This window comes from Nocardia sp. CWNU-33, from assembly GCF_046764895.1.
In the GTDB taxonomy this organism is placed as follows: Bacteria; Actinomycetota; Actinomycetes; order Mycobacteriales; family Mycobacteriaceae; genus Nocardia.
In genome coordinates, this window is the sequence record NZ_JBKOQN010000003.1 from 172,248 (window position 1) to 287,590 (window position 115,343).

The following is a 115,343-nucleotide window of genomic DNA, read 5'->3' on the forward strand; positions in this document are numbered from 1 at the left end:
CGGTCGCGCCGTTGTCGTAGCTGTGCTGCCCGGACGGCAGCATCACCGTCGGGCCGGGCGGCAGCACCCTGGTCGCGCCCGTGGTGAGCGCTCCCGCACCCGATGCGGCGCCGCTCGGCGATGGTGGCCGGCGTCCGGCGCGGACGGCGGCGACAGCGTCGGCGAACTCGCCGCCGCGCGCGTACCGGCGTCCCGGCTCCTTGGCCATCGTGATCTCGATGAGTTCACGCACGTTGGCGGGCAGATCCGCGGGCATCGGCGGCGGGGTATCGCGCACATGCTTCATCGCGACGGTGATCGCGCCATCGCCGGTGAAGGGCCGCTGGCCGGCCAGCGCCTCGTAGCCGACAACACCGAGGGAATACACGTCGCTCGCGGAGGTCGCGTCCTCGCCGACCGCCTGCTCCGGTGCGATGTACTGCGCCGTGCCCATCACCATGCCGGTCTTGGTCACGGGGGAGGCATCGACCGCCTTGGCGATGCCGAAGTCGGTGATCTTCACCTGACCGGTCGGCGTCACCAGGATGTTGCCCGGCTTCACATCGCGGTGCACGACGCCGGCCTGGTGCGCGACCTCCAGTGCGCGGCCGGTCTGCTCCAGCATGTCCAGACCCTGGACGACCGAGAGCCTGCCGAGCCGGTTCAGCACCGTGTTGAGCGGTTCGCCCTGGACCAGTTCCATCACCAGGTAGGCGGTCTCGCCGCCACTGGGGTCCAAGGTCTCGCCGTAGTCGTAGATTCCGGCGATACCAGGATGATTCAGCTGGGCGGTGGTCTTCGCCTCGGTGCGGAACCGGTGCCGAAAGGTGGGGTCGGCGGAGAACTCCGACTTGAGCACCTTGACGGCCACCCGGCGATCCAAGCGCGTGTCGAGCGCCTCCCAGACCTGACCCATTCCGCCCGTGGCAATCAGGCGTTGCAGCCGGTACCGGTCGGCGATCATCGCGCCGTTGTTCAGCATCGGGGCCCCCGTACATTCACTCGCACGTTCATATCCTTCAGCTGCCTCGCAGTCCGGCATCCAGCACTGCACGCGCGACGGGCGCGGCTACCGAGCCACCGGTGGCGGCCAGCGCCCGGTCTCCGCCGTTCTCCACGATGACCGCGATGGCGATTTTCGGGTTCTGCGCGGGGGCGAACGCGATGTACCAGGCGTGCGGTGGGGTGCTGCGCGGATTGCTACCGTGCTCGGCCGTGCCGGTCTTGGAAGCGATCTGGTACCGGGACTGGCCGCCGCCGGCGGTGTTCTGCTCCGAGGCCACCATCAGGTTGGTCAGCGTCGACGCTACCTGGGCGCTGACGGCTTGGCCCACCGAGACGGGCTTGGGCTTGGACAGCTCGCTCAGGTCCGGGCCTTGTAGTTGTTCGATCAGCTGCGGCTCCATCCGGACGCCGCCGTTGGCGATGGTTGCTGCGATGACCGCGTTGTCCAACGGCGTGAGCGCGACGTCGCGTTGTCCGATACTGCTCTGGCCGAGTGCCGCGTTGTCCGAGATCGTCCCGACGGTGCTCTCGGCGACCGGGATCGGGATGCCGCGGTGCGCGCCGATACCGAAGGCGGCCGCCTCGTCCTTGAGGTTCGCGGCCCCGACCTTGAGTCCGAGTTCGACGAACGCGGTGTTGCAGGACAACCGGAATGCGTCGTACAGCGACGCGGTCGGGCCGCCGCCACAGGTGGAGCCGTTGTAGTTCTCCAGCGTGGTGGTGGTGCCCGGCAGGGTGATGTTGGGCGCCGCGGTGAATTGATCCTCCGGGGTCGCCGTTCTATTGGCCAGTGCGGCCGCGGTGACGACCACCTTGAAGGTGGATCCAGGCGGATAGGTCTGCGAGACAGCGCGATTGAGCATCGGCTGACGTGGGTCGGTGCTCAGCATCTCCCATTCCTTGGTGCCACTGGCACCGTCGTGCCCGGACAGCAGGTTGGGATCGTAGCTGGGTGTGGAGACCATCGTGAGAACTTTGCCGGTGCTCGGCTCGATTGCCACTACCGAACCGGTGTAGCCCTTGCTGGTCAGCTGGTCGTAGGCGACCTTCTGCATCGCCGGATTCAATGTGGTGAGCACGTTGCCGCCGCGCGGATCGCGACCGGAGATCATGTCGATCAGGCGGCGCCCGAACAGTTGGCTGTCGGAGCCGTTGAGCACCGAGTCCTCGGCGCGTTCCAGGCCGGTGCTGCCGTACTGCATCGAGTAGAAGCCGGTGACCGGCGCGTACGCCTGCGGGTCTTCGGGGTAGGTGCGCAGGTACTTGTAGCGGTCCTCGGTGGCGACCGAGTTGGCGAGCACCGTGCCACGCGCCGAGATCTGTCCGCGCTGGCGGGCGTACTCGTCCAACAGCACCCGGGAGTTGCGTGGGTCGCTTCGGTAGTCGTCGGCCTTGATGACCTGCACGTAGGTGGCATTGATCAGCAGCGCGACGATCATCAACATCACCGCCATCGCGACCCGCCGTAGGGGCGTGTTCATTCCTGGGGCCTCGCTTCCGATCGGCCCGCTTCGGCGGACTTGCGCAGCAGCTCCGTCGGCGCGTCCGCGATCGGTGCAGGCTCTTTCTTGCGGGCCGGTGCGGGGGCGCGTGCGGCGTCGGAAACCTTGATCAGCAACGCGAGCAGCGCGTAGTTGGCCAGCAGCGACGAACCGCCGTAGGACATGAACGGGGTGGTGAGGCCGGTCAGTGGAATGAGCTTGGTGACGCCGCCGACCACGACGAACACCTGGATCGCGATGGTGAACGACAGACCGGCGGCCAGCAGCTTGCCGAAGCTGTCGCGCACGGCGAGTGCGGTGCGCAGGCCGCGCACGATGAATACCAGAAACAGCAGCAGCACCGCGGCGAGCCCGATCAGACCGAGCTCCTCACCGATGGTGGTGATGATGAAGTCGGTCTTGGCGAAGGGCACCTGCGAGGGCCGGCCGCTGCCGAGGCCGGTGCCCGCGAGCCCACCGGTCGCGAGCCCGAACAGCGACTGCGAGATCTGGTAGCCGGTGTTGCTGTAATCCGCGAACGGATCCAGCCAGGTATGCGTACGCACTCGCACATGGCCGAAGGCCTGGTAGGCGAAGAAGAATCCCACCGCGAGCAGGCCGCCGCCGATGACGAGCCAGCCGACGCGTTCGGTGGCGATGTAGAGCATCACCAGCACGGTGCTGAAGATCAACAACGAAGTGCCGAGGTCCTTTTCGAAGACCAGCACGCAGATGCAAACGATCCAGACCACCAGGATCGGACCGAGGTCGCGCCCGCGCGGGAACTCCATGCCGAGGAAATGCCGCCCGGCCGCGGTGAACAGATCGCGCTTGGCCACCAGTACCGAGGCGAAGAAGATGATGAGCAGGATCTTCGCGAATTCACCCGGCTGCACACTGAATCCCGGCAATCTGATCCAGATCTTGGCGCCGTTGGTCTCCGAATACGCTCCTGGCAGCAGTGCCGGAATCGCCAGCGCGACAAGGCCCAACAGACCTAGGGTGTAGCTGTAGCGGGCCAGCGTGCGGTAGTCGCGCAGCACGATCAACAGCGCGATGAACACCACCATTCCGAGGCCGGTCCACATGATCTGCTGGTTGGCGTCGGGGGAGGGGATCGCCGAGGAGTTGTATTCGGCGGTCTGTGCATCGGCGAGATCGAGGCGATGGATCAACACCAATCCGAGGCCGTTGAGCAGGGCGACGATCGGCAGTAGCAGTGGGTCGGCGAACGGCGCGAAGCGGCGCACCGCAAGATGCGCGACCGCGAACAGCGCGAAGAACGCCAGCCCGTATTTGGCGATATCCCAGGTGACCGACTGCTCCTGACTGGCTTCGACCAGAAACAGGGCTGCGGTCGTGATGACCCCCGCCACGGCCAGTAAGAGCAATTCGACGTTGCGTCGGGTGGATGGCGGCGGCGCGGGTGCGAAGCCGCCGGGGGGACTGGGAAAAGCCCCAGCGGTCGGCGGTGCCGGTGCGGACATCAGTCCGTCACCCGGCAGGTCTCCCCCGCGATCTGGGGGTTCGCCGCCGCGGTCGACGTCGGCGCCGTCGGCTCCGACTTGGTCGGCGTCTTGACGTCGGTACCCCTGGTTTCACCCGGACTCGGTTCGGTCCCCGCGGGCGGCGGCGGGATCTCGCTCGGGGCGGGCGCCGGGCTGCCGGTCGAGGACGGCGGCGGCGCCACGGGCGGCACAACTCCTGGCTGCGGGACCTGCTCACGGACCGGGCACGGCGGCAGCAGCTCGTCCTGCGCGAGGACCTTCATCTGGTCCTTGGCCTTGTCCAGTGAGGTCGGCGGCAGGCCACGGTCCACTTGGGTGCGCCCGGTGGACTTGAGATCGGCGGCCTTCAGCACCCGGCAGCCAGGGGGCAGATCTTGGCCGGGCTGCTCCAGGGTGAGTTCACCGGAGGATTTGACGCAGCCGACCAGATCGACCTCGTGGATCGAATAGCCGAGCACCGAACCGGGCAGCCCGCGCAGGATCACCACTTGGCCGTTGTCCGCGGCAACGTAATAGTTGCTGCGAATCATCTTGTAGCCGACCAGCAGACCGACGAATACGGCCACCACCAGGGCGATCGCGAGCACAATCCAGCGCAGCCTGTGCGACTTGCCCTTCGCGGGCGGCTCCGGCGCTGCCGCGGCACGCCGTGGCGTCGCGCGCGGCGGACGCATGGCGGCCGCCCGACCTGCCGCGGTGTTCGGCGGCGGGGTGTCCTCGTCCTGACCGGAGGCGGCGCCCGCGACGATGGGATGGCTCTGCCCGTAGTCGAGATCGATGACATCGGCGACGACGACGGTCACGTTGTCCGGCCCGCCGCTGCGCAAGGCCAGCTCGATGAGCCGGTCGGCACATTCGTCCTGGCTGCCCTCGCGCATGGTGTTGGCGATCGTCTCGTCGCTGACCACGTCGGACAGGCCGTCGGAGCACAGCAGGTAGCGATCACCGGCGCGAGCCTCGCGCATGATCAGCGTCGGCTCGATCTCGTTGCCGGTGAGGGCACGCATGATCAGTGAGCGTTGCGGATGGGTGTGCGCCTGCTCGGCGGTGATCCGGCCCTCGTCGACCAGTGACTGGACGAACGTGTCGTCTCTGGTGATCTGGGTCAGCTCGCCGCCGCGCAATAGGTACGCGCGGGAGTCGCCGATGTGGACGAGGCCGAGTTTCTTGCCCGCGAACAGGATTGCGGTGAGCGTGGTGCCCATGCCATCGAGTTCGGGCTCTTCCTCGACGTGGTCGGCGATCGCGGCATTGCCCTCGTGGGTGGCTGCGTCGAGCTTGCCGAGGAGGTCGTCGCCGGGCTCGTCGTCGTCGAGATGCGCCAGTGCGGCGATCATCAACTGGGAGGCCACCTCGCCCGCGGCATGGCCACCCATGCCGTCGGCCAGTGCGAGCAGGCGTGCGCCCGCGTAGACGGAGTCCTCGTTGTTGCCTCGGACAAGACCGCGGTCGCTACGTGCTGCGTAGCGGAGAACAAGTGTCACGATCGCAGCTCGATCACTGTTTTGCCGACACGGACGGGAGTTCCCAGTGGAACTCGGACTGCGGTAGTGACTTTCGCGCGGTCGAGGTAGGTGCCGTTCGTCGAGCCGAGATCTTCGACGTACCAGTCGTCACCGCGTGGAGACAACCGCGCGTGTCTGGTGGAGGCGTAATCATCTGTGAGTACCAGCGTGGAATCGTCCGCCCGCCCGATCAGCACCGGTTGGGTGCTGAGCGAGATGCGGGTGCCGGCGAGTGAACCTTGAGTCACCACAAGATATTTGGCGCCCTTCTGGCCTCGGCTGAAGGAAGGCAGCACCGCGGAACCGCGTGCGGCCCTGGGCTGGATCCGTATGCCGGATGCCGCGTAGATGTCGCTGCGCAAGGTCCGCAGTACCGCCCACACGAACAGCCATAGCAGCAGTAGGAACCCCGCACGGGTCAATTGCAAGATCAATCCCTGCACGGCGTTCCACCTCCTGTTCGACCGTGTACGTCGGTGCCGTAGGTGCTGGAGCGCCCCCGCCGGCTTGCTGGTCTTGCCGGCCCCGGTTCTGGTGCCGCGCGTGTGTTCGCAGCATCATAGGGCCGTCAGCCGATTTCGATCACGATACGACCGCAGAATCCCTGATGGCCATGTCGTGACCCGCATCGCGAACTTACAGGATCAGACGATACGGATCAGGATCTCGGAATGCCCGGCACGGATGACATCTCCGTCGGCGAGCTGCCAATCCTGCACCGGGGAACCATTGACGAGGGTGCCGTTGGTGGATCCCAGATCCGAAAGCATCGCGGTCGCGCCGTCCCAGCGGACCTCGATGTGCCTGCGCGATACACCGGTGTCGGGCAGGCGGAAGTGGGCGTCCTGGCCGCGGCCGATGATGTTGCTGCCCTCACGGAGCTGGTAGGTGCGTCCGCTGCCGTCATCGAGCTGAAGAGTTGCCGAGTAGCCCGAACCGGCTGGAGCGCCCCCGCTGTAGGCGGGTGCGGCGTAGCCGGGTTGCGCGGCGTAGCCGGGCTGTTGCGAGTAAGCCTGGCCGTAGCCGCCCTGCTCGTCGGGCGCGGCGTAGCCCGGCTCGGCGTAGCCGGGTTCGGCGTAACCCTGTTCACCGTAGGCCGGCTGCTGGCCATAACCCTGCGGCTGCCCATAACCCGGCTCGGCGTAACCCTGTTCACCGTAGCCGGGCTGACCGTAGCCCTGCTGCCCGTAACCGGGCTCGCCGTAGCTTTGCTGGCCGTAGCCGGGCTGACCGTAACCTGGCTCCTGGTAGCCCTGCTGGCCGTAGTCGGGTTCGGCGTAGCCACCGCCTTGCTGGCCGTAGCCGCCGCGGTCGGCGTAGCCCTGCTGCCCGTAGCCCGGCTCCTGGTAACCGGGCTGGCTCTGCTGGCCGTAGCCGGCCTGGCCGCCCTGGTAGTCGTAGCCGTTCTGGTAGTCGCTGTACCCCTGCTGGGAGTCCGGCGCCTGGTAGTCGGAGCCGCCCGGATACGGCGCGCCACCACGGCCGTACTCCTCGCGGTACGCACCGTTTTGCGGACCGCCCCGCCCGGCGGGTGGTGGTGCGTACCCGCGGTTGCGTGGATCGGACTCCGCGGGCTCACGGCTGGGGTCGTAGCCTGAGTTCTGCGTCATGGGGCCAGCTCCTGGTTGCGGGTTTGCAGGTCGTTGTGGCGTGAGCTCGGGGCTGTGAGCTGGTGTGGCTCGACGACCGACGTCGGGATCGACCCGGCCGCTCGCCCTGAACTGTCCGGTGTGCAGCGTAGGTGATGCCTCGAACGCCACGTGTACTTCGCCGTAGGTCTGCCAGCCTTGCTCGCGGATGTAGTCCTGCAGGTGTTTGGCGAACGCGCGGGTCGTGAGCTCATGATCCGCGACGAGTTGCTCGTAATCGGACGGGTTGATCGTGATCACATAATTGTTGGCCGCCAACTGGTGGCCGCCGCCCAGATCCTGGACGTGATCGGTGGCTTCGCGTTGCAGCGCAGCCTCCACTTCCTGCGGCACGACACTGCCGCCGAAAGCCCTGGCGAACGCATCATCGACGGCGCCCTGCAGACGACGCTCGAACCGTGAAACGATGCCCATCTCGGCCTCCCTTCGGTTGAGCGTCCTGTTCTGATTGATAACAACGACACGCAGGCATGGCGTGTCGTGTGTCGACCACGTTCATTGCATGATATCCACGATCCTCCACACCTGTAACTCTTGGAAACCCCCGGCGGGTTCCCCGTGGTTGCCCGGCCTGCGCACAAGGGCCGCCGGGCGCCGATTTCGTGTCCCGCATATCTGCGTGATACTGTCTCCCAGTCGCTCGGGCGAGTGGCGGAATGGCAGACGCGCTGGCTTCAGGTGCCAGTGTCCTTCGGGACGTGGGGGTTCAAGTCCCCCTTCGCCCACAGTTTTAGTATGTGAAAGCCGTAGTCCGGAGAGTATCTCGGGACTACGGCTTTTTTCGTTGTTCCGGGATGTGGACGAGCTCCCCGTCACTGGGGAGTCCGGACCGCACGACGCGCCGCACGCCCACCGTGTGGACGAAGGGTTGCTGATTCGATCTTGGTCGGGCTGGTCGGCCGCCGGATCCTCGCAGTGGAACGTCGATACCTCCCGATCGCGAACATCTGGCGAATGCCTGCCACGCCTCCGGTGTGGTCCCTCGGCGAGCGTGTGACTCGGCGGTCCGTACGCGACCGACCAATGAGAAACGTTGGTGCGCAACATAATCGGCGGATCGATGATTGTTGACATGACTAGTATCGCCGTGATCACGCAGAACCGGATGCCGCTGCACGACGACGCTTCTTCGGCCCGTGGTGCACCGGCCGCCTTTGTTACCGATCGTTCATGCGGCGGTGGCCGGTTCGACACAGGATCGACGAGCCGCCGAAGGGTGGCACATCAAAGGGCGGTACATCGGTTGCGAGGAACCGATTCGGCTGGCAGGCTAACTCTCAGCAGGCAACTGGACGCATATCCTGGGGTTTGCTTGGCGGAGAGAGATTTTGATGAGCACTGATTTCGTCTTCTGTGCAGGCGAAGTACCGGCTGCGGGTATCGAGCCGGGCAATTTCCATGACGTTGCCAGCCCGCCTTTCAGTGTGGTGAAAGGGAACGTTCCCATGGACTACGTCTCGATAACCAGCGACAACGTTCACCGACGGAACCGCGGAACCGCGGCCGTACGTCGAGGTCTGCGCACCGATCCTTCGCCCTCCATGGCCGCGAGTCTGCCGATTCACCGCGCGCCCGCCACCTCATCGAGTCGCCGCCTCATCACCGACACCTGACCGAACGATCTTCGGTAACCCGCTAGCCCGCGTCGCTCCTGCCGCCGGGCTTCTTTGTCAACCCCGAAATACCCCTGGATGTGAAACGTGGACACAGGCACCGGCGATTCGTCCGACCGCATGTTGGAGTATCTGAAGAAGGTCACCGTCGAGCTCCTCACGACTCGCGACGATCTGACCCAGCTGCGGGAACGCATCGACGAGCCGATTGCGATCGTCGGTATGAGCTGCCGCTACCCGGGTGGCATCGAATCGCCGGGACAGCTGTGGGATCTGGTCGCGTCCGGTTCGGACGCCGTCGGCGAGTTTCCGGTGGATCGGGGTTGGGATGTCGCGGGGTTGTTCGATCCCGATCCCGACCGGTTCGGGAAGGTGTACACGCGGGAGGGCGCCTTCTTGCGCGATGTCGGCGATTTCGACGCGGGGTTCTTCGGGATCGGTCCGCGCGAGGCAGCGGCGATGGATCCGCAGCAGCGGTTGTTGCTGGAGGCGTCGTGGGAAGCGCTGGAGGACGCGGGTATCGATCCGTTGTCGTTGCGGGGCAGCGACACCGGCGTCATCGCGGGGGTGATGTACGAGGACTACGAGCACAAGACAAGGGCTGCGGGTCCGGCCTACGAGGGGTACGCGGGCGTCGGCTCGGCGGGCAGCGTGGTGTCGGGTCGAGTGGCGTATACGTTGGGGCTGGAAGGCCCTGCGGTGACGGTGGATACGGCGTGTTCGTCGTCGCTGGTCGCGATCCATCTGGCTTGCCAGGCACTGCGGCGTGGAGAGACTTCGCTCGTGTTGGCCGGCGGTGTGACCGTGATGTCGACACCGTATTTGTTCATCGAGTTCTCCCGGCAGCGTGGTCTGTCGCCTGACGGTCGATGCAAGTCCTTCTCGGCGGCGGCGGACGGTGTCGGGTGGTCCGAGGGTGTCGGTGTGTTGGTGTTGGAGCGGTTGTCGGATGCGCGGCGGCTCGGTCACAACGTGCTTGCTGTGGTTCGGGGTTCGGCGGTGAATCAGGATGGTGCGTCGAATGGTTTGACGGCGCCGAATGGTCCGTCGCAGGAGCGGGTGATCGCTGCGGCGCTGGCTGCTGCCGGATTGGCTCCTGTCGATGTGGATGTGGTGGAGGCGCACGGGACGGGCACTTCGTTGGGTGATCCGATCGAGGCGCAGGCGCTGATCGCGGCATATGGACAGGATCGTGCGGAACCGATCCGGATCGGATCGTTGAAGTCGAATATCGGGCATTCGCAGGCGGCTGCGGGTGCAGCCGGGGTCATCAAGATCGTGCAGGCGCTGCGGAACGAGGTGTTGCCGAAGACGTTGCATGTGGATGCGCCGTCGCCGCATGTGGATTGGTCGGCGGGTTCGGTGCGTTTGCTGACGGAGTCGGAGCCGTGGCCCGCGGGGGAGCGGGTGCGTCGGGCGGGTGTGTCCTCGTTCGGTATCAGTGGCACGAACGCGCATGTGATCGTGGAGGAAGCACCTGCGCCCGTCGGCGGGTCAGCCGAAGGGACCGCCGCGGGCGACCCGGTTTCGTCGACATCGCCTGCCGAATCCGAAACCGTCGCCGCGGATGTGGTGCCGTTGCTGGTGTCGGCCAAGTCCGGCGAAGCGCTGCGCGGCCAGGCGAATCGGTTGCGGCAGTGGCTGCTCGACCACCCGGATGCGGACTTGTGGAGTGTGGCCTCGTCGCTGATCGATTCCAGGGCCCAGTGGGACTTGCGGGGCGCGGTGGTCGGTCGCGATCGGGAGCAACTGGTTGCGGGGTTGGCCGAGCTGGCGTCGGGTGCCGTGTCGTCCGGTCTGACTGTCGGGGGTCGGACGGCATTCGCGTTCACGGGTCAGGGTGCCCAGCGTGTCGGGATGGGGGCGGAGCTGTATGTGGCGTTCCCGGTGTTCGCGGCGGCGCTGGACGAGGTGTGTGCCGAGTTCGATCGGCACCTCGGCGGGGCCGATCCGGCATCCGACCACCGCTCCTCGACGAGCTCCGCGGTGTCATTGCGGCAGGTGATGTTCACCGATCCCGAAGGTGTGCTGGATCGGACGGAGTGGACGCAGCCTGCGTTGTTCGCCTTCGAGGTGGCGATGTTCCGGCTCGTCGAGTCCTTCGGCATCACACCGGATGTGTTGATCGGGCATTCGATCGGCGAGTTGGCGGCCGCCTACGTGGCAGGGGTGTGGTCGCTTGCGGACGCGTGTGCGTTGGTGGCGGCGCGCGGTCGTTTGATGGGTGCGCTGCCTGCGGGCGGCGCGATGCTCGCGGCGGCGGTGACCGAGCAGCGTGCGGTCGACATCGTGGCGGAGTACGGGAATCGGTTGTCGGTCGCGGCCGTGAACGGTCCCGCGTCGGTGGTGCTGTCCGGTGACGTGGACGTTGTCGAAGCGGCGGAGCGCGGGCTGGCCGGCGCGGGTGTCAAGACATCGCGATTGCGGGTCAGCCACGCGTTCCATTCCGCGCGGATGGAACCCATGCTGGCCGAATTCCGCTTCGTTGCTTCGGGTCTGACGTATCGAACGCCGATTGTTCCGATGATGTCGAATGTTTCCGGTGCTGTGGTCGGAGTCGAGGTGACCGATCCGGAGTACTGGGTCGAGCAGGTGCGCGGGTGTGTGCGATTCGCGCCCGGCGTGGACGCTCTCGTCGCGGCAGGGGTGCGGCGGTTTGTCGAGGTGGGCCCGGATGCGGTGCTGACCTCGATGACTCGCCAGTGTCTGGCCGAACACCCGGAGGTCGAGGCGGACTCGGTGGTGGTCGCCGCCTCTCGACGCTCGGTCGACGAGGTGACGCAGTGTGTGACGCTGCTGGGGCAAGCGCACACCACCGGTGTCGGCGTGGATTGGCGACCGATGTTCGCGGGGCGGTCTCTGCACCGGGTGTCATTGCCCACGTACGCGTTTCAGCGTCAGCGGTACTGGTTGGAGCCACTCGTTGCTAACGCATCGGTCGGGTCATCGGATCATCCGATCTTGACCGGCATGGTGTCGTTGGCGGGCAAGGACGAATGGCTGTTCACCGGACGGGTGTCGTTGCTGACCCACCCGTGGTTGGCCGATCACGCGGTGTTCGGCTCGGTGTTGCTGCCCGGGACCGGCTTTGTGGAACTTGCGTCGACCGCGGGCATGCGGCTCGGGGTCGACTTTGTCGAGGAACTGCTGCTGGAAGCGCCGCTGCTATTCGAGGCAGGCACTGCGGTCGACATCCAGCTCGGTGTCGAACCCACCGACGGCGCGGGCCGCCGCCGGTTCGTGATCCACTCGCGTGCCGTTGCCGACGGGAATCCCGATGCGGGCGAATGGGTGTCGCATGCCAACGGCGTGCTGGCTCCGGTTGCACAGAGCGTTCCCACGTGGGTCGAGTCGGGCTGGTATGGATCGGCTGCGACCGCAGAATGGCCGCCCGCCGGTGCCGAGGCGGTGCCGAACGATGGGCTCTACGACCAGTTGGCGGACTTGGGGCTCGGCTACGGCCCCGCGTTCCAAGGGGTCACGTCGGTCTGGCGCGACGGCGACGATCTGCTCGCCGAGGTGTCCCTTGCGGCCGAAACCGCTGATCAGGCATCGGGGTTCGGGATTCATCCCGCGTTGTTCGACGCCGCATTCCACGCGGCGATCGGGGGGCTGGCGCAGGACATGTCCTCGGGTCGGCTGCCGTTGCCGTTCTCCTTCGCCGGGACGCGGGTGTACCGCACCGGGGTGACGGCCGTCCGGGTTCGACTTGTGCGGTGGGGAGCCGGGCGGATACGGGTCCTCGCTGTCGACGACACCGGGGCCCTGGTGTTGAGTCTCGATTCGCTCGTTGCCCGCCCCGTGGACGCCAAAGTGCTGAACAGCGGGGCCGGTCGTCGACCGTCGCTGTCGGATGTCGAATGGGTGCCGGTGTCGTCCGGGTCGACCGGGGCGGTTGCGTCGGTCGCGCTACTCGGCGGTGCGACTGTCGCGGGCGTCGAGCGTCGGGGTGCGGAGCTCATCGAGCTGCTCGACGATGCGGCTACTCCGGAGATCGTCGTCTGGTCGCCTGTCGGCGACAACTCGACCGACGGTGTTGTTTCGAGCGACCCACAAACTGTCGCCGGCGGCGACGTGACGGCGCGGACCCACAGGTGGGTGCGGTCGGCGCTGGAGCTGTTGCAGAGGTGGCAGGCCGAGCAGCGGTTGAGCGATTCGCGACTGGTGGTGCTGACCCGTGGAGCCATGGGCGTGTCGGGCGAGTCGCCGGATGCGGCGGGCGCGGCGGTGTGGGGCTTGGTGCGCAGTGCGCAGGTCGAGCATCCGGGCCGGTTCGTGCTCGTCGACGTGGGAGTCGAGGAGAACCCGACAGTCGATGTGATCGCCGCGGCAGTGGGTTCGGACGAACCGCAGCTGGCCGTGCGCAGCGGTGGGCTGCGGGTGCCGCGACTGCGGCGGCAGGCGGGCTCTGCCGTGGCGGACGCGTCGTCCTTCGGCGCGGGCGCGGTGTTGATCACCGGTGGCACCAGCGGTCTCGGCGCCGAGCTGGCACGCCACCTCGTCGATGCGCACGGTGCGCGACGACTGGTATTGGCGTCGCGGCGAGGTGAGCGTGCCGACGGTGTTGCCGAGCTGGTGAGCGAGCTGACGGCAGCGGGCGCGCAGGTGCGGGTCGTGGCCTGCGATGTGGGCGATCGTGCGGCGGTGGCGGCGCTGCTCGCCGAACTGCCCGACGAGTTCGCTCCGAGCGCGGTGATCCATTCGGCGGGCGTGCTCGACGACGGCACCATCGAGACCTTGACCACCGAGCAGCTGGACCGGGTGCTGGCGTCGAAGGCGGACGCCGCGTGGCATCTGCACGAATTGACCAGCGACCGTGATCTTTCGGCGTTCGTACTGTTCTCGTCGGTCGCGGGAGTGGTGGGCAACCCGGGACAGGGCAACTATGCCGCGGCGAATGCGTTCCTCGACGCGCTGGCGTTGCGGCGCAGGGCGGCGGGCTTGCCCGCGGTGTCGATCGCGTGGGGATCGTGGAACCAGAACATCGGTATGACCAGCGGTCTGGGAACTGCGGCAATGGCGCGGATGAGCCGCCTCGGCGTGCGTCCGTTGGAGACGGCGGATGGCTTGGCGTTGTTCGATCGTGCGGTCGTCGCGGCAGCACCGGTGGTGGTCGCGACGGAGTTCGACACCGAGGCGCTGACGATGCAGGCACGCGAGGGGGCCCTGCCCCGGATGTTGCATTCGATCGTCACGGTGCCGGTGCGGCGGGCCGCGGACACGGGCGGCACATTGGCGCGGCGGCTGGCCGCCGCGCCGGCCGAGGAGCGTGCGGCGATCGTGCTCGACGTCGTTCGTGAGCAGGTCGCAGGCGCGCTCGGTCACATTTCCGGCGACGCCATCGATCCCACCGCGCCGTTCGCCGAGCTCGGCTTCGATTCCCTTGCCGGAGTGGAGTTTCGCAATCGGCTTGCCAAAGCCACCGGAGTGCAGCTGCCGTCGACGCTGGTGTTCGACTACCCCACCGCGACCGCGGTGGCGGCGTTCGTGCGGTCTCATGTCGGTGATCTGGAAGAAGCGGACACCGGCCGTGCCGTCACCCGCGTGCCGCGTCGGGTCCGTACCGATGAACCGATCGCGATCGTGGGGATGAGCTGCCGGTATCCCGGCGGGATCAGCTCGCCGGAGGATTTGTGGGAGCTGGTGGCGTCCGGAACGGACGCGATCGGCGAGTTCCCGACCGATCGCGGCTGGGATCTGGATCGGCTGTTCGATCCCGATCCCGATCACTCCGGCACCTCCTACGCGCGACGCGGCGGATTCCTTTCCGGTATGGCGGATTTCGACGCGGGGTTCTTCGGTATCGGTCCGCGCGAGGCAGCGGCGATGGATCCGCAGCAGCGGTTGTTGCTGGAGGCGTCATGGGAGGCTTTGGAAGACGCCGGTATTGATCCGTTGTCGTTGCGGGGCAGCGACACCGGCGTAGTCACCGGCGTCTCGTATCAGGACTACGAGGAGATCGCCAAGGCGGCCGGTTCGGTCGCCGAGGGGTATGTCGGCACCGGTTCGACGAGCAGTGTGCTCTCGGGGCGAGTGGCCTACACGTTGGGGTTGGAAGGCCCTGCGGTGACCGTGGACACGGCGTGTTCGTCGTCGCTGGTGGCCATCCATCTTGCCTGCCAGGCACTGCGTCAAGGGGAGACCTCTCTGGTCTTGGCAAGTGGTGCTCAGGTGATGTCGACGCCGTTCATGTTCATCGAGTTCTCGCGGCAGCGTGGTTTGTCGGGTGACGGTCGGTGCAAGGCGTTCTCGGCGGCGGCGGACGGTGTCGGGTGGTCCGAGGGTGTCGGTGTGTTGGTGTTGGAGCGGTTGTCGGATGCGCGGCGGCTCGGTCACAACGTGCTTGCTGTGGTTCGGGGTTCGGCGGTGAATCAGGATGGCGCCTCGAATGGTTTGACGGCGCCGAATGGTCCGTCGCAGGAGCGGGTGATTGCAGCGGCCTTGGCGTCGGCCGGGCTCGATCCCACCGATGTGGATGTGGTGGAGGCGCACGGGACCGGGACACCATTGGGTGATCCGATCGAGGCGCAGGCCCTGATCTCCGCGTACGGGCAGGGCCGTGCGGAGCCATTGTGGGTCGGATCGTTGAAGTCGAATATCGGGCATTCGCAGGCGGCTGCGGGTGCCGGTGGGGTCATCAAGATCGTGCAGGCATTGCGGCACCAGATGTTGCCGAAGACACTGCATGTGGATGCGTTGTCGCCGCATGTGGATTGGTCGGCGGGGTCGGTGCGATTACTGACCGAGCAACGAGCGTGGCCTGCGTCGGTGGAGCGGGTGCGTCGGGCCGGGGTGTCCTCGTTCGGTATCAGCGGGACCAACGCCCACATCATTCTCGAGGAAGCAGGCCAGGAGCGTGCGACGGAGCCGGTCACGCCGCCCGTGGCTTCGGGCATGATGCCGTTGCTGGTGTCGGCGAAATCCGAGGCGGGACTGCGGGGACAGGCCGCTCGACTGCGTGCGTGGCTGTCGGTGCACCCGGAAGCGGACTTGGTCGACGTGGCACGTTCGCTGCTGACGACCCGGGCCCGATTCGATCGGCGCGGGGCCGTCGTCGCGGGCGATCGGGATGCCATGCTGGCGGGCCTCGCCGAGCTGGCCGCAGGCGCGGCGGCGCCGGGCGTAACCGAGGGCACGCCCGTCGGCGGCAAGATCGCGTTCCTGTTCACCGGACAGGGCGCGCAGCGTGTCGGTATGGGCGCCGGGCTGGCTGCGGCGTTCCCGGTCTTCGCGTCGGCGTTCGACGAGCTGTGCGCCGAGTTCGACAGGTTGCTGGAGCCCTCGTTGCCCGGCGTTTCGCTCAAAGACATCGTCTTCGGCACCGCGGGCGAAGATCTGCTGCATCGGACGGAGTACACCCAGCCTGCGCTGTTCGCCTATGAGGCAGCGCTGCTACGGCTCGTGGAGTCGTTCGGGATCACCCCCGACGTGCTCATCGGGCATTCGATCGGCGAGCTGGTCGCCGCGTACGCGGCCGGGATGTGGTCTGCGGCCGACGCCTGCGCGCTTGTCGTGGCGCGGGGACGGTTGATGGGCGCACTGCCCGACGGCGGTGCGATGCTGGCCGCCGCGATCCCGGAAGCGCGGGCGCTCGGAGCCATCGCCGGGTTCCGTGGCCGGCTATCGATCGCGGCGGTGAACGGGCCGTCCTCGATCGTGATCTCCGGCGCCGAGGATGCCATCGAGGAACTGGAACCGCAGCTGGCCGCGGACGGGATCAAGACAACGCGGTTGCGGGTCAGCCACGCTTTCCATTCGGCATTGATGGAACCGATGCTGCCGGAGTTCGAGGCCGCCGCCGCAGGAGTGACTTACGGTCGGTCGCTGCTGCCGGTGATATCGAACGTGTTCGGCGTGGTAGGCGGCGAGGCTTTCGCCGATCCCGGGTACTGGGTCGGTCACGTGCGTGACACCGTCCGCTACGCCCACGGCGTCGAGGCCCTGGTGGACATGGGTGTCCGGCGGTTTTTGGAATTGGGACCCGACGCCGTACTGACGGCGATGACCAGGCAGTGCCTGCCCGAGGATATCGATTCGAGGTCGCTGGTCGCGGCCGCGGGACGGCGCGGCTTCGACGAGGTGACACAGTTCCTCACGTTCCTCGCCGACGCCCACAACGCCGGCATCGAGGTGGACTGGGAACCGTTGCTCGCCGGCCGGGAAGCAGTGCGGGTTCCGTTGCCGACGTACGCCTTCCAGCGTCGGCGGTACTGGCTGGACCTGGTGCGCCCGGTAGCCGCGGGCAACATCGAGCATCCGATCCTGCTGGATGCGGTGCCGGTGGCAGGCAAGGACGAGTGGTTGTTCACCGGGCAGCTTTCCGACGCCCGTCATCCGTGGATCGCCGAGCATGTGGTGTTCGGTACCGCGGTGGTGCCGGCGACCACCTACCTGGAGCTGGCGTCAGCGATCGGTGAGCGGCTCGAGCTGCGGACCGTCGAAGAGATGCTGCTGGACATTCCACTGGCGCTCGGAGAGCACGCCGTCGATCTGCAGGTCGCTGTCGGCGAGAGCGAACCGGATGGGCGACGCCGCTTCACCATCTACTCCCGGGCCGAGCACCTCGACGATGCCGATGCGTGGGTGCCACACGCCAGCGGGGTGCTGGCCGCCGCCGACACTACGGCGGACGCCGAAACCGGATGGGACCAGATATGGCCGCCCTTGGGTGCGGTGCAACTCGACGAGCAGGTTCTGTATCGGCGGGTCGCGGATCTCGGCATGGAATACGGTCCGGTGTTCCGTGGGGTGCGCACGATGTGGCGGCGCGGCGACGAGATGTTCGCCGAGGTCTCGTTGGACGCGACAACGGCCGGTCAGGCATCGGGATACGGGATTCATCCCGCGTTGTTCGATGCTTGCCTGCACCCCGCTCTCGACTTCGTCATGGACGACATCCCCGAGGGGCGGATTCCGCTGCCGGTCTCGATCGGCGGCCTGCGCCTGGCGCGGACCGGGTCGGGGCCGGTCCGGCTCCGTGCGGTGATGCTCGGCGGCAACCGCATGCGGATGGATGCGGTGGACGAGGCAGGCGAGCCGGTGCTGAGCGCGGACTCCGTGGTGATGCATCCGGTGGAGCGGCGCACGGTGGAACGGGTTCGGTCGAGCTCGGCGTTGGTGCCGCTGTACGGCGTGGAGTGGGTGCCGGTCGCGGCGGGGTCTACCGAGCCTGCGGGGACGATGGCCATTCTCGGCGGCGGGAATGTGGCAGGGATTGATCGTCGATCCGCTCAGGTGCACGACCCGGCCGATACCGATGCGGTCGCGGAAACAATCGTCTGGGTGGTCGGTGACGACGAATCCGACGTCGTGAATGTGGCTGAGGCGGGCCGCAGAACCGTCGCGGAAGCGCTCGGCCTGTTGCGGTCGTGGCTGGCGGACTCGGGGGTTGCCCGGTCGCGGCTGGTCGTGGTCACCCATAACGCGCTCGGGCTGCCGGGCGAGTCGCCCGATCCGGTGTCCGCGGCTGTCGCGGGGCTGGTGCGCAGCGTGCAGGCCGAGCATCCGGGTCGGATCGTGCTACTCGACCGCGACGACGAGATCGACGCAGGCACGGTGTCAGCGGTGCTGGCCGCGGATGAGCCGCAGGTTGCGGTGCGCGGCAGCCGGTTGTCGGCACCGCGGTTGCGCAGGGAATCGGTGTCGCCGAGTGCAGGCCCGGTGTCGTTCGGGGCCGGGACGGTGCTGGTGACCGGAGGGACCAGCGGGCTCGGTGCGCTCGTCGCGCGGCATCTGGCCGCCGAGCACGGGGTGCGCAGGCTGCTGTTGGTATCGCGACGTGGTCGCGACGCCGACGGCGTGCCCGAACTGGTCGCGGAACTGGCGGCGCTCGGCGCCGAAGTGGACGTCGCCGCCTGCGATGTCGCGGATCGCAGCGCCGTCGCGGCGGTGCTCGCGGAAATTCCGGCGCAGTTCCCGTTGACCGGTGTCGTCCATGCCGCGGGTGTGGTGGATGACGGCACCGTCGAGACCTTGACTGCCGAGCAGTTGGATCGGGTGTTGCGTCCGAAGGTGGACGGGGCGTGGTTGTTGCACGAATCGACGCGGGAGTCGAATCTTTCGGCGTTCGTGGTGTTTTCGTCGGTCGCGGGGCTAGCCGGTGCGCCGGGCCAGGGCAACTACGCGGCGGCGAACGCATTCGCCGATGCGGTCGTCGGGCTGCGGCGGGCGGCAGGTCTGTCCGGTGTCTCGGTGGCATGGGGTCCGTGGAACGCAAACACCGGTATGACAGGTGAGCTGGGTGCGGCCGGTTTGGAGCGGTTGCGGCGGTTGGGTTTCCGTGCGCTCGGCGACACGACCGGGCTGGCCTTGTTCGACGCGGCGGTCACCGCCGATGCGGCGCTGGTGGTCGGTGCGGAATTCGATGCGACAGGACTTGCGGAACAGGCCGCAGCGGGATCACTGCCGAAGGTGCTGAGTCCGCTGGTTTCGGCGCAAACCCGGTCGCGCGGGAACATCGGATCGGTGGTGGGGCGGCTGGCGTCGGCGTCGGTCGCCGAGCGCGACGAGGTGGCGCTCGAAGTGGTGCGGGAGCAGGCGGCGGCGGTGCTCGGGCATGCCTCCGCCGAGGCGATCGAGTCGGAGGCCGCCTTCACCGAGTTGGGCTTCGACTCGTTGGCCGGTGTGGAATTCCGGAATCGGCTCGCCAAGGCCACCGGATTGTCGCTGCCATCGACCCTCGTCTTCGACCACCCCACCGCTCGGGCGGTGGCGGCGTTCCTGGTGTCCCGGATCGGGGATACCCCCGCCGCGCAACGACGGCCGACGAGAACCGTGCGCCGGACGCGGACGGACGAACCGATCGCCATCGTCGGAATGAGCTGTCGTTATCCCGGCGGCGTCGGATCCCCTGAACAGCTCTGGGATCTGGTGGCGGCCGGTAGGGACGCGATCACGCCCTTCCCCTCGGACCGGGGCTGGGATCTCGAGCGGCTGATCAACCCGGACCCGGACGAACCAGGCACCACCTATGTCCGGGAAGGCGGATTCCTCACCGCGGCGGGTGCTTTCGACGCCGGTTTCTTCGGTATCAGTCCGCGCGAAGCGACGGCAATGGATCCGCAGCAGCGGCTGATGCTCGAGGCCGCCTGGGAGGCATTGGAAGACGCGGGCATCGATCCGACGTCGCTGCGTGGCAGCGATACCGGGGTGTTCGTCGGCGCCACCCCGTCCGGGTATGCCGAGCGGGTGACCGGCGAACACGAAGGTTTCCGGATGACCGGGAACTCGGACAGCGTCACCTCGGGCCGGGTCGCTTACGTGTTCGGTTTGCAGGGACCTGCCATCACGGTGGACACGGCGTGCTCGTCGTCGCTGGTTGCGCTGCACCTGGCGTGCCAGGCACTGCGCAATGGGGAGACCACGCTGGTGCTCGCGGGCGGTGTCACGATCTCGGGGAGCCCAGAGCTGTACGTGGACTTCGCACGTCAGCGTGGTCTGGCGCCCGATGGCCGCTGCAAGTCCTTCTCCGACGGCGCCGACGGTGTCGGCTGGTCGGAGGGCGTCGGCGTGCTTGCCATCGAGCGGTTGTCGGATGCGCAGCGGCTCGGTCACAACGTGCTCGCCGTGATCCGTGGTTCGGCGGTGAATCAGGACGGCGCGTCCAATGGTCTGACCGCGCCGAACGGTCCGTCGCAGGAGCGGGTAATCGAGGCGGCATTGGCGGTCGCCGGGCTGGATCCCGCCGATATCGATGTGGTCGAGGCGCACGGGACGGGCACACCGTTGGGTGATCCGATCGAGGCGCAGGCCTTGATCGCCACCTACGGGCAAGGGCGCACGGAACCGGTCCGGATCGGATCGTTGAAGTCGAATATCGGGCACTCGGTCGCGGCTTCCGGCGTGGGTGGCGTTATCAAGATGGTGCAGGCGCTGCGGAACGAGGTGTTGCCGAAGACGTTGCATGTGGATGCGCCGTCGCCGCATGTGGATTGGTCGGCGGGTTCGGTGCGTTTGCTGACGGAGTCGGAGCCGTGGCCCGCGGGGGAGCGGGTGCGTCGGGCGGGTGTGTCCTCGTTCGGTATCAGTGGCACGAACGCGCATGTGATCGTGGAGGAAGCACCTGCGCCCATGCGCGACGCGCGGTCCTCGACGGCGGTCCCGACGTCCTCGCATGAGGGTGTGGTCGCGTGGCTGGTGTCGGCGAAATCCGAGGCAAGTCTGCGGGCTCAGGCGGACCGATTGCGGGCGTGGTTGGTCGACCATCCGGAAGTCGATGCGCCGAGCGTCGCGCGGTCGTTGATCGAAACACGTGCACAGCTGGAATGGCGCGGCGCGGTTGTCGGCCGGGACCGGGAACAGCTGCTTGCCGAACTGGCGGAGTTGGCGACGGGTTCGTCGTCCTCCGGCGTGGTCGAAGGAACGGTTGGGTCCGGGAAGACGGCGTTCGTGTTCACCGGCCAGGGTGCGCAGCGGGTGGGCATGGGGGCGGAGCTGTCTGCGGCGTTCCCCGTCTTCGCGGCCGCCTTGGACGAGGTGTGTGCCGAGTTCGATCGCCACCTCGGCCAGGCCGGCCGGTCATCCGACCACCCCTCGACGAGCTCCGCGCTGTCATTGCGGGAGGTGATGTTCGCCGATCCCGAGGGTGTATTGGATCGGACGGAGTTCACCCAGCCCGCACTGTTCGCGTTCGAAGTGGCGTTGTTCCGGCTGGTGGAGTCGTTCGGCGTCATCCCGGATGTGCTGATCGGGCATTCGATCGGCGAGTTGGTTGCCGCGTACGTGGCAGGGGTGTGGTCGCTGTCGGATGCGTGTGCCCTGGTGGCGGCGCGTGGTCGTTTGATGGGTGCGCTGCCGGAGGGCGGCGCGATGCTCGCGATAGCGCTGCCGGAAACCGAGGCGGCACAGCTGCTCACCGGCTTCGGAGACCGGGCATCGATCGCTGCCGTGAACGGTCCGGACGCCGTGGTGATCTCCGGTGACGCGGACGCCATCGACGAGGTGGAGCGGACGTTGTCGGGGCAGGGCAGCAAGACGACGCGATTGCGGGTCAGCCACGCGTTCCATTCCGCGCGGATGGAACCCATGCTCGCGCAATTCCGTGCTGTCGCACAGGAGGTGACCTACCGGGATCCGCTGCTGCCGATCGTGTCGAACGTAACCGGTGCGGTGGGCGAGGCATTCACCGATCCCGAGTATTGGGTCGGGCAGGTGCGTGCCGCGGTCCGGTTCGCGCCGGGGATCGGGTCGCTCGCCGACACCGGCGTGCACCGATTCCTCGAAATCGGACCCGACGCGGTACTCACGGCCATGACCCGCCGATACGTGAGCCAGGACGGCGATGTCCCAGCCGGATGGCTGGTGGCCGCTGCGAGTCGTCGCGTGGGCGATGAGGCGAGTCGGTTCGTGACATTCCTTGCGCAGGCGCACATCGCCGGCATCGGTGTGGACTGGCAGTCGTTGTTCGCTGGGCCCTCGGTGAATCGAGTTTCGTTGCCGACGTACGCATTCCAGCACCAGCGGTACTGGCTGGCGGCCGCAGCCGATACGGGCGATGTCCGGACCTCGGGTCTGGACGACGTCGAGCATCCGCTGTTGAGCGCGGCGGTCTGGCTGCCCGACACCGATGGTGTGGTGCTGACGGGTCGGTTGTCGTTGTCGAGTCACCCGTGGTTGGCCGATCACATGATCGGCGGGACGGTGCTGCTGCCCGGCACGGCGTTCGCGGAGCTGGCCTTGCATATCGGGGCGATGACCGGCAGCAGGCGACTTGCCGAACTGGTCGTGACCGCGCCGCTTGCGGTGCCCTCCGAGGGCGCCGTCGAGCTGCGGGTGGTTGCGGACGGACCCGATGACACCGGCGCCCGCCTTGTTTCGGTGTATTCGCGTCCGCAGCGCGAGGTTGCGTCGGAGCGGGCGCAGTGGGCTCGCCATGCGACGGGAACCCTTGTCGCACCGGCGTCGCCGGCCCGGAGCGACGCGACGGCGATGGCCGCGAGCTGGCCGCCCGCGGGCGCGGTCGGGGTGGATATCGGCGGCATGTATGCGGAGCTGGCCGAGCGCGGATACGGGCATGGGCCACTGTTCCAAGGGTTGACCGCGCTGTGGCGGCGCGATGGTGAGGTCTTCGCGGAGGTGAATCTCCCGGAGCAGGACCATTCGTCGGCCGATCGGTTCGGGGTGCATCCCGCGCTGTTGGATGCGGCACTACACGCGATTCGCTTCACCGGGTTGACCGGAGCGCCGGCCGACGGCGAGATCTTCGTGCCCTATTCGTGGGAGAACGTGGACATGCACGCCGTCGGAGCCACGGCGGCGCGGGTCAGATTGGCTGCGGCCGAGTCGGGTCCGGCGGGACCGGACAACCATCGGATCACGGTGACACTCGCCGACTCACACGGGGAGCCGGTCTTCGAGGTCGCGGCGCTGACCATGCGTCCGATCCCGATCGAGACCCTGCGCGCCGCCGGTGCTTCCGAGCTGAGCCGCGCCGCCTACCAGCTCCGCTGGGTCCCGGTGCCGACACCGAAGCCGAGCGACCTCGTTGCCGGCGTGCGCTGGGCGAGCACCGACGGGGGCGAGACGGTGACGATCGACGGCAGGCCGATGGCCGTGATCCGACTCGACGACACGCCGATCGATGCGGACGTGCCGGGTGCGGTACACGCTCGGCTCGTCGACGTGGCAGCGCAGGTGACCGCACTCCTGACCCATCAGGAGCGGATCGCCGTCGTCACCAGGAACGCGGTTGCTCTGGAAGCCGGTGCGCCGGTGGATCTCGTCGGAGCTGCGGTGTGGGGTCTGCTGCGCAGTGGTCAGCACGAGAACCCCGGCCGGATCGCGATCGTCGATGTGGACAGTTGGGACGACTACCACGATGGCGTCGCGGCGGCTGTAGCTGTCGCGGACGAACCTCAGCTGGTGCTGCGCGAGGGTGTCGCGTACGCGCCTCGGTTGAGTCGCGGTGGCATAGACGCAGGCAAGGACGTTGCGTCACGACCGGACGGCACCGTGTTGATCACCGGAGGAACCGGCGGGTTGGGCGCGCTCACGGCCAGGCATCTCGTCGTCGAGCATGGGGTGCGGCGGCTGCTGCTGGCCAGTCGGCGGGGTATGGCCGCGCCGGGCGCCCCGGAGCTCGCGGCGGAATTGGCTGCGCTCGGCGCGCATGTCGAGGTGGTCGCGTGCGATGTGACCGAACGCGCGGCACTCGACGAGCTGCTGTCGGCCATCCCGCAGGACCATCCGCTGATGGGTGTCGTGCATACCGCAGGCGTGCTGGCCGACGGTCTGCTTGCCGATATGACCGCGCAGCGGCTTGCCGCGGTCCTGCGGCCCAAGGCTGACGCGGCGTGGCATCTGCACGAGGCCACCAAGGACCTCGACCTGTCGATGTTCGTGCTCTACTCCTCGTTCGCGGGGACGATCGGCAGCCCGGGCCAGGCCAACTACGCGGCGGCGAACGCGTTCCTGGACGCGGTCGCCGAACACCGGCACCACCACGGTCTCCCCGCGACATCCATCGCGTGGGGTCCGTGGCGCGCGACCAGTGGTATGACCAGCACCCTCACCGAGGCCGATATCGCGCGACTGCGTCGAGAAGGGGCGATCCCCCTCGACGACGAGTACGGGATGTCGCTGCTCGACGCCGCGCTGGCCGCCGGTCTACCGACGAGCATCGGTGTGCGTCTCGATATGGCGGCACTCACCGCGCAGGCCGCCGCGGGTGCACTGCCGAGGATGCTCAGCACCCTGGTCACCGCGGCGCCGCGCCGCGCAACCAGTGTGCGGTCGTTGGCGCAGCAGCTGGCCGGCGCACCCGAAGCCGACCGAGCGGGCGTTGTGCTCGCGACGGTTCGCGAACATGTCGCCGCGAGTCTCGGACATAAATCCGGGGACGTGATCGATCCGGCGGCTCCGTTCACGGAGCTGGGTTTCGACTCGCTCGCGGGCGTCGATTTCCGCAATCGGCTCGCCAAGGCGACCGGCTTGGCCTTGCCTTCCACCCTCATCTTCGACCATCCCACCGCTGCGGGACTGGCCGACTATCTGTGCTCGCGGATCCCCGAGATCTTGCCGACCACGGTGGACGCCGTGGTCGCACCCACGGTGGCGCGCGTGAAAGCCGGGACTGCGCCACGGAACCGAGGCGGGCTCACCGAGCTGGTTCTTGCCGCACACCGGCGCGGGAGCGTCGAGACCGCGATACCGATGCTGTTGGAGAGCGCCAAGCTCGTCGACACCTTCCCCAGCGGCACCGAGCTGCTGGTCCAGCCTGCTCCGATCCCACTGAGCAGGGGCACCTCCCGGCTCTCGCTCATCTGCGTTCCTTCGTTCGTGGTCGGCACCGGACCGCACCAGTTCGGCGGTCTGGCGCGCGAGCTGGGCGCGGACCGCACGATCGCCGCGCTGCGCCTGCCGGGAACTCAACCGGGCGAACCGCTGCCCGAATCATGGGAGGTGCTGCTGGATTACCTGGCGGCGGCTGTTGCGGGCGCCGACAGCCTGCGCCCGATCGTTCTCGTCGGCTATTCGGCCGGCGGCGCGATCGCACATGCGCTGGCGCATCGGCTCGAGCAGACCGGGCGTGGGCCTGCAGCGGTGATCCTGCTCGACACCTATTCACCTGACGACCCTGAGCAGAATCGTCGGGTTCTGGTGACCGCGATCGGCTCTGTGCTCGATCTCGGCGACGAGGTCACCGAGATCGGCGATCACGGCCTCATCGCCATGGCGAAGTACGCGCAGCTATTCGACAAACGGCACCCCGTGTCGATCGCGGCGCCGACGTTCGACCTGCGGGCCGCGACGCAGCTGCCCGGCCTCGATCTCGCCGAGCCGGTGCCCGCGTGGATGCACACCGGCAAGAGGGCCGAAATCGACGCAGACCACTTCTCGATCATCGGCACGGAGTCCGCTGCCGCCGCGGAGGAGATACGGCGCTGGCTGGAGGAGCTGGGCGAGGCATAGCCGAGGCGAATCCGACCCGAGCCGACGGGCAATAGCGATTCGCAATAACCACTGACGTGGCTGGTTTTGAAGTACCAAGCGTGAAGATGAGGAATTCCCAATGGTCGAACGAGCGAATGACATCGCTATCGTCGGAATGTCGTGCCGGCTGCCGGGCGCTGCCGACCTCGAGAAGTTCTGGCGATTGCTGCGCGAGGGCCGCGATGCCATCGGATCCGCTCCCGCCGACCGCCCCGGAATCGACGAGACAGCCGGATTCCTCGACTCGGCGTCGGAGTACGACGCCGACTTCTTCGGCGTGCCACCGAACGAAGCACGGTCGATCGATCCACAGCAGCTGCTCGGTCTCGAGCTGAGCTGGGAGGCGCTGGAGGACGCCGGCTACCGCGACCTGGCCGGCGCGCGGGCCGGGGTGTTCCTCGGCTCCACCGGAACCGATTTCGCCGAAGTAGCGGCCGCGCAGGGCAAGCCCGGTGTCGGCAGGCATTCGCTGTGGGCCGTCGGCCGTGGTGTCGTCGCCAACCGCATCTCCAATCAGTACGGGTTCACCGGCCCGAGCCTCGTCGTCGACAGCGGGCAGTCGTCGTCGCTGGTGGCGGTGCACCTGGCCTGTGAATCGGTGCGCAACGGCGAATGCGATGTGGCACTGGCCGGCGGGCTGAACCTCATCCTCTCGCCGTTGAGCGGTGAACGCATCGCACAATTCGGTGCGCGCTCGGCGTCGGGTAAGTGCCGCACCTTCGATGAGAGCGCCGACGGAATCGTGCGAGGTGAAGGCGGCGGCATCATCGTGCTCAAGCCGCTGTGGCGAGCCGTCGCCGACGGCGATCGGATCCATGCCGTGATCCGCGGCAGTTCGGTCAACAACGGCAATGAGCGCCAGGTCTTGAGCGCGCCGAGCGCGGCGTCGCAGGCGTCGGTCATCCGGGCGGCCCTCGCCGCGGCCGGCGTAGAAGGCTCGTCGGTGCACTATGTCGAATTGCACGGCACCGGCACCCCGGCAGGCGATCCGGTGGAGGCGGCAGCGCTCGGCGACACCTACGGTGCGGCGCGGCCCGAGGACGGACCTCTTGCCGTGGGATCGGTCAAGACGAACATCGGGCATCTCGAGGCCGCCGCGGGGATCGCGGGTCTGATCAAGACCGTGCTGTGCCTGCGGCATCGAGAACTCGTGCCGAGTTTGAACTTCCGCGCTCCGAACCCCAGGATTTCGCTCGACGCGTCGAGGTTGCGGGTTGTGACCGGTGTGCAGGATTGGCCCTCGGCGGAAGTCCGCAGGGCGGCGGTGTCGGCGTTCGGCATGGGCGGCACCAATGCGCATGTGGTGTTGGAGGAAGCGCCCGCGGTTCCGACGGTCGATGCCGCGCCTGTTCGCGGCTCGGAGGTTCTGTCATGGGTACTGTCCGCCAGGAGCCGGGAGGCATTGCGGGGACAGGCCGCTCGGCTGCGGGACTGGTTGGACGAGCACCCGGAGGCGGATGGCGCCGACGTGGCGCACTCGTTGTTGCGATCGCGCACGCAGCTGGAGTGGCGCAGTGCGGTAGTCGGTCGTGATCTCGTCGCCATGAAGGCCGGGCTTGCGGCGTTGGCCGAGCCAGGAGCCGACTCAGCTGAGCTCGCGGAGTCCGCGGTGGTGTCAGGTCGCGCGGCGTCGCGGCAAGTGGCGATGGTGTTTCCGGGTCAGGGCAGCCAGTGGCCGGGGATGGCTGCGGGTTTGTTTGCTGCGGGCGGCGTTTTCGCGGAGTCGATCGCCGAGTGCGAGACGGCGTTGTCGCCGTTCATCGAGTGGTCGTTGACCGATGTCGTGCGGGGGGAACCAGGAGCTGCGTCGCTGGACCGGGTGGACGTCGTCCAGCCGGTGCTGTTCGCCGTCATGGTCTCGCTGGCACGGCTCTGGCGCGCCGGCGGCGTCGAACCGAGTGTGGTCATCGGGCATTCGCAGGGCGAGGTCGCGGCGGCCGTCGTCATCGGCGCGTTGTCTTTGTCGGACGGGGCGCGCGTGATCGCGTTGCGCTCCCGAGCTGGGGCCGAGGTGCTCATCCACAAGGGTGCGATGGCCGCGGTCGGTCTGTCCACCGCGGCGGTCCTCGAGCGGTTGGCGCCGTTCGGGGACGAGTTGTCATTGGCGGCGATCAATGGGCCCGCACAGACGGTGGTGTCGGGCGGGTCGGCGGCGTTGGACGAGTTCGTTGCGCAATGCGCGGCCGACGGAGTCTGGGCGAAGCGTGTCCCGGCGACCTGGCCCGGACACTCGAAAATGGCCGAGGAGATCCGGGATCGGATTTTGACGGAACTGGCGCCGGTTCGACCGAGGGCGAGTTCTATCCCCTTCTTCTCCACGGTGTACGCCGACTACGTCGATACATCGACGCTGGATGCCGAGTACTGGTATCGGTCGCTGCGGGAGCCGGTGCGCTTCGCCGAATCGATCGAGGCCCTGATGCGTTCCGGGGTGAACGGATTCGTCGAGACGAGTCCGCACCCGGTGGTTTCCATGGCCGTCGAGCTGACTGCCGACTCGATCGGTCTTGCCGACCGCGTGGCCGTTGTCGGCACCCTGAAACGCGGTCACGGGGGCCAGGAACATTTCGCGGCGGCACTCGCACGCGCCCATAGCGTCGGTATCGATGTACCGCCTGCGGCGCTCGCCAGGGCGGCGACGCGAATCGACCTGCCCACCTATGCGTTCCAGCGGCTGCGCTGGTGGACACCTGGTGACTCGGTCGGCCCGGGCGCGGGCGATGTGAGCAGCGCCGGGTTGATCCATCCGGATCATCCGATGCTCGGCGCTGCGGTGCCGGTCGCGGGCCGGGACGAATGGCTGTTCACCGGCCGCCTCACCCGCGCTGCCCATCCATGGCTCGGCGACCACGTGATCCTCGGGTCGCCCGTCGTGCCGGCGGCCGTATTGATCGAAGCCGCGTTGGGCGTCGGCGCCCGAGTGGCCGCAGGCTCGGTGACGGAACTGCGGATCGAGTCACCACTGCCGACGATCGCCGAGGCGCTGACCATCCAGGTGAGTGTGGCAGCGCCGGACGACCTCGGTCGACGGACGTTCGCGATCCATGCCCGGCCCGACAGCGGCAGCGCAGAGCTCCTCGACGGATCGGGTGACGGGAGGGCGTCCGATGGTGAGGTCGAGACCCAGGAATGGGCCAGGTACGCGACGGGTGTGCTCGCCCCCGACACCGGTGACGCACCGCTCTCGGTGGACGGCGACTGGCCGCCCGGCGCAGCCGAGCCGGTGGCAGCCGCGGAAATGTATGACCGCCTCGGTGCGCGCGGTTTCGGTTACGGGGTGGCATTCCAAGGAGTCACAGCGGCTTGGCGGCGGGGTCACGATGTCTTCGCCGAAGTGTCGCTCGACGCGACGGTGAGTGATCAGGCCGGGCGATTCGGCGTGCATCCAGCTCTGCTGGACGCGATGCTGCATGCGGCCGTCGACGAACTGGCCGACGGATCGGAAGCGGACAGCAACACGTTTGCAATGCCGCTGTCGCTCACCGATATTCGGCTGTACCGCCCCGGATCGGAGGCGGCGCGGGTTCGCCTCGACCGGGTGGATACGAACACCCTTCGCGTCACGGCGTTCGCCGAGGACGGCGCACCGATTCTCGCGATCAAGTCGCTGCTGCTGCATCCGGTCGAGATGGCCGCGACGTCGGCGCCGGATTCGCCCGCCGCCGTGGTTCCCGCGCGTAGGCGGAATTCTGTGGTCACGGGTCCGCTCGCGCCCCGCTTGCTCGCCACCTCCGAGTCCGAACGCGATGCCCTGGTGCTCACGGTGGTCGCCGAGCAGGCCGCGGCAGTCCTCGGCCACGACTCCGCCGCGGCTATTGATCCCGACCAGCCGTTCACCGACTTCGGATTCGATTCGCTCAGCGGTCAGCAACTACGCAATCGGCTGGTGCAGGCCACCGGCACGGAGTTGCCGACGACGCTGGTATTCGACCACCCGACGCCGCGGGCGGTGACCCGGCTGGTGCGTTCCTTGCTCGAAGGTGTCGACCTCGGCAAGCGGCGCGCCGCCCGCCGCACCCGCTCCGACGAACCGATCGCGATCGTCGGAATCGGGTGCCGCTTCCCCGGCGGTGTCGCCTCGGCCCAGCAGATGTGGGACCTGCTCGCCGAGGGCCGCGATGCGATCACTGAGTTCCCGACGGACCGCGGCTGGGATCTCGAGCGGCTGTTCGATCCGGATCCGAGCAAGCCGGGCACCGTGTACACCCGAGAAGGCGGATTCCTCACCGACCCCGGCGCTTTCGACGCGGGCTTTTTCGGTATCGGCCCGCGCGAGGCGGCGGCCATGGATCCACAGCAGCGGCTGATGTTGGAAGTCTCCTGGGAAGCTCTGGAGGACGCGGGGATCGATCCCGCCGCGTTGCGCGGCACCGACACCGGCGTCTACGTCGGCGCGATCTCATCGGGTTACGCGCGCGCGGTGACCGGTGAGCACGAAGGCTTCCGGTTGACGGGGACCTCGCCGAGCGTGATCTCTGGTCGCGTCTCTTATCTTTTCGGGCTGGAGGGGCCCGCGGTCACTGTCGACACCGCGTGCTCGTCGTCGCTGGTCGCACTGCACCTCGCCTGCCAGGCCCTGCGCCGGGGCGAGGCTTCCCTTGTCCTTGCCGGCGGCGTGAGTATCTCCGCGAGCCCACGGCTGTACATCGACTTCGCGCGCCAACGGGGCTTGGCGCCCGATGGACGGAGCAAAGCGTTCGCCGCTGCCGCCGACGGCGTGACCTGGTCCGAGGGGGTCGGCGTGCTGGTGGTCGAGCGGCTGTCGGACGCGCAGCGCCTCGGCCACAATGTGTTGGCGGTTGTGCGTGGCAGCGCGATCAATCAGGACGGTGCGAGCAACGGTTTGACCGCACCGAACGGTCCCTCGCAGGAGCGGGTGATCGCGGCGGCGTTGGCCGATGCCGGGCTGGAGCCGTCGGATGTGGACGCGGTCGAGGCGCACGGCACCGGAACGACTTTGGGTGATCCGATCGAGGCGCAGGCACTGATCAACGCCTACGGCCAGGACCGCGCGGAGCCACTGCGGATCGGATCGCTGAAGTCGAACATCGGCCACGCGGTCGCCGCGGCAGGCGTCGGCGGTGTGATCAAGATGGTGCAGGCACTGCGGCAGCAGACCCTGCCGAAGACTTTGCATGTCGACGCGCCGACGCCGCATGTGGACTGGTCGGTGGGGTCGGTGCGGCTGTTGACCGAGGCGGAGCCATGGCTCACCCGTGGCCGGGTCCGTCGTGCTGGAGTCTCTTCGTTCGGTATGAGCGGCACCAATGCGCACCTGATCTTGGAAGAGGCGCCGCCCTCGAACCCGACCGAACCTGCTGTAGTCGAACGAGATTCGGGTGCCGGTGGTTCCGACGTCCTGTCGTGGACATTGTCGGCGGGAAGTCCGGAGGCATTGCGGGAACAGGCTGTTCGGCTCGAGGAATGGTTGCAGTCGCACGAAGACGTGAATGCCGCGGACGTGGCGCACTCGTTGCTGCGGCACCGCTCGCAGTTCGAGTGGCGCAGCGCGGTTGTGGGGCGGGAGCTGACCGACTTGACGGCCGGGCTGGCGAGTTTGGCCGAGTCACGGCCCGCCAAGGGCACAGACAACGTGGTCTCGGGCCGCGCCGCGGCGCGCCGGGTGGCGTTCGTGTTCCCGGGGCAGGGTAGCCAGTGGCCCGAGATGGCCGGCGAGCTGCTGGCCGCGGGTGGGGTGTTCGCCGACGCGATCGCGGAGTGCGAGGCGGCGTTGGCGCCGTTCGTGAATTGGTCGTTGACCGCTGTGCTTCGCGGCGAGGCGGACGCGGCGTTGCTGGACCGGGTGGATGTGGTTCAGCCCGTGCTGTTTGCGGTGATGGTCTCGTTGGCGCGCGTGTGGCGCGCGAACGGGGTGGAACCCGCGGTGGTCGTGGGGCACTCGCAGGGTGAGATCGCGGCGGCCGTTGTTGCGGGCGGACTTTCGCTGTCGGATGGAGCGCGGGTGGTAGCCCTTCGTTCCCTGGTCGTCGCCGAGGAGCTCGCGGGCGCCGGTGGCATGGTGTCGGTGGGTTCGGCCGCCGAGGCAGTCGCGCAGCGGTTGACGAGTTTCGGGGACCGGCTTTCCGTGGCGGCGGTGAACGGCCCTGCCCAGACGGTGGTGTCGGGGGAATCGTCGGCCCTGGACGAGTTCTTGGCGGCGTGCGCGACCGACGGCGTGTGGGCGAAACGGATTCCGGTGGACTATGCGTCGCACTCGAGGGCCGTGGAGTCGATCCGGGATCGGGTGCTCGCGGAGCTGGCTGCGGTGGCGCCGGTATCGGGCTCGGTGCCGTTCTTTTCGACCGTGGTCGCGGACTATGTCGATACCGAGACGCTGGATGCGGGGTATTGGTATCGCGGGCTGCGTGAGCAGGTGCGCTTCGCCGAGTCGGTCGAAGCGCTGCAGCGCGCGGGGGTGAACGCTTTCATCGAGGTGAGTCCGCATCCGGTGCTGACGATCGGCGTCGAGCTGACAGCGGGGGCGATCGGCTCGGCCGATCGGGTGGCCGTGCTCGGGACACTGAAGCGCAATCAAGGGGGGCCGGAGCAGGTTGCCGCCGCGCTGGCGCACGCCCACTGCGTCGGCATCGAGGTGACGGCGCAGGCATTGGCCCCGGACGCCACTCGGGTGGACCTGCCGACGTATGCGTTCCAGCGCAAGCAGTATTGGTTGCAGCCGAGCGGCGCGCCGGATGTATGGCAGGCGGGCCTCGACGAAGCAGGGCATCCACTGCTCGGCGCGCTGGTGCGGCTGCCGGATTCGCAGGATGTGGTGTTCACGGGGCGGCTGTCGCGAGCCGATCATCCGTGGCTGGCCGACCATACGGTCGCCGGGGTGACCTTGCTGCCCGGCGCCGCCCTCGTGGAGCTGGCCCTGCACGTGGGAACGATGCTGGACTGTCCGCGACTCGACGAGCTGGTGATCGAGGCGCCGCTACCGGTGCCGCCTGTCGGAGCCGTCGAGCTGCGGGTGGTGGCGGGCGGACCGGATGGGACCGGTGCGCGGACAGTGTCGGTGTACTCCCGCGCACGCGGCGCCGAAGAATCCGATCGGGTCGAGCTCAGCGACGGCCCCGGATCGGACGAGTGGGTGCGCCACGCGTTCGCGTCGGTCACCGCTCAGACGGACGTGCCGTCGGCCGACCAGAGCATGGTGAGCTGGCCGCCGGCCGGCGCGGCTGCGATCGAGATCGACGGCGCGTATGCGGATTTGGCGGAGCAGGGTTACGGGTACGGGCCGGTGTTCCGCGGACTGACGGCGCTGTGGCGCCGTGACGATGAAGTGTTCGCGGAGGTGGCGCTGCCGGAGCAGGCGCGGTCGGAGGCCGGGAAGTTCGGTGTGCATCCGGCGTTGCTGGATGCCGCGCTGCACCCGATCCTGCTCGGCGGATTGATTCCGGCCCCGCGCGCCGGTGAGTTGGCTGTCCCGTTCTCGTGGGAGAACGTTTCGCTGTACGCGACGGGGGCGACTTTGCTCCGGGTCCGGGCGGTGGTATCCGGCTCGGGGGCCGGGAGCGAGCGGATCGCGGTGACGGTCGCCGACGGAGCAGGTATGGCGGTGGCCGAGGTGGGCGCGCTGACACTGCGGTCGCTCTCGACCGACGGACTCGGTGCGTCTCGGCGTCGCAGCGAGGGCGCCGGCTACCAGGTGGATTGGGTCGCGCTGGGCTCCGATGCAGAGCAGCTCACCGAAGCTGAAGCCTGGAGTCCCGCCGATGACGGCGAAACCGCCACTATCGGTGGCCGAGTAGTGACGGTACTGCGGCTCGACGAGGCGGCAGGCGATCGTGATCTCCCGGCGGCGGTGCGTGATGCGGTGACCGCGCTGATGGTGCGAGTGCAGCGGCTGCTGACGCGGGACGAGCAGGTCGTCGTGGTGACCAGGCAGGCGGTGGCGGTGCATCCCGGGGAGCCGGTCGACCTGTCCGGTGCGGCGGCGTGGGGTCTGCTGCGTACGGCGCAGAGTGAGCACCCGGACCGGATCCGCGTGGTCGACATCGATGACTCGGCCGACTATCGGCACGGTGTCGTCCTGGCTGTGACGATGGATGGCGAACCCCAACTGGCGGTTCGGCGCGGCACTGCGCATGCACCTCGGCTGAGCCGCGGCATCGCAGATGGCGTGGGCGCGAGTGATCTGGTGCGGACTCCGGCGTGGGCGTTGACCCACCTCGGCAAGGGCACGTTGACCGGAGACAACCTCACGCTGATCGAGACACCCGCCGTGTTGCGGGCGCTCGCGCCCGGCCAGGTTCGGGTGGCGCTGCGCGCGGCGGGCGTGAATTTCCGTGATGTCCTGCTCGCTTTGGGGATGGATTCGGGTGGCAATGACGCGATCTGTGTCGAAGGTGCGGGTGTGGTGCTCGAGGTCGCGCCCGATGTCACCGAATTCGCTCCGGGCGACCGGGTTTTCGGGTTCATCGATGGTGTCGGATCGGTCGCGGTGACCGATCGCCGTCTGCTCGCGCCGATGCCACATGGCTGGTCGTTCGCGCAGGCCGCCGCGGTGCCGGTGGTGTACGCGACGGCCTACTACGGCCTCGTCGACCTGGCCGGGGCACAACCCGGGGAGACACTGCTGCTGCACGCGGCGACCGGTGGTGTCGGCATGGCGGCGGTGCAGTTGGCACAGCATCTGGGGTTGCGTCTATTGGTGACGGCCAGTCGGCCCAAGTGGGATGTGCTGCGCGGCATGGGGTTCGACGACGCGCAGATCGGTGACTCGCGCACCCTGGACTTCGAGCAGAAGTTCCGAGACGTGACCGAGGGCCGCGGCGTGGACATCGTGCTGGATTCGCTGGCAGGCGAATTCGTGGACGCGTCGTTGCGCTTGCTGCCGCGCGGCGGCCGGTTCATCGAGATGGGCCATCTCGACGAGCGCGATCCGGCCCAGGTGGCCGCTGAGCATCCCGGCGTGGATTACCGCACCTTCATGCTGTTGGAGGTGGATCCGGATCGGTTGCGGGAGATTCTCGCGACCGTCGTCGAGCTTTTCCAGGCCGGGGTGTTGACGTCTTCGCCGACGACCGCGTGGGATGTGCGGCAGGCGCCGGAAGCGTTCCGTCATGTCAGTCAGGCTCGCCACATCGGCAAGAACGTGCTCACCGTGCCGACACCGTTGCGGTCGGAAGGCACTGTCCTGATCACCGGCGGCACCGGACGACTCGGCGCGTTGCTGTCCCGGCACTTGATCACCGACTACGGCGTGCGGCGACTGGTGCTGGCAAGCAGGCGTGGGCCGGACGCGCCCGGCGCTGCCGAACTCCAGGCCGAGCTGGTCGCGCTCGGCGCGCACGTGGACGTGGTGGCCTGCGATACGGCTGATCGGGCCGCGCTGGATGCAGTGTTGACGGCGATCCCGTCGGAGCATCCGTTGACCGGCGTATTCCACACCGCGGGTGTGCTGGCCGACGGTCTGCTGGCAGGCATGACGCCGGAGCGGATCGCGGAGGTACTGCGGCCGAAAGTGGATGCCGCGTGGAATTTGCACGAGGCGACAAAGGATCTGGATCTGTCGGCGTTCGTGCTCTATTCCTCGATCGCGGGTGTGATCGGCAATCCGGGCCAGGCGAACTACGCGGCCGCGAATGTGTTCCTGGACGCGTTGGCACAACACCGGCACGTGGCCGGTTTGCCGGCGACGTCGATGGCGTGGGGGCTGTGGAAGGAGAGCACCGGTATGACCGGTGGTCTCGGCGAGGCCGATATCGCCAGGTTGCGCCGCGAGGGTTTCATTCCGCTCGGCGACGAGGACGGTATGGCGCTGTTCGATGCGGCCCTTGCCGTCGGCCGGGCGGCAGTCGTGGCCGTCCGGGTCGATCGATCCGCACTCGCCGAGGCAGGTTCCGACGGTCCGCGCGCGCTCATGCGCGGTTTGGCGCGGCCGTCGCGCCGCCGCGTCAGCATCGGCGCGAGCGAGTCATCGGTGCTGGCCACGCAGGTGGCGGGCCGCCCGGCGGCCGAGCAGGAACGCATCATCCTCGAGGTGATCCGCACCCAGGCAGCAGCGGTCCTAGGTCACGACAACGCCGAGTCGATCGCCCCGGACAAGCCGTTCAGCGATATCGGGTTCGACTCGCTCGGTGTCATGGAATTCCGCAACCGGCTGGTCAAGGCCACCGGTATGCAGTTGCCTTCGACCCTGGTATTCGACTATCCGACCGCGGAGGCGATGGCGAAGCTGGTGCGATCCCGCGTCGCGCCGACGACCGCGGACGGACCCGCTCGGCAGGCCCCGCGCCGGGTTCGGGCGGACGAACCGATCGCCATCGTCGGGATGAGCTGCCGGTTCCCCGGAGGTGTCGCATCACCGGACGATCTCTGGGAGCTTCTCGCGTCCGGAACCGACGCGACCGGAGCTTTCCCGACCGATCGCGGCTGGGATCTGGAGCGGCTGTTCGATCCGGACCCCGACAAGCCCGGCACCATCTACACCCGCCGCGGCGGATTCCTCGACGCCGCAGGCGATTTCGACGCCGGCTTCTTCGGCATCGGCCCCCGCGAGGCGTCCGCGATGGACCCGCAGCAACGGCTGCTGCTGGAAGCGTCCTGGGAGGCGCTGGAGGAGGCAGGCATCGACCCGATCTCGTTGCGCGGCAGCGACACCGGAGTCTTCGCCGGAGCGTGCTTCTCGGGTTACTACGATCGGGTGACCGGCGATCTGGAGGGCTTTCGGCTCACCGGCACCACACATAGCGTGATCTCCGGCCGGGTGGCTTATACCCTCGGCCTCGAAGGCCCCGCCGTCACCGTGGACACCGCATGCTCGTCGTCCCTGGTCGCTTTGCACCAGGCCTGCCGTGCGCTACGTCAGGGGGAGACCTCGCTGGCGCTGGCGAGCGGCGTGACGGTCGCGGCAGCGCCCTACGTCTACATCGATTTCGCGCGGCAGCGCGGGCTGTCTCCGGAGGGTCGCTGCAAGTCGTTCGCCGCCGGGGCCGACGGCGTCGCCTTCTCCGAGGGCGTCGGTGTTCTGGTGCTCGAGCGGCTCTCCGACGCCGAGCGGCTCGGCCACAACGTCTTGGCCCTGGTGCGCGGGTCGGCGGTGAACCAAGACGGTGCGAGCAACGGTTTGACCGCACCGAACGGTCCCTCGCAGGAGCGGGTGATCGCGGCGGCGTTGGCCGATGCCGGGCTGGAGCCGTCGGATGTGGACGCGGTCGAGGCGCACGGCACCGCAACGACTTTGGGTGATCCGATCGAGGCGCAGGCACTGATCAACGCCTATGGGCGCGACCGCGCGGGACAACCGCTGCGGATCGGGTCGATCAAGTCGAATATCGGGCACACCATCGCCGCGGCAGGCGTCGGTGGCGTGATCAAGATGGTGCAGGCGCTCCGACACGAAACTCTGCCGAAGACGCTCCATGTGGATGAGCCGAGCCCGCACGTGGAATGGTCGGAGGGCAACGTCGCGTTGCTGACCGAGGCCGCGCCGTGGCCGGTCGGCGAGCGTGTCCGCCGTGCGGGGGTGTCGTCCTTCGGCGTCAGCGGCACCAACGTGCACGCCATCCTGGAAGAAGCACCGGCCCGTCGGGTGCAGACATCGCTGCCTGCGCCCATCGACCGGCCCCGCCCTGACACCGTTGTTCCGTGGTTGGTGTCGGCGGATTCCGAGTCGGGTCTGCGGGCGCAGGCAGATCGACTGCGGCAGTGGATGATCGGCAATGCCGACGCGGATGTGTGGGATGTCGCGTACTCGCTGATGACGTCCCGGGCGCGATTGGATCGGCGTGGCGCCGTCGTCGGTCGCAATCGCGACGAGCTGCTGGCCGGTCTGGCCGATCTGGCGGCAGGTGCACCGGGAACGATCGAGGAGACGGTCGGGTCGGGCCGGACGGCGTTCCTGTTCACCGGGCAGGGTGCGCAACGGGCTGGGATGGGTGCGGGGTTGTACGCGGCCTTCGACGTGTTCGCTGCGGCGTTCGACGAGGTGTGCGCCCAGATCGACCCGCTGCTCGGGCTGTCGCTGCGGGACCTGGTGTTCGACAAGGACGGTGCGGCGCTGCTGGATCGGACCGAGTTCACCCAGCCCGCCCTGTTCGTGTTCGAGGTGGCGCTGTACCGGCTGCTGGAATCGTTCGGCGTCGTGCCGGACGTGCTGATCGGGCACTCGATCGGGGAACTCGCGGCCGCCTATGTGGCGGGTGTGTGGTCGTTGCCGGACGCGTGCGCCCTGGTGGTTGCCCGCGGGCGATTGATGGGGGCGCTGCCCGAGGGCGGGGCGATGCTGGCGGTCGCGGTGCCGGAGGCGCGAGCGAGCGCGGTGCTCACCGGGTTCGCAGGCCGGGTGTCGATGGCCGCGGTGAACGGCCCGTCGTCGGTGGTCCTGTCCGGGGAGGTATCCGCGATCGACGAGATTGCGGACGCGTTCGTCGCGGAAGGAGTCAAGATCTCCCGGCTCCGGGTGAGTCACGCGTTCCATTCGGCGTTGATGGAGCCGATGCTCGACGAGTTCCGTGGCATCGCAAAAGAGTTGACCTACCACCAGCCGACCGTCTCGATCGTGTCGAACATCTCGGGTGCCCTGTTCGGTGACGAGGTGACCGATCCGGAGTACTGGGTCGAGCAGGTGCGCGGTTGCGTCCGGTTCGCGCCGGGCATCGGCACCTTGGTCGAGACCGGGGTGCGGCGCTTCTTGGAGATCGGACCGGATGCCGTGCTGACCGCGATGGTTGGGCAGTGTCTTGCCGAGACTCCCGGCGTCGAGGCCAAGTCGACGGCGCTCGCTGCCGCCCGGCGCTCGACCGACGAGCCCACCCAGTTCGTTTCCGCGCTGGCCGCTGCCGACGTCGCGGGGATCCGCATGGACTGGACATCGTTGTTCGCCGACCACTCCGTGGCGCGAGTGCCGTTGCCCACGTACGCGTTCCGACACCGGCGGTATTGGCTCCAGCCGGTCGCCGCGCCGGACACCTGGCAATCGGGCCTGGACGAAGCGGGACATCCGCTGTTGAGCGCGATGGTGCGGCTGCCGGATTCCGATGACGTGGTGTTCACGGGCAGGCTCTCGCACGCAGCCCATCCGTGGCTGGCCGACCATACGGTCGCCGGAGTGACCTTGCTGCCCGGTGCGGCCTTCGTGGAGCTGGCCTTGCATGTGGGAACGATGGTGCAGTGCCCACGACTCGCCGAGCTGGTGATCGAGGCGCCGCTGCCGGTGCCGTCCACCGGTGGCGTCGAGCTGCGGGTGGTGGCGACCGGGCCGGACGAGACGGGCGCGCGGACGGTGTCGGTGTACTCCCGTTCGCGTGGTGCGGACTCCGGTAATGGAGCGCAGCGTGTGCGCATCGACACAGCCGGTCGCAGCGAGCACACCGACGGCCCCGATGACCAGGCGCCACAGTGGGTTCGGCACGTGGTCGCGACAGTCGCTACCCAAGCGGGCACACCGTCGATCGACACGAGTATGGCGAGCTGGCCGCCGGCGGGCGCGTCTGCGATGGACATCGACCATGTCTATGCAGATCTGGCGGAGTTGGGTTATGAGTACGGACCGGCGTTCCAGGGACTGACTGCGCTCTGGCGGCGTGCCGATGAGGTATTCGCGGAGGTCGCACTGCCGGAATCCGTCCGATCGGCAGGCGGGGAATTCGGTGTGCATCCGGCGCTGCTGGACGCCGCCTTGCACGTGCTCCTGTTCGGCGGGCTGCTGCCCGCCCCGCAGGCCGGTGCGGTGGCCGTCCCGTTCTCGTGGGAGAACGTCGCGCTGCACGCCACCGGGGCGACCGCGCTTCGGGTCCGGGCGACCGCGACCGGTTCCGCGACGGGCGACCGGATCGCGGTGACGCTCGCCGACACGTCGGGCATGGTGGTGGCCGAGGTGGGTGCGCTGACGCTGCGGCCCATTTCGACCGATTCGCTCGGTTCGGCGCACCGCAGGACCGACGGCGTCGGCTATGGCGTGGACTGGGTCGCGCTCCCAGCGGGCGAGTTCACCGAGACAGGAGAATGGAGTGCCGCCGAAGACGGTGAAACCGTCTCGATCGCGGGCCGGACGGCGACGGTGTTGCGGCTCGACGCCGCGCCGGTGGAACGCTATCTCCCGGTGCAGACGCGGGATGTGGTCGCGGCGCTGACCGCGCGCGTGCAGCGGTTGCTGACGCAGGACCAGTCCATCGTCGTCGTGACCAGCCAGGCGGTGGCAGTGCATCCCGGCGAGGCCGTAAATCTGACCGCCGCGGCGGCATGGGGTCTGCTGCGCACAGCGCAAAGCGAGCACCCAGACCGGATTCTCGTGGTCGACATCGACGTGTCGGTCGACTATCGGCGCTGGGTGGAGCTGGCTGTGACGACAGAGGGTGAACCCCAGCTGGCGATACGGCGAGGCACCACGCACGTGCCACGGTTGCACCGCGCGGGTTCGGATGTGCACGGGGTCTCCGCGTTGCGGGGCACCTCGGAATGGGCCCTCACGCCGCTCGACAAGGGCACATTGACCGAAGACAACTTCGGTCTGCGCGATCATCCCGCCGCGACGGCGCCGCTGGAGCCGGGCCAGGTCCGGGTGAGCATGCGGGCGGTCGGCCTCAACTTCCGTGACGTGCTGGTCACGCTCGGCACCTACCCCGACCCGAACGCCCGGATCGGCGGCGAAGGCGCGGGCGTCGTGCTCGAGGTCGCGCCCGATGTCACCGAATTCGCTCCGGGCGACCGGGTTTTCGGGTTCATCTCCGGTGTCGGATCGGTCGCGGTGACCGATCGCCGTCTGCTCGCGCCGATGCCACATGGCTGGTCGTTCGCCCAGGCCGCCGCCGTTCCGGTGGTCTACGCGACGGCCTACTACGGCCTCGTCGACCTGGCCGGCGCACAACCCGGCGAGACCCTGCTACTGCACGCCGCGACCGGTGGTGTCGGCATGGCGGCGGTGCAGGTCGCGCGGCACCTGGGGTTGCGTCTGCTCACTACCGCCAGTCGGCCCAAGTGGGATGTGCTGCGCGGCATGGGGTTCGACGACGCGCAGATCGGTGACTCGCGCACCCTGGACTTCGAGCAGAAGTTCCGAGACGTGACCGAGGGCCGCGGCGTGGATATCGTGCTGGATTCGCTGGCAGGCGAATTCGTGGACGCGTCGTTGCGCTTGCTGCCGCGCGGCGGCCGATTCGTCGAAATGGGCATGATCGACCGGCGTGATCCGGCCGAAGTGGCCGCCGAATATCCGGGGGTGCGCTACCGGAGCTTCATGCTGCTGGAAGCGGATCCGGATCGGTTGCAGGAGATCATGCGGATTCTGGTCGGCCTCTTCGACGACGGAACGTTGACGTCTTCGCCGACGACCGCGTGGGATGTGCGGCAGGCGCCGGAAGCGTTCCGTCATGTCAGTCAGGCTCGCCACATCGGCAAGAACGTGCTCACCGTGCCGACACCGTTGCGGCCCGACGGCACCGTGCTGATCACCGGCGGCACCGGTGGACTGGGTGCGCTCCTCGCGCGGCATCTGATCACGGCTTACGACGTGCGCAGTGTGGTATTGGCGAGCAGGCGTGGGCCGGACGCGCCCGGCGCTGCCGAACTCCAGGCCGAACTCATCGCGCTCGGCGCGGAGGTCGACGTGGTGGCCTGCGATACGGCCGACCGGGCCGCGCTGGATGCAGTGTTGGCGGCGGTCCCGCGGGAGCATCCGTTGACCGGCGTATTCCACACCGCGGGTGTGCTGGCCGACGGTCTGCTGGCAGGCATGACGCCGGAGCGGATCGCGGAGGTACTGCGGCCGAAAGTGGATGCCGCGTGGAATTTGCACGAGGCGACAAAGGATCTGGATCTGTCGGCGTTCGTGCTCTATTCCTCGATCGCGGGTGTGATCGGCAATCCGGGCCAGGCGAACTACGCGGCGGCGAATGTGTTCCTGGACGCGTTGGCACAACACCGGCACGTGGCCGGTTTGCCGGCGACATCGGTGGCATGGGGACCGTGGCGGGCGAGCACCGGCATGACCGGTGGTCTCGGCGAGGCCGATATCGCCAGGTTGCGCCGCGAGGGTTTCATTCCGCTCGGCGACGAGGACGGTATGGCGCTGTTCGATGCGGCCCTTGCCGGCGGCCGGGCGGAGTTCGTTGCGGCCCGGGTCGATCGGTCCGCGCTCTCCGAGGTCGGCACCGACGACTTGCGCGCGGTCATGCGAGGTTTGTCACGGCCGTCGCGGCGCCGGGTCAGTAATACGCCGAGCGAGTCGCCCGATCTGGCGGCACAACTGGCGGGCCACTCGGCGGCCAAGCAGGATCGGATCGTCCTCGAGGTGATCCGCGCCCAGGCCGCGGCGATCCTCGGCCACGACGGTGCGGACTCGATCGCCCCGGACAAGCCGTTCAGCGATATCGGGTTCGACTCGCTCGGTGTCATGGAGTTCCGCAACAGGCTGAAATCGGCAGTCGGCGTGCAGTTGTCTGCAACCGCGATGTTCGACTATCCGACCCCTGCGGAGCTCGCCGGTTTCCTCCGCCAAGAGATCGCTCCGGACGTCGATTCCTTCGATCGGATCGCGGCCGAGGTCGAGTCGTTGGCGCGCAGTTGCGCCGCGGCCGATCTGTCGCCTGCGGACCGTTCCGACATCGCACTCAAGTTGCAGGCGATGTGGCGCGAGCTCCAAGGCAAGGACGCGAGCGAGCCCGATCTGGGCGGCACCGCCGAGGTCCTCGACGCCGCGGACGACCGCGAACTCTTCGACTTCATCGACAACCTCGGCTGATTCGTCGACAACCTCAGCTGAACTGAAACGACCAGGAGCCCCACCATGGCCGACAATGACGAGCTTCGCCGGTATCTCAAGAAGACCGCGATAGAGCTGTACGAGACCAAGCAACAACTGCGCGACATCACCGATCGGTCGCGTGAGCCCATCGCCATTGTCGGAATGGCTTGCCGATACCCGGGTGGCGTGCGGTCACCCGAGGATCTGTGGCGCGTTGTCGAAGGCGGCGTGGACGCCGTCGGTGACTACCCGTCGGACCGGGGGTGGGACCTGGAGCGGCTGTTCGACCCGGACCCGGATGTACCCGGCACCATCTACACCCGGCAGGGCGGGTTCCTCGACTCGGTGGCCGACTTCGATCCCGCCTTCTTCGGGATCAGCCCACGCGAGGCCGCGGCGATGGATCCACAGCAACGCCTGATGCTCGAGGCGTCCTGGGAGGCGTTGGAAGACGCCGGTATCGACCCGGCGTCGTTGCGCGGCAGCGACACCGGGGTGTTCGCCGGGGTCGTTCATCAGAACTATGGTCCACGCGTCGGCTCGGCCGGGATCACCGCCGAGACGGAAGGTCATGTCTACCTCGGTGTTTCGAACAGCGTGCTGTCCGGCCGGATCGCCTACACCCTCGGCTTCAAGGGCCCGGCCATCTCGGTCGACACCGCGTGCTCGTCGTCCTTGGTGGCCCTGCACCTGGCGTGCCAGGCGCTGCGTCAGGGTGACGCCGCACTCGCTCTGGCAGGCGGCGTCACGGTGATGTCGGACCCGTCCGTCTTGATCGCGTTCGCCCGGCAGCGCGCGCTGTCCTCCGATGCCCGCTGCAAAGCGTTCGCGGCGGCCGCCGATGGGACCGGCTTCTCCGAAGGTCTGGGGATGCTGGTGCTGGAGCGGCTGTCGGACGCACAGCGTCTCGGGCACACCGTCTTGGCGGTGGTGCGTGGCAGCGCGGTCAATCAGGATGGCGCGAGCAATGGTTTGACCGCGCCGAACGGCCCGTCCCAGGAACGCGTCATCACGCAGGCGCTGGCCAACGCCGGTCTCGACCCCGCCGATGTCGACGCGGTGGAAGCCCACGGCACCGGCACTATGCTCGGCGACCCGATCGAGGCGAGCGCACTGATCGGCGTCTACGGTGCGCAGCGCAGTGCCGAGCCGCTGCGCCTGGGGTCCTTGAAGTCCAATGTCGGCCATACCTCGGCCGCTGCGGGCGTCGGCGGCGTGATCAAGATGGTCCAGGCCATGCGCCACGGTGTGCTCCCGAAGACATTGCATGTGGATGAGCCGACCCCGCACGTGGATTGGTCGGCGGGCACGGTGCTACTGCTTCAGGAGCAGCAGCCGTGGCCCGCTGGCGAGCGAATCCGGCGGGCGGGCGTGTCGGCCTTCGGGGCCAGCGGCACCAACGCCCACCTCATCCTCGAGGAGGCGCCGGCGGCCGCTGCGCAGGAGATATCCGGAGAGACAGCGGAGCAAGGCGATGCCGCGGTGACGGCGACTGCCCATCGCGACGCGTCGGATGTTGTCGCGCTGCTGGTGTCGGCGCGTTCCGAACCGGGGCTGGCGGCGCAGGCGGATCGGCTGCGGCAGTGGATGCTCGGCGCGTCCGATGTCGACGTGTGGGATACCGCGTTCTCCCTTGCGACCTCCAGAGCGCATCTGGATGTGCGCGGTGCGGTCGTCGGGCGCGACCGAACTGAGCTGCTCGCGGGCTTGGCCGCGCTTGCCGGCGGTGCCGGCGCCGCGCCGGGTGTCGATGTGGTGCGCGGGTCTGTCGGCTCGGGACAGACGGCGTTTCTGTTCACCGGTCAGGGCGCGCAGCAGCCCGGGATGGGCAAAGGTCTGTACTCGGCGTTTCCGGTGTTCGCGGCCGCGCTCGATGAGGTGTGCGCCGCATTCGATCCGCTGCTCCGGCAGTCCCACCCGTCGCCCGACCACCACACCTCGATGAGCTCCGCGCTGTCGTTGCGGGAAGTGATGTTCGCCGAGGACGGCGCGGAGCTCTTGGATCGGACGGAGTTCACCCAGCCCGCGTTGTTCGCGTTCGAGGTGGCGTTGTACCGGCTCGTCGAGTCTTTCGGTCCGACCCCGGACGTGCTGCTCGGGCACTCCATCGGTGAGCTCGTCGCGGCGTATGTCGCGGGGGTCTGGTCGCTGTCGGACGCGTGCGCGCTGGTGGCTGCGCGTGGACGGTTGATGGGTGCGTTGCCGCCGGGCGGGGCGATGCTCGCGGCCGCCGTTTCCGAAGACGAGGCGACCGCGCTGGTGGCCGAGTACCACGACCGACTGTCGGTGGCCGCGGTGAACGGTCCGTCGTCGGTGGTGCTTTCCGGCGACGCCGACGCCGTCGACGAGATCGAGCGACTGCTCGGCGACCCCAGCGGTATGAGCGTCAGGCCGGCGGCGGCAGCGGAGCGTAACCATCAGGGCCGAGCGAATGCCGTAATTCAACACCGTCGCAAGACGAGTAGGTTGCGAGTCAGTCACGCCTTCCATTCGGCACGAATGGAACCGATGCTGGCCGAATTCCGTGCGGTGGCCGAGAGTTTGACCTACCGAATGCCCACCGTCCCGATTGTGTCGAACGTGTCCGGCGCGGTGGTCGATAGTGAGCTGACCGATCCGTCGTACTGGGTAAGTCAGGTACGGGGAGCTGTCCGCTTCGCTCCGGGTGTCCAGGCACTGGTCGCGGCCGGTGCCCGCCGGTTCCTCGAGATCGGCCCTGATGCGGTGCTGGCGGCGATGACCCGCCAGTGCCTTGCCGAAGACCCCGATATCGAGGCGCGGTCGGTGGTGACCGCTGCCGGTCGGCGCGGTGCGGACGAGGCCGCGCAGTTCACCACCTTCCTGGCCGCCGCGACCGCCGCCGGACTGGAGGTGGATTGGCGCTCGGTGTACGCAGGCCGGTCGACGCGCCGAGTTCCGTTGCCGACCTACGCATTCCAACGTCAACGGTATTGGCTCGCGCCCACCGACGGTCTCGGCGACGTCGGTCGCGCCGGTCTCATGGCCATCGACCACCCCATGCTCGGTGCGGCGGTCGCGATGGCGGGCACTGACGAGTGGCTGTTCACCGGTCGGCTTTCGACGGCAGCACAGACGTGGATCGCCGATCACACGGTGTTCGGCACGGTCCTGCTGCCCGGCACCGGTTTCGTGGAGTTGGCGTTGGCGGTCGGTGCCCGGTTGGGTGTCGAGATCATCGACGAACTGGTTCTCGAGGCGCCGCTGCGTTTGGACGACCGGACCGAGATCGATATCCAGATCAGTGTCGATGCGCCCGACGACAACGGGCAGCGACGTTTTGTCATTGCTTCGCGGCCTGCCGACGAACAGTCCGCGGGCGCGAGCGGAATCACGCACGTGCACGGCGTTTTCGCGCCGGGCAGTGCGATTGATGCCGCCGAGTCCGGCAGCTACCGCGAGCCGCCGTCGGAGGACGCGACGCCTGCGGGCGCGCTGTATGACCAATTGGCCGCGCTCGGACTCGATTACGGACCCGCGTTCCACGGCGTGCGCCGTACCTGGCGCAACGGCGGCGACGTGCTCGCCGATGTGCAGTTGCCCGCCGAGGTCGGTGCGGACGCGGCGCGGTTCGGCGTGCACCCGGCGCTGCTGGACGCCGCGCTGCATGCCGCGGTGGACGAACTGTCCGCGGATCTGCGGCCCGGCACGGCGCCGCTGCCGTTCGCGTTCCACGGTGTGCGGTTGTATCGTCGCGGCGCGACGGCGGTACAGGTGCGAATCCGGCGGACCGGAGCCGACAGTGTGCGGCTCGAACTCTGCGATGACGCGGGAATTCTCGTGGCGACGGTCGAATCGCTGCAGACGCGCCCGGTCGACAGCCAGGTGGTGAACACCGGTCTTTCCGTCGGTCGCCACGCGCTCTACGAGGTGCGGTGGATCGCGGTCGAATCGCCGGTCACGGCCGACCCGGGGGCTCGGCGGATGGTCGCGGTCGGTGCGCTGACCGAATCCGGATTCGATGAGGACTACCCGGATGTCGCGGCACTGGTCGGGGCGTACGGCCCGGATGCCGAGGACGCGGGGCAGCACCCGGCCATCGACGCGGTGGTGTGGTTCGTCGATGACGCCGACACCGAATCCGTGGACGCCGCCGCTGCGTCGTCGGATGCTGGTGCTGTCGCTCCGGATGCCGGCGCAGTGCCGGTGGCGGCCGACATGGTGTCGGCGGAGGCCGTGCACCGCCGTCTGCATACGGCGTTGACGATGATTCGATCGTGGTTGCGTCTGCCCGCCGCGGCCGAGTCCCGACTTGTCGTCGTGACGCACAACGGCATCGGTCTGCCCGGCGAGAATCCGGACCTGACGGCGGCGGCGACCTGGGGCCTGCTGCGCAGCGCGCAATCGGAGCATCCCGGTCGAATCATTCTGGTGGACAGTGCTATCGACGGCGAGGTGACACCCGAGCTGATCGCGGCAGCCCTCGATGCCGACGCGGCGCAGCTGGCGGTGCGCGAGGGTGCGCTGCTCGAGCCGCGGCTGACCCGTCGCGACGGTGTCACCGGCTCGACCATGGCGCTCGGCTCCGGCGCGGTGTTGATCACCGGCGGCACCAGCGGTTTGGGCGCTGCGGTCGCCCGGCATGTCGCCGTGACGCACGGGGTGCGTGACCTGGTGTTGGTCTCGCGGCGCGGCCCAGCGGCCGACGGCGTCGCCGAACTCGTCGCCGAGCTGACCGAGCTCGGAGCCCGACCGAAGGTGCTGGCCTGCGACGTCGGCGACCGCGCCGCCGTAGCGACGCTGCTCGACAGCATTTCCGACGGTCCCGCATTGACCGCTGTCATCCACGCGGCGGGCGTCCTCGACGACGGCACCATCGACACGCTCACGCCCGAGCAGATCGACCGCGTGCTCGCACCGAAAGTCGATGCAGCACTGCACCTCCACGAGCTCACCCTCGACCGCGACCTTGCGGCGTTTGTGGTGTTCTCCTCGATCGCGGCGGTTCTCGGTTCGGCGGGCCAGGGCAACTACGCTGCGGCGAACTCCGTTCTCGACGCGTTGGCGCTGCGGCGCGTCAACGCGGGTCTGCCCGCCGTTTCCGTGGCGTGGGGTCCATGGAACGCCAGCAGCGGTATGACGGCCGAACTGGACGCGGCTGCCCTGGTCCGGTTGTCGCGTATGGGTTTTCGACCGTTGGCGCAAGCCGACGGGCTGGCGCTGTTCGACCTGGCCTGCGGTGGCGCCGCACCGTTCGTCGCGGCAGTCGACTTCGACGTCGCCGCGTTGTCCGTGCAGGCCCGCGCGGGCCTGCTGCCCGGTCTGCTGCAGTCGCTGGTGTCGTCGCCGCGGCGCGCCGACAACGGTGGTGGGGACCTGGCCGGGCGCTTGGCGTCGGCGTCGCCGGACAAGCACGACGCGATCGTGCTCGACTTCGTGCGCAATCAGGTCGCCGAGGTGCTCGGATACGCCGCAGGCGAGCTGATCGACGCCGAGAAGCCGTTCAGTGAACTGGGTTTCGATTCGCTCGGCGTGGTGGAGTTCCGCAACCGCCTCGCCAAGGCCACGGGTCTGCGGCTGCCGTCGACCCTCGCCTTCGACTACCCGACGTCGGCGGCGATCGCCAGGCACGTGCGCTCGCGGATCGAAGGCGCCGCAACGAGCGTGCGCCGCACCCAGCAGCGGACGCGGACCGACGAGCCGATCGCGATCGTCGGCATGGCCTGCCGGTATCCCGGCGGTGTCGAATCGCCGGACGCGCTGTGGGATCTGGTGTCCTCGGGTACAGACGCCATCAGCGAGTTTCCGTCGGATCGCGGCTGGGCGCTCGAGCGCCTGATCCATCCCGACCCCGACCACCCCGGCACGTCTTACGCCAAGGAGGGTGGGTTCCTGACGAACGTGGCCGACTTCGACGCGGGGTTCTTCGGCATCGGCCCGCGTGAGGCGATCGCGATGGACCCGCAGCAGCGGTTGCTGCTCGAGGTGTCGTGGGAGGCGTTGGAGCATGCCGGGATCGATCCGACGTCGTTGCGTGGCAGCGACACCGGTGTCTACACGGGCGTGATGTACCAGGACTACGAGGCCTTGTCGCGCAAGGCCGGGCCCGAGGTCGAGGGCTACGTCGGGACCGGCGTGGCGGGCAGCGTGGTGTCCGGACGAGTGTCATATGCGCTCGGCTTGGAAGGTCCTGCGATGACAGTGGACACGGCGTGCTCATCGTCGCTGGTCGCGCTGCATGTCGCTTGCCGGTCGCTGCGCCAAGGGGAGAGCTCTCTGGCGTTGGTCGGCGGTGCGACGGTCATGGCGACGCCGCTGGTGTTCGTGGAGTTCTCCCGACAGCGTGGTTTGGCGCCGGACGGGCGATGCAAGTCGTTTTCGGCGGCGGCCGACGGGGTGGCCTGGTCGGAGGGCGCGGCCGTCCTGGTGGTGGAACGGTTGTCGGATGCACTGCGTTTGGGCCACAACGTGCTTGCGGTGGTGCGTGGCAGCGCGATCAATCAGGACGGGGCGAGCAACGGTTTGACCGCGCCGAATGGTCCCTCGCAGGAGCGGGTGATCGCGGCGGCGTTGGATAACGCGGGCCTGCGCCCTGCGGATGTGGACGCGGTGGAGACACATGGGACAGGCACGCCGTTGGGCGACCCCATCGAGGCGCAGGCGTTGATCGCCGCCTATGGACAGGATCGACCGGAGCTGCCGCTGCGGATCGGTTCGCTCAAATCCAATATCGGTCACACACAGGCGGCTTCGGGCGTCGGTGGCGTGATCAAGATGGTGCAGGCCTTGCGGCACGAGACCTTGCCGAGGTCGTTGCATGTGGACGAGTTGTCGCCGCATGTGGATTGGTCGGCGGGGGCGGTGCAGGTGCTGACCGACGCGCAGCAGTGGCCGGCGGGCGATCGGGTGCGGCGCGCGGGAGTGTCGTCGTTCGGGATCAGCGGCACGAACGCGCACGTGATTCTCGAGGAAGCGCCGAGGAAACCGTCCGATCAGCAGCCGCGAGCAGCGGCGGAGCCCGACGGCGGCGATGCGTCGGCCGGGTCGGACCTCGACGTCGCTGCGGTGCCATTGCTGGTGTCGGCGAAGTCGGAGGAGGGGTTGCGGGGTCAGGCGCAGCGGTTGCTGACCTGGTTGACCGATCGTCCCGAGGTGGATCAGTGGGCGGTGGCACGGTCGTTGCTCGACTCGCGCGCGTTGCTGGATCGGCGCGGGGTCGTCGTCGGTCGTGATCGTGCGGAGCTGTTGGCCGGTCTGGCCGCTTTGGCATCGGGTTCGACGCGGCCGGGTGTGGTCGACGGCGTTGCGGGTTCGGGCGAGACGGCTTTCCTGTTCACCGGCGGCGGTGCGCAGCGGGTCGGCATGGGCGCCGGGCTGTACGAGGCGTTCCCGGTGTTCGCGGCGGCATTGGACGAGGTGTGCGCCGAATTCGATCGGCACCTGGGCGGGATCGACGCGTCATCCGGTCACCCTTCGACGAGCTCATTGCGTCAGGTGATGTTCACCGATCCCGACGGCGTGCTCGATCGCATGGCGTGGATGCAGCCCGCGCTGTTCGCCTTCGAGGTGGCGATGTTCCGCTTGCTGGAATCCTTCGGTGTGACACCGGATGTGGTCGCGGGTCATTCGCTGGGTGAATTGGTTGCGGCGTACGTCGCGGGGGTGTGGTCGCTTGCCGATGCGTGTGCGTTGGTCGCGGCGCGTGGCCGGTTGATGGGGGCGGCGCCGTCCGGCGGTGCGATGCATGCGGCGGCCATTTCGGAGGCCGAGGCCGAAGCGATGTTGGCCGGATATGCGGACCGGGTGTCGCTCGCGGCGGTGAATGGTCCGGAGTCGGTGGTGTTCTCGGGATTCGCGGATGCCGTCGACGAGATCCAGCGGCAGCTGTCCGACGCTGGTCGTAGGAACTCGCGGCTGCGGATCTCGCACGCGTCCCACTCGGTGGTGATGGAGCCGATACTTGCCGAATTCCGTTCTGTGGCAGCTGGATTGACGTATCATGAGCCGCTGTTGCCGATCGTGTCGAACGTCTCGGGTGAGCGGGCAGGCGCCAAGGTGCTGGATCCGGAGTACTGGGTGACGCACGTGCGCAGTTGTGTGCGGTTCGCTCCCGGTGTCGACAATTTGGTCGAGTCCGGTGTGCGGAGGTTCGTCGAGGTGGGCCCCGATGCGGTGCTGACCGCGATGGCTCGTGAGTGTTTGGCGGAGCGTCCTGAGGTCGAGGCGAAGTCGGTAGTACTGGCGTCGTCCCGCCGGAAGGTCGACGAAACGGTCGGGTTCGTCACGTGCCTGGCGCATGCCCATGCGGTGGGGATGCCTGCGGATCTGCGGCGCTTGTTTGCCGGGCGTGCTGCGGACCGAATTGTGTTGCCGACATACGCGTTCCAGCACCAGCGGTACTGGTTGCAGCCGAGCGACGACGTCGCGGCAGGCTCGTTCGGACATCCGCTGTTGACGAATGCGGTGCCGCTCGCAGGAAAGGACGAGTGGCTGTTCTCCGGACGAGTCTCCTTGCGGACGCAGCCCTGGATCGCCGACCACGCGGTGTTCGGTTCGGCGTTGCTGCCGGGGACGGCCTTTGTGGAATTGGCATTGGCCGCGGGTGCGCGACTGAACGTCGATGCCGTCGAGGAACTGCTGCTGGAGGCCCCGCTGCTGCTTGCCGGCGGCACCGAGGTCGACCTGCAGCTGAGTGTCGATGCGCCCGACGACGAGAGCAGGCGCGCGTTCGCGATCTACTCCCGTCCCGAAGCCACCGACGCCACCGAAGCCGACTCGGCCGAGGGGGCGCCGTGGGTGCTGCACGCGCGCGGCGTCCTGACCGCCGCCGACGAGGTCGCCCCGACGTGGGACGAGCGGACCTGGCCGCCATCGGGCGCCGAGCCGTCGGACGACGGGTCGCTCTATGACCGCCTGGCACAGCGCGGTTTCGACTACGGCCCGGTCTTCCAGGGCGTGACCGCGATGTGGTCGGATGGCGAGCGGACCTTCGCCGAAGCCTCCCTGAGCGAATCCGTGAGCGACTCGGCCGCCGCGTTCGGCATTCATCCCGCGCTGCTGGACGCCTGCCTGCATGTGGCCATCGACGAGCTTATCCAGGAGCTGCCGCCGGGTCGGATACCGCTGCCTTTCTCGTTCACCGGAGTGCAACTGTGGCGTTCCGGCGTCGCCGCTGTGCGTGCCAGAGTGGTCCGCGACGGCAGCGGGCAAGTACGGATCGATGCTGTCGACGATGACGGTTCGATCGTGCTGACCATCGCCGGGGTCGCCGCGCGGCCCGTCGACGCGGACGTTCTCGCGGCGAGCACGGCGCGCCGCGCGTCGCCGCTGAACCTGCGATGGACCGAGTCGAGGCTGGCTGCTGCGTCGTCTTCCGGGCTGTCGGCCACCTTGGGTTCGATGCGCGTTCCCGGCATCGACCATCACTACACCGATGTCGCGGAAGTGGTTGCGGCCGAGGAGCTTCCGGACTTTGTCGTGTGGTCTATCGTCGGGGATTCCGCCAGGGTCGCCGATGTCGAAGCCACCTCCGCTGAGCGCGCCGCGGCGATTCGGCAGTCGGTCCACACGGCCTGGGATGCATTGCGTTCGTGGCTGTCGATCGAGCAACTGACCGAAACCCGGCTCGTGGTGGCGACCCATCGTGCGGCGGGTCTGCCGGGTGAGCCGGTGGATCTGGCGGCCGCCGCGGTAATCGGTCTGGTCCGCAGCGCCCAATCCGAATATCCCGGCCGGATTGTGCTGCTCGACCACGACGGCGACCTGCACGCCGATCTGGTGCGCGGCGTGATCGAGTCGGATCAGGCTCAGGTGGCGGTCCGTGACTCCCGGATGTTCGTGCCGAGGCTGGCGAGCGGCGCAGTTGCCGACAACACCGGTTCGCTCGACAAGGGCGCCTTCGGTGCCGGCACCGTGCTGATCACCGGCGGCACCAGTGGTATCGGCGCGGTGACGGCTCGGCATCTTGCCCTCGTGCACGGCGTCGAACACCTGCTGCTGGTGTCGCGCCGGGGCGAACAAGCCGCCGGCGTCGCGGAGCTGATTGCCGAGCTGGCACGACTAGGAGCCCGAGCGCGCGTCGCCGCCTGCGATGTCGGTGATCGGGCGAGTGTGGCGGCGGTGCTCGATTCGATCGGGACCGAGCACCCGTTGACCGCAGTGATCCACTCCGCCGGCGTGCTCGACGACGCCACGATCGCCACGCTGACCGCGCAACAGTTCGATCGGGTGCTCACGCCCAAGGTCGACGGCGCGCTGCATCTGGACGAGCTCACCCGAGAGCACAACTTGGCGGCGTTCATCGTGTTCTCCTCGCTCGCCGCGGTGCTCGGTTCACCGGGACAAGGCAACTACGCGGCGGCGAACTCGTTCCTCGATGGGCTCGCGCGCACCCGCCGCGCCGCGGGCCTGCCCGGGTTGTCGGTGGCCTGGGGACCGTGGAACCAGGACACGGGCATGACGGGCACCATGGACCGGGCCGCCGTGGCACGGCTGGAGCGATTCGGCGTGAAGGTGATCAGCGACGACGACGGGACCGCGCTGCTCGACGCCGCCGTCGCCATGGACGAGGCAATGGTCGCCGGTGTCGAGTTCGACAAGCCCACGCTCTCAGCGCAGGCTCGCGCCGGACTGCTGCCCGATGTGCTCAGTGCTCTGGTGTCGGCACCCGCCAGAGTGCGGCGCGCGACGAGCGGCGGCGCGACCGGTGGTCAACTGGCGCAACGGCTTGCCGCAGCGCCGGAGGACGAACGGGACGCGCTGGTACTGGGGTTCGTGCGAGAAACCGTCGCGGCGGTACTCGGATACCCGTCGGCTGCGGCGATCGATCCCGAGACTCCCTTCAATGAACTGGGATTCGATTCGCTCGGCGGTGTCGAGCTGCGCAATCGCCTCGCCGAGTCGGCGGGCATGAAACTGCCGACGACGCTGGTGTTCGATTACCCGACCGCCACCGCCGTGGCGAAGTTCTTGCGCTCGCGGTTGGAAGCCGTCTCGACTACTTCCGCGCTCGACGACCAGATCGCCTCCCTCCGAACCTTGTTGGCGACCATGACGTCGGCGGGGGAGAAGGAGCGCCTTGCCGAGCGAATCCGCGCGACGTTGGCCGAAGCACTACAGGAACCCGAATCCACCACGCGCAGTGACCGCGACGCCGTCGAAGCGGCGAGTGTCGATGAACTCTTCGCGCTCATCGATCAGCAGATCACCTCTCAGTAAGGAACGCTCATGACGAGCAACGATTTGGCGGCCATCGAAACGTCCGACGGCGTGCGGAGGTTGCAACTGGAGTGGGATGATCCGGCTCAGGCCGTGCTCGGCCTGCTGCAGCTGTCGCGCGATGAACTGGTGCAGCGTCTGCGGTCCGGCGACCTACCCCAGCCGCCGCTGTCCAAGCTGCTCAACATCGCGGTCGTGGACGCCGAGCCGGGGCGGATGGTCTTGAGTCTCGGGCCCGACGAGCGGCACGTGAACTTCCTCGGCGTGGTCGGCGGCGGGGTGCTCGGCGCCGTCCTCGACGTGGCGATGTGGGGGGCGGTTCAACTGTCCATGGACGACAAGTCCATGGTCACCACCACCAGCATGAATACGAACTTCCTGCGCAGAGTCTCGCACGATCAGGCAACGCTGCGCGCGATCGCGCAGACCGTGCATGTCGGCCGGACGACGGCCGCCGCCGAAGCACGTCTTGTCGACGACGACGACAAGATCTATGTGACAGCGACTGCCAATTTCGTTCGGTTGGGAGGCTGAGACGTCAGCGGTCGGGTGCCCGGGCCAATTCGCCCCTCGGTCACCCGACCGCTGCGATTGCGGAGTTCAGATCGTGGCCGCCAGGCGGGTACCTTGCTCGATTGCCCGCTTGGCGTCCAGTTCACCGGCCTCGTCGGCGCCGCCGATGAGATGCACCCGCACACCGAGCGTTTCGAGCTCGTCGCGCAGATCTCGAACCGACTCCTGGCCTGCGCACACGATCACGTTGTCGACGTCGATCACGCGCCGAGCTTCTCGGTTCGGGCCGAAGCTGATGTGCAGACCGCGATCGTCGATCCGCTCATAGTTGACTCCGCCGATCTGCTCGACCCCCTTGCCGTCCAGGGTGGCGCGATGGATCCAGCCGGTCGTCTTGCCGAGGGTGGTGCCGAACGGGCCGGTCTTGCGTTGCAGCAGTGTCACTTTCCTGAGGGCGGGGGATGGCGTCGGCGTGGTCAACTGGCCTGGAGCCTGATCGTCCTCGGTGACGCCCCACTCCGCCTGCCACTCCTCGAGCTTCTGCGCGGCGGGGCCGTCGACTGTCAGGAATTCGCTGACATCGAAACCGATCCCGCCCGCACCGACGACGGCGACGCGATGGCCGACGGATCGCTCTTCGCGGATCAGCTCCGGGTAGGACAGCACCATCGGGTGGTCGATTCCTGGGATATCGGGAACGCGCGGACGCACCCCGGTCGCTAGGACGAGCTCGTCCCAGTTGCCCTCGGCAAGCTGCTCGGCGGTGGCCTGTACGTTCAAATGCAGGGTGACGCCGGAGACTTCGAGCTTTCGGCGAAAGTACCTGATCGACTCGTTGAACTCCTCCTTGCCCGGGATGCGACGAGCCAGGTCGAACTGGCCGCCGATCTTGTCCGATGCTTCGAACAGTTCGACGTGGTGACCCCGCTCGGCCAGCCCGATGGCCGCCGACAGGCCCGCCGGGCCCGCGCCGACGACGGCGACGCGTTTGGCGTGCTTGGTGGGCAGCAGCTGCAGCAGCGTTTCATGGCAGGCGCGCGGATTCACCAGGCAGGAAACGGTTTGGCGAGTGAAGGTGTGGTCCAGACAGGCTTGGTTGCACGCGATACAGGTATTGATCTCGTCCACGCGGGATTCGGCGGCCTTGTTCACCCATTCCGGGTCGGCCAGCAGTGGACGGGCCAGCGAGATGAGGTCCGCGTCGCCGCGCTCCAGGATCTCCTCGGCGACCTCGGGCATATTGATCCGATTCGACGCACACACCGGGATCGACACGTGCGCCTTGAGTTTGGCGGTGTATCCGACGAACGCGGCCCGCGGCACCGAGGTGACGATGGTCGGCACGCGCGACTCGTGCCAGCCGATATCGGTGTTGATGATGTCCACGCCGGCGGATTCCAGTTCCTTCGCCAGGGCGATGATCTCCTCGAAGGTCTGTCCGTCTTCGACGAAGTCGGCCAAGGACATTCGGAACATGATGAGGAAGTCCTCGCCGAGCGCGGCCCGGGTTCGTCTGGCGATTTCGACCGGGAATCGCCGTCGGTTGGCTGCCGAGCCGCCCCAATCGTCGGTGCGAATGTTGGTGCGCGGCGCGAGGAACTGGTTGATCAGGAAGCCCTCGCCACCCATCAACTCGATGCCGTCGTATCCGGCCGTTCTCGCCAGCTCCGCGCAGCGCACATGGTCGGCGATCGTCGATTCGATGCCCGCCTCGGAGAAAGCCTTCGGCTCGAACGCGACGAGCGGCGACGCCACGGCCGAGGGCGCGACATTACCGGGAATGTTCGAATCGCGGCCACCGTGGATGATCTGCAGCGCGATCTTGGCTCCCGCCTCGTGCACCGCCGTGGTGATGACCTGGTGGCGTTCGGCGTCGGCCTCGGTGAGCATCGCGCAGGCGAACGGCCACAGCCAGCCCTCGCGACTAGGGGAGTACCCACCGGTGACGATCAGACCCACCCCGCCGCGGGCCCGTTCGGCGAAAAACGCGGCCAGCCGGTCGATGTGCCAATCCCGGTCTTCCAGGTTGGTGTGCATCGAACCCATCACCACGCGATTGCGCAGCGTGACACGCCCCAGCTGGAGCGGTGACAGCAAGCGCGGAAAATCTGAACTCATGGAAAGAACCTAATGACCGGTCGGTACTCTCGCAACGGGAGTTGAACGGTCGTTCAGCGCGCCCGCGGGACCGGAAATTCACGTCCCAAAGCTGGTGCCGGACACCTATCGATATTTGCTCGGGCCACCCGTCCGAGTTCGAATGCGCGCCCGCGCGGTCGGGACGATTCGCAGTACACGAAGTGAGTTCGGCGAAGCTCCGCGTTTCGGCAACGGCGTTCGCAGCTCGTCGGTGGCCGCCGGCACCCGTTCATCGAGCGCGCCGACGAATTGCCGGCGGACCGCCAGCTCTCGATCGCACCAGCCGAGGTGGCCACACCGGCCCATGCGGTCGTGGCGGCTGCCGAGCGTCCGCCCACAGCGCGCGAGGCCCGGTCCAATGGGACCGAGCCGCCGCGGTTTTCGTATATTCACCTGTCCCGATACTGGGAACTGGGGTCTCAGGCGACGACGAGTGCGATGAGGATGAGGATGAGGATCGAGCCACCCATCACGACCGCGTGCCGCACGTTCTGCAGGATGGGCATCACCCAGCGCGGGAAGCCGCTTTCCGCGGCCTTCAGCAGGGCGGCCGCGTCGATGCGCGTCAGCATCGGGTCGCCCTTGCGAGCGAAAGCGGCCTGAACGGACTTCGCGGCGGTCAGATTGCTGTAGATGATGAGCACGTTGCCGATGAGCACCAGCGGCTGGAAGATCCAGGACAGGGGCTGGCCCCAGTGGTTGCCGGTCAGCTGGAGGGCGGCGAGGACCGTCATGATCAGGGCGACGGTCGCGGGGACGATCGTCTCGTGGCCGCTGGCGTCGAAGCTGAGGTTGTTCTCCTTCAGCACCGACGCGGGAATGCCCTGCCGCTGCAGTTCCGCCTCGGCGGCGGTTTTCGCGGCGGCGCCGTAGCGGTGGCGCACCAGCGGGATGCTCACGAAGGCGAGGGCGATCAGCAGCTGCAAGACGGCGGCGAAGACGTACATGATTTGTTCTCCTCATCGGATGTGCTGTCACTGTGGCGATGAACCGCAGTGGCGTTGTCGATGAGAGGGACGATGCCGACCGGCGCTGACAGCGCGCTGACACGGCTTTGGGTGCTGGTTACGCGGTGTGTGCGGGATCGGCCGCCGGGGTGGTCAGCACGCAGCGAGTGCCCTGATAGATCGTCGGCATGCACTGGTTGCAGTGCGTACACGGCGAGACCGATATCTCGTCGGCACGCATCCGATTGATCAGTTCAGGGTCGTAGAGCAGTGCGCGCGCCATGGCGACGAAGTCGAAACCGTGTGCCATGGCGGTGTCGATCGCCGCGCGGGAGGCGATGCCGCCGAGCAGGATCAGTGGGAGGTCGAGGTCGGCGCGGAAGCGTGCCGCCTCGTCGAGCAGGTAGGCGTCGCGGTAGGGATAGGTGCGCAGGAATTTCCGCCCGAGCAGGCGAATTCCCAAGCGCTGCGGTTGCGGGAATTGGGCGGCGAACTCGCGCAAGGGGACGTCGCCGCGGAACAGGTACATGGGATTGCGCAGCGAGCTGCCGACGGTGAGTTCGAGAGCGTCGAGGTTTCCGTCCTCGGCCAGCCACTGTGCGACGGTGCGGCTTTCCTCGATGCCGAACCCGCCGCGCACGCCGTCGTCCATATTGAACTTCGCGAGCACCGCGATCTCGCTGCCGACTTCGTTGCGCACCGCCTCGGCGGTCTGCCTGGCCAGGCGCGCACGGTTGACCAGGGTGCCGCCGTAGGAGTCGGAGCGTTTGTTCAGCGCCGGGCTGAGGAAGGCGCTGATCAGATAGTTGTGGCCGAAATGTAGCTCCACGGCGTCGAATCCGGCGCGCACCGCGAGCCTCGCGGACTCGGCGTGTGCGGCGATGATGCGCCGGATATCGGACTCGGTCGCCGCGTGCGTGACGCGCATGCTGATGGGGCTGAGCTGTCTGCTGGGCGCCAGCGCCGGTGCGCGGTTGGAAGCCGCGTTGGCGACCGGGCCCGCGTGGCCGAGCTGTGCGGAGACCGCACCGCCCTCGGCGTGTACCGCGTCGGTGAGTCGTTGCAGTCCGGGCACGGCGTCGGTGCGCATCCAGATCTGATGACGATCGGTGCGGCCCTCCGGCGCCACAGCGCAGTAGGCGACGGTGGTCAGTGCCGCGCCGCCCGCGGCGACTCTGCGGTGAAACTCGATGAGATCGTCGGTGACCAGCGCGTCCGGTGTGCGTCCCTCGAACGTCGCGGCCTTGATGATGCGGTTGCGCAGCTGGACCGGCCCGAGCATGGCGGGTTGGAATGCATCGCGGGTTTCCGACGACATGAGCCCAGGCTAGAACGTGTTGCAGTTCTGTGCATCGAAATGCGCAGCGCGAACATATTGACTCTCTATGAGAACCTGTTCTAATTTTTGGCATGCGTAGATACGAGGGCCGCCGAGTATTGGTCACCGGAGCGGGATCGGGCATCGGTCAGGGCATTGCCCTGCGGCTGCTCGACGAGGGGGCGCAGCTGGTCGCCGCCGACATCGACCAGCCCGGCCTGGAGGCCACCGCGGCGAAGGCGGGCGATGCCGCCGACCGGCTGCGGACCGTGCAGGTGAACGTCGCCGATCCCGAGTCGGTGCGCACCGCGACGGGCTCGGCGCTCGAATTTCTCGGTGGTCTCGATGTGCTGGTGAACGCCGCGGGCATCCTGCGGCCCGCCCGCACCGATGAAATGCCGTTGGACGTGTGGAATCAGGTGATCTCGGTGAACCTCACCGGAACCTTCCTGATGACCCAGAGCGCGCTGCCCGCGCTCGTGGAAACCGGGCACGGCGTCGTCGTGAATCTGTCCTCTACTGCGGCCTTCAGCGCCGCGCCCTACCTTGCTGCCTACGCCGCATCCAAGGGCGGAGTCAATGCATTCACCCACGCCATCGCGCTGGAGTACGCCAAGCAGGGTCTGCGCGCTGTCAATATCGTGCCCGCGGGCATCACCAGCGGTATCACCACGAAATCCATTCGGGATCAGCCGGAGGGTTTCGACCCGAGTCTGTTCGCGAGGTTGACCGGCTGGCTCAACGGTGGCGCGCTCGGGACCCCGGACGATATTGCGGGCGTGGTCGCCATGGTCGCCTCCGATGACGGCCGCTACATGACCGGGACCGAGATCCGCATCGACGGCGGGGCTTTGATGTAGTCCCTACGTGGACGTGGCGGACCAAAAGGGGGTGTGGGATCGGCGGGTTGGGCAGCTCGTGGTGCGTAACGGACGCGTCAGCATGTCGTCGGAGATCTCGATACCGTGCACGGTTCCCATGGCGCCGACCCGTTCCAGCAGCAACGAGAGCCCTGCTCCGCCGCCGAAGCCGATGTCCGCGATGGTGCTGCCCGGCGTGATCGCCGCGGTGTCGATCGCACCGGCGATGGCACGGCGGTTACCGCGGTTGAGGATGAAGGCGACGCCCTTGCCGAGCACGCCGTGTGGATTGCCGAGCTGACCGGCGAGGGTGGACAGCAGTCGCGCGCGGACTCCAGTCATGGCGCCATCGTAGCCACCGCCGCGGCGCTATTTGGATCGTCGGCGTTTCGAATACTGTTGCTGCCACGCCGGATCGGATTCGATCGAAGGCCACGCTGTGGAACGGAAGGATGACCGGATGCGATCACCGCTGATTCTCCTGGCCGCCTGCGCATTAGCGCTCGTGCCCGCGAACACCGCCGACGCGGCGGGGCAGTGGGGTCCGCTGGCGCCGCCCAACCCGCATCTCGGGCCGCTCGGCACCGCGACCATGCACGGTGACGCCGGCTCGTCGGACGCCACACCTTTGGCAGGCCCTGGGCCCGGCAACGTGTCGGTGGGCGTTTATCCGCTTGCGGCGGCGTGTCCGACGCTGCTGCAGGGCTCGGACGGACTCGTGGTCGCGCTGTGCACCGCGATCGCGGGACAAGCTCCGGTCCTACACCTGCTCGATCCGGCCGGTGGTGCGCCACTCGGTGCCTCGCTGGCTTCGCTCACCTTGACCAAGGGCAGTCTGCTCGGCGGCGTATACGCCTATCTGGACAACGCCGACCGGCTGGTGGTCGTGGACGGGAACCGCACGTTGCTGCGCGTCGCCCACACCCGCGATGCGGCAGGCGGGTGGCAGCTCGCGGTCGAGTCGTCGACCGATCTCTCCTCGGCAATTCCGGTCAGCGACAACGTCACCGGGCTCGTTCCGGATTGGTCCGGCAATGTCTGGTTTGCGACCGGCAAGGGCCTGGTCGGACTGGTTGCGCCCACGGGCCGGGCGGCGGTCGTCGCGCTGCCCGCGGGCGAGCAGGTCGCCAACAGCATTTCCGCGGCACCGAGCGGGCGCATCGCCGTCGCGACCACGCACGCCCTCTATGAATTGCGGGCCGCGGCGGGACGACCCGAGGTGCTCTGGCGTGCGCCTTACGATCGCGGCCGGGCGCGCAAGCCCGGCCAGCTCAGCTGGGGAACCGGTTCCACGCCTACCTATTTCGGTCCGAACACCGGCGCCGATTACCTGACGATTGTGGACAACGCCGACGGCCGGGTCAATGCGCTGGTCTTCCGTTCGGGCAGCGGCCAGTTGGTGTGCACGCAGCCGGTGCTCACGAAGGGCGGTGCGGGCAGCGAGAATTCACCGATCGGCATCAGCCGCTCACTGTTCGTCGCCAGCACCTACGGCTATCCGTATCCCGCTGTCCCCGAGGGGGCGGGCCAGGCGGTTCCGGCCACCGCGCCGTTCATCGGCGGTATGACTCGCGTCGACGTCGACGACGCGGGGTGCCACACGGTCTGGGAGAGCACGGTGCGCAGCGCCGCCGTTCCACATCTATCCACAGTCGACAGTGCGATATACACAGTGATGCGAATCGGTCTCGACACCACGACGCCGCTGGACGGTTACGCCTTCACAGTCATCGATCCGGACACCGGCTCCGTCACCTCGAGCAGGCCGCTGCCCGGCACCGTCGTCGACGACCCACTACAGACATCGCCGCTGGTCACCCATGGTGGTGAGGTCCTGCAGGGCACGATCACCGGGATACTGCGCATTCGTTGACACGCCGCTGCACGGCCATTCGATGCTGGGGATCCGCGGCCGGCGCCCGGTGCATAGCTCTCGGTGGAAGTGCCTGTGGATAGTGCGGCACAACACTTTTGGTCTCGACTGATGATCGAGACTTTCCACAGGCCCTGTGCATACCTGCGTGACACCTGTGAGTGGTTGTCGAGTGTGTGGACCGCTCAGTGCAGTGCTTGTGGATAGCACGCCCAGATTGTGGGCTCGAATGCGCGGCAGTGACGTTCGGCCGCGCACCGGGCGTCACGAGTCTGCACAGGCCGTGCAGTGCCGAGTCTGCACAGCCTGTGCGATAGGAGATTTCGCAGCAGCCCGGCCCGCCGGCCTTCGAGCTCGCTGCGATACCCGATCGTGAAGGGGATCAGTCGAAGGCGTTCGGGCCGGTGGCGAGTCCGCGCTGGATGACGGCGAGGGTGTGGGTGATGGCCTGTTCTCGTGCGGCGTCGTCCAGGCCGCGGATGGGTCCTTCGACCATCAGTGCGGCAAGTCCGTGCACCATTGCCCAGGCCGCGATTTCGGCGTCGGGGCGGTGTGCCGGGTCCATGTAGCCGATCTCGACGAGCTCGTCGAGCACTGCGGACAACAGGTTCAACGCAGGCGAGTCTTCCGGTGCTCCGTCGACGGGGCCGGTTTCGCAGAAGGCGGTGCGGAACAGCCCGGGTTCCGCTCTGGCGAAGGCGATATACCCGCGGCCGACCGCATTCAGGCGCAAGATCGCGTGCGCCTCGGGGCCAAGGGATTCCACACCGGCAGACATCGCCCCGAACAGGCTCTGCTGCGCCTCGGCCTGCGCGGCGCCGAGCAGTTGTTCGTGATTGGTGAAGTGGCGATAGGCCGCGGTCGGCGTGACACCGACCAGCCGGGCGGCCGCGCGCACGGTCACCGCCTCCGGCCCGCCGGTTTCCGCGAGCTCGGCGGCGGCGCGCACGAGCGCGTTGCGCAGGTCGCCGTGGTGGTACGGGCCTTCGCGGTGGCCGCGCTTGGTCGCTGATTCCGAGTTCGTCATCCTTTCGATGTTGACACCTACACACATCTCATGGCAAGTTAACACCCATCAAGTTTGCGACTGTAAACATTCTCGATCGGGGAGCCCGAAATGTTCGAAACACTCGGCAGATTCATCGTCCGCCACGCCCGCTGGATACTCGTCGTCGGCGTATTCGCGCTGCTCGCGGGCGGGGTGGTCGGCGCAACCGCGTTCAGCAAAATGCAGCCAGGAGGGCAGGAGGATCCGCACGCGCAGTCCAGCGCCGCAACGAGCCGATTGGCGGACAAGTTCGGTGCGGACACCGACTACGTCTTCCTGATCGGCGCGAAAACCGGCACCGTCGACGACACCGGTGTCGCCGATCTCGGCCGGGACCTGGTGCACCGACTCGCGGCCGACAGCAGGCTCACCAATGTCGTCTCGTATTGGGAGACCGGATCGCCTGCGATGCGGTCCGCCGACGGAACCGCGGCCGTCATCCTTGCGGGCAGTTCGGCCAAGGCCGCCGCCGACAAGGAGAAGGACGCCGAGGCGATCGTCGAGGATTACCGTGCCGACGGCCCGGTCGCGCAGATTCGCATCGGCGGCAGCTCCGCGATCTTCCATTCGATCACCGAACAGATCGGCAAGGATCTCGGTCTCGCGGAAGCCGTTGCGGTGCCGTTGATCCTGGCACTGCTGGTGCTCGCCTTCGGCAATGTGATCGCCGCGCTGCTCACCCTGGTCGTCGGCGGGATCGCCATTCTGGGTACCTTCACCGAACTCGCGATCCTGGGCTCGGTCACCGATGTGTCGATCTACGCGGTGAACCTCACCACCGGCCTCGGACTCGGGCTCGCGGTCGACTACGGGTTGCTGATGGTCAGCCGATTCCGGGAACGGCGCGCGGCAGGCGCGGAGCCGTCCGATGCGGTGGTCGCCGCGGTGTCGACGGCAGGCCACACCATCGTTTTCAGCGCGGCGACGGTGGTCGCGGCACTCTCGGCCCTGGTGATCTTCCCGCAGTACTTCCTGCGCTCGTTCGCCTACGGCGGGATCGGTGTCGTGGGCATCTCCGCACTGGCCGCGGTAATCGTGCTGCCCGCGCTGCTCGCGGTGCTCGGTGCACGCACCGATGCCTGGCGGGTGCCCGGCGTCCGCGGGATCCGTGGTGACGCGACGCCGTTCTGGGCAGGCGTCGCCGGTTTCGCGATGCGCAGGCCGGCACTGGCAGGCGTTCCGGTGGTTGCGGTGCTGCTGTTTGCCGCGGCGCCGCTGCTGAATGTGCAGTTCGGCACCCCCGACGATCGGGTGCTGCCCACCAGCGCCGAGGTGCGGCAGGTCGGTGATGCGATGCGCGACGATTTCGGCGGCGGCGATACCAACGCGCTGTCGGTGGTCACGACGGCCGGGGTGGCCGCAGGCCAGCTTGCGGACTACGCGCGCACCCTGTCGCTGGTCGAGCACGTCACCCAGGTCGATTCCAGCACGGGCACTTTCGTGCGCGGCGCGCAGTCCGCGACCTCGCCCGCCGATGCCAGGTTCGCCCGTCCCGAGGCGCAGCGGCTGGCCGTGCTCACCGACCTGGACCTCAACTCGAGCGCCGCTCGTGAGCTGGTCGACAAGGTGCGCGAGGTACCGAGCCCGGCCGGGGCGAGTGCCTTGGTCGGCGGGCAGGCCGCCGAGCTGCGCGACAGCCTCGCCTCGATCGGGTCGAAGCTGCCCATCGCGATCGGCTGGATCGTGCTGACGACCTTCGTGCTGCTGTTCCTGTTCACCGGCAGCATCGTGCAGCCGCTGCGCGCCCTGCTGTCGAACGTGCTGAGCCTGGCCGCGACCCTCGGCCTGATGGTGTTCATCTTCCAGAACGGCCACTTGTCCGGCCTGATCGGTTTCACACCCGCGCCACTGGACGTGTCGATGTTGCTGCTGTTGTTCTGCATCACCTTCGGCCTGTCGATGGACTACGAGGTGTTCGTGATCAGCCGGATCAAGGAGTTGCGCGACCTTGGCGTGTCCGCGGGTGACGCGGTCGTCGAGGGCTTGGCCAGGACCGGCAGGCTCGTCACCACCGCCGCGGCGCTGATCTCGATCAGCTTCCTCGCCTTCACCACCAGCGATGTCCGGTTCATCCAGTTCTTCGGGCTCGGTGCGGGTTTGGCGATTCTGATCGACGCGACGCTGGTGCGCGGCGTGCTGGTGCCGGTAGCGATGCGCCTGCTCGGCCGGGCCGCCTGGTACGCGCCACGGCCGATGCGGTTGGTGCACGCTCGGGTCGGTCTCGCCGAGGGCTGACCGAGGTTCGTCGGACGGCCCTCGCGCTCGGTGCGCGGGGGTCGTCGGACGCATTCCCGGGTGTTGTCGGCAGCGTGGTGAAACATCTGCCACTGTGTGGATTTCGCCTGGTTCGAGCGTGTTCTCGGAGACGATGAGGCGAAGATCACACACAACTACATAGTTGCGGTCGCGGTGCTGATGGCCGCGGAGCCGATGGCATGAGCAACCACCTTTGCGCAACTGGTTATTTCTGATCTTGACGGGCCATCGGTATACCTACGTGCAGCACCTCATGGCACATATCTTGTTTATTACGCTTTAAACAAACCTTGAGTCGCTTTCTGTTCATCCACTGTCCAGCTATCTCCATTAGCGGCCGCTAAACATGCAGGTAGTGACCCGTGTCTGGCGACCATGGAGAGATCTATTGAATGGCTCCAGCTAATCGTTCGGAGAATGTTTGGTGTGCTGCGCGGTGGTTAAGGACCGCCACGCGGTATCGCGTGGCAGAGATCCTTTGTGGGCCGGTAACTCGGCGCCCACAGTGCCGCCATGAGTTAGCTGGAGTACTGAAAAACCATGCGCCCACATGGGTTTGCTGGCGTGCTGCTTTATACGCTCGGCCTCGGCGTGGAGGGTTGCGTGCGGATAACGATTGTGTACAGTTGACGGTAACGCTGGCCGCAGCTGAGCTGGACTCGCTGCGGCCAGCGGAACTCAAATGGGGGAGTCGAAAACTAGGCTGTAGCGCATCGTTGCTACCGATTGCCCGGAGTCATTTCACTCACCGTGTGCTCGGCGTTGTCTGCCAGCGATCCTCGGCCGGGTTCCCCTCCACCACCGCCTCCTGCTCGAGCGCCGCGCGCCGACCCGCGCCGAACACATAAACCAGGAACAAGACTTCGGCGACGAACCCGATCGCGATGCGCGCCGACGCAGGCAGCGGGCTCGGTGTGACGAAACCCTCCAGGAAGCCGGACACCAGCAGGACACCGACCAAGCCGAGCGCGATCACCGCGGTGGCTCGTCCCTGCCGCGCCACCGCCTCGAGCCTGCTGGCGCGACCCGGATCGATCAGCGTCCAGCCCAGCTTCAATCCGGCCCCGCCCGCCACGAAAACCGCGGTCAGCTCGAGCATCCCGTGCGGCAGGATGAACCCGAAGAACGAGTCGAGCCTGCCTGCCTCGGCCATGAGTCCGGCGCTGACACCTACATTGAGCGCGTTCATGAACAGCAGGTACACCGCTGGCAGGATCAGCACACCGGTGAACAACGCGATCGCCGACACCCACGCGTTGTTCGTCCACACCTGCGCGGCGAACGCACCCTGCGGATGCTCCGAGTAGTAGGTCTCGAATTTGCCGCCCGGTTCGGTGAGTGCGTCGGTGTTGTCAGGGAGCCCGAGTAGGTCGTGCGCCACACCGGACCCTTGTACCCACACCGCAAGCCCGCCCGACACCACAAGGAACACCGCCGCGACGCTCACCCACCACGGCCAGGCCCGGTAGACCGCCGCAGGGAATTGGTGGCTGCAGAACCTGCCGATCTCCGCCCAGGTATCGGCCTTGGTGCCGAGCACCTTGCCGCGCGCCCGCGCCAGCAATGCGCTGAGCCCGGCGATGAGTTCGGGGTCGGGACTGTGCGACTGCAACCGAGCCAGCTGCTGTGAGGTCCGCCGGTACAGCGCAACGAGCTCGTCCGCCTCGGCGCCGCTCAGCGACCGGCGCCGGGCCAGATAGTCCAGCCGGTCCCAGGACCGCCGGTGGGTGTAGCTATACGCGTCGACGTCCATTGGTTGCCTCCCTCACCACTGGTCGGAAGAATGCTATTCGACATGGCTGAATTCACTACCGGCGAAGCGGTCGCGCTCGAGCTGCCGATCGCACGAATCCCCACCAGAGCGACTGCTTTCCTCATCGATGTCGTGGTGCAGTTCGCGCTGGGTTGCTCGCTGTTGTTCGCGGCCGCCGCAGTGCTGGCCGCCGCGGGCGCGGACTCGGCGTGGATGGATGTGGCAGCGCTGGTGGCGATCGTCGGGGTGCTCATCGGCTACCCGGTTGCCTGCGAAACCCTGATGCACGGGCGCACGGTCGGCAAGGTGATGATCGGCCTGCGGGTGGTGCGCGCCGACGGCGGACCGATCGATTTCCGGCATGCGCTCACCCGCGGCCTTGCGGGCGGCATCGTCGATTTCTGGGTCCTCGGCGGTTTCGGCGCCATCGCGGTGCTCACCTCGATGTGTTCCCCGAACGCGCGCCGCATCGGTGACGTGCTCGCCGGAACCGTTGTGGTGCATGCCCAGACGAGCCTGCCGCGGCCCGCGCTCGCCACCGCCCCGCCCTGGCTCGCAGGCTGGGCCGGACAGCTCGACCTCTCCGGCCTCCCCGAGGATCTCGCGCTCTCGGTGCGTCAATACCTGACACGGGTCCGCACGCTCACTCCGGCCGTGCAGGCGAATCTCGGCCAGGCACTTGTCAGCGCGCTCTGCGAGCGGCTGCAGATTCGGCCGCCGCTGGGCTATCCGCCGGTGCAGGTGCTCGGCGCGGTGATCGCCGAACGCCAACGCCGAGCACTGCCTGCCGCACCGTCGGCTGTCTCACCGTTCGCCATGGTCGCTATCCGCGGTTAGTGCCTACCGCCGCTGCACTCACATAGTTCCGGACTGCTTAAGTTCGAGGTACTCGTCGGCCAAGGCCTCCGGCAGACGGTCCGGGGATGCGGAGACGACCGCGATTCCCCTGCGGCGCAGCGAGTCCTGGACCAGCGCGCGCTCGGCGAGGATGGTCTCCGCGGTGGCGGCGAGGTAGAGGTCGGCGCTGGTGTCGCGGCGCGCGGCGGCCGCGGCGATCTCGGGGTCGGTGACGGAGACGATCAAGACCCGGTGCCGTTGGGCGAGCACGGGCAGCACCGGAAGCAGGTTCTCCTGCACCGCGGCGCCGTCGAGGCTGGTGAACCAGACCACCAGGCTGCGGCGGCGGGTGCGTTGGATGGTCGCGCGGACCATTCCCGCGCTGTCGGTGTCGACAAGGGCGGGGCTGATGCCTGCCATCGCGTGCATCAGCTTCAGCTGCAACCCTTTTCCACCGACACCGCGAACCTCCGCCCGAACCTTCCTGTCGAAGGCGAGCAGATCCACCGAATCGCCCGCCGCGGCGGCCAGCCCGCCGAGCAGCAGCGCGGCCTCGATGCTCGCGTCCAGTCGGGTGCCATCGTCGATGTGCCCAGGACTGCCGACCCGGCCGGCACTGATGCGACCGGTGTCGAGCAGCATCAGCATGTGCCGGTTGCGTTCCGGACGCCAGGTGCGCACCAGCACGTCGGTAGCTCGTGCGGTGGCGCGCCAGTCGATGGACCGCACGTCGTCGCCCGGGACGTACTCACGGAACGAGTCGAACTCGGTGCCCTGGCCGCGCAGGTTCGCGACATTGCGACCCTCGAGATGTTGCAGCCGTTTCACTTTCGACTGCATCAGGCGTTCGCTGCGGAACGGCGGCAGCGCGCGCACCCGCGCGGGCACGCTGCGCCGGGTCTGCCTGCCCGCGACGCCCAGCGGGCCGATCAGACGCAGCGTGACCGGGCCCGCCGCTCGATCGCCGCGGTAGGTCGGCGTGAGCGTGGTGTGCAAGCGCGTCCGCGTGTTGTGCGCCAGATCCAGTCGGTGCGCGCGGTGTGCGGCGCGTGCGCTGCCGGGCCAGTCGTCCCACAGGGTGCCGCGCACGGTGCGGGTTCCGCTGTTGAGTACGACGAGCTCCACCTCGGTGCTGCGGCCGAGGCGGACGACGGTCAGCGGTGCTCTGCTGAGAGTGAGGTCGCGCGGGCGGGCGACCGAGCCCATATCGACGAGCACAGCGGCGGCAAGCGCACTCGTCATCAATGCCACCCCGAGCCAGGTCGGCATGACGAAGACGACGAACAGCGCGACCACCGCGCCCGCGGCGGCCAGCCGACCGGTGACGACCACGAGCTACACCGGGACCGGGACCGACAGCAGCAGCGACGACATCACGCCCTCGGTCGTCACCCCGTCCAGCTCCGCCTCGGGTCGCAGGTGCAGGCGGTGTCGCAGCACCGCAACCGCCACCGATTTCACGTCGTCGGGCGTCACGAAGCCGCGCCCGTTGAGCCAGGAGAACGCGCGCGCGGCCGCCATCAGGGCGGTGGCGCCGCGCGTGGACGCACCGTGCTGGACGGCGGGTGAAGTGCGGGTGGCCCGGCAGATGTCCACGGTGTAGGCGAGCACCTCCGGGCTGATGGTGACGTGCGAGACCGCGGCCCGGCCTGCGGCGATATGTGCCGGTCCCGCGACCGGCCGCAGCCCGGCGGCGGCCAGATCGCGCGGGTCGAATCCGCCGGCGTGCCGCTGCAGGATGCGGAATTCGTCATCGCGACTGGGCAATTGGATGTCGACCTTGAACAGGAACCGGTCCAGCTGCGCCTCCGGCAACGGGTAGGTGCCCTCTTGCTCGATGGGGTTCTGGGTGGCGACCACCACGAACGGATCGGGCAGCGGCCGTGGCTTGCCGTCGACCGAGACCTGGCGCTCCTCCATGGATTCCAGCAGCGCGGACTGCGTCTTCGGCGGGGTGCGGTTGATTTCGTCGGCAAGCAGCAGATTGGTGAACACCGGCCCGTGCCGGAAGGTGAACTCCGCCGAGTGCGGGTCGTAGATCTGCGAGCCGGTGACATCGGCGGGCATCAGGTCCGGTGTGAACTGGACGCGGGCATGCTCGAGGTCCAATGCCGTCGCCAACGCCCGAACCAGCAGCGTTTTCGCTACGCCGGGAACACCTTCCAACAGCACGTGGCCGCGGCACAGCAGCGCGAGAACCAGGTACATGATCGCGGTGTCATTGCCGACCACCGCTTTACCGATCTCGGCGCGCAGCGCGGCGAACGCTGCACCCGCCTCTTCGGCGGTGGGGGTGTGGTTGGTGTTGGTCATACTGGTCATCCGACCTCCTGTGTCGTGCCGGGGTTACCGCACCCCATCGGCGGGACGAGCGCTCGGCGACGATGTCCCATCCACCCTCCGGTGTCGTGTGGGTGATTCCGTAACCCGAGTACGCGGATGGGCGCTGGGTGGTGATGTCTCGTCCGCCCTCCGGTGTCGTGCGGGTGATTCCGTAACCCGACTACCCGGATGGGCGCTGAATGGTGATGTCTCGTCCACCCTCCGGTGTCGTGCGGGTGATTCCGTAACCCGACTACCCGGATAGGCGCTGGGTGATGATGTCTCATCCGACCTCCGCCTCGATCCATTCGAGTTGTGCGGCAACAAGATGCAAGGTGTCCGTGTCGGGCACCGGACCATACAGGGTCGAGCCGACCATGCTCGGGTCTGCGCCGATGCGTGTGCTGACTGCGGCGATCAGTCGGTCCGGAGTGGTTTCGGCGGTGGCGCCGAGGTGCGGGCGGATGCGGCGCAGGGTCGCCGCGCGCAGCTTCGACGCGACATGTTCGTAGTCCTTGGCTCGGCGATACAGCGCGGCCTGCCCGGCGAGCAGTTCGTTCGCCGCGACCTCGACCGGCCGCGGCTCACCGACGAGCGCGCCGCGGCGGCGGGCCCGCCACCACACCAATAGCGCTGCGGCGATCAAGAACTGGAGTCCGCCGAAGGCGACCGGTCCAGGTAGTCGGCTGAAGATGGAATCCTGGCCTGCGCCGGCACCGGGTGCGTCGATGTCCGGGCTGTCGGGGTAGTCCGTCGGCGGCGGCATCCGCGGCGGTTTCTGCGGTGTCCGGGGGTCCGGCGCACCACAGGCGTTCAGCATCGCGTAGAGCAGCAGCAGGAGTACGACCACGCCCGCGAGACCAACCCAGAACTTCGGGCTGCGAAGCAGTTCTGGCAGCGGGGGCCGTTGCCTGCGCGTTCGCGGCGGTTTCTCGGTGACCGCTACTTCGGCAGGTTCCGGTGCGGGCGGCGGCGCGGCGCCGGAGTATCGGTCGGCATATTCGAGGCTGCGGTATTCATCTTCGGTGGCGTGCCTGCCCCCGTAGACGATTTCGTCGAAACTGTAAGCGGCGGGATGGAGTTGGGTCGCGGCCTCGAGCGGTAGCACGGTGGTGGCGTCGTCGGCGGTCTCCCGTGCAGTGCGCGAGCGACGTACCTCGAGTAGGCCGCCCTGCTCGAGCCCGCGCAGCACGGCGCGGAAGCGTTCGCGCAGCGCGGCATCGAAGTCACGGTGCTCGGCGGCCGACTCGGCGGCGGCGCGATGATGCGCGGCCGCGCCGAGCCGAGGCGGCGGTGGGGCCGCCGGCTCGTGCACCGGAGGCCAGGGCTCGGGGGTGAGGTTGTCGGTTGGGTGCTCGGCGTCGGTCATCGTGCCTCCGGCACTCGAATATCGAGTCCCTCACGGCGGCAACGCCGATCCACATACGACACCACGCGTGTCGCCGCCTCGACGACCTCACCGAAGGCGACGATCAACAGCACCGCCGAGGTGGTGAGCACGATGACCTGCCAGCGGTGCGTGCCCGAGAAATCCGAGAGGAACCACGGGATGCCGAGCAACGGCACGACCAGCAGCACCGTCAGGCCGCGCTGGCACAGCCACAACCCCGCGGTCGGCCACTCCGCTCCGGCGACGAGCAGTTGCGAACGTGCCACCGCCGTGGCGTGCGAGGCCCGCTCGACGAACATCACCGGCACCGCGACGAACCGCTGGGCCCGCAGATAACCGAGCCACAGCAGCCCGAGCGGGAAGGTGACGACAAGAATGCTGCCCAGCGCCAGCACGCTCACCCCGACCAGCGTGAACAGCACGTGGAACACCAGCAGGGGCGTGCCGACGGTCGCCGTCCCGCGCAGCGCGGTGCGCCACCTGATCGGGGATCCGGCGACACCGGCAAGCCCGATGGCGACGGTCAGCCCGCGCAGCACGAACCGCAGCAACCAGGCGCAGGCCGCCGTCGACAGAATCGCAGCCCATCGAGTGCCTTGGTCGGAGCCGTGCGTCAGGTGCGACACGCCAGCGGTGATCGCGACAACGATCAGCTCGGCGACGACTAATCCGACGATCGTTGAGCAGGCCAGTACCACGATGTTCGCCTGGATCAGCGTGAACGGCTCGTCGAGCAGTTCACGAAAGCGCAGTGGACGGATCGGCACCGTCGGCCCAGGTGACCCTGGTGATGGATGATCTCCCGCCCCGACGGCACCGGCCTGCTCGGCGGCTGGTTGCACGGGGCCGAGTCTAGAGCGTGCCGGGCGGCTTCGCCGGGAGCGGAGCGGGAACCTCGCCGCTCAGCGTTCGAGAAGGCGATCCACGACGGCCCGGTACCGCTGCGGCTCGATGGGCGGCAAACCGAGCAGAGCCCGCAGGTACACGCCGTCGCCGACCAGCCGGACGATGTCGGCGCGCACCGGGTCGTCGATTTCCTCGTCGAGGCCGGTCGACCAGGCGTTCAGCATGTCGGTGAGTGCCTGCTGCACCTCGTCGGTGTCCGGGCCGGAGCTGGCATCGATGGTGCGCATGGTCGCGAGCATGGATCGGTAGACCTCGAGTTCCACCGCTTCCGCGGCGTCGTCGGGGTTCGGGGTCTGCAGGTACCACTCGGCGACCGAGGTGCCGTGCGCGACGGCGTCGCCCAGGTGCTGTTCCGCGCGTTCGCCGAGGCGTCTGACCAGGCCGGCGAGCAGGGCGTCCTTGCTCTTGAAGTGATAGAGCAGGCCGCCTTTGGAGACGCCGGCGGTCGCGGCGACGCTCTCCAGCGTCACCTGGGACATGCCCTTTTCCAGCAGCAGAGTTTCGAGCGCGTCCAGGATGCGGTCGCGGGTGGTTGCCGTCACTTGGATGACTATACCGGCTGGACGGTAATGTAGATTTACTGTACCGTCTGGACGGTAAGAAACCCGCGACGAGAGTCGGGAAAGTCGATGAGCACACAGACCACGAAGGACACCCGGAACGATTTCGGGCCGGCGACGGGGATCACCGCCCCGCCCCGCGCCACCACCCGCGACTGGGCCGGCCTCGCCGTGCTCGCACTCGCGCTGCTGCTGCTCGCCGTCGACGCCACGGTGCTCGACCTCGCGGTGCCCGCGATCAGCGCCGATCTGACGCCGACCACACCGCAGCTGCTGTGGATCATCGACGTGTATTCGTTCGTACTCGCCGGTCTGCTGGTGGTGATGGGCAACCTCGGCGACCGGATCGGGCGGCGCCGGCTGCTGCTGATGGGTGGCGTCGGCTTCGCGGTCGCGTCGGCGATCGCGGCGTGGTCGGTTTCGCCCGAGATGCTCATCGCCGCCCGCGTGCTGCAAGGTGTCGCCGGTGCGACCCTGATGCCCGCAACGCTGGGTTTGATCCGCTCGATGTTCCTCGATCCGCGCCAGCGCACGGTTGCCATCGCGGTCTGGAGTGCGATGGCAGGCGGTGGCGCGGCGGCAGGTCCGCTATTGGGCGGCTGGCTGCTCGAGCACTACTGGTGGGGCTCGGTGTTCCTGGTGAACCTGCCGGTCATGCTGGCACTGCTGGTGCTCGGCCCGGTCCTCCTGCCGGAATCCCGTGATCCGAACCCCGGCCGGTTCGATCTGCCGAGTGCCGCGCTGTCCATGCTGGCCCTGGTGCCGGTGGTGTACGCGGTCAAGGAGAGCGCTGCCCACGGTCCCAGCCTGGGAATGGTCGGTATCGGTGCGATCGGCGTGCTCGCCGGTGTGCTGTTCGTGCATCGGCAGCGCGGTCTCGAGCACCCGATGATCGATCTGAAGCTGTTTGCAGTGCCGAGGTTTCGCATCGCGGTGCTCACCAGCCTGCTTTCGGTGTTCGCGCTGGCCGGCGAGCTGTTCTTCGCCTCGCAGTACCTGCAACTCGTGCTCGGCCACTCGCCCTTGGAGGCGGGCCTGCTGCTGTTGCCCGGTCTTGCGGCCAACGTGATCGCGGCGCTCGCGTCCGCATGGTTGGTGCGGTATCTGCGGCCCGGCCTGGTGCTCAGTGGTTCGCTGCTGGTCGCGGCGATGGGTTCGGCACTATTCCTGCTACTCGGCGCCGATGCGACGAGCAACGTGACATTCATCGTCGCCTTCCTGTTCACCGGCGCCGGTGTCGGTGTCTCGCTGACGATCTCGTCGGATCTGGTGGTCAGCTCCGCGCCTGCGGCGCGCGCCGGTGCGGCGGCGGCGGTCTCGGAAACGGCGTACGAGACCGGCATCGCGCTGGGCGTTGCGGTGCTCGGCAGCGTGGTCATGGCGGTATTCCGCAACGGCCTCGATATGTCGCTGATCCCTGCCGAGCATGCGGAAACCGCGTCCGAATCCTTGGGCGGTGCCACAGAAGTAGCGCGTGGACTACCGGAATCCGTCGGTGCCGAGTTCCTGACCTCGGTGCACGAGGCGTTCGTCTCGGGCATCCACATCGCGGCCATCGGCACTTCGGCGGTGATGCTCCTCGCCGCGTCGGTGGCGTTCCGGCTACGGGTCCGGTTGTAGGTGCGCCGCACGCCGCTGTCGGGCACGCACCCGGCTGCGGTGGATAGCGTTGGCGCACACCACGATCGCGCTGAATCCAATACCACCCCGATCTCGACGGCCGTCACACCCGTGTCGGTCCCGGACCCCGCCCGGCCCACCACCTGTGTGGTAACCGGGCACTCCGTCTGGTGGGCGTCGGGTTGCTACACGAGGTGTTCGGCCGGGTCGGTGAGAGAAATGGTGGCTACCGAGAGGGATCTGAGCAACCATTTCACTGCGCTCGATTGGGTGCTGCGGAGCTCGGCGGGTGAGGTGTCGAGGGAGGGGATCAGAACGGGGTGGGGTTCAGTGGCCGGGTGGGAGTTCGCGTTGGGGGCGGCCGGGGAGTTCGGGGGTGTGTCGTGCGGGCAGCTCGCTGTGGGTGTGTGCTGCGGGCAGGCCGTAGCCGTGCGCACCGGTGGGTGGCAGTGCGGAGTAATAGCGCGGGTCGTTCGGGCTCGCGTACTGCTGCTGGTAGTCCGCGTCGACGACGGTGGAGGCGATCTGCTGGGCCTGCCACTGAGGTGAACCAGGGGGCAGTTGGTAGCCGACGGGGGCGGCGTTCATCGCTGGTGCGTGCGAGTCCTGGGAGTCGACGGTGACCTTGCGGGTGCGGCGGAGGGTGAAGGTGATTTCCTCGACCTCCTCGAAGGCCTGGCGGGCGGTGCGCAACGGGTTGGTTGCGGAGTCGATCGCATTGGTGACGAAGGCGGGGACGAGGGGGCGGATGAAACGGGCCGCCGTGTCGGAGAAGGGCACCGTGCCGATGATGGGGAGTTCGAGGCCGCCGCCTTTGGTGGCCGGGGTGGGGGCTGCGACGGCAGGGGTCGATGCGGCCGCGGTGGTCCCCGGTGCGAGTGCGCCCACTGTCACGGTGGCGGGCAGGTTCGGTGTCGCGTGAGACACGGAGGTGTCCTCTCGGTCGCCAGCCGGTGCGGCTGGTAGTTCGCGGCGGCGCGGCGGCTCGGTGATGCCGAGCTCGAGCCCGCCGATAGCGGCGATGATGTGGGTGCGCTGGCGTTCCCGATCGATCGCGGCGTCCGCCTCGACGGCCAGTCGCGCCGCGGTGAGTTCGTGTTCGGCGCGCAGTGCGGCTGCCTCGGTCCGCACCTCGGCGCGTTTGATGGCGATCTCGGCGTCGGCGGTACGCTCGGCGCGGTCCTGCACGGTTTGGGCGGCGAGGCGACGGTCGATGGAGGTTTCGCCGCGCCACCACCGAAGGATCAGCGGCAGCAATGCCAGGAAGATCAAGGCCACGATCGTCAGCACCCGAAGTGGCAGTGCGCCCGCGTTGTGGCCGGTGTATTCGTTCATGGCCTGCCAGCGCGCGCCGAGGCCGCGGTCGGCGTCGGCGAAAGCGGTGGATTCGGCTGCGCGGACGGTCTTTTGGTCGTCGGCGACGCGCTGGTCGAGCGGGGGCACCCGATCCTGTGCCGCCGCCAGCTGCTTGCGGGCATCCGCGAGCATGTCGTTGGCGGTCTGTGCTTCGGGTCCGCGGCCGGGCACCCCGGTGATATGGGTCCGGGGGCACTCCGGGCTCGGGTTGAATTCACACCTTGCAATGACAAGCGCGTGATCGATGTCGGTTTGCGCCTTGGCGATCGCCTGATCCAGCGAAGTCCGGTCGGCGCGGGCGCGATCCAGCTCGGCGTTGGCAGCCACCACCGCAGGAGCCGAGGCAACCGAGCGCTGGGCCTTCTCATCCAAGAGCCGGTCGACGGAACCACCGAATACGACGATCGCGGCCAACTCGGCAACCAATCCGCCGACCAATACCGCTACGGCGATCCGCGCGATCACTCCGAGCCGGTCCGGTGTGCCACCGGGGCGCGGGGTGGCGAGCGCGCGAGCGACCGCGCCTGCCAGCAGCGCGACGACGAGGGCCGCGGCAATATTGGCGAGCAACGGCCAGGTGTCGGCCGCGGCGAGAGCGAGCGTCGTTATCGCGCCGGACACCGTCGCGAACAGCAGCACGACGGCACCGGTGACGGCGTAACTCGCGTGCTCGTGCCGGTCATCGAGTTCGGTGCCGGGTGCTGTCGCATCCTGCGTCCGCTCGAGATCTCCGCCGAGCCAGGCGACCATGCCGGTGACCGTCATGGGATCTCACATCCTCTACGTCCCAGTCATTGTGGCGAGCTTGGCGAAACTGTCACAGATTCGTTGTCACAGCGTGACAGGCCACGGCCCGACACACCGAGCACGGTCCTGCGTATGTGTTCAGGTTCACAAAGATTCGGTTGCCGGATGCCTCCCCACGAGCGGAAACGCTCCCGGCGCAGTCGAACCGAGCGGGTCGACCGCCTGATGGCACGCCGTGGACGGAGTTCGTCGCCGGTCGCGCCGAATCGAGCCGAGGTGAGGCAGTCGCCTGATTGGACTGCTGTGCGGCGTCTGTCGCTGGTCGCGCCGAATCGAGCGAAGGCGAGCCAGTCGCCTGATGGCACTGCCGACGAAGTCCGTCGCCGGTCGCGCCGGGCCGAGCGAAGGCGGGGCAGCCGCTTAACCTGGCACGGTGATTCGTTTCCGAGCGTGGAGGTCTGGATTGCGCGGTGGCCTGCTGGTCCTGCTGTCGGTGGCGCTGGTCGTGCTGGTTCCTGCTAGCGCTCTCGCGTCGCCTGTCGAGCCGCGCACCGGGTCACTGCACAGGCTCGTCGAGTTGGTGGTCGATCGGATCGACACCGCCGATGCGGTCGCTGCGGCGAAGTGGGCGACAGCGCAGCAGCTCGGAACAGCGCCGTCGATCGATGATCCGGGCCGCGAGGCCCAGGTCTACGACGATATGGCCCGCATCGGCGCCGGGCGCGACCTGCCCGAAAACTGGATCAGGCAGGTGTTTTCCGGCCAGATCGAGGCCAGCAAGATCGTCCAGCGCGGACTGGTCGCACGCTGGCGATTCGATCCGGCGGCGGCGCCTGCGGCCCCACCGGATCTGTCGAAGGTGCGCCCGCGGATCGATCGGCTCAACGTGGACATTGTCGAGCAGTTGGCCGCACAGCGCGACGAGCTGACCGCGCCCGACTGCATGGAAAGGCTTGCTCCCAGCGTTTTCGGTGTCCTGACCTCGGGGCGTGCCGACGCGCTGCACCAGGCCGCCCTGATTCGCGCCGTCGCCACCCTCTGCGCGCCATAGCCCGCGGACGGGTTTCGCTGCCGCGCTGATGCTTCGGTGTCGCTGTGTGGCGTAAAGCACTTCGGAATGATTGCTGGAAATGTGCTGAAAACCACAAAAAGCAAAAGAGTCCGGACGGTCGGATCGGGTTCTGTGCTTGTCATGACCCTGTCGGAAATGTCTCACCGGGTCCCTTGTCGAGTTAGCCGCCGACAAGGTGGTTTGCCCGCTGCGGAGCAGGGGAAATCATCTTCGATGCAGGTGAGGGCCGGTTCTGGCAGCGCGAGCTGCGCTATCGGCCAGGTCTGACCCGCCAGGTGTCGTTGGCTGGCACTCGGTGCCAGGGGATCGATCCCGCCAGGTTCGCTGCTTTACACTGGACAACGCGCACACGTGGAGGACCCCAATGAAGAAGCCCAGCTAGACCTGGTTATTAGTGCAACCTTGGTTGGTTGGGCCCTGGACCTGACTTATCGTTTGCTCTTACGTCGAACACAGAATGTTCGGCCACGATTGCCCGCTCGGGCACCTCACGCCGGTGCTCAGCCTAGTGGGCGAGCACCCGCACGGAGGTAAGGAACTCGTAAGCGTTCCGTTACCGCCGAGCACCCACTACGTAACACCAGCGGGTGGACAACTGGAGACGTGACTGCACGCCGGACCATCAGCGCGGCTGGATCCGGAACGTACGGGCGCAGTCTTGACGGAGGCATTCGACGAAAGGCCGTTTTTCACGCAGGCCAACCTCATCGAGGCCGACTTTCTTGAAGGCAGAGGCATGACGCAACTTCCTGGCCACAGGTCCCCTGGACCCATCGGGCTCTATGACCCGGCGAACGAACACGACGCCTGTGGTGTCGCATTCGTCGTCGACATGTACGGCCGCCGCAGCCGCGACATCGTCGACAAGGCTATTACGGCTCTGTTGAACCTGGAGCACCGTGGTGCCGCAGGCGCCGAACCCAATAGTGGTGACGGTGCAGGCATCCTGATCCAGATTCCGGACCGGTTCTTCCGCGCCGTGGTCGATTTCGAGTTGCCGCCGGAGGGCTCCTACGCCACCGGTATCGCCTTCCTGCCGCAGGCCCGCCGGGAGGCGACCAAGGCCGCCTACGGCCTGGAGCGGATCGTCGAGTCCGAGGGCCTCGCGGTCCTCGGCTGGCGCGATGTGCCCACCGACGAGTCCACCCTCGGCGCCCTGGCCCGCGACGCCATGCCCACCTTCCGGCAGATCTTCATCGGCTCTCCGAAGGGTGCGGCCGCGCAGTTGTCGGGCATGGATCTCGAGCGCCGCGCTTACGTCGTGCGCAAGCGGGTGGAGCACGAGCTCGGCAAGGCGGGTGCAGGCGAAGGCGCGGTCGGCAAGGAGTCGGTGTACTTCCCGAGCCTGTCCGGGCAGACCTTCGTCTATAAGGGCATGTTCACCACGCCGCAGCTGCGCGCCTTCTACCTGGACCTGCAGGACGACCGGATGGAGTCCGCCCTCGGCATCGTGCACTCCAGGTTCTCCACCAACACCTTCCCGTCGTGGCCGCTGGCGCACCCGTTCCGCCGGGTCGCGCACAACGGCGAGATCAACACCGTCACCGGTAACGAGAACTGGATGCGGGCCCGCGAGGCGCTGCTGCGCTCCGAGGTGTTCGGCACCAACGAGGCGGGCAACAACCGGCTCGAGAAGATCTTCCCGGTCTGTACGCCCGGGGCAAGCGATACGGCCCGCTTCGACGAGGTGCTGGAACTGCTGCACCTCGGCGGCCGCAGCCTGCCCCACGCGGTCTTGATGATGATTCCCGAAGCCTGGGAACGCAACGAGACGATGGACCCGCAGCGTCGGGCCTTCTACCGCTACCACTCGATGCTGATGGAGCCGTGGGACGGCCCCGCATCGGTGTGCTTCTCCGACGGCACCGTCGTCGGCGCCGTGCTCGACCGCAACGGTCTGCGCCCCAGCCGCATCTGGGTCACCGATGACGGCCTCGTCGTGATGGCCTCCGAGGTCGGTGTCCTCGACATCGATCCGGCGAAGGTGGTCAAGAAGGTCCGGCTGCAGCCCGGCCGCATGTTCCTTGTCGACACCTCGCAGGGCCGCATCGTCGGCGACGAGGAGCTCAAGTCGCAGCTGGCCGTCGAGCACCCGTATCAGCAGTGGCTCGACGCGGGCGTGACCAAGCTTGCCGACCTGCCCGACCGCCCGCACGTGCACATGTCGCACGACCGCGTGCTGATCCGGCAGCAGATCTTCGGATACACCAACGAAGAGCTGAACCTGCTGATCTCGCCGATGGCGAAGACCGGTCTCGAAGCGCTCGGCTCGATGGGAACCGACACCCCGATCGCGGTGCTCTCGTCGCGGCCGCGACTGCTGTTCGACTACTTCTCGCAGCTGTTCGCGCAGGTCACCAACCCGCCGCTGGACGCGATCCGCGAGGAAGTCGTCACCAGCCTGCGCCGGGCCATCGGTCCGGAAGCCGACCTGCTGAATCCGGGACCGGAGTCCTGCCACCAGATCACTGTGGCGTCGCCGATCCTGGACAACGACGAGCTGGCCAAGCTCGTGCACATCAATGACGACGGTTCGCAGCCCGAGCTGCGTTCGGTGGTCGTGCGCGGTCTGTACCAGGTCAAGCAGGGCGGCAAAGGCCTGCGCAAGGCGCTCGAGGCGATCAACACCCAGGTGTCGGCCGCCATCGACGGCGGCGCGCGGATCATCGTGCTGTCCGACCGTGAGTCCAACGAGAAGCTGGCGCCGATTCCGTCGCTGCTGCTGACCTCGTCGGTGCACCACCACCTGGTCCGCGAGCGCACCCGCACCATGGTCGGTCTCGTAGTCGAGGCCGGTGACGCCCGCGAGGTGCACCACATGGCCATGCTCGTCGGCTTCGGTGCGGGCGCGATCAACCCGTACATGGCCTTCGAGACCATCGAGGACATGCTCGAGCGCGGCGGACTCCAGGTCCCCGGCAGCACCGGTGATCTGGCCGCCGACTACCGCAAGGCGGTTGCGAACTACAACAAGGCCGCAAGCAAGGGTGTGCTGAAGGTGATGTCCAAGATGGGCATCTCCACCCTGGCCTCCTACACCGGCGCGCAGCTGTTCCAGGTCATCGGTCTGTCGCAGGACCTGGTGGACGAGTACTTCACCGGTCTGCGTTCGCATCTCGACGGCATCGGGCTCGACGAGATCGCCACCGATGTGGCCGCCCGCCACACCGTCGCGTTCCTGGAGAACCGCAACGAACGCGCGCACCGCGAGCTCGAAGTGGGCGGTGAATACCAGTGGCGGCGCGAGGGCGAATACCACCTGTTCAACCCGGACACCGTGTTCAAGCTGCAGCACGCGACCCGCACCGGTCAGTACTCGATCTTCAAGCAGTACACCAAGCTGGTCGACGACCAGTCCGAGCAGCTCGCCTCGCTGCGCGGCCTGTTCAAGTTCAACACCACCAACCGGGCCGCGATCTCGATCGACGAGGTCGAGCCTGCCGGCGAGATCGTCAAGCGGTTCTCCACCGGCGCGATGAGCTACGGCTCGATCTCCTCGGAGGCGCACGAGACCCTGGCGATCGCGATGAACCGCCTCGGCGGACGCTCGAACTCGGGTGAGGGCGGCGAAAGCCCGTCCCGCTTCGAGCCGGAGGAGAACGGCGACTGGCGGCGCAGTGCGATCAAGCAGGTGGCGTCGGGCCGCTTCGGCGTGACCGCGCACTATCTGACCAACTGCACCGATATCCAGATCAAGATGGCGCAGGGCGCTAAGCCCGGTGAGGGCGGCCAGCTTCCGGCGCACAAGGTGTACCCGTGGGTCGCCGAGGTACGGCACTCGACACCCGGCGTCGGCCTGATCTCGCCGCCGCCGCACCACGACATCTACTCGATCGAGGACTTGGCGCAGCTGATCCACGACCTGAAGAACGCGAACCCGCAGGCGCGGATTCACGTGAAACTTGTTGCGGAGCCTGGCGTCGGCACGGTTGCGGCCGGTGTGTCGAAGGCACACGCCGACGTGGTGCTGATCTCCGGCCACGACGGCGGCACCGGCGCCTCGCCGCTGACCTCGCTCAAGCACGCGGGTGGTCCGTGGGAGCTCGGCTTGGCCGAGACCCAGCAGACGTTGCTGCTCAACGGACTTCGCGACCGCATCGTCGTGCAGGTCGACGGCCAGATGAAGACCGGTCGCGACGTGATGATCGCCGCGCTGCTCGGCGCCGAGGAATTCGGTTTCGCCACTGCGCCTTTGGTGGTCTCGGGCTGCATCATGATGCGGGTCTGCCACCTCGACACCTGCCCTGTGGGTGTCGCGACGCAGAACCCGGTGCTGCGCGAGCGCTTCACCGGCAAGCCGGAGTTCGTCGAGAACTTCATGCTGTTCATCGCCGAAGAGGTTCGGGAACTGCTGGCGCAGTTGGGCTTCCGCACGCTCGACGAGGCCATCGGCCGGGTCGACATGCTCGACACCACCAAGGCCAAGCAGCACTTCAAGGCCAGCAAGCTGGACTTGTCGCCGATCCTCGACGACGTCGAGACGGCGTTCATGCGCCAGGACCGTCGCTGCACCAAGACGCAGGACCACGGTCTGGACAAGGCGCTGGACCAGCAGCTCATCACGCAGAGCCGCGATGCGCTCGAGCGTGGTCAGGCGGTGAAGTTCGAAACCAAGATCTCGAACGTGAACCGCACCGTCGGCACCATGCTCGGCCACGAGGTGACCAAGCTCTACGGTGGCGCGGGCCTGCCCGACGACACCATCGACATCACCTTCACCGGCTCCGCGGGCAACAGCTTCGGCGCCTTCGTCCCCGCCGGCATCACGCTGCGGGTGCTCGGTGACGCGAACGACTATGTCGGCAAGGGACTTTCCGGCGGCCACCTGGTGGTCCGCCCATCCCTGAACGCACCGGCCGAGTTCGTCGCGGAAGAGAACATCATCGCGGGCAACGTGATCCTGTTCGGCGCGACCAGCGGTCGGGCGTTCATCCGCGGCGTCGTCGGCGAGCGGTTCGCCGTGCGCAACTCGGGCGCCACCACGGTGGTCGAGGGTGTGGGCGATCACGGCTGCGAGTACATGACCGGTGGTCGGGTCGTCATCCTCGGTGAGACCGGCCGCAACTTCGGCGCAGGTATGTCCGGCGGTGTCGCGTTCGTCTACAACCCGAACGGCACCTTCGAGGCCAGGCTCAACCCCGAGCAGGCCGACGCCGTCGAGCAACTGTCAGGTGACGATTTCACCTGGCTGCGCGACATCATCACACAGCACCGTGATCAGACGGGTTCCGCTGTTGCCGACCGCATTCTGAGCGATTGGTCGCAGCAGGTGAACCACTTCGTGAAGGTCATGCCGCGGGAGTACAAGAAGGTTCTGCTCGCGATTTCCGAGGCCGAGAAGAACGGCACCGACGTCGACGAAGCGATTATGGAGGCAGCACGTGGCTGACCCGCAAGGATTTCTGAAGCACACCAAGCGGGAGCTGCCGACGCGTCGTCCGGTTCCGCTGCGTCTGATGGACTGGAAAGAGGTCTACGAGCAGGGGTACCCGAAGGAAACCCTTCAGCGTCAGGCCAGCCGGTGCATGGATTGCGGTATTCCGTTCTGTCACAACGGCTGTCCGCTGGGCAACCTGATCCCGGAGTGGAACGACCTGGTCTACAGGGGCCAGTGGCGTGAGGGCATCGACCGGCTGCACGCGACCAATAACTTCCCGGAGTTCACCGGGCGGTTGTGCCCTGCGCCGTGCGAGGCGTCCTGTGTCCTCGGCATCAACCAGGACCCGGTGACGATCAAGCAGGTCGAGATCGATCTCATCGAGAACGCCTTCGACGAGGGCTGGGTGACCCCGGTCTACCCGACCCGCATCACCGGCAAGAAGGTCGCCGTCGTCGGTTCCGGTCCGGCCGGTCTGGCCGCCGCGCAGCAGCTGACCCGCGCGGGCCACACCGTGACCGTGTTCGAGCGCGCCGACCGCATCGGCGGTCTGCTGCGCTACGGCATCCCGGAATTCAAGATGGAGAAGCGCTTCATCGACCGCCGGATCGCGCAGATGGAGGCCGAGGGCACCATCTTCAAGGCCGGCGTGAACGTCGGTGTCGACATCACCGCCGAGCAGCTGCGTGAGCGGTTCGACTCGGTGGTGCTCGCCGGTGGCGCGACGCTCGCGCGTGACTTGCCGATTCCGGGTCGCGACCTGAACGGCATCCATCAGGCGATGGAATTCCTGCCGTGGGCCAACCGGGTGCAGCTCGGTGACGACGTCACCGACGCCGACGGCCTGCCCCCGATCCACGCCAAGGGCAAGAAGGTCATCATCATCGGTGGCGGTGACACCGGCGCCGACTGCCTGGGCACGTCGCACCGGCAGGGCGCCGAGAGCATCCACCAGTTCGAGATCATGCCGCGTCCGCCGGAGGAACGTGCCTCGTCCACTCCGTGGCCGACCTACCCGCTGATGTACCGGGTTTCCTCGGCGCACGAAGAGGGCGGCGAGCGGGTGTTCTCGGTGAACACCGAGCGTTTCGTCGGCGCCGACGGCAAGGTCACCGGCCTGGAGGCCCATGAGGTCAAGATGGTCAACGGCCGCTTCGAGAAGGTCGACGGCACCGACTTCACCCTCGAGGCCGACCTGGTCCTGCTGGCCATGGGCTTCACCGGTCCCGAAAAGCCGGGCCTGCTCGAAGGTCTCGGCGTCGGCTACGACCAGCGTGGCAATGTCCAGCGTGACAAGAACTGGGCGACCAACATCCCCGGCGTCTTCGTCGCTGGTGATATGGGCCGCGGCCAGTCCCTGATCGTCTGGGCGATCGCCGAAGGCCGCGCCGCCGCGGCCGCCGTCGACAAGTTCCTGGAAGGCGAAACCGCGTTGCCCGCGCCCATCACCCCCACGATGGTCGCGCAGCGCTGAGTAAATAGACCCGTCTCTTACCGGAGCGGAAGGCGCCTGTGGATTGCGAAATCCACAGGCGCCTTTGTCGTCCGGTGCCGTGTGCTCGACATTTGCTACTGCCGTCGCGGTGACTGTCCATGTGGCGCAGGCGAACCAGGCGGCGGCTATATGCGGCTGCCTCGCCTTCGCTCGGCCCGGCGCGGCGGCTGCCTCGCCTTCGCTCGGCCCGGCGCGGCGGCTGCCTCGCCTTCGCTCGGCCCGGCGCGGCGGCTGCCTCGCCTTCGCTCGGCCCGGCGCGGCTGTCGACGGACTGCGTCCGGCAGTGCCAATTTGATGGGGCGGGAATCGGACACGCCTGCTGGTTCGAATGGCGTTGACGAGGCCGTGGCCCTATTGTGATCTTCGGTGTGCCTCGAATCTTGGGATGTGGATTGCGTAGCGTACGTCATGCTGGCGGGTGATTTTCGTTCACCCGACGTGCACTGGAACGACATCCGCCGAGGTCAGCATAGGTAGTGACAACTTGTCGGGATTTTGCTCCCGCGGGAGCAAAGGTTGAACTGGAGCAGTATGCAGTTGAAGAAAGTTGCCGCGGGTCTCGGTGTGTGCGCGGCGATGGCGTCTGGTTTGGTCTTCGGTAGCGGTTCTGTAACGGCCGATCCAGGGTGCCCAAGTCTGTACGTCGTTGCCATACCCGGCACCTGGGAGACCGGTCACGACAAGAAACCACAGCCCGGCATGCTGTCCGGTGTCACCAATGGGCTACCCCGTTCCACCGATGTCGACTACGTGACCTACGCCGCGACCGCGTTCCCGTGGGAAGGCGATGTCTACGGCGCCTCGAAGAAGGAAGCGACCGACAAGGCTCGCGGACTCGTCGGCGCGATGGGACAGCGTTGCGCAGGCACCAAGATCGCCCTCGTCGGATACAGCCAGGGTGCGGACGCGGCCGGTGATCTCGCGGCCGAAATCGGCACGGGCCTCGGCGTTGTGTCGCCGGACCGGATCGCGGGCGTCGGCCTGATCTCCGACCCGCGTCGCTCGCCCACCGATGTTCAGGTCGGCCCGCCCGCCGCGGGTGCGGGCGCGGGCGGCCCGCGCGTCGGCGGTTTCGGCTGGGTCAGCGACCGCACCAGGACCATCTGCGCGACCGATGATCTCTACTGCGCCACCGCCTCCGACGACTTCGTGACCCGATTCGCGGGTTGGCTGGCCCAGACCTCCGACGCGAATCCTGCCAACATCTGGCGCTACCAGCTCGAAGCGGGCGCGATCATGAACGACCTGATGGCGCGTGGCGGTGTGCCGCTGTTGCAGTCGCAGCTCACCGACTCCGCCAACCAGCAGCGGGCCAAGGAGCTCGAGGAGTTCTACAAGTCGCAGGCCCACACGCTCTACGGCAGCTACTCGGTGGGTGGCGGCCAGACCGCCGTCTCCTGGATGCACAACTGGATCGCGGGCATGGCCTGATCTCGAGCAAGAAACACTGAAGGCCACCTTCCGCGCGGGAGGTGGCCTTCAGTGTTTCGATTGCTAGCTGCTACCTGCCGAACCGGTCGGCGGCAGCACCCGATTGAACTGATGCGGCCCGTTGCCAGGGCCGGGATGGTCGCCGCGTTCACGGAACTCTGCCCGCGGCCCATCCGGACGCGGCCGATCAGGGAAGTCGTGACCGCCGCGCGGGCCATTGATTTCCGTTCCTTCCTGGACGGCTTCGCCCGATACCGCCTGGACCTGCGCGGTGCCGGCGGAGTCTGGAGTCTCGGCGGACGCGGTGACCGCCAGCGTGGCGAGTGGAACGGTGACCAGCGCGCCGGCCACCGCCACTCGGGCGAGGCGACGCCTGAACGAGATCGGTGTCTTGGTGAGCAACACGGAATTCCTTTCTCTCGGACCGTGAGTCGCGGTGCGGCGGCTCACCGGTTCCATAGAAGGTTCCGACGCTGGGATGCTGGTGCGATCGCACTGGCAATCGCCTGTGAGTGCCTGTGAGACGAAGGCCGAATGCTCATTCCCGCGCAGCGATGTTGCGCGGCAACAGATCCCAGACATGACCGTTCTCGTTGACGGTCGCCGCGGTGCGGCGGCCGGTGCGCGAATACAGGATTCGGGTGATCGAGCAGTAGTCGATCGGAAAGGTCAGCGGCCGCGCCAGGTCGAGCACTTCCTGCAGGATCACATTGATCACGCCGCCGTGCGCGAAGACCGCGACCGTGTCGGCGGGATCGGTGGCCGAGGCGATCTCGAGGACGGCGTCGCGCACCCGGGTGCGGAAGGCGTCGGCGTCGACCTGCTCGGGCAGCTGACCGGCCTTGATGCGTTCGTAGGCGGCCCGGAACTCGATCTTGGCGTCCTCGATCGGAATGTAGGCGGGCAGGTCGCGATCGTATTCCGCGAGGTCGTCGATGATTTCGACATCGAGACCCAGCTTTGCGGCGGTCGGTGCGGCCGTGTCGCGGGCGCGCCGCTGCGGGCTGCTCACTACGCGGCTGATCCGATGGTGGCTCAGCGCCGCGGGCACCCGCTCGGCCTGCTCGAGTCCGACGGCGGCCAGTTCGGGATCAGCCGGGCCGTCGGCGTTCATGACCCGAAGCGGTTGGGCGTGACGGACGAGAATCAACTGCACACAGCCCACTCTGCCGTATCGGCTACGCTCGGCGGAGGCCGGGCGATCCCGGCGGCGGCTTACGGGGCCGCCCTTGCCGCGCACTGCACGCCCGAACCGTACAGCCACGAAGGGCCCGGGTCGCGGCGAGCGACCCTGGTCCTGTCGTCTGGGTACCGACTACCGGTCGGTGCGGTCAGTTCTGATTCTTGCGGTTCTTGAGAAGGTAGATGCCGCCGATGATCAGCGCGACGACGAGCAGGCAGCAGATGCCACCGAAGATCAGTCCGCCGTAGCTCTTCTTCTTTTTCTTGGCCGCGTAATCCAGCGCCTGGGTCCACGTGTCGCCCGCGGCCCAGGTGTCGGGGCTCGCCCACACCGTATGGTCCAGCAGACTCGCGTTGGTCAACAGGTCTAGGTACATATGCATCCCCATCTCTCCGGTATCGGCCTCCTCCCGGGGCCGAATGTCCAAGATTAGCGGGCAAATCGGGCACATGTGAAGCTCAGCGCGGCTTCACCAGCGGGAAGGGCAAGGTTTCACGAATGCTGCGACCGGTGATCAGCATGACGATCCGGTCCACACCCATCCCGAGTCCGCCGGTCGGCGGCATCGCGTGCTCGAGCGCCTGCAGGAATTCCTCGTCGAGTTCCATCGCCTCCGGATCGCCGTTGGCCGCGAGCATCGATTGCTCGGTGAGCCTGCGGCGCTGCTCGACCGGATCGGTGAGTTCGCTGTAGGCAGTACCGAGTTCGACGCCCCACGCGACCAGGTCCCAGCGCTCTGTCACCCCGGGAATGCTGCGGTGCGCCCTGGTCAACGGCGACACCGAGGTGGGGAAGTTGATGTAGAAGGTCGGCTCCTCGGTATGGGATTCCACCAGGTGCTCGTACATCTCCAGCACCACCTGCCCAGTGTCCCAGCCGTGCTGGTAGGGCACATGCGCCTTATCGCACAGCTCCCGCAGCTGCGCCAAGTCCGTCTCCGGGGTGATCTCGGTACCCAGCGCGTCGGACACCGCGCCGTGCACGGTCTTCACCGCCCAGTCACCGGAGATGTCCACCTGCTCGAATGAGCCGTCCGGGTTGGGCCGCAGCGCCACCGCCGCGCCATTGGCCGCCACGGCGGCGTTCTGGATGAGCTGACGGCAGACGTGCATCATCCGCTCGTAGTCGCTGTGTGCCTCGTAGGCCTCGAGAATGGTGAACTCGGGATTGTGGCTGAAGTCGACGCCCTCATTGCGGAAGGTGCGGCCCAGCTCGAACACCTTCTCCATACCGCCGACGCACAGTCGCTTGAGATAGAGCTCGGGCGCGATCCGCAGGTAGAGATCCAGGTCGTAGGCGTTGATGTGGGTGATGAACGGCGTGGCGTTCGCACCGCCGTGCACCTGCTGCAGGATCGGGGTCTCCACCTCGAGATAACCCCAGCCGTGCAACGAATCCCGCAGTGATCGGACCACCGCGCTGCGCTTGGCGAGCACCTCGCGGGCCTCCGGGTTGATCGCCATGTCGACGTAGCGCTGACGCACCTTCGCCTCGGGATCGGCGAGCCCTTTCCACTTGTCCGGCAACGGATGCAGGCATTTGCCGATCATCCGCCAGTCCGCGGCGAGCAGCGAGAGCTCACCGCGACGGCTGCGCCCGATCTGCCCGCTGATCTCGATCAGATCGCCGAGGTCGAAGAACTCGGTGAATTCGGCGCTGTGTTCGGCGCCGACGCGATCGCGATCGATGACCAGTTGGATGTCGTCGGTCCAGTCGCGCACCACCGCGAAGATCACGCCGCCGTAATCGCGGATGCGCAGCAGCCTGCCGCATACTCGGACGGTGGTGCCGCGCGGCGACCGGCGGGCGGCGGCGACGGTGTGGGTGGGCGGATAGGCGACCGGATATGCGTCCACCCCGGCGTCGGTGAGCCGGGCCAGCTTGTCCATCCGCACCCGCACCTGCTCCGGACGGCGATGGCCTGGCTCCGCGGTCTCGATGTCGGCCAGGGCCGGCGGGCTGCCGTCGGGATGCAGTCCGGTCAATGTCGGTGGCACCGCGCTATAGACGCCGGTGTGCGTCACGGTCTCGGGTTCCTTGCCGAACCGCGGTAGGAAGCCCTCGGCCAGTGCGCTGGCCACCGCCACGCGCGGCAGCTGCCTGCGCTCCTCGAACAGGAAGAACCGGGGCACCCAGTTCGGCTGGTACTTCACATTCGACCGGTACAGCGCCTCCAGCTGCCACCATCGCGAAAAGAACAGCAGCACACCACGCCACAGCCGCAGGATCGGCCCTGCGCCGATGCGCCCGCCTTCCTCGAAGACCGAACGGAAGACCGCGAAGTTGAGCGAGACCTTGGTAATGGCGTGCTGTTCGGAGGTCAGCGCCAGCTGGGAGATCATCAGCTCCATCACGCCGTTGGGGCCTTGGGGGTCGCGGCGCATCAGCTCCAGGGAGGCACCGGAGCGCCCCCACGGGACCAGCGACAGCATGCCGAGTACGCGATCCTGACCGTTGACCGCCTCGACCAGCAGACAGTCGCCGTCGAGCCGGTCGCCGAGCCTGCCGAGCGCCATGGAGAAACCGCGTTCGGTCTCGGTGTCGCGCCAGGCGTCCGCGCGGGCGATCACCTGCTTCATCTCCTCGGGAGCAATCTCACGCTGCCGGCGAATCCGCACATGTATTCCGTGCTTGCGCAGGCGATTCGCGGCCTGACGGACCTGTTTCATCTCGGGGCCTGCCAGCGAGAAAGTTCTGGTGTCGAGGATGGCTTCATCACCGAGACGCAGCGCAGAAAGCCCGGCCCTCCGGTACGCCGTCGCGCCGAATTCGCTGGCACCCATAACCGCTGGGGCCCAACCGAATTGATCGGCAAGTTGCAGCCAGGCATCGATCGCCTGCGGCCATGCCTCCTTGACACCGATCGGGTCGCCGCTGGCAAGACAGACACCGAGCTCCACCCGATAGGTGACCGCGGCCTTGCCGCTGGGCGCGAAGACCACCGCCTTGTCGCGGCGGGTCGCGAAGTAGCCGAGGGAATCCTCGACGCCGGAATGCTCCAGTAGTCCGCGGATCGCGGATTCATCGGTGCCGGTCATCGCGTTCGCCGCGCGCTGCGAGCGCAGCAGGATGATCACCGCGGCCAGTAGCGCGATCGCGCCGAACAAACCGAGCAGGAAGTTGACGAACGCGCGCGGGTGGCCGTCGAAATGTTCGTTGTCGACAAGCACCGCGGCGGTGACGCGATAGACCGCCCACGCGGGCCGCTGCCCGCCCTGGGGCAGCGAACCGGGGAACAGCTCTACCAGACCCCAGCCGAGCAGGCAGCCGATCGCAAGACCACCGAGCAGCACCCCGAGCGCCTTCAGCCCCGCTCCGCGGCGCACCTTGGTGTAGAACTCGCGCCAGGCGCCGATGAGCACACCGATCGCGAGCACATGCAGCACCATCGCCACCAGCGCGTCGATCTCGCCGTCATTGATGAAATCGACCACGTTGGACAGCGTGTACAGCGTGAGATAGCCGACAAGCAACCACCAGGCGATGCGCTTGCGACTGGCCAACGCGCCCGCGAGCAGGCCGACGACTAGCGCCCACATGAGGTTCGTGTCGGGAGCGTCGAAGTAGTAGGCGTCGATGTAGCGGCGCGGTATGTGCGTCAGATAGCGCAGCGCGGGCGACAGGCTCCACAGGAAACACAGCACGGCGAAGACACCGAGGATCATTCCCGCGATGTGCGGGACCTCCCTGAGCCGGCCGTGTCCGCGATGTGGCACGGGTGGGGTCGGTCTGCCCGCGGGTGGTTCGGTTTCGATCTGGTGCTCGGCGTGCGTGGAGGTCACCGAACCAGTGTGTACGGTGTCACGGCATCGATGCTCCAAGATCGCCCGGGCATGTCGGTTATGGGCGCGTCATACGTGCGTGTCAGTCGTCACGATGGGGGGTTGGCGTTTCGTTGTTTCCGGGCGAAGGGTAAGGATGTACCCATGTCCGATCCAGTCGATGTGCCGATCGATGACGACGTCATTCGACTCGGCCAGTTCCTGAAGCTGGCCAACCTGATCGAGTCCGGCTCGGAGGCCAAGACGGTCATCGCCTCCGGTCTGGTCCGGGTGAACGACGAGGTCGAGCTGCGTCGTGGCCGCCAACTGCACCCCGGCGACGTGGTCACCATCGCCGGTCACAGAGCTCGCGTGGCAGGCGAGTGACCGGTTCCCCGGCCGGGTCAGTCCTCCGCGCGGACCACGACGCCGTCGTGGTCGCTGTAGAGCATGTCGCCTGGGGTGAAGGTGATGCCGCCGAACTCGAGCGGGACGTCCCGATCGCCGCTGCCGGTCTGGGTGCTCTTGCGCGGGTTGGTGCCGATGGCCTTGATGCCGATCTCCAGCGTGCGCAGAATCGCTGAATCGCGCACTGCACCGTTGACGATGACACCGGCCCAGCCGTTGGCAACGCCGCGGCCGGCGATGATGTCGCCGACCAGCGCGGTGTGCACACTCGCGCCGCCGTCGACGACCAGTACCCCGCCATTGCCCGGTTCGCTCAGCGTTTGCTTGACCAGTAGATTGTCCTGGAAGCAGCGGATCGTGGTGATTCGCCCGGAGAATGTCGCGTGGCCACCGAACTGAATGAACTGCGTGTCGCAGCTGCGAATCTCGGGGCCGATTTCATCGGCGAGATCGGCGGTGGCAACAACGTTCTGCGATTCGGTCACTGCGTTATTTTTGCAGCGCCTGCGGCGCTGCGTGTTCGCGGCCCCCTCAGGCTTGCGTCCGAGCGGCCGAGACTCGCGCCTGCGGCGCATGCGCTTCGCCCACTCGGACGCAACCCGGGCCGCGAACTGGCGCTCGTAAGACTCGCGCGTGGTGGCTGGGTAGCTCGATCGTTACCGGTGTCCGTGCCGCAGCTCGTAGAGATCCCGATCATGCTCGGAGATCTTCCCGTGATCTACGAGTTCCGGATCCAAACCATGCTGGACCAGCCGGAAGCGCCGCCATACATAGCCGAGTGCGACCGTGAATATGACCAGCGGAACGATCATCATCACGATGAGGCCGATCTTCAGTGGCATTGGGCCGGGGAACAGCAACACCAGGGCGAAGAACGGGATGATCGGTCCCAGAAACCGGACGAGATAGCGTTCCATGGCCCCGTGGCCGACGAGGTCGCGGATAACCCACTCGTGCAGCTCCTCGGGGAGCTCGAGGCCCAGATCGTAGGTGATCCGCTGCCGTATCGTGGGAGTCTTCATAGATCCAGGCTATGCCTGTGGTATAGGTCACTGCCAGTTTTCCGTGGCAACTCGGCAAACTTCAGGCGCGCCCGTGCCTGCGTTCGTAGGCCTGTCGTTCGGCCTCGCCACGGCGGCGGGCATCGGAGTCGGCGAGACTCGGATCGAGGCCGTGTTTGATCAGGCGGCTGCGCCGGTAGACATACATCAGCGCGATCGTGAAGTAGATCAGCGGCAGATACAACAGCGCCATCATGGCCAAGCCCATCCACTTCGGGCCGGGTACCAACAGAAACAGCATGAGCACCGGAATCACCGGGAGCAGAAACCGCATCAGATAGCGACGCGCGGCCCCCTGCCCGGTCAGATCGTCGCGCACCCACTCCGACATCGACGCGGGCAGCGTTCGACCGCAGGCGTAACCGATCCGCTGCGGGAAGGTCGGGGTGGTGCGTTCAGGCATAAACTCAGCATCCTCGGTGGTGAGCAGGCCGGACAAGTTGGGCACCCGACCCGATGGGCCGGGCGCAGGGCATATCGGAACTCAGCTCTGCCTGCTCGCGTGGAATTCGGCGATCTGAGTGGTCAGGTTGTGCGTGGAGTGCTTGACGGCGAGCTTCACGAACGGCTCGATGGTCTTACCGAGGACGCGTCCGGCGAGACCGCCGGGGACGCGGTACTCCACGATCGCATCGACGGTGCATGTCGCCTCGCCCTTGTCGTGGAACAGAAAAGTGGATTCGATCTCGAAACCCTTGATCGACTTCACCGCGATCGCGGCGTGCTCTTCCCAACGCACGACCTGGATGCGCGAATGCAGCGTGGCGGGTCCGAGCTTGATGACGCCGTCGAAGGTCGCGCCGACGCCCTCGACCTGGTCGGTGACCGGGGTGAATTCGTGGATCTCGGAGATGAACCGCGGCAGATTGCGGTAGTCGTTGACATAGGCGAAAGCGGTTTCGGCCGACGCCGTGCAGTCCTCGACGATTTTCACTTCGGTCATGAAGTCACTGTAACTGCGGCGTGCTCGGCCTACCTGGTCACGCTGTCACGGCCAGTGTCGCGGCCAGCCCGAACGCCAGCGCCATCACGCCGACCTCGAGCACGGCCCTGCGCAATGACGCCTCGGCGGTCATCCGATGGTCCGCAGCGCGCCGCACCCAGCTGCGCCGCCACCACCAGCCGAGCGTGAGCAAGCCAACCAGCACAAGGGTTTTCGCGAGCAGGATGCGGCCGTAGCCGGTCGTCACGAACGGTGCAGGCCCGCCGATCCGCACCAGCCCGTTGACGACCCCGGTGGTCGCCACCGTCGCGATCAACGGCAGCGCCACTGCCGAATACCTCGGTAGCGTGACCGCCCATTCGCCACGGGTGCGCACCACCAGTGCGAGCGCGACCAGCATCCCGAACCAGGCCGCCGCGGCCAGCGCGTGCACCGCGCCGAGCACCGAACCGAACGGCTGCTGCGACATGTGCCCGGTGATCGGCCGCAGCGCCAGCGTCACGGCCGCGAATACGAGCACGAGATCGGTCGATGCGGCGTCGGGTCGGCGGAAGGCCAGCGCGCAGTAGCAAGCGATCGAGAGGGTGCCGACCAGGATCGCGATGCCGACCTGTCCGCCGCTGATCTCGACAAGGAAGGTACCGAACTGTCCGCCGCCCAGGCGTGTCACCGGAACCCCGACGATGTCGGCGGCCTCGAAGGCGAGCACCGCGAGCTCGGCCGCGCACCAGATGCCTGCCAGCACGGCGAGCAGCCGCCACGGCGGCTGCGCTCGCGGATGCACCCGGGGGAGCGCGGCAAGCCCCAGCACGGTCGCACCCGTGCCGTCCGCGATCACCCGGACGCCGCCCTCGGTCGGTATCGGCGCCGGGATGTCCAACGCCCAGGCGAGCAACACCCCGAGCAGGCCGGCCGGGACGGCCAGCAGCAGCATCCGCGCGTCCCGGCCGCCGGTCGTCACACCGCTCACGGTTGTTTCCGGCTCCTGCCGCCGAACAGCGCGAACGCCAGGCCGCCGCCGAACAGCAGGACCGCGCCGACGATGAACACCCACAACGGAATACCGTTCGAGCCGCCGTCGTCGGCCGCGCCGCTTTTGGCGCCCGGCTTCGGCCCGGGGACGCCGTTGCCTGCCTTACTGAGGGTGAACTTCCTGGTTCCGCTCACCGGATGGCCGTCGGCGGAAGTCACCCGGTAGGCGATGGTGTACTCGCCGACCGGGCCGAGCTCACCCACCTCGACGCTGACCGACTTGCCCGCGACGGTCGGTGTCCCCTTCGACCACAGGTTGCCGTCCGGGCCGACGACGGTCAGCGACGGGAAGCTGGTCTGCAGGTCCTCGTTGAAGGTGACGCTGACCCGTGCCGGGCCCGCGTCGATAGTCGAACCGTCCTCCGGTGAACTGCCGGTGGCCGCCGAGTGCGCGGCGGCGGTGCCTGCGGCGGCCAGCCCGACGCCGAGCAGCAGCAGACCCGCGACGAGTGCGGTGAGCAGGCGGCGCGCCGTGGTCATGAGCGTCGTCCGCGGATCACGTTGCCGAGGCCGAGTGCGACACCGAGCAGACCGAGCGCGAGGCCGATGCCACCGAGCCACCTGGCAGTGCTGTCATCGGCGTCGACGGATTCCTGGTCCGCGGCTTCGGCGGTCGACCCGTGCTCGTCTTCGCCGGCCTTCGCGGCCGCGAGGGTGATGCTCGGGGCCGGATGCTCCGGCTCCGAGCCGTCGCTGCCCATCGGCTGATCCCAGTTGACGACCTTGCCATCGCTGTAGGTCTGCTTGGCCGGGAAGCTCAGCTTCTCCTGTGCGGGCAGTGGGCCGATCGAGAGGACGAATCGCTGGAACTGGCCGGGCCCGACGCCGGGTGCGCCCGGGTCTGCGGTCCAGGTGACGGCGGTGATCTCCGACTTCTCGTTGCGCTCGATCTTGGAGCTCCAGCCGGGCATGGGCTCGGTGCGCGCGCTCTTGGGGGCGGGCAGGGTCACGGTGAGCGCGGTGGTGCTCGCGGTCTCCGATTCGGTCGGCACCTTGAAGGTGACCACCGAATATCCGCCCTGTTGGGCGCCGGGTGCGTCGGCGGTGACGTGCGCTGCCGCGGTGCCGCTGGTGACCATGACCAGGCCCGCGGCGACCGCGGTCGTGCAGGACGCACGCAAAAGGGAACTACGCATGGGACGAAAGGCTTTCTCTCCGAAGGAAAATGGTGCGAGCGGGTCAGGCGGGCACCGGTGGCGCGCGCGGACCGATCGCGCCGTTCGGATGAAAGCGGTAGTGCCGCAGGCCGGGATCGGGCCAGCGGGCCTGGTCGGTGCTCCGGGCGCGGCGCGGCGCGGTAAGCACCGTCCGGAGCGCGCCGGACGCCATCGCATAGAGCCGCTCGGCCGACACGATCAGCGCCGCACAGCCGAGCGTCGCGACGACATGCGCGGCGAGCATCCAGCCGGTGGGCAGCGCGGCCGTGGGCAGCTGGATGGATGTGCCGACGCCGGAATCGTGACCGTGGCCGAGCAATCCGGACAGCACCCAGTGGCCTGCCAGTTGTCCGCCCGCGAGCACACCGAGCAACCCGATGGGGCGGCGCGCGATCGGCGACCTAGCGCTGGCGCATCCGACCGAGGCGGCGATGAGCAGCATCAGCGCCGCCTCCGCCGAATCCGGATAACCGCCACCGGCCGGACCGTGTGCGGCTATCGCGAGCGCACCGACCACGAGGCCGACCAGGCAGCCGCGCAGGCTGCCGGTGATCGGACCGGTGCGCATCGCGGGTGGGAGGTCAGCCCACGCCGAGGCGCGCCAAGACGTCCGCCTCGATCCCGGACAACTCGGTGGAGATCGACGCGTGCACAGCGCGGCGGCGCGGCGTGGGCATTTGCTCCGCGGTCCGCACGGCGGCGGTCAGATTGTCGAGCCGATCCTGCGTGGCCTTGACGAAGGTCTTGCCGTCGCCATTCTTGCTGTCGCCGATCGTGCCAAGTGCGCCTTCGGCATTGGCGATACGGGCCTGGAGCTTGGCGCCGTGACCGCTGAAATCGCCCAGCTGTTCGATGCCGATGCCGAGCTGGTGGGCGCGACGGTTATCGATCTGACCGCGAATCAATGTCGCGGCGCGATAGGCCAGCGGCGCGAGGACGGGGATCAGCACGCGGGCCACCCCGAGGTATTTGCGAACCTGGCCGGCGCTGAACGGATCCCGCTCGGCCTTCGCGGCCAGCTTCAGTGCGGCCTTCTCTTCGGCCTGCAGCGCGGAGATCTGTGCTTTGGCGACCTTGCGCTGGGTGCGGGCCTCGGCGCGACGGGCTTTGCGATCGTTCTTCGCGCCGAGTTTGGCCTCCAAGCCGGCCTTGTGCTTGAGGGCTTTCGCCTCGGCCTTGCGGCTCGGGCGCCGCTTGCGCTTCGTGAACAACCCCATCGAAGGCCCTCCGTCATGCTGGTTTGCCATGGCAGTACGACGTCGGGGAACGCCCGTCCGCCCCATGTCACGTTTGTCGCTACCCTAGCTTGTGTCCGATGTGCCGCGCCTGCGGCACGGCGTGTTCCCGGCCCCCTCGGTCTGGCTTCCGAGCGGCCGAGACGCGGGCCTGCGGCGCCTGCACGAGTGTCGGACATTCGTCCGCCCAGGGGCGCCTCCCGGCCTTGCCCACTCGGCAGCACGAGGATCGCGAACGGACGCTCACAAGATTCGCACCGTCGTGGTCGAGATGTGGGCCGAGCTCATTCGCCACGGGGCCGGTGGGGACTCTGTGCAGGTCGGTCATGCGATTCGCGGAGTTGTCGGGGGTAGGGACCATACTGCATACGTGTATTCGGGCATCGGCGATCGCAACGGTCGCAATCACGAGGGCGGCCATCGTGACGGCACAGCCGACGATCGGCCGCGCGATGCCACGGCGGCTTTCGTCGATGCCAGGGCGCTGATCGGGTGTCGGCATCGGCTGCATCTCAACGCGGCTCATCCGGAGATGCTGACCGGTGTGAGCGAGGATGCCGGGGTTCGGCAGCGGCGCGAGGCCGCCTCGGCGCACCGGACGCAGGTGCGAGAAGCGCTGATCGCGGCAGCTCCGGACAGTTGGCTGGTGATCGACCCGACGCTGCGCGCGGGAGAGCGATCCGAGGCGACGCTGCGTGCGTGTGCCGCAGGGACGCACCATATTTGGGGCGGATTGTTGCCGCAGGAGCCCGACACCGGCCGACGCGGCGGCTCGGAGATCCTGCTGCGCGACCTGGACCGCGGCGGCTACATCCCGGTGATTGTGGTCAACCACAAGGTGACCGACCCGCGTCAGCCCGAGCCCGCCGACTTCCATCCGACCACCTCGGATCTGTATCACTGGGATCCGCAACCGGATCCGCATCGCAAACTGCGTCAGCAGCCGCGCGATCAGCAGCGTCTCGCGCACCTCTATCGGATGCTCCAGCGCCACGGACTGGCCAGCCCGGCCCTGGTCGGCGGCGTGATCGGGTATCACTTCGACCGCATCCTCGTGCACGATCTCGGCCTGCTGCTCGCCGATTACGACCGGCGCTACGCCGACCGGATCGCGGTGGTCCGCGGCGAATCGCCGACGGTGCCCTCGAAGGTGCCCGAGTGCAGGCAGTGCCCGTGGTGGAGCCGGGGTGCCGCCGGCGAGGGCAGCGCCGAGGGCGTCAGCTGTGAGGGCTGGTTGACCGACCATCGGGACGTGAGCCTGGTGGCGCCGGGTTCGCGCGCGGAGGTGCTGCGCGGGCACGGCGTGCAGACCATCGACGATCTGGCCGCCTGGGTCGGCGACGATCCGGAGGACTGGCAGCACGGACCGTTCGACGAAGCCGTGGTGACCGCACGAGCGTGGCTCGCCGGTGCGCCGCTGGTCCGCAAGGTCGACAAGGTGTGGGTGCGCCGAGCCGATGTCGAGGTGGATGTAGACCTGGAGAGCTTCCAGGAATACGGCGCCTACCTGTGGGGCACGCTGCTCGACGGGCAGTATCGGCCGTTCGTCACCTGGGATCCGCTGCCGACCGAGGACGAGGGCCGCTCTTTCGGCGAGTTCTGGACCTGGCTGATGACGGTGCGCGCCGAGGCCGCCACGGCGGGGAAAACCTTTGCCGCCTACTGCTATTCGCGCACCGCCGAAGACAAGTGGCTCTACGAGTCGGCACGCCGGTTCGCCGGGCGACCCGGGGTGCCGACGGTCGACCAGGTGCGCGCGTTCGTCGACGGGCCACAGTGGGTGGACATGTTCCAGGCCGTCTCCGACCAGTTCATCTGCCCGAACGGCAAGGGTCTGAAGAAGATCGCACCGGTCGCGGGTTTCGCATGGCGCGATCCCGAGGCGGGTGGCGAGGCGTCGATGAGCTGGTATCGGCGCGCCGTCGGCTACGACAGCGAACCCGACCTCGGTCAGCGCACCCGGCTGCTGGAATACAACGAGGACGATGTGCGGGCCACCATGGTGTTGCGCGAGTGGATGCACCCGCGCGAACCCGGTCCGCACAGCGCAGACCTCGAGGTTCCTGCGCTCGCCGATTTCGGGCGTCGTAGTATCGCGACGTGACTGAGCACGTCGAAGAACTCGAGTTCCAGGCCGAAACCCATCAGCTGCTCGAGCTGATGATCCACTCGGTCTATTCGAACAAGGACACGTTCCTGAGGGAGCTGATCTCCAATGCTTCCGATGCCCTGGACAAGCTGCGGCTGGAGTCCTACCGGGACAAGGATCTGCATGTCGACACCTCCGATCTGCACATCGAGCTGGAGGTCGACACAGACGCGCGGATCCTGACCGTGCGAGACAACGGCATCGGCATGTCGCGCGCCGAGGTTGTCGATTTGATCGGCACGTTGGCCAAGTCGGGCACCGCGGAGTTGCGCAAGAAGCTGAACGAGGCCAAGAGCGCCGCGGCCGCCACCGGCGATCCGGCAGAGCTCATCGGCCAGTTCGGCATCGGTTTCTACTCGACCTTCATGGTCGCCGACAAGGTCACACTGACCACTCGCAAGGCAGGCGAGACCGAGGGCACCCGCTGGGAGTCCACCGGCCAGTCCACCTACACGATCGAGACGCTGGACGAGGCGCCGCAGGGTACCGCGGTCACCCTGCACCTCAAGCCCGCCGACGAGGACGACCACCTCTTCGACTACACCCAGGAGTGGAAGCTCCGCGAGATCGTCAAGAAGTACTCCGACTTCATTGCCTGGCCGATCCGCATGCAGGTCGAGCGGACCGTCACCGAGGGCGAGGGTGAGGACAAGACCGAGAAGACCATCGTCGAGGACCAGACCCTCAACTCCATGAAGGCGCTGTGGACCCGCCCGAAGAGCGAGGTCAGCGACGAGGAGTACAAGGAGTTCTACAAGCACGTCAGCCACGGTTGGGACGATCCACTCGAGATCATCCCGATGAAGGCCGAGGGCACGTTCGAATACCAAGCGCTGCTGTTCGTTCCGTCGCACGCGCCGTTCGACCTGTTCACTCGCGAGCACAAGCGCGGCGTGCAGCTCTACGTGAAGCGGGTGTTCATCATGGACAACTGCGAAGAGCTGATGCCGGAGTACCTGCGCTTCGTCAAGGGTGTGGTGGACGCCCAGGACCTTTCGCTCAACGTTTCTCGCGAAATCCTGCAGCAGGACCGGCAGATCCAGATGATCCGCAAGCGCCTGGTGAAGAAGATCCTTTCGACGGTCAAGGACTTGCAGGGAGCCGAAGACCAGGCGAAGTACCAGACCTTCTGGAAGGAGTTCGGCCGCGTCCTCAAGGAGGGCCTGCTCTCGGACTTCGACAACCGCGAGACCCTGCTGCAGGTGTCGTCGTTCGCCTCGACGAACTCCGACGCCGAGCTCACCACGCTGGCGCAGTACGTCGAGCGGATGCAGGACGGCCAGGACGCGATCTACTACATGACCGGCGAGAGCCGTCAGCAGGTCGAGAGCTCGCCGCACATGGAGGCTTTCAAGGCCAAGGGCCGTGAGGTGCTGATCCTCACCGACCCGGTCGACGAGATGTGGGTCGGTTCGGTGACCGACTTCGACGGCAAGCCGTTCATGTCGGTCGCCAAGGGCGAGGTCGATCTGGAGTCCGAGGAGGAGAAGAAAGCCTCCGAGGCGCTGCGCGAACAGCAGGACAAGGACTTCGCCGAGGTACTCACCTGGCTCGGCAAGGCCCTCGACGACAGCGTCAAGGAGGTGCGCCTGACCAGCAGGCTCACCACCTCTCCTGCCTGTCTGGTCGGCGATGTCTTCGACTTCACCCCGATGCTGGAGCGGATGTATCGCGCCTCCGGCCAGCTGGTCCCGGAAACCAAGCGAATTCTCGAGCTCAACCCGACACATCCGCTGGTCACCGGTCTGCGCGACGCCTACGACACCCGCAAACAGGACGCCGACGCGGGCAAGGTTCCCGAGCTCACCGAAACCGCCGAACTGCTCTATGGCACAGCGGTTCTGGCCGAGGGCGGCGAGTTGAAGGACCCGGCCCGGTTCGCGCACATCCTCACCGATCGGCTCACCCGCACGCTCTGAGCTCGCTGTCCCGCTAGTCCGCCTCTCCGCACCTTCAGGCCGGACTCGCGTGCATCGCCAGTCGCGTCGGCGGCTGGCGGTGCGGTGGCGAGCTGGGTTCGCTGGTACCCCGTGAGTTACCCATGTGCTCACGAAATCAGTTGTCACGTGGGTTGAACCGGGTGACGGGCCGCAGATCCGGCCCGTCACCCGGCGAACTTTCGACGACAATGGCGGAATGACCGATTAACCGCCGACCTTCGGTCAGCGTAGAAGTCCTTCGCGCACAGTGATATTCGCATGGGTGGGTAGGGCCTCGCGGGTGGCGCGACTAGCCTTGGGCGAGTCGAAAGGATCGTCCGAATGCCAGGAAACCCGCTCGCGGCCGCTGAACCTTGGGATCTCGTCGCCGAAGGATACGCCGAATTCGCGCCCGCGATCATGGAGCCTTTCTCCGCTCGCGCGCTCGAACTGGCGGGATTGACGGTGGATTCGCAGGTCGTCGATATCGCGGCGGGAACGGGCATGCTGAGTCTGCTCGCCGCCGAGCGGGTGGCGCAGGTGCAGGCCATCGATTTCTCCGAACCGATGATCCGCAGGCTCGTCGCGGCCGCGGACGCCGCGGGTCTGACCAATATCGAGGCTCGGGTGGGGGATGGGCAGGCGCTGCCGTTCGATGCGGGCCGATTCGCCGCCGGTTTCTCGATGTTCGGGTTGATGTTCTTTCCGGACCGCGCCAAGGGGTTCGCCGAACTGTTCCGGGTGCTGAGCCCCGGCGGCACCGCGGTGGTGTCGAGCTGGGCGCCGGTCGTGGAGTCGCCGCTCATGCGAATGATGTTCGGCGCCTTTGCCGCCGCCGACCCGAGCATCCAGGAGCCGCAGCCCAACTTCCAGAGCCTGGAGAATCCGGACGTCTTCGCTACCGAAATGCGCATGGCCGGATTCGCGGGCGTGAGCATTCAGCGCCACACCACCTCGCTGACCTTCGGCAGCGCCGACGAGATGTGGGAAACGATGGTCGGCAGCGGCGCCCCGATGGTCCTGACGCGCCGCAACGTCGGCGAAGAGGTCTGGGCCGAGCGCGCCGCGCTCATGCGCGCCTACCTCGCGGACAACTACCGCCCGAATCACCCGTTGTCCACCACGGCCTTCCTCGGCATCGGCCACAAGCCGCAGCCCTGATATCGCCCGGTAACGCGAACACCCCGCCATTCCGGCCGGGCCGGAGTGACGGGGTGCAGGTGTTTGTACGGCAGGTTATTACCGCGGGGCCATGCGCAGCGCGCCATCCATGCGGATGGTCTCGCCGTTGAGGTAGTCGTGCTCGACGATGTACTGCGAGAGCTGCGCGTACTCGTCGGGGCGGCCGAGGCGGGACGGGAACGGGACGCCCGCCTCGAGGCCCTTGCGGTACTCCTCGGTGACACCGGCCAGCATCGGAGTGTCGATGATGCCGGGGGCGATGGTGTTCACGCGGATGCCGAACTGGGCCAGGTCGCGCGCGGCGGGCACGGTCATGCCGTGCACGCCACCCTTGGAGGCGGAGTACGCGATCTGGCCGATCTGGCCCTCGAAAGCGGCGACCGAGGCGGTGTTGATGATGACGCCGCGCTGGCCGTACTCGTCGACCGCGTCGGTCTTGGCGATAGCGTCGGCGGCCAGGCGCATGACGTTGAAGGTGCCGAGCAGGTTCACCGTGATGACCGTGCGGAACAGTTCCAGGTCGTGCGGGCCGTTCTTGGAAAGGATGCGGCCTGCCCAGCCGACGCCGGCGCAGTTCACGGCGATACGCAGCGGCACACCGGACTCGACGACCTTGGCGACCGCGGCGCTGACCTCGTCGTTGCTGGTGACATCGGCCGGAATCAGGGTGACACCCTCGGGCACGTTGTCGCCCGCGCGCTCGATCGACTGCGGCACATCAAAGCCGAAGACGGTGGCGCCCAGTTCGGCGAAACGCTTGGCAGTGGCGGCGCCGAGGCCGGATGCGCCTCCGGTGACAATGGCGGCGGAACCCGAAATCTCCACGATGGTCCTCTCGTTCGTGACAGCCAGTTGGCCTTTCGTCAATTGCACCCTAATAGGTGCAGCCCGGCGCAGCCCGTCCGGAGCCCGCGCCGGGCCGAGCGCAGGCAAGGCAGTCGCCGAACCAATCAGGGTGAGAGCCTGATCACGGCACTCTCCACTGTCTGTGGTGCCCAAGATTGTTTGCGAACATATATGTTCATCGGTGGTACCGTCGCAATATGAACGTGTTCTCCTCTGCGTCTGTCGCGGATCGGCGAATCCTCATTACCGGTGCGGCGCGCGGAATCGGGGCGGCGCTGGCTCGGCAGTTGCACGCGCGCGGGGCCAAGGTCGCGCTGCTCGGGCTGGAGGCGGAGCTGCTGGCCGAGGTGGCGCACGAATGCGGTGACGCGCCATGGCGTTACTGCGACGTCGGGGACTCCGCGCAGGTGGAGCGGGTGGTGTCAACGCTGGTCAGTGAGCTGGGTGGGCTCGATGTCGTGGTGGCCAATGCCGGGGTGGCGCGGCAGTTGGCGCTGCTGGGCGGCGATCCCGCGGTGATGGAGGAGACCCTCGCCGTCAACGTGCTCGGCGTTTACTACACGCTGCGCGCCGCCGGCCCACACATTTGCCACCCGGATGGTTACGCACTGATCGTCTCGTCGCTTGCGGCCGCGGTGAATCTCCCGCTGGCCGGGGCATACAGCGCATCGAAGGCCGGAGCCGAGGCGCTCGGCAACACGCTGCGCAACGAGATCAGGCACTCCGGCGCCAAAGTGGGCATCGCCTACTTCGCCGAGCTCGACACCGATATGACCACCCGCGGCTTCGGCACCGCCGCCGCGCGGGCCATCCTCGGCCGGTCCACGGTATCGGGCGTTGCGCCGCTCGGCCCGGCGATCGATGCGGTCGAACGGGCCATCGCCCGCCGCAAGCGCAAGGTTGTTTCGCCGTGGTGGGTGGCCCTGGTACTGCCGTTCCGGCCGATCGCCCAGCGTGCTGTCGATATCGCACTGCGCCGCGGGGTTGCGCGGGCGCTCGAGATCGCGCGCACCGAAGCGGCGCCCTTCACCACCGACCAGCCGTCGCGGCCACGCAGAATGGAGCGATAGTCCTAGCGTGACCGAGTACCGAACCAGACCGAACACCCGGAGCCACCGAATGACCGAACCGGCCAGCACCGTCCGCCAACTTCCTCGAGGCCGCCACGGCCTGCCGAGGGAGCAGGTGATCGCCTCGCAGCGCGATCGGATCCTGGACGCGATGGCCGAGGCGATGGCCGAAAACGGTTATGTCGGAACATCGGTCGCGGCGGTGCTGAAACGTGCGGGAGTATCGCGGGAGACCTTCTACGAGCAGTTCCGTTCCAAGGAGGACTGTTTCGAGGCGGCCTACGAGCGGGCGGTCGGCCAATCGCTGTCCCGTATCGCGGAGGCCGCGGCGCCACTCGCCGATTCGGCCGAGTCCGACAGGGACCGACCGGCGGCGCCGGATCCCGAGCGGATGGACCGCATTCTCGGCGCCTACCTCGACGGCCTCGCCGAGGAGCCCGCCTATGCCAGGTTGTTTCTCGTCGAGGTTTACGCGGTGGGGTCCAAGGCCGTAGCGCGCCGGGCTCTGCTGCAGGAGTCGTTCGTTGCCTTGATCGCCGATGTCCTCGGTGCGCGCACCGAGGAGCAGCGCTTCGCCTGTCAGACCCTCGCCGCGGCCGTCAGTGCGATGGTTACCGCTCGAATTGCGGCCGACGATCTGGATGGACTTCGTGGGTTGCGCGGGCCGCTACTGGATCTGGTTCGTCGCAGTGGTGATCTGTTCGGGACGGCGATGGTGCGCCACGGCGCCGTGCGCGCATGAGCAGCACGGCACCGGCGATGGCGGGTGCGATGGCGGCGATCCCGGCACCGAGCAGTACGCCTATGCCGGGCATCGCCGCAGCGAGCATGGTCGCAGTACCGAAGTAGAGGAACAGCAATCCGGAACAAATCCCGATCACGTGTTCCGGGAGATGCTTGCCCACCAGGATCCCGACTCCGATAGCGAGTGCGTCGGCCGCGACCATGCCGATGGTCGACCCGATCCAGACGCCGAACCAACTGTTGTCGGTGGCAAGCGCAGCGGTCGCGAACATGGTCCGGTCGCCGAGTTCGGCAAGTAGGAAGGCCGAGAGCACCACGAAATACGGCGCGGTGGTCGAGCGTGGCGGCGCGGATTCGGTGTCGTCGGCTGCGGCGCCGAGATGCTCACGCAGCGTCCACAGGCCGACGGCGAGGAAGGTGATCGCGGCGACCAGGGAGATCGCCCGGGTCGGCAGTGCGGCCCCCAGGAAGAACCCGACGCCGACCGAGATCAGGTGCACCGCTGCGGTGGCGGAGGCGATCGCACCGAGCACGACCCACCAGCGGTAGCGCAGCGCGAATGTCAGCGCCATCAGCTGGGATTTGTCACCGAGTTCGGCAAGGAAGACGATACCGACGCTCAGCAATATCGTGGCGATCATGTGTGCACTCCCGGGTCTCCGGCCTGCCTGCCTGGAGAACGGGGTACGTCTCCGGCCGACAACGAAATAGATGTCTAGGCCGAAGGTCTCGCCCACCGGACCTATGCCGGTTCACACCGCCGGACCCGTGCCATCGTGTGGCGGCAGGTCAGTATGTCGACTGCATGATTGGGGGCTACTCCCCTTCGTTGCTTCCGACTGTACCCCGGTAGCTACCGGGATGCCAACTTGCTGTTGTCGAAATCGCAATGCGCACAATAAGTTTGGCGATCCACGTAGCAGTTTTCGGGCACCCTCACGCGGCGAGCAGCATGGCAAGAACCGCAGTGTCGGGATCACTGATCGGATCCAGGCCCACCCGGCTGACCAGCGAGGTGATGGTGCCGTCCGACTCGGCCTCCGCCCAAGCCGCTCGATGCTCGAGCCCCAGGTGTGGGACACCGGGCAGCAGCACGCAGCCCGATGCCGCGCCCGCGCACTCCGGCAGCGAAGGCCGGGTTTCCGAGGGCGGATGCAGCATCAGGAGGGCTGTCGGCACATGATCGGCAAACCGGCCGGGAGCCAGCGCCTCCGCGCCGAGCACCGGACCCTCGGCCAGCACCATTCCCACCGTGCCGGGTTGCGGGTCGTCGGGCAGATCCTCGCGGACGCCGAACACGGTCGAGGTCGTCAGCAGCCCCGGCATGGTGGCCACCCGTACGGCGAGCACCAGTACCTGCGCCCATTCCTTGGTGGTATCCGGCCAGCGGCCGGAGATGACGAACCCGCGCAGCGATCCGCGAGCTTGGAACGGCGTGATGCCGATCGGTCCGTTCGTGTGCATGGTGCCTCCCGTCAAAGAACCGGGGGCGGCGTTGCCCGTCCTCGTACTGTGGACTCTCGAGAATGGCTCACGAATCACCTGGCACACAAGTACCAAAGAGTGCTAACCAGACAAAACGGACCAGCCCGTAGTCGGCGGTGCCGACTACGGGCTGGTGATCTATCGGCCGATACCGAGGCAACGGCTCATTTCAAGCATGGCGTGTCGCCGCAAAGTCCCTGCGAATACGCAAAGTCCCTGCGAATAGTGGCCCCACGGCACGACGACGCCTTGCGAGCGCCGCGAGACCAGCTAGGACATCGCGGCCCGTCCCACCTCCACGACAGCCGAAGCGCACCCACCGAAGTCGCAAGCTCAGCTAGCGACGCCCGCACTCGGCACGATGACGCCTTCCGAGCGAAGCGAGATCGAGCACTAGAGTTCGCGGCCCGGCTCGCGTCCGAGTGGGCGAAGCGCATGCGCCGAAGGCGCTAGTCTCGCCCGCTCGGACGCGAGCCCAAGGGGGCCGCGAACACGCAGCGCCGCAGGCGCTGCCTAACCAAAAATGAGCCCCTTGGCCTGGCCGACGGCACGCGCGAAGCGCTCCTGCACGTCTTCCCAGTTCACGACGTTCCAGAACGCGGTGACGTAGTCCGCCTTGACGTTCTTGTACTGCAGATAGAAGGCGTGCTCCCACATGTCGACCTGCAGCAGCGGGATGATGCCGAGCGGCACGTTGGCCTGCTGGTCGTACAGCTGGAAGGTCAGCAGCTTCTGGCCGAGGGTGTCGTAGCCGAGCACCGCCCAGCCGGAGCCCTGCAGGCCGTTGGCCGCGGCGGTGAACTGCGCGCGGAACTTGTCGAACGAGCCGAACTGGTCGTCGATCGCGGCGGCCAGCTCGCCGACCGGCTTGTCACCACCGTTGGGGGACAGGTTCTTCCACCAGATGGAGTGGTTGACGTGCCCGCCGAGGTGGAAGGCCAGGTTCTTCTCGTTCAGGAAGATGGCGGCGTGATCGCCGGCCTCGCGGGCCGCCTCGAGCTTCTCCAGTGCGGAGTTGACGCCCGCGACGTAAGCGGCATGGTGCTTCGAATGGTGGATCTCGTTGATCTGCCCGGAGATGTGGGGCTCCAGGGCGCTGTAGTCGTAATCCAGATCTGGCAACGTGTACTCAGCCACGATGTCCCTTCCTAATGTCGGGCTGTGTGTGCCCTCGTCTTCGAGCACACTCAGCCATCATTCGTACACCCGCTCGGTTCCAACCGGGCCGTGTACCCCCGCATTCCATGATCGATACCATCGGCGCTTCGGTTGTCTCTCGCCATACGAACGTACCGACTGATTTCCTGAGCACATGGGGTAACTCGCCCGGGACACGCAGAACTTCTGTCAGGTACTCGACCGCCGACCCCGCGACGCGACTACCTCGGTACCTGCGATCGACAGCAGACGCGCAGTGGCGGCGGAGCCTAGCATTGAACCCATGTCCTGGTATGACGAATTAGTGGGGCGGGTGCGCCTTCCGGAGCCGGTCATGGTGTCACCGGACCGAGCGCTGCCAGGGCGCGGCGAGCCGCTGGTGGTCCCCGAGACGCATTACCTGAACGGGCATCCGATCCATCCGCCGTTCCCGGAGAATATGCGGGTCGCTGTGGTGGCGATGGGCTGTTTCTGGGGTGCCGAGAAGGAGTTCTGGCAGATCGAGGGCGTCTACTCGACCGCAGTCGGTTACGTGGGCGGCTATACGCCGAACCCGACTTACGAGGAAGTGTGCAGCGGGCGGACCGGTCATACCGAGTCCGTGCTCGTCGTCTTCGATCCCGAGGTGATCGACTACGCCGGTGTCCTGCGGCATTTCTGGGAGAACCACGATCCGACGCAGGGCATGCGGCAGGGCAACGATCGCGGAACCCAGTACCGCTCGGCCATTTTCACGCTGAGTCCGGAGCAGGCAGAGATCGCGCATGCCACCGCGAGGGCGTTCGGTGAGCGGCTCGCGGCGGCCGGCTACGGCCGGATCACCACGGAGATCACCGAACTGTCCGACCTGTCCGGTTTCTATTACGCCGAGGGCTACCACCAGCAGTACCTGGCCAAGAATCCCGGCGGCTACTGCCCGGTGCACGCCACCGGCGTGAGCTGCCCGGTGGGTTTGGGCGCCTGAGCGGCGGAGCTGGAAAAGAAAACCGCACATCCGATGGATCGGATGTGCGGTTCGGGTGTGTGGTTGTTCAGAGCTGCGGCACTATGCCTGGGCGCATGGTCTGTGGATCACCCGCGTCGTGAGCCTTCCACCAGCGCACCCCGCCCTCGATGAACTCGGCCAGTGGGATTTCCCGGCCGTTCTGGTCGTGGATGGTCATGTTGTCGAACCACACGCGCACGTCCAGCTCGCGTGGATCGATGCCTTCCTCCTGCGAGAACTCCAGCACGTGCGCGGAAACGCCGTCACCGATCTTGGTGTCGAAGCTGAGCAGTTCGCTCCACAGCGCCCAGCCGCTGTCGTCGACGTCGATGAACTCCCAGCCGTGCAGCCGTCCACCGCCGAAACTGCGGATTCCCTCGTCCAGCCCGTCGAGCTGCAAGGGCAGCACCGTCGCGGCTAGATCGTCCCAGCGCTGGATGCGCATCGAGGCGGCGACACGGCCGACGCCGGTGAATGTCAGCCGCACCCGATTTCCCTCTGGCGCTGGTCCGTCCTTCGGGAGGGTCAACACCTCCAGTTCCAGGCTCAGTCGACGACCCGCCTCGTCAACCTCCAGTCCTAGGCATGTGGCCTCGGACAGCGCGGTGTTGAGCCCAGCCGTATCCAATCCGTCGAGTAGCCCCCTGCTCACATTCATACCTTCAGGCTACCGACAGCACCTGCGGGAACCCGGTATTTAAGTTTTTCGCTAGTGTTCTCGTTTTTATGGAACCGAATCGATCGCAGGGCCGTCCAAGTAGTTATCGGGGTCTGCTCGGCCGATGGCCCCGAAGCTGCGGCGAATGACCGCTCCGGGATGGCTAGGAGGGGAGTCTCGGATCGGTCGTTCGTGTCGCTCGGTTCGCTGCAGGGCTGCTGCTCGGGAGTGATTCGTCCGGATTCGATGGTGTTGCATTCCGGGATCGAGTGGACCTGCTGGTTTCTCGATAGGCCTTAGCTGTGAGCGGTGTGCTGCTGAATAGCGAGACCTGTGGATCAAGTTGTGGATTATGTGGATAACTCCGATAGAGGTATGCACAAGCAACCCCGCAGCGGGGTGTCCGACAGGAACCGGAAGGACAGAACATACCCGAGGTAGCCGACCGCTGTCGAGGCCGTCCTCGTGTCATAGCGGGGGAGTCGCCGGTGCAGCGCGAGCCCACAACTCCCCGGCACTGCGGCGACCATGGCAGGATCGAAGAGTGACGAGCCCTGAGGTCCCGTCGGTGCCGGTGGAAGCCGTGCCCGGCGAATTCGACAATCCCGCTGACGCCACCGCGGCCGACGCCGCGCGGGCGATTCTGCTCGACGTGCGCGAGGATGACGAATGGCAGCTCGGGCACGCACCGGGCGCGATCCACATTCCTATGGTCGACGTGCCCGCTCGAATCGACGAGCTGGATTACGACGCCGACCTCTATGTCATCTGCAGGCAGGGCGGTCGGTCGATCGAGGTGGTCAAGTATCTCACCCACGTCGGTTTCGATGCGGTGCACGTCAGAGGTGGCATGGTGGCATGGCAGCAGTCGGGCCGTCCGCTGGTCGCTGTCGGCGACCACCCGGCGAAGATCTACTGACGGAAAGAGCGAGGTGCTCGGCATGAGCGTCAGGCCCGGAGGCGGCAGCCTGGGTAACCACGGCGGGCCCGCGAATGCCGAAAAGGAGGCACTGTGAGTACGGTGGTGCAACCTTGCGCGCGCTGTGGCGCGCGCTGGGCCGTGCAGACGACCCCGATGCACTGGTGCCCGCGCTGCCGAGGCGTGTTGCTGTCACCTGCTCCGATCGACGCCCCCGCCGAGCGTCGCAACTACCGCTGGGTCGCGCGCCGGCCCGACCAGCGCGTTCGCCGGGCTTCGACTTCAGGACGAGCCGGGCAGTCGGTCGAAACACCGCGCTATACCGAGATGCCTCGGTGGGGTCTGTCGGACCCGAAAGCCTCGCCCGCCGCCGCCCCGAAGCGTCGGCTCGCTCCCTTCTCGGACCGTGTCGTTGCGCTGCTGCTTGCCACGGCGGTAGTGTTCGCCGTCGCGTGCCTCGCTGAACTCGGGCGATATGGGATTCTGCTGCGCAACCGCACCCGCCTGGTGAATCCGTTACTGCTCACCCTTTCCGACTACTTGCTGTTGCTTTCCGCTGTGCTCGGACTGGTGCTGGCGCTGGCTACCGCGTTGGCGCTGCTCGGCTGGCTGATCGAGACGCGACGGGTCGCCTACGAGCGGTCCGGGCGGCGGGACCCTCGATCGGTCCGGACGCTCGCCCTCGGCTGCCTGTTTCCGGTAGTCAACCTGTTGTGGCCCGGTGTCTTTCTGACCGAGGCCGTGACGGTCTCCGCGCCGGACCGGCCGGCCGATCCTCGGGTCTTGCGGGCCGTCCGGATCTGGTGGTGCGCCTGGGTGTTCGGCGGCATTGTCGCGGTCGCCGCGCTGCTGTGGCGGACCGCGGACTCTTTGCAGGTCAAGGCGGACGGGGTGATGTTCACCGCGTTCACCGATGCCATTGCCGTTGGGGTCGCATTGCTGACGCTGTGGCTGATGCGGATGATCGAGGGCCGGGATCTGTTCGGCCACACCAGGATTGCGCGCCGCTGGGTGATCGCGGTCGATCCGCAGGTGCCGGTCATCGAGCCGGTGCAGCCGGGCGGCACAGCCGAGGCAGCACCGCCCGACTTCGCGAATTCAGCGCCGCGTGGTGCTGCGGATACCGTCAGCAGCGAGGATCAGGACAACGCCAGCAGCGCTGTGCACCGTGAGCACGAGGAGGTTATGGCCAAGTGAGCCAGGGCAGTCGCGCACCGTTCGTCGTCGCGCACCGGGGAGCCTCGGCGGCGCGACCCGAGCACACACTCGCCGCCTACGAGCTTGCGCTGCAAGAGGGCGCCGACGGTGTGGAATGTGATGTCCGGCTGACCAGGGACGGGCACCTGGTCTGCGTGCACGATCGCACCGTCGATCGAACCTCCTCGGGCACCGGGCCGGTGAGCGAGATGACCCTCGACGAACTCGGGAAGCTCGACTTCGGCGCCGACGGCGCACCATCGGCCGTGCTCACGCTCAGCGAACTGATCGAGCTCGTGCTCGACTGGCGCAGCAGGCCCACCAAGTTGTTCATCGAAACCAAGCATCCCGTCCGCTACGGCGCACTGGTGGAGAACAAGCTGCTCGCCGAACTCCAGCGCTACGGAATCGCGACACCGGCTTCGGCCGACCACTCCCGCGCGGTGGTCATGTCCTTCGCGGCCACCGCGGTATGGCGGATCCGCCGTTCCGCGCCACTTCTGCCGACGGTGTTGCTCGGCGAATCATCGCGCTACCTGGGCGGCGGCGCCGCGACCACCGTCGGCGCCACCGCGGTCGGCCCGTCGGTGAAAACCCTGCGCGAGCACCCCGACCTGGTCGACAAGGCCGCCGCCGCCGGCCGCGCCACCTACTGCTGGACCGTCGACGACCCCGACGACGTCCGCCTCTGCGCCGACCTCGGCGTCAGCTGGGTCGCGACCAACCACCCAGGCCGCACCAAAGCCCTGCTATCGGCTTGAGTTTTTTTGGCAGCGCCTTCGGCGCATGCGCTTCGGCTGTTGTAGAGGTGGGACGCACCGCGAACCCAAGGCGGGGGTCTCGCTGCGCTCGTCATCGTGGTGAGTGGTTGTCGGAGTGCGTCGGTTGCTGACACAGGGTGCCCCCCACTGCGCGTCGGGGGCCCGCGAACCCCTGCACTGAAGGTGCGAGATCGCCACGCACCGACTCGGCACGATGATGTCTTCCGAGCGAAGCGAGATCCAGCCCCAGACTTCGCGGCCCGTCCCACCACCGCAACAGCCGCAGCGCATCCTCCAAAGTCGCAAGCTCAGCTACCAACGCCCCCACTCGGCACGATGACACCTTCCGAGCGAAGCGAGACCAAGGGGGCCGCGAACACGCAACGCCGCAGGCGTTGCCAAATAAACACAGCCGTTGCAGTAGGTTTTGGCGCGTGGGTAAGAGCAAGCGCAATAGTCCGAAGCCCGGGGGCAACCGGGCGCAGCGTCTCGCCGAGCGGCGGGCGGTGCTGGAGCAGTCGGGGCAGGGTGTCGCGCGCCCGTTCGAGGGGTTGGCCGCGGAGTGCGATCTTGTCGCGCTGCGTGAGTTCGTACCGTCGGCGACCGCGACGCTGAAGCTGTCGCCCGATGTCGCGGCGGAGCGGTCGGTGGTGCTGGCCACGGTGCTGCCCGGTGCGGTCGCCGCGTTGGTGCGTGCGGGGGATCAGCCGACCGGCTACGTCGGCACGCAGGTCCAGTTCCAGGGTGCGGATCCGGCTGCCGATCTTGCGGCCGCCATTCTGTGGACGCAGTCGGCGGAGCCGGGCGAATCGCTTTCTGCTGCGCAGAGCGTGGCAGGCGGGCCGCGGTTGGCCGATGTGATCGATCCCGGCGCGGATCTCGAGCTCACCGTGCATCAGGACTTCGACTGGTGGGTGCCCGAAGGCGTGCAGCCCGATCCGCAGGTTGCCGCGACCATCGAGCAGGCCAAGCAGGCGATCATGCCGTCGGCGCGGTTGGATCTCGGCGCCGATTCGATCGGCGCCGCATGGTGGGTCGACGCGGGCGAGAAGGCGCATGTGCGCTGGGTTCGGCCGGAAGACGAAGATGCGCTGATGCTCGCGCTGGCCAGGCTGCATGCCGCGGGCGGGCTGCACCTGGGCGAGGGCTCGCGCTTCGCGGGGTCGTTCCGTACGCACGGACTGCTGGTGCCGGTGTTCGACCTCGATCCCGAGCTGCACGCCACCGAATGGACCAAGCCTGCCATCGAGTTCGGTGCGCGGTTGTCGGAGGCGCTGGCGAAGGATGCGCCGCTTTCGGCCGATGAACGTCGCTCTCGGGATGGTCTGCGGTCGCGTCAGATCACCTTGCGGTAAACCGAAAAAATCTCAGAGAATTTTGTGAAACACCCTCCTTTCTAATCAACTCTCGGTTAGGTTCTCTTCATCACCGAAAGATGGTGGTGGTGAGGACAACCTCACCGATCTGATGAGGAAGACAGGGAACACATCATGGACGCGATCCTCTTGCTGCTCAAGACGCTGCTCAGCTCGCTGAGTGCTTCGTAAAGCATCTCGCAGAATGTTGATGGCGGCGTTTCGACGCCGCCCTCGATTTACCAGCGACAGGCCCAGCTCGTCGTGACGAGCTGGGCCTGATTGCATGGAGAATACTTTTGACTAGACGGTGCCGCCTGCAACGGAAGGAGCGCCGGATGTATCGCTCGGGCCGCTCATTTCCCGCGCGATGAAATCTTCGAGGTCGAACAGGTTCGCCCCGGCGCGATCGGCAATGGTGAGCAGTGTCGTCATGTTGGCGACCTCCTCGACCTGTTCCTTGAGGAACCACTGCATGAACTGTTCGCCGAGGTAGTCGCCCTCTTCGCGGGCGGTGCTCGCCAATTGGATGATCTGGTCGGTAACGGCCTTCTCCTGGGCGAGTGCCAACGCAATGGGTTCGCGGACATTCTCGAAATGGGATTTCGCGCTGTCGATACCCGACAGTTCGATGCTGATATCCCGATCGAGGAAGTACTGCACGATCATCATTGCGTGATTGCGCTCTTCGACTGCCTGCGCATAGAAACGCTTGGCCAGCTGCGGCAGATCTGCATTGTCGAACCACACCGCGATAGCGATGTATTGATGCTCGGCGTTGAATTCATGCCGAATCTGGTCGTGAAGCAGGCTGTGGAATTTGCTGCGCGGAGACTCCGAATGGCTGGACATGGAAGCGACATTAGCGCTGGTCAGCGCACGTGTCATCCAAGTGCAACCTTATTGAGGCTAGTATTGCCTAATTAATTCTTTGCGGCCCCTGCCATTTTCGGCGCTGCGACATCGGCGCGCGGGGTGGTCCGCAGTTCGCGTGAGATGAAATCCTCGACGTCGAACAGATCGCCTGCGGCACGGTCGACGACCGTCAACAAGGTGGTCATCCCCGCGACGTCCGCCACCTGTTCCTTGAGGAACCATTGGATGAATCGCTCACCGAGGTAGTCACCGGACGTGCGGGCCGCATCGGCGAGCGCGGTGATCTGCGCTGCGGTGGTCCGCTCCGACTCCAGCAGATGAGCGATCGCGGCACGGGGAGACTCGAAGGTGGACTGCACCTCGTTCAAGCCCTCGACCCGGACATCCAGGTCCCGATCGAGCAGATACTGCACCATGCGCAGCGCATGTGCACGGTTCTCACCGGACTTGCCGTAGCAGTATTCGGCCAACTGCGGCAGGCGATTCGAATCGAGATACACCGCGGCGGCAAGGTATTGCTGGGCGGAGGTGAAGCCATGACGGATCTGTGCGCGCAGCAGGTTGGGGAACGGCTCGGCGACGTCGGTGTCTGGCATGTCTCGACGCTACCTCGTCAGCAGGTCGTCCGGTACGGGTTGGTCCTTGGCCAGCGCATCGAAAAATCTGCCCGCCTTGTTCTTGTCCCACAGCAGCACGTTTCCGCTGTCGGTGTCGCTGAAGCCGCCGACCGGGACGGTGGTCGCCACCGTGGCGCCGCGCAGTGCCCAGCCCAGCTGCCCCAGGTTCCAGATGTGATCGCCGTTGTCGACCTTCAAGGATTTGGCGGTGTCGCTGGCGAGTGGCCACAGCTTGAACGGGTTGGCCAGGGTGGCGGTGCTGGTCGCCTTCTTCAACAGCGCCGCCATGAACAGCCGCTGGTTGTTCATTCGGTCGAGATCGGCGAGCGCGGTCGCGCGGCTGCGCACGAAGCCGAGTGCCTCCGGGCCGGTGAGTCGCTGGCAGCCCGCGGGCAGGTCGATGCCTGCGAGCGGGTCGTCGATGGGCTGCGGCACGCAGACGTCGATGCCGCCGAGGGTGTCGACGACGCCTGCGAAGCCGCCGAAGCCGATCTGCGCGTAGTGGTCGATCCGCACACCGGTCGCGATCTCGACGGTCTGTACCAGCAGTTGCGGGCCGCCTAACGCGAAGGCGGCATTGAGCTTGTCTTTGCCGTAGCCGGGGATGCTGACATAGGAATCGCGCGGCAGGCTGACCAATGTGGTCGGCCCCGATTTCGGAATGTGCACCAACATGATGGTGTCGGTGCGTTCCGGTCCGACCTCGCCGCCGGTGGCCAGCTCCCGCTCCTGTTCGGGCGACAGGCCCGCGCGACCGTCGGAACCGACGAGCAGCCAGTTGGTGCCAGGTGTGTCGCCTACGCGATCGGCGTAGTTCGCCAGTGCGTCGATCCGGTTCAGCGAATTGTCCAGCTTGATGACCGCGCCGATCGCGGCGAGCACGAGCACCACGACCAGGACGAGAGACCAACGGAACAGATGCAGCTTGCGGCGTCGCCGCGGAGGTTGGGGTTCGCGATCCCGCCGCGATGGCGGCGCGGCAGGCGGAGGCGGGGGCGGGGTCCGGTATTGGCGGGCCCGCTGGGCCTGTTGTAGCGCGGGCTCGTGGTAGGGGACCGGTTGCTGTGTCGGCTGGTGCGTCGGTGCCGGTCGAGGTTTCTCCATGGGCGGTGGCGGTGTGCGCCGGGCTCCCTGGTCGGGCGGGACCTGGGAATAAGCCCGGGGTGGTGCGTAGTTCGGCGGTCCGTCGCGGTGCATCTTTCGCGTGGGCTCGACGGGGGCCTGCCCCGGCCGGTGCGATCCCGGGGCGTGTGGCTCGCCTCGATGCGGTCCGGGGGTGTGTGGCTCGGCC

The 115,343-nt window shown here is 67.5% G+C and carries 62 protein-coding genes, 1 tRNA gene and 1 pseudogene (1 of these 64 only partly in view); 25 read left to right on the top strand and 39 right to left on the bottom strand.

Annotated features, from left to right (window positions below; all coding sequences use genetic code 11):
- The 6 genes from ACLMAL_RS05160 to ACLMAL_RS05185 all read right to left on the bottom strand — a co-directional run.
- Window positions 1-961, bottom strand: the 5' portion of a protein-coding gene (locus tag ACLMAL_RS05160) for a protein kinase domain-containing protein (RefSeq protein ID WP_411998014.1). 563 nt of this gene lie to the left of the window's left edge; only the first 961 of its 1,524 coding nucleotides appear in the window; its start codon is at window positions 959-961; its stop codon lies beyond the left edge, outside the window.
- A 37-nt stretch (window positions 962-998) separates the two neighbouring features.
- Window positions 999-2,465 (bottom strand): peptidoglycan D,D-transpeptidase FtsI family protein, encoded by a 1,467-nt coding sequence (locus ACLMAL_RS05165; RefSeq protein WP_406235018.1) that lies wholly within the window; start codon window positions 2,463-2,465, stop codon window positions 999-1,001.
- Complete coding sequence (locus ACLMAL_RS05170; protein ID WP_328407799.1) at window positions 2,462-3,952, bottom strand: FtsW/RodA/SpoVE family cell cycle protein; 1,491 nt, start codon at window positions 3,950-3,952, stop codon at window positions 2,462-2,464. The genes ACLMAL_RS05165 and ACLMAL_RS05170 overlap by 4 nt, the downstream gene beginning before the upstream one ends.
- Window positions 3,952-5,457 (bottom strand): PP2C family protein-serine/threonine phosphatase, encoded by a 1,506-nt coding sequence (locus ACLMAL_RS05175; protein WP_411998015.1) that lies wholly within the window; start codon window positions 5,455-5,457, stop codon window positions 3,952-3,954. The genes ACLMAL_RS05170 and ACLMAL_RS05175 overlap by 1 nt, the downstream gene beginning before the upstream one ends.
- A complete protein-coding gene (locus tag ACLMAL_RS05180) occupies window positions 5,454-5,921 on the bottom strand; it encodes an FHA domain-containing protein FhaB (RefSeq protein WP_364904974.1) in 468 nt (155 codons plus the stop codon). The genes ACLMAL_RS05175 and ACLMAL_RS05180 overlap by 4 nt, the downstream gene beginning before the upstream one ends.
- A 201-nt stretch (window positions 5,922-6,122) precedes the next feature.
- A complete protein-coding gene (locus tag ACLMAL_RS05185; protein WP_411998016.1) occupies window positions 6,123-7,541 on the bottom strand; it encodes an FhaA domain-containing protein in 1,419 nt (472 codons plus the stop codon).
- 228 nt (window positions 7,542-7,769) lie between these two features.
- Between ACLMAL_RS05185 and ACLMAL_RS05190 the strand changes: the two genes are divergently transcribed.
- From ACLMAL_RS05190 to ACLMAL_RS05210, 5 genes are all read left to right on the top strand, one after another.
- Window positions 7,770-7,852 (top strand) — tRNA-Leu (locus ACLMAL_RS05190).
- A 1,008-nt stretch (window positions 7,853-8,860) separates the two neighbouring features.
- A complete protein-coding gene (locus ACLMAL_RS05195; protein ID WP_411998146.1) occupies window positions 8,861-25,648 on the top strand; it encodes a type I polyketide synthase in 16,788 nt (5,595 codons plus the stop codon).
- A gap of 100 nt (window positions 25,649-25,748) precedes the next feature.
- A complete protein-coding gene (locus tag ACLMAL_RS05200) occupies window positions 25,749-42,353 on the top strand; it encodes a type I polyketide synthase (protein ID WP_411998017.1) in 16,605 nt (5,534 codons plus the stop codon).
- Window positions 42,354-42,398: 45 nt separating this feature from the next.
- Window positions 42,399-53,531, top strand: a complete 11,133-nt coding sequence (locus tag ACLMAL_RS05205) for an SDR family NAD(P)-dependent oxidoreductase (RefSeq protein ID WP_411998018.1) — start codon at window positions 42,399-42,401, stop codon at window positions 53,529-53,531.
- A gap of 9 nt (window positions 53,532-53,540) precedes the next feature.
- The gene (locus tag ACLMAL_RS05210) at window positions 53,541-54,065 is read left to right on the top strand and encodes a PaaI family thioesterase (protein ID WP_411998019.1); all 525 of its coding nucleotides are present in this window, start codon (window positions 53,541-53,543) and stop codon (window positions 54,063-54,065) included.
- A 66-nt stretch (window positions 54,066-54,131) separates the two neighbouring features.
- Here ACLMAL_RS05210 and ACLMAL_RS05215 read toward each other — a convergent pair whose 3' ends face one another.
- The 3 genes from ACLMAL_RS05215 to ACLMAL_RS05225 all read right to left on the bottom strand — a co-directional run bounded on the left by ACLMAL_RS05215 (window position 54,132) and on the right by ACLMAL_RS05225 (window position 58,448).
- Complete coding sequence (locus ACLMAL_RS05215) at window positions 54,132-56,162, bottom strand: FAD-dependent oxidoreductase (RefSeq protein ID WP_411998020.1); 2,031 nt, start codon at window positions 56,160-56,162, stop codon at window positions 54,132-54,134.
- 440 nt (window positions 56,163-56,602) lie between these two features.
- The gene (locus ACLMAL_RS05220) at window positions 56,603-57,130 is read right to left on the bottom strand and encodes a hypothetical protein (protein WP_411998021.1); all 528 of its coding nucleotides are present in this window, start codon (window positions 57,128-57,130) and stop codon (window positions 56,603-56,605) included.
- Between the two features lie 118 nt (window positions 57,131-57,248).
- Window positions 57,249-58,448 carry an NADH:flavin oxidoreductase gene (locus ACLMAL_RS05225; RefSeq protein WP_411998022.1) on the bottom strand — a complete coding sequence of 400 codons (1,200 nt, stop codon included), beginning with the start codon at window positions 58,446-58,448 and terminating at the stop codon, window positions 57,249-57,251.
- A gap of 92 nt (window positions 58,449-58,540) precedes the next feature.
- On the opposite strand from ACLMAL_RS05225, the gene ACLMAL_RS05230 reads away from it, so the two are divergent.
- Window positions 58,541-59,308: an SDR family NAD(P)-dependent oxidoreductase gene (locus ACLMAL_RS05230; protein WP_411998023.1), complete on the top strand. Its 768-nt coding sequence runs from the start codon at window positions 58,541-58,543 to the stop codon at window positions 59,306-59,308.
- Between the two features lie 3 nt (window positions 59,309-59,311).
- On the opposite strand, the gene ACLMAL_RS05235 is transcribed toward ACLMAL_RS05230, so the two are convergent.
- Complete coding sequence (locus tag ACLMAL_RS05235) at window positions 59,312-59,650, bottom strand: hypothetical protein (protein WP_411998024.1); 339 nt, start codon at window positions 59,648-59,650, stop codon at window positions 59,312-59,314.
- Window positions 59,651-59,768: 118 nt separating this feature from the next.
- Here ACLMAL_RS05235 and ACLMAL_RS05240 point away from each other — a divergent pair, with 118 nt between their 5' ends.
- On the top strand, window positions 59,769-61,181 hold the full coding sequence (locus ACLMAL_RS05240; RefSeq protein ID WP_411998025.1) for a hypothetical protein: 1,413 nt from the start codon (window positions 59,769-59,771) through the stop codon (window positions 61,179-61,181).
- A 382-nt stretch (window positions 61,182-61,563) separates the two neighbouring features.
- Here the strand turns inward: ACLMAL_RS05240 and ACLMAL_RS05245 are convergent, their stop codons facing one another.
- Complete coding sequence (locus ACLMAL_RS05245; protein ID WP_411998026.1) at window positions 61,564-62,208, bottom strand: TetR/AcrR family transcriptional regulator; 645 nt, start codon at window positions 62,206-62,208, stop codon at window positions 61,564-61,566.
- Between the two features lie 90 nt (window positions 62,209-62,298).
- On the opposite strand from ACLMAL_RS05245, the gene ACLMAL_RS05250 reads away from it, so the two are divergent.
- Window positions 62,299-64,464: an MMPL family transporter gene (locus ACLMAL_RS05250; RefSeq protein ID WP_411998027.1), complete on the top strand. Its 2,166-nt coding sequence runs from the start codon at window positions 62,299-62,301 to the stop codon at window positions 64,462-64,464.
- Between the two features lie 766 nt (window positions 64,465-65,230).
- Here the strand turns inward: ACLMAL_RS05250 and ACLMAL_RS05255 are convergent.
- Entirely contained in the window at window positions 65,231-66,238 is a 1,008-nt protein-coding gene (locus tag ACLMAL_RS05255; protein ID WP_411998028.1) for a stage II sporulation protein M, read from the bottom strand.
- Between the two features lie 42 nt (window positions 66,239-66,280).
- Here ACLMAL_RS05255 and ACLMAL_RS05260 point away from each other — a divergent pair, with 42 nt between their 5' ends.
- Entirely contained in the window at window positions 66,281-67,075 is a 795-nt protein-coding gene (locus tag ACLMAL_RS05260; RefSeq protein ID WP_411998029.1) for an RDD family protein, read from the top strand.
- An 18-nt stretch (window positions 67,076-67,093) separates the two neighbouring features.
- Here the strand turns inward: ACLMAL_RS05260 and ACLMAL_RS05265 are convergent, their stop codons facing one another.
- From ACLMAL_RS05265 to ACLMAL_RS05285, 5 genes are all read right to left on the bottom strand, one after another.
- The gene (locus ACLMAL_RS05265; RefSeq protein WP_411998030.1) at window positions 67,094-68,407 is read right to left on the bottom strand and encodes a DUF58 domain-containing protein; all 1,314 of its coding nucleotides are present in this window, start codon (window positions 68,405-68,407) and stop codon (window positions 67,094-67,096) included.
- Between the two features lie 3 nt (window positions 68,408-68,410).
- Window positions 68,411-69,397: an AAA family ATPase gene (locus tag ACLMAL_RS05270; protein WP_411998031.1), complete on the bottom strand. Its 987-nt coding sequence runs from the start codon at window positions 69,395-69,397 to the stop codon at window positions 68,411-68,413.
- A gap of 283 nt (window positions 69,398-69,680) precedes the next feature.
- The gene (locus ACLMAL_RS05275) at window positions 69,681-70,766 is read right to left on the bottom strand and encodes a DUF4129 domain-containing protein (RefSeq protein WP_411998032.1); all 1,086 of its coding nucleotides are present in this window, start codon (window positions 70,764-70,766) and stop codon (window positions 69,681-69,683) included.
- The gene (locus ACLMAL_RS05280) at window positions 70,763-71,629 is read right to left on the bottom strand and encodes a hypothetical protein (RefSeq protein ID WP_411998033.1); all 867 of its coding nucleotides are present in this window, start codon (window positions 71,627-71,629) and stop codon (window positions 70,763-70,765) included. The genes ACLMAL_RS05275 and ACLMAL_RS05280 overlap by 4 nt, the downstream gene beginning before the upstream one ends.
- A 60-nt stretch (window positions 71,630-71,689) precedes the next feature.
- The gene (locus ACLMAL_RS05285) at window positions 71,690-72,235 is read right to left on the bottom strand and encodes a TetR/AcrR family transcriptional regulator (RefSeq protein ID WP_411998034.1); all 546 of its coding nucleotides are present in this window, start codon (window positions 72,233-72,235) and stop codon (window positions 71,690-71,692) included.
- 87 nt (window positions 72,236-72,322) lie between these two features.
- On the opposite strand from ACLMAL_RS05285, the gene ACLMAL_RS05290 reads away from it, so the two are divergent.
- Complete coding sequence (locus ACLMAL_RS05290; protein WP_411998035.1) at window positions 72,323-73,873, top strand: MFS transporter; 1,551 nt, start codon at window positions 72,323-72,325, stop codon at window positions 73,871-73,873.
- 327 nt (window positions 73,874-74,200) lie between these two features.
- Here ACLMAL_RS05290 and ACLMAL_RS05295 read toward each other — a convergent pair whose 3' ends face one another.
- Entirely contained in the window at window positions 74,201-75,994 is a 1,794-nt protein-coding gene (locus tag ACLMAL_RS05295) for a DUF4407 domain-containing protein (protein WP_411998036.1), read from the bottom strand.
- Between the two features lie 415 nt (window positions 75,995-76,409).
- Here ACLMAL_RS05295 and aroQ point away from each other — a divergent pair, with 415 nt between their 5' ends.
- The 4 genes from aroQ to ACLMAL_RS05315 all read left to right on the top strand — a co-directional run bounded on the left by aroQ (window position 76,410) and on the right by ACLMAL_RS05315 (window position 85,351).
- Window positions 76,410-77,027 (top strand): gamma subclass chorismate mutase AroQ, encoded by a 618-nt coding sequence (gene aroQ, locus ACLMAL_RS05300; protein ID WP_411998037.1) that lies wholly within the window; start codon window positions 76,410-76,412, stop codon window positions 77,025-77,027.
- 757 nt (window positions 77,028-77,784) lie between these two features.
- On the top strand, window positions 77,785-82,437 hold the full coding sequence (gene gltB, locus ACLMAL_RS05305) for a glutamate synthase large subunit (RefSeq protein ID WP_411998038.1): 4,653 nt from the start codon (window positions 77,785-77,787) through the stop codon (window positions 82,435-82,437).
- The gene (locus ACLMAL_RS05310; RefSeq protein ID WP_411998039.1) at window positions 82,430-83,899 is read left to right on the top strand and encodes a glutamate synthase subunit beta; all 1,470 of its coding nucleotides are present in this window, start codon (window positions 82,430-82,432) and stop codon (window positions 83,897-83,899) included. Before gltB ends, ACLMAL_RS05310 begins: the two co-directional genes overlap by 8 nt.
- 552 nt (window positions 83,900-84,451) lie before the next feature.
- On the top strand, window positions 84,452-85,351 hold the full coding sequence (locus tag ACLMAL_RS05315) for a cutinase family protein (protein WP_328407854.1): 900 nt from the start codon (window positions 84,452-84,454) through the stop codon (window positions 85,349-85,351).
- Window positions 85,352-85,414: 63 nt separating this feature from the next.
- Here the strand turns inward: ACLMAL_RS05315 and ACLMAL_RS05320 are convergent, their stop codons facing one another.
- The 4 genes from ACLMAL_RS05320 to lysX all read right to left on the bottom strand — a co-directional run bounded on the left by ACLMAL_RS05320 (window position 85,415) and on the right by lysX (window position 90,316).
- Window positions 85,415-85,756: a hypothetical protein gene (locus ACLMAL_RS05320; RefSeq protein WP_411998040.1), complete on the bottom strand. Its 342-nt coding sequence runs from the start codon at window positions 85,754-85,756 to the stop codon at window positions 85,415-85,417.
- 133 nt (window positions 85,757-85,889) lie between these two features.
- Complete coding sequence (locus ACLMAL_RS05325) at window positions 85,890-86,507, bottom strand: histidine phosphatase family protein (protein WP_411998041.1); 618 nt, start codon at window positions 86,505-86,507, stop codon at window positions 85,890-85,892.
- A gap of 175 nt (window positions 86,508-86,682) precedes the next feature.
- Complete coding sequence (locus ACLMAL_RS05330) at window positions 86,683-86,916, bottom strand: hypothetical protein (protein ID WP_406235073.1); 234 nt, start codon at window positions 86,914-86,916, stop codon at window positions 86,683-86,685.
- A 76-nt stretch (window positions 86,917-86,992) separates the two neighbouring features.
- Window positions 86,993-90,316 carry a bifunctional lysylphosphatidylglycerol synthetase/lysine--tRNA ligase LysX gene (gene lysX / locus ACLMAL_RS05335; RefSeq protein ID WP_411998042.1) on the bottom strand — a complete coding sequence of 1,108 codons (3,324 nt, stop codon included), beginning with the start codon at window positions 90,314-90,316 and terminating at the stop codon, window positions 86,993-86,995.
- A 144-nt stretch (window positions 90,317-90,460) separates the two neighbouring features.
- Here lysX and ACLMAL_RS05340 point away from each other — a divergent pair, with 144 nt between their 5' ends.
- The gene (locus ACLMAL_RS05340) at window positions 90,461-90,682 is read left to right on the top strand and encodes an RNA-binding S4 domain-containing protein (RefSeq protein WP_328407861.1); all 222 of its coding nucleotides are present in this window, start codon (window positions 90,461-90,463) and stop codon (window positions 90,680-90,682) included.
- A 17-nt stretch (window positions 90,683-90,699) separates the two neighbouring features.
- Here the strand turns inward: ACLMAL_RS05340 and rraA are convergent, their stop codons facing one another.
- From rraA to ACLMAL_RS05385, 9 genes are all read right to left on the bottom strand, one after another.
- Complete coding sequence (gene rraA, locus ACLMAL_RS05345; RefSeq protein WP_411998043.1) at window positions 90,700-91,188, bottom strand: ribonuclease E activity regulator RraA; 489 nt, start codon at window positions 91,186-91,188, stop codon at window positions 90,700-90,702.
- A 171-nt stretch (window positions 91,189-91,359) separates the two neighbouring features.
- Complete coding sequence (locus ACLMAL_RS05350) at window positions 91,360-91,725, bottom strand: DUF5313 family protein (RefSeq protein ID WP_411998044.1); 366 nt, start codon at window positions 91,723-91,725, stop codon at window positions 91,360-91,362.
- A gap of 61 nt (window positions 91,726-91,786) precedes the next feature.
- Window positions 91,787-92,167 carry a DUF5313 family protein gene (locus tag ACLMAL_RS05355; protein ID WP_411998045.1) on the bottom strand — a complete coding sequence of 127 codons (381 nt, stop codon included), beginning with the start codon at window positions 92,165-92,167 and terminating at the stop codon, window positions 91,787-91,789.
- An 81-nt stretch (window positions 92,168-92,248) separates the two neighbouring features.
- Window positions 92,249-92,707, bottom strand: coding sequence for an SRPBCC family protein (locus ACLMAL_RS05360; RefSeq protein ID WP_328407865.1), 459 nt, complete (start codon window positions 92,705-92,707; stop codon window positions 92,249-92,251).
- Window positions 92,708-92,744: 37 nt separating this feature from the next.
- The gene (locus ACLMAL_RS05365) at window positions 92,745-93,641 is read right to left on the bottom strand and encodes a CopD family protein (protein WP_411998147.1); all 897 of its coding nucleotides are present in this window, start codon (window positions 93,639-93,641) and stop codon (window positions 92,745-92,747) included.
- A gap of 32 nt (window positions 93,642-93,673) precedes the next feature.
- Window positions 93,674-94,219 carry a copper resistance protein CopC gene (locus ACLMAL_RS05370; protein WP_411998046.1) on the bottom strand — a complete coding sequence of 182 codons (546 nt, stop codon included), beginning with the start codon at window positions 94,217-94,219 and terminating at the stop codon, window positions 93,674-93,676.
- Window positions 94,216-94,875, bottom strand: a complete 660-nt coding sequence (locus ACLMAL_RS05375; protein WP_411998047.1) for a YcnI family protein — start codon at window positions 94,873-94,875, stop codon at window positions 94,216-94,218. The genes ACLMAL_RS05370 and ACLMAL_RS05375 overlap by 4 nt, the downstream gene beginning before the upstream one ends.
- A gap of 43 nt (window positions 94,876-94,918) precedes the next feature.
- Window positions 94,919-95,464, bottom strand: coding sequence for a hypothetical protein (locus ACLMAL_RS05380; protein ID WP_411998048.1), 546 nt, complete (start codon window positions 95,462-95,464; stop codon window positions 94,919-94,921).
- Between the two features lie 13 nt (window positions 95,465-95,477).
- Window positions 95,478-96,113, bottom strand: coding sequence for a DUF6474 family protein (locus tag ACLMAL_RS05385; protein ID WP_411998049.1), 636 nt, complete (start codon window positions 96,111-96,113; stop codon window positions 95,478-95,480).
- 388 nt (window positions 96,114-96,501) lie between these two features.
- Here ACLMAL_RS05385 and ACLMAL_RS05390 point away from each other — a divergent pair, with 388 nt between their 5' ends.
- The 3 genes from ACLMAL_RS05390 (at window position 96,502) to ACLMAL_RS05400 (ending at window position 101,360) form a co-directional block, all read left to right on the top strand.
- Window positions 96,502-98,235, top strand: a complete 1,734-nt coding sequence (locus tag ACLMAL_RS05390) for a TM0106 family RecB-like putative nuclease (RefSeq protein ID WP_411998050.1) — start codon at window positions 96,502-96,504, stop codon at window positions 98,233-98,235.
- Window positions 98,232-100,199 carry a molecular chaperone HtpG gene (gene htpG / locus ACLMAL_RS05395; RefSeq protein ID WP_411998051.1) on the top strand — a complete coding sequence of 656 codons (1,968 nt, stop codon included), beginning with the start codon at window positions 98,232-98,234 and terminating at the stop codon, window positions 100,197-100,199. The genes ACLMAL_RS05390 and htpG overlap by 4 nt, the downstream gene beginning before the upstream one ends.
- A 342-nt stretch (window positions 100,200-100,541) precedes the next feature.
- Complete coding sequence (locus ACLMAL_RS05400; protein ID WP_411998052.1) at window positions 100,542-101,360, top strand: class I SAM-dependent methyltransferase; 819 nt, start codon at window positions 100,542-100,544, stop codon at window positions 101,358-101,360.
- A 78-nt stretch (window positions 101,361-101,438) separates the two neighbouring features.
- Here ACLMAL_RS05400 and ACLMAL_RS05405 read toward each other — a convergent pair whose 3' ends face one another.
- The gene (locus ACLMAL_RS05405; protein ID WP_406235087.1) at window positions 101,439-102,206 is read right to left on the bottom strand and encodes an SDR family NAD(P)-dependent oxidoreductase; all 768 of its coding nucleotides are present in this window, start codon (window positions 102,204-102,206) and stop codon (window positions 101,439-101,441) included.
- A 218-nt stretch (window positions 102,207-102,424) separates the two neighbouring features.
- On the opposite strand from ACLMAL_RS05405, the gene ACLMAL_RS05410 reads away from it, so the two are divergent.
- Both ACLMAL_RS05410 and ACLMAL_RS05415 read left to right on the top strand, forming a co-directional pair.
- Entirely contained in the window at window positions 102,425-103,297 is an 873-nt protein-coding gene (locus ACLMAL_RS05410) for an SDR family NAD(P)-dependent oxidoreductase (RefSeq protein ID WP_411998053.1), read from the top strand.
- Window positions 103,298-103,460: 163 nt separating this feature from the next.
- Window positions 103,461-103,517, top strand: a pseudogene (locus ACLMAL_RS05415) (hypothetical protein); the annotation flags it as partial.
- A 391-nt stretch (window positions 103,518-103,908) separates the two neighbouring features.
- On the opposite strand, the gene ACLMAL_RS05420 reads toward ACLMAL_RS05415, so the two are convergent.
- From ACLMAL_RS05420 to ACLMAL_RS05430, 3 genes are all read right to left on the bottom strand, one after another.
- On the bottom strand, window positions 103,909-104,682 hold the full coding sequence (locus tag ACLMAL_RS05420) for a TMEM165/GDT1 family protein (protein WP_411998054.1): 774 nt from the start codon (window positions 104,680-104,682) through the stop codon (window positions 103,909-103,911).
- 295 nt (window positions 104,683-104,977) lie between these two features.
- Window positions 104,978-105,505: a peptidase gene (locus ACLMAL_RS05425; protein WP_328407882.1), complete on the bottom strand. Its 528-nt coding sequence runs from the start codon at window positions 105,503-105,505 to the stop codon at window positions 104,978-104,980.
- Between the two features lie 534 nt (window positions 105,506-106,039).
- Window positions 106,040-106,663: a superoxide dismutase gene (locus ACLMAL_RS05430; protein ID WP_364905112.1), complete on the bottom strand. Its 624-nt coding sequence runs from the start codon at window positions 106,661-106,663 to the stop codon at window positions 106,040-106,042.
- 304 nt (window positions 106,664-106,967) lie between these two features.
- Between ACLMAL_RS05430 and msrA the strand changes: the two genes are divergently transcribed.
- Complete coding sequence (gene msrA, locus ACLMAL_RS05435) at window positions 106,968-107,648, top strand: peptide-methionine (S)-S-oxide reductase MsrA (RefSeq protein WP_411998055.1); 681 nt, start codon at window positions 106,968-106,970, stop codon at window positions 107,646-107,648.
- Window positions 107,649-107,715: 67 nt separating this feature from the next.
- Here the strand turns inward: msrA and ACLMAL_RS05440 are convergent, their stop codons facing one another.
- Window positions 107,716-108,327 (bottom strand): hypothetical protein, encoded by a 612-nt coding sequence (locus ACLMAL_RS05440; RefSeq protein ID WP_328407887.1) that lies wholly within the window; start codon window positions 108,325-108,327, stop codon window positions 107,716-107,718.
- Between the two features lie 544 nt (window positions 108,328-108,871).
- Between ACLMAL_RS05440 and ACLMAL_RS05445 the strand changes: the two genes are divergently transcribed.
- The 4 genes from ACLMAL_RS05445 to ACLMAL_RS05460 all read left to right on the top strand — a co-directional run bounded on the left by ACLMAL_RS05445 (window position 108,872) and on the right by ACLMAL_RS05460 (window position 112,559).
- Window positions 108,872-109,246 carry a rhodanese-like domain-containing protein gene (locus ACLMAL_RS05445; protein ID WP_411998056.1) on the top strand — a complete coding sequence of 125 codons (375 nt, stop codon included), beginning with the start codon at window positions 108,872-108,874 and terminating at the stop codon, window positions 109,244-109,246.
- Between the two features lie 93 nt (window positions 109,247-109,339).
- The gene (locus ACLMAL_RS05450) at window positions 109,340-110,443 is read left to right on the top strand and encodes a DUF4328 domain-containing protein (protein WP_411998057.1); all 1,104 of its coding nucleotides are present in this window, start codon (window positions 109,340-109,342) and stop codon (window positions 110,441-110,443) included.
- Window positions 110,440-111,204: a glycerophosphodiester phosphodiesterase gene (locus ACLMAL_RS05455; RefSeq protein ID WP_411998058.1), complete on the top strand. Its 765-nt coding sequence runs from the start codon at window positions 110,440-110,442 to the stop codon at window positions 111,202-111,204. Before ACLMAL_RS05450 ends, ACLMAL_RS05455 begins: the two co-directional genes overlap by 4 nt.
- Window positions 111,205-111,638: 434 nt before the next feature.
- Entirely contained in the window at window positions 111,639-112,559 is a 921-nt protein-coding gene (locus tag ACLMAL_RS05460; protein ID WP_411998059.1) for a DUF5926 family protein, read from the top strand.
- A 303-nt stretch (window positions 112,560-112,862) separates the two neighbouring features.
- Here the strand turns inward: ACLMAL_RS05460 and ACLMAL_RS05465 are convergent, their stop codons facing one another.
- The 3 genes from ACLMAL_RS05465 to ACLMAL_RS05475 form a co-directional block, all read right to left on the bottom strand.
- Window positions 112,863-113,411, bottom strand: a complete 549-nt coding sequence (locus ACLMAL_RS05465) for a ferritin (RefSeq protein WP_411998060.1) — start codon at window positions 113,409-113,411, stop codon at window positions 112,863-112,865.
- A gap of 71 nt (window positions 113,412-113,482) precedes the next feature.
- Window positions 113,483-114,031, bottom strand: coding sequence for a ferritin (locus tag ACLMAL_RS05470; RefSeq protein WP_411998061.1), 549 nt, complete (start codon window positions 114,029-114,031; stop codon window positions 113,483-113,485).
- Between the two features lie 9 nt (window positions 114,032-114,040).
- Complete coding sequence (locus ACLMAL_RS05475; RefSeq protein WP_411998062.1) at window positions 114,041-115,249, bottom strand: LCP family protein; 1,209 nt, start codon at window positions 115,247-115,249, stop codon at window positions 114,041-114,043.
- Window positions 115,250-115,343 lie beyond the last annotated feature (94 nt).

Bases quoted from the DNA above. Each gene is read 5' to 3' on its own strand.
- ACLMAL_RS05165 (WP_406235018.1), bottom strand. From the start codon at position 2,465: ATGAACACGCCCCTACGGCGGGTCGCGATGGCGGTGATGTTGATGATC.
- ACLMAL_RS05170 (WP_328407799.1), bottom strand. From the start codon at position 3,952: ATGTCCGCACCGGCACCGCCGACCGCTGGGGCTTTTCCCAGTCCCCCC.
- ACLMAL_RS05185 (WP_411998016.1), bottom strand. From the start codon at position 7,541: ATGGGCATCGTTTCACGGTTCGAGCGTCGTCTGCAGGGCGCCGTCGAT.
- ACLMAL_RS05195 (WP_411998146.1), top strand. From the start codon at position 8,861: ATGTTGGAGTATCTGAAGAAGGTCACCGTCGAGCTCCTCACGACTCGC.
- ACLMAL_RS05200 (WP_411998017.1), top strand. From the start codon at position 25,749: ATGGTCGAACGAGCGAATGACATCGCTATCGTCGGAATGTCGTGCCGG.
- ACLMAL_RS05205 (WP_411998018.1), top strand. From the start codon at position 42,399: ATGGCCGACAATGACGAGCTTCGCCGGTATCTCAAGAAGACCGCGATA.
- ACLMAL_RS05210 (WP_411998019.1), top strand. From the start codon at position 53,541: ATGACGAGCAACGATTTGGCGGCCATCGAAACGTCCGACGGCGTGCGG.
- ACLMAL_RS05215 (WP_411998020.1), bottom strand. From the start codon at position 56,162: ATGAGTTCAGATTTTCCGCGCTTGCTGTCACCGCTCCAGCTGGGGCGT.
- ACLMAL_RS05220 (WP_411998021.1), bottom strand. From the start codon at position 57,130: ATGTACGTCTTCGCCGCCGTCTTGCAGCTGCTGATCGCCCTCGCCTTC.
- ACLMAL_RS05225 (WP_411998022.1), bottom strand. From the start codon at position 58,448: ATGTCGTCGGAAACCCGCGATGCATTCCAACCCGCCATGCTCGGGCCG.
- ACLMAL_RS05230 (WP_411998023.1), top strand. From the start codon at position 58,541: ATGCGTAGATACGAGGGCCGCCGAGTATTGGTCACCGGAGCGGGATCG.
- ACLMAL_RS05235 (WP_411998024.1), bottom strand. From the start codon at position 59,650: ATGACTGGAGTCCGCGCGCGACTGCTGTCCACCCTCGCCGGTCAGCTC.
- ACLMAL_RS05240 (WP_411998025.1), top strand. From the start codon at position 59,769: ATGCGATCACCGCTGATTCTCCTGGCCGCCTGCGCATTAGCGCTCGTG.
- ACLMAL_RS05245 (WP_411998026.1), bottom strand. From the start codon at position 62,208: ATGACGAACTCGGAATCAGCGACCAAGCGCGGCCACCGCGAAGGCCCG.
- ACLMAL_RS05250 (WP_411998027.1), top strand. From the start codon at position 62,299: ATGTTCGAAACACTCGGCAGATTCATCGTCCGCCACGCCCGCTGGATA.
- ACLMAL_RS05255 (WP_411998028.1), bottom strand. From the start codon at position 66,238: ATGGACGTCGACGCGTATAGCTACACCCACCGGCGGTCCTGGGACCGG.
- ACLMAL_RS05260 (WP_411998029.1), top strand. From the start codon at position 66,281: ATGGCTGAATTCACTACCGGCGAAGCGGTCGCGCTCGAGCTGCCGATC.
- ACLMAL_RS05270 (WP_411998031.1), bottom strand. From the start codon at position 69,397: ATGACCAGTATGACCAACACCAACCACACCCCCACCGCCGAAGAGGCG.
- ACLMAL_RS05275 (WP_411998032.1), bottom strand. From the start codon at position 70,766: ATGACCGACGCCGAGCACCCAACCGACAACCTCACCCCCGAGCCCTGG.
- ACLMAL_RS05290 (WP_411998035.1), top strand. From the start codon at position 72,323: ATGAGCACACAGACCACGAAGGACACCCGGAACGATTTCGGGCCGGCG.
- ACLMAL_RS05295 (WP_411998036.1), bottom strand. From the start codon at position 75,994: ATGACGGTCACCGGCATGGTCGCCTGGCTCGGCGGAGATCTCGAGCGG.
- gltB (WP_411998038.1), top strand. From the start codon at position 77,785: ATGACGCAACTTCCTGGCCACAGGTCCCCTGGACCCATCGGGCTCTAT.
- ACLMAL_RS05315 (WP_328407854.1), top strand. From the start codon at position 84,452: ATGCAGTTGAAGAAAGTTGCCGCGGGTCTCGGTGTGTGCGCGGCGATG.
- ACLMAL_RS05330 (WP_406235073.1), bottom strand. From the start codon at position 86,916: ATGCATATGTACCTAGACCTGTTGACCAACGCGAGTCTGCTGGACCAT.
- ACLMAL_RS05340 (WP_328407861.1), top strand. From the start codon at position 90,461: ATGTCCGATCCAGTCGATGTGCCGATCGATGACGACGTCATTCGACTC.
- ACLMAL_RS05350 (WP_411998044.1), bottom strand. From the start codon at position 91,725: ATGAAGACTCCCACGATACGGCAGCGGATCACCTACGATCTGGGCCTC.
- ACLMAL_RS05355 (WP_411998045.1), bottom strand. From the start codon at position 92,167: ATGCCTGAACGCACCACCCCGACCTTCCCGCAGCGGATCGGTTACGCC.
- ACLMAL_RS05360 (WP_328407865.1), bottom strand. From the start codon at position 92,707: ATGACCGAAGTGAAAATCGTCGAGGACTGCACGGCGTCGGCCGAAACC.
- ACLMAL_RS05365 (WP_411998147.1), bottom strand. From the start codon at position 93,641: ATGCTGCTGCTGGCCGTCCCGGCCGGCCTGCTCGGGGTGTTGCTCGCC.
- ACLMAL_RS05370 (WP_411998046.1), bottom strand. From the start codon at position 94,219: ATGACCACGGCGCGCCGCCTGCTCACCGCACTCGTCGCGGGTCTGCTG.
- ACLMAL_RS05375 (WP_411998047.1), bottom strand. From the start codon at position 94,875: ATGCGTAGTTCCCTTTTGCGTGCGTCCTGCACGACCGCGGTCGCCGCG.
- ACLMAL_RS05380 (WP_411998048.1), bottom strand. From the start codon at position 95,464: ATGCGCACCGGTCCGATCACCGGCAGCCTGCGCGGCTGCCTGGTCGGC.
- ACLMAL_RS05385 (WP_411998049.1), bottom strand. From the start codon at position 96,113: ATGGGGTTGTTCACGAAGCGCAAGCGGCGCCCGAGCCGCAAGGCCGAG.
- ACLMAL_RS05400 (WP_411998052.1), top strand. From the start codon at position 100,542: ATGCCAGGAAACCCGCTCGCGGCCGCTGAACCTTGGGATCTCGTCGCC.
- ACLMAL_RS05410 (WP_411998053.1), top strand. From the start codon at position 102,425: ATGAACGTGTTCTCCTCTGCGTCTGTCGCGGATCGGCGAATCCTCATT.
- ACLMAL_RS05420 (WP_411998054.1), bottom strand. From the start codon at position 104,682: ATGATCGCCACGATATTGCTGAGCGTCGGTATCGTCTTCCTTGCCGAA.
- ACLMAL_RS05425 (WP_328407882.1), bottom strand. From the start codon at position 105,505: ATGCACACGAACGGACCGATCGGCATCACGCCGTTCCAAGCTCGCGGA.
- msrA (WP_411998055.1), top strand. From the start codon at position 106,968: ATGTCCTGGTATGACGAATTAGTGGGGCGGGTGCGCCTTCCGGAGCCG.
- ACLMAL_RS05440 (WP_328407887.1), bottom strand. From the start codon at position 108,327: ATGAATGTGAGCAGGGGGCTACTCGACGGATTGGATACGGCTGGGCTC.
- ACLMAL_RS05465 (WP_411998060.1), bottom strand. From the start codon at position 113,411: ATGTCCAGCCATTCGGAGTCTCCGCGCAGCAAATTCCACAGCCTGCTT.
- ACLMAL_RS05470 (WP_411998061.1), bottom strand. From the start codon at position 114,031: ATGCCAGACACCGACGTCGCCGAGCCGTTCCCCAACCTGCTGCGCGCA.
- ACLMAL_RS05475 (WP_411998062.1), bottom strand. From the start codon at position 115,249: ATGCACCGCGACGGACCGCCGAACTACGCACCACCCCGGGCTTATTCC.